Annotated in this window: 101 protein-coding genes, 1 tRNA gene and 6 pseudogenes (1 of these 108 running past the window's edge); 64 read left to right on the top strand and 44 right to left on the bottom strand. The window is 56.1% G+C overall.

Going from position 1 to position 115,343, the window contains the following annotated elements; translation table 11 throughout:
- On the bottom strand, positions 1-513 hold the beginning of the coding sequence (locus tag ACR3FC_RS00540; protein WP_480472515.1) for a sensor histidine kinase. It extends 1,221 nt beyond the left edge of the window; 513 of the gene's 1,734 nt are visible here — the first part of the coding sequence; the start codon lies at positions 511-513; its stop codon lies beyond the left edge, outside the window.
- A gap of 46 nt (positions 514-559) precedes the next feature.
- Between ACR3FC_RS00540 and ACR3FC_RS00535 the strand changes: the two genes are divergently transcribed.
- The gene (locus ACR3FC_RS00535) at positions 560-1,741 is read left to right on the top strand and encodes a cytochrome P450 (protein ID WP_480472513.1); all 1,182 of its coding nucleotides are present in this window, start codon (positions 560-562) and stop codon (positions 1,739-1,741) included.
- Positions 1,742-1,786: 45 nt separating this feature from the next.
- Here the strand turns inward: ACR3FC_RS00535 and ACR3FC_RS00530 are convergent, their stop codons facing one another.
- A complete protein-coding gene (locus ACR3FC_RS00530) occupies positions 1,787-2,269 on the bottom strand; it encodes an Lrp/AsnC family transcriptional regulator (protein WP_480472511.1) in 483 nt (160 codons plus the stop codon).
- Positions 2,270-2,443: 174 nt separating this feature from the next.
- Between ACR3FC_RS00530 and cobA the strand changes: the two are divergent.
- The 7 genes and pseudogenes from cobA to infC form a co-directional block, all read left to right on the top strand.
- A pseudogene (gene cobA / locus ACR3FC_RS00525) lies at positions 2,444-3,190 on the top strand (uroporphyrinogen-III C-methyltransferase); the annotation flags it as partial.
- Positions 3,190-3,504: a DUF2849 domain-containing protein gene (locus tag ACR3FC_RS00520; protein ID WP_480472509.1), complete on the top strand. Its 315-nt coding sequence runs from the start codon at positions 3,190-3,192 to the stop codon at positions 3,502-3,504. The pseudogene cobA and the gene ACR3FC_RS00520, both read left to right, overlap by 1 nt.
- Positions 3,505-3,569: 65 nt before the next feature.
- A complete protein-coding gene (locus ACR3FC_RS00515; protein WP_480472507.1) occupies positions 3,570-5,234 on the top strand; it encodes a nitrite/sulfite reductase in 1,665 nt (554 codons plus the stop codon).
- Entirely contained in the window at positions 5,224-5,985 is a 762-nt protein-coding gene (locus ACR3FC_RS00510) for a phosphoadenylyl-sulfate reductase (protein ID WP_480472505.1), read from the top strand. The genes ACR3FC_RS00515 and ACR3FC_RS00510 overlap by 11 nt, the downstream gene beginning before the upstream one ends.
- Positions 5,982-6,389 (top strand): DUF934 domain-containing protein, encoded by a 408-nt coding sequence (locus ACR3FC_RS00505; RefSeq protein ID WP_480472503.1) that lies wholly within the window; start codon positions 5,982-5,984, stop codon positions 6,387-6,389. Before ACR3FC_RS00510 ends, ACR3FC_RS00505 begins: the two co-directional genes overlap by 4 nt.
- Positions 6,390-6,496: 107 nt before the next feature.
- Positions 6,497-7,330, top strand: coding sequence for a ferredoxin--NADP reductase (locus ACR3FC_RS00500; protein WP_480472501.1), 834 nt, complete (start codon positions 6,497-6,499; stop codon positions 7,328-7,330).
- A 116-nt stretch (positions 7,331-7,446) separates the two neighbouring features.
- Complete coding sequence (infC, locus tag ACR3FC_RS00495; RefSeq protein WP_480476723.1) at positions 7,447-8,037, top strand: translation initiation factor IF-3; 591 nt, start codon at positions 7,447-7,449, stop codon at positions 8,035-8,037.
- A 58-nt stretch (positions 8,038-8,095) separates the two neighbouring features.
- On the opposite strand, the gene ACR3FC_RS00490 is transcribed toward infC, so the two are convergent.
- The 3 genes from ACR3FC_RS00490 to ACR3FC_RS00480 are packed head-to-tail and all read right to left on the bottom strand — an operon-like array spanning position 8,096 to position 10,648.
- Positions 8,096-8,554 carry a hypothetical protein gene (locus ACR3FC_RS00490; protein WP_480472499.1) on the bottom strand — a complete coding sequence of 153 codons (459 nt, stop codon included), beginning with the start codon at positions 8,552-8,554 and terminating at the stop codon, positions 8,096-8,098.
- 7 nt (positions 8,555-8,561) lie between these two features.
- On the bottom strand, positions 8,562-9,878 hold the full coding sequence (locus ACR3FC_RS00485) for an aspartate aminotransferase family protein (RefSeq protein ID WP_480472497.1): 1,317 nt from the start codon (positions 9,876-9,878) through the stop codon (positions 8,562-8,564).
- The gene (locus ACR3FC_RS00480; protein WP_480472495.1) at positions 9,875-10,648 is read right to left on the bottom strand and encodes a beta-keto acid cleavage family enzyme; all 774 of its coding nucleotides are present in this window, start codon (positions 10,646-10,648) and stop codon (positions 9,875-9,877) included. Before ACR3FC_RS00480 ends, ACR3FC_RS00485 begins: the two co-directional genes overlap by 4 nt.
- Before the next feature lie 86 nt (positions 10,649-10,734).
- On the opposite strand from ACR3FC_RS00480, the gene ACR3FC_RS00475 reads away from it, so the two are divergent.
- On the top strand, positions 10,735-11,634 hold the full coding sequence (locus tag ACR3FC_RS00475; RefSeq protein ID WP_480472493.1) for a MurR/RpiR family transcriptional regulator: 900 nt from the start codon (positions 10,735-10,737) through the stop codon (positions 11,632-11,634).
- Positions 11,635-11,698: 64 nt separating this feature from the next.
- Here the strand turns inward: ACR3FC_RS00475 and ACR3FC_RS00470 are convergent, their stop codons facing one another.
- A complete protein-coding gene (locus ACR3FC_RS00470; RefSeq protein WP_480472491.1) occupies positions 11,699-12,700 on the bottom strand; it encodes a molybdopterin-binding protein in 1,002 nt (333 codons plus the stop codon).
- Positions 12,697-13,665 (bottom strand): XdhC family protein, encoded by a 969-nt coding sequence (locus ACR3FC_RS00465; RefSeq protein ID WP_480472489.1) that lies wholly within the window; start codon positions 13,663-13,665, stop codon positions 12,697-12,699. Before ACR3FC_RS00465 ends, ACR3FC_RS00470 begins: the two co-directional genes overlap by 4 nt.
- Positions 13,666-13,889: 224 nt before the next feature.
- Between ACR3FC_RS00465 and ACR3FC_RS00460 the strand changes: the two genes are divergently transcribed.
- Entirely contained in the window at positions 13,890-14,396 is a 507-nt protein-coding gene (locus tag ACR3FC_RS00460) for a hypothetical protein (RefSeq protein ID WP_480472487.1), read from the top strand.
- 4 nt (positions 14,397-14,400) lie between these two features.
- Here the strand turns inward: ACR3FC_RS00460 and ACR3FC_RS00455 are convergent, their stop codons facing one another.
- Together ACR3FC_RS00455 and ACR3FC_RS00450 are read right to left on the bottom strand one after the other, a co-directional pair.
- A complete protein-coding gene (locus tag ACR3FC_RS00455; protein WP_480472485.1) occupies positions 14,401-15,660 on the bottom strand; it encodes a vWA domain-containing protein in 1,260 nt (419 codons plus the stop codon).
- Positions 15,661-15,718: 58 nt separating this feature from the next.
- Positions 15,719-16,627: an AAA family ATPase gene (locus ACR3FC_RS00450; protein ID WP_480472483.1), complete on the bottom strand. Its 909-nt coding sequence runs from the start codon at positions 16,625-16,627 to the stop codon at positions 15,719-15,721.
- A gap of 163 nt (positions 16,628-16,790) precedes the next feature.
- On the opposite strand from ACR3FC_RS00450, the gene pyrC reads away from it, so the two are divergent.
- Complete coding sequence (gene pyrC, locus ACR3FC_RS00445) at positions 16,791-17,828, top strand: dihydroorotase (RefSeq protein ID WP_480472481.1); 1,038 nt, start codon at positions 16,791-16,793, stop codon at positions 17,826-17,828.
- Here the strand turns inward: pyrC and ACR3FC_RS00440 are convergent.
- On the bottom strand, positions 17,825-19,117 hold the full coding sequence (locus ACR3FC_RS00440; RefSeq protein ID WP_480472479.1) for an MmgE/PrpD family protein: 1,293 nt from the start codon (positions 19,115-19,117) through the stop codon (positions 17,825-17,827). The two genes, pyrC and ACR3FC_RS00440, sit on opposite strands and share 4 nt — an antisense overlap.
- A gap of 37 nt (positions 19,118-19,154) precedes the next feature.
- Positions 19,155-19,601 carry a type II toxin-antitoxin system RatA family toxin gene (locus ACR3FC_RS00435; RefSeq protein ID WP_480472477.1) on the bottom strand — a complete coding sequence of 149 codons (447 nt, stop codon included), beginning with the start codon at positions 19,599-19,601 and terminating at the stop codon, positions 19,155-19,157.
- 72 nt (positions 19,602-19,673) lie between these two features.
- On the opposite strand from ACR3FC_RS00435, the gene hpt reads away from it, so the two are divergent.
- Both hpt and ACR3FC_RS00425 read left to right on the top strand, forming a co-directional pair.
- Entirely contained in the window at positions 19,674-20,216 is a 543-nt protein-coding gene (hpt, locus tag ACR3FC_RS00430; protein ID WP_480472475.1) for a hypoxanthine phosphoribosyltransferase, read from the top strand.
- A 120-nt stretch (positions 20,217-20,336) separates the two neighbouring features.
- Complete coding sequence (locus ACR3FC_RS00425; RefSeq protein WP_480472473.1) at positions 20,337-20,693, top strand: hypothetical protein; 357 nt, start codon at positions 20,337-20,339, stop codon at positions 20,691-20,693.
- An 11-nt stretch (positions 20,694-20,704) separates the two neighbouring features.
- Here ACR3FC_RS00425 and ACR3FC_RS00420 read toward each other — a convergent pair whose 3' ends face one another.
- Positions 20,705-21,856: an amidohydrolase gene (locus ACR3FC_RS00420; protein ID WP_480472471.1), complete on the bottom strand. Its 1,152-nt coding sequence runs from the start codon at positions 21,854-21,856 to the stop codon at positions 20,705-20,707.
- On the bottom strand, positions 21,853-22,803 hold the full coding sequence (gene lipA, locus ACR3FC_RS00415) for a lipoyl synthase (protein ID WP_480472469.1): 951 nt from the start codon (positions 22,801-22,803) through the stop codon (positions 21,853-21,855). The genes ACR3FC_RS00420 and lipA overlap by 4 nt, the downstream gene beginning before the upstream one ends.
- 261 nt (positions 22,804-23,064) lie before the next feature.
- On the opposite strand from lipA, the gene ACR3FC_RS00410 reads away from it, so the two are divergent.
- A complete protein-coding gene (locus tag ACR3FC_RS00410) occupies positions 23,065-23,613 on the top strand; it encodes a redoxin family protein (RefSeq protein WP_480472467.1) in 549 nt (182 codons plus the stop codon).
- A 51-nt stretch (positions 23,614-23,664) separates the two neighbouring features.
- Here ACR3FC_RS00410 and ACR3FC_RS00405 read toward each other — a convergent pair whose 3' ends face one another.
- Positions 23,665-24,747 (bottom strand): DUF6456 domain-containing protein, encoded by a 1,083-nt coding sequence (locus ACR3FC_RS00405; protein ID WP_480472465.1) that lies wholly within the window; start codon positions 24,745-24,747, stop codon positions 23,665-23,667.
- 241 nt (positions 24,748-24,988) lie between these two features.
- Between ACR3FC_RS00405 and ACR3FC_RS00400 the strand changes: the two genes are divergently transcribed.
- Complete coding sequence (locus tag ACR3FC_RS00400; protein WP_480472463.1) at positions 24,989-25,288, top strand: DUF6477 family protein; 300 nt, start codon at positions 24,989-24,991, stop codon at positions 25,286-25,288.
- Here ACR3FC_RS00400 and ACR3FC_RS00395 read toward each other — a convergent pair whose 3' ends face one another.
- The gene (locus ACR3FC_RS00395) at positions 25,289-26,833 is read right to left on the bottom strand and encodes a trimethylamine methyltransferase family protein (RefSeq protein WP_480472461.1); all 1,545 of its coding nucleotides are present in this window, start codon (positions 26,831-26,833) and stop codon (positions 25,289-25,291) included.
- 301 nt (positions 26,834-27,134) lie between these two features.
- On the opposite strand from ACR3FC_RS00395, the gene guaA reads away from it, so the two are divergent.
- The 10 genes from guaA (at position 27,135) to ACR3FC_RS00345 (ending at position 38,764) form a co-directional block, all read left to right on the top strand.
- Positions 27,135-28,694: a glutamine-hydrolyzing GMP synthase gene (gene guaA, locus ACR3FC_RS00390; protein WP_480472459.1), complete on the top strand. Its 1,560-nt coding sequence runs from the start codon at positions 27,135-27,137 to the stop codon at positions 28,692-28,694.
- A 50-nt stretch (positions 28,695-28,744) separates the two neighbouring features.
- Complete coding sequence (locus ACR3FC_RS00385) at positions 28,745-30,844, top strand: acyltransferase family protein (protein ID WP_480472457.1); 2,100 nt, start codon at positions 28,745-28,747, stop codon at positions 30,842-30,844.
- 266 nt (positions 30,845-31,110) lie between these two features.
- Positions 31,111-32,016 carry a DMT family transporter gene (locus tag ACR3FC_RS00380; protein ID WP_480472455.1) on the top strand — a complete coding sequence of 302 codons (906 nt, stop codon included), beginning with the start codon at positions 31,111-31,113 and terminating at the stop codon, positions 32,014-32,016.
- Between the two features lie 124 nt (positions 32,017-32,140).
- Positions 32,141-33,304: an OmpP1/FadL family transporter gene (locus ACR3FC_RS00375; RefSeq protein WP_480472453.1), complete on the top strand. Its 1,164-nt coding sequence runs from the start codon at positions 32,141-32,143 to the stop codon at positions 33,302-33,304.
- 100 nt (positions 33,305-33,404) lie between these two features.
- Positions 33,405-34,301, top strand: a complete 897-nt coding sequence (locus tag ACR3FC_RS00370) for a DMT family transporter (RefSeq protein ID WP_480472451.1) — start codon at positions 33,405-33,407, stop codon at positions 34,299-34,301.
- A gap of 46 nt (positions 34,302-34,347) precedes the next feature.
- A complete protein-coding gene (locus ACR3FC_RS00365) occupies positions 34,348-35,220 on the top strand; it encodes an ATPase (RefSeq protein WP_480472449.1) in 873 nt (290 codons plus the stop codon).
- Positions 35,221-35,256: 36 nt separating this feature from the next.
- Positions 35,257-36,174 (top strand): homoserine O-acetyltransferase MetA, encoded by a 918-nt coding sequence (gene metA / locus ACR3FC_RS00360; RefSeq protein ID WP_480472447.1) that lies wholly within the window; start codon positions 35,257-35,259, stop codon positions 36,172-36,174.
- Positions 36,164-37,117, top strand: coding sequence for an alpha/beta fold hydrolase (locus ACR3FC_RS00355; protein WP_480472445.1), 954 nt, complete (start codon positions 36,164-36,166; stop codon positions 37,115-37,117). Before metA ends, ACR3FC_RS00355 begins: the two co-directional genes overlap by 11 nt.
- A 49-nt stretch (positions 37,118-37,166) precedes the next feature.
- Positions 37,167-38,036 carry a polyphosphate kinase 2 gene (gene ppk2, locus ACR3FC_RS00350; RefSeq protein ID WP_480472443.1) on the top strand — a complete coding sequence of 290 codons (870 nt, stop codon included), beginning with the start codon at positions 37,167-37,169 and terminating at the stop codon, positions 38,034-38,036.
- Positions 38,037-38,149: 113 nt separating this feature from the next.
- Complete coding sequence (locus ACR3FC_RS00345) at positions 38,150-38,764, top strand: TetR/AcrR family transcriptional regulator (RefSeq protein ID WP_480476721.1); 615 nt, start codon at positions 38,150-38,152, stop codon at positions 38,762-38,764.
- 6 nt (positions 38,765-38,770) lie between these two features.
- Here ACR3FC_RS00345 and ACR3FC_RS00340 read toward each other — a convergent pair whose 3' ends face one another.
- The 11 genes from ACR3FC_RS00340 to pyrH all read right to left on the bottom strand — a co-directional run bounded on the left by ACR3FC_RS00340 (position 38,771) and on the right by pyrH (position 50,778).
- On the bottom strand, positions 38,771-39,829 hold the full coding sequence (locus ACR3FC_RS00340) for an adenylate/guanylate cyclase domain-containing protein (protein WP_480472441.1): 1,059 nt from the start codon (positions 39,827-39,829) through the stop codon (positions 38,771-38,773).
- Positions 39,826-40,206 (bottom strand): group I truncated hemoglobin, encoded by a 381-nt coding sequence (locus tag ACR3FC_RS00335; protein WP_480472439.1) that lies wholly within the window; start codon positions 40,204-40,206, stop codon positions 39,826-39,828. Before ACR3FC_RS00335 ends, ACR3FC_RS00340 begins: the two co-directional genes overlap by 4 nt.
- A 220-nt stretch (positions 40,207-40,426) precedes the next feature.
- Positions 40,427-40,516, bottom strand: a tRNA-Ser gene (locus tag ACR3FC_RS00330).
- Between the two features lie 142 nt (positions 40,517-40,658).
- Positions 40,659-43,085, bottom strand: a complete 2,427-nt coding sequence (locus tag ACR3FC_RS00325; protein ID WP_480472437.1) for a DUF3772 domain-containing protein — start codon at positions 43,083-43,085, stop codon at positions 40,659-40,661.
- Positions 43,085-44,119 (bottom strand): cysteine synthase A, encoded by a 1,035-nt coding sequence (locus tag ACR3FC_RS00320; RefSeq protein WP_480472435.1) that lies wholly within the window; start codon positions 44,117-44,119, stop codon positions 43,085-43,087. The genes ACR3FC_RS00325 and ACR3FC_RS00320 overlap by 1 nt, the downstream gene beginning before the upstream one ends.
- Before the next feature lie 68 nt (positions 44,120-44,187).
- Complete coding sequence (locus ACR3FC_RS00315) at positions 44,188-45,294, bottom strand: NUDIX domain-containing protein (protein WP_480476718.1); 1,107 nt, start codon at positions 45,292-45,294, stop codon at positions 44,188-44,190.
- A gap of 36 nt (positions 45,295-45,330) precedes the next feature.
- On the bottom strand, positions 45,331-45,771 hold the full coding sequence (locus ACR3FC_RS00310; protein ID WP_480472433.1) for a TrgA family protein: 441 nt from the start codon (positions 45,769-45,771) through the stop codon (positions 45,331-45,333).
- Between the two features lie 11 nt (positions 45,772-45,782).
- On the bottom strand, positions 45,783-46,994 hold the full coding sequence (locus ACR3FC_RS00305) for a class I SAM-dependent methyltransferase (protein ID WP_480472431.1): 1,212 nt from the start codon (positions 46,992-46,994) through the stop codon (positions 45,783-45,785).
- Positions 46,995-47,063: 69 nt separating this feature from the next.
- Entirely contained in the window at positions 47,064-48,488 is a 1,425-nt protein-coding gene (locus tag ACR3FC_RS00300; RefSeq protein WP_480476716.1) for a cryptochrome/photolyase family protein, read from the bottom strand.
- 48 nt (positions 48,489-48,536) lie between these two features.
- Entirely contained in the window at positions 48,537-49,763 is a 1,227-nt protein-coding gene (locus ACR3FC_RS00295) for an aminotransferase class V-fold PLP-dependent enzyme (RefSeq protein WP_480472429.1), read from the bottom strand.
- Between the two features lie 262 nt (positions 49,764-50,025).
- Positions 50,026-50,778, bottom strand: coding sequence for a UMP kinase (gene pyrH / locus ACR3FC_RS00290; RefSeq protein WP_209504110.1), 753 nt, complete (start codon positions 50,776-50,778; stop codon positions 50,026-50,028).
- A gap of 97 nt (positions 50,779-50,875) precedes the next feature.
- On the opposite strand from pyrH, the gene miaA reads away from it, so the two are divergent.
- The 5 genes from miaA (at position 50,876) to ACR3FC_RS00265 (ending at position 58,615) form a co-directional block, all read left to right on the top strand.
- On the top strand, positions 50,876-51,769 hold the full coding sequence (gene miaA / locus ACR3FC_RS00285) for a tRNA (adenosine(37)-N6)-dimethylallyltransferase MiaA (protein WP_480472427.1): 894 nt from the start codon (positions 50,876-50,878) through the stop codon (positions 51,767-51,769).
- Positions 51,770-52,121: 352 nt separating this feature from the next.
- Complete coding sequence (locus ACR3FC_RS00280; protein WP_480472425.1) at positions 52,122-53,792, top strand: ABC transporter substrate-binding protein; 1,671 nt, start codon at positions 52,122-52,124, stop codon at positions 53,790-53,792.
- A gap of 123 nt (positions 53,793-53,915) precedes the next feature.
- Positions 53,916-54,962 carry an ABC transporter permease gene (locus ACR3FC_RS00275; protein ID WP_480472422.1) on the top strand — a complete coding sequence of 349 codons (1,047 nt, stop codon included), beginning with the start codon at positions 53,916-53,918 and terminating at the stop codon, positions 54,960-54,962.
- 13 nt (positions 54,963-54,975) lie between these two features.
- Positions 54,976-56,439 carry an ABC transporter permease gene (locus ACR3FC_RS00270; protein WP_480472420.1) on the top strand — a complete coding sequence of 488 codons (1,464 nt, stop codon included), beginning with the start codon at positions 54,976-54,978 and terminating at the stop codon, positions 56,437-56,439.
- Positions 56,440-56,527: 88 nt separating this feature from the next.
- A complete protein-coding gene (locus tag ACR3FC_RS00265; RefSeq protein ID WP_480472418.1) occupies positions 56,528-58,615 on the top strand; it encodes a dipeptide ABC transporter ATP-binding protein in 2,088 nt (695 codons plus the stop codon).
- 111 nt (positions 58,616-58,726) lie between these two features.
- On the opposite strand, the gene ACR3FC_RS00260 is transcribed toward ACR3FC_RS00265, so the two are convergent.
- From ACR3FC_RS00260 to ACR3FC_RS00250, 3 genes are all read right to left on the bottom strand, one after another.
- Entirely contained in the window at positions 58,727-59,713 is a 987-nt protein-coding gene (locus ACR3FC_RS00260) for an MBL fold metallo-hydrolase (protein ID WP_480472416.1), read from the bottom strand.
- 130 nt (positions 59,714-59,843) lie between these two features.
- Positions 59,844-60,806, bottom strand: a complete 963-nt coding sequence (locus ACR3FC_RS00255; RefSeq protein WP_480472414.1) for a LuxR C-terminal-related transcriptional regulator — start codon at positions 60,804-60,806, stop codon at positions 59,844-59,846.
- Positions 60,807-60,902: 96 nt separating this feature from the next.
- A complete protein-coding gene (locus tag ACR3FC_RS00250) occupies positions 60,903-61,481 on the bottom strand; it encodes a lytic transglycosylase domain-containing protein (protein WP_267363904.1) in 579 nt (192 codons plus the stop codon).
- Between the two features lie 201 nt (positions 61,482-61,682).
- On the opposite strand from ACR3FC_RS00250, the gene ssb reads away from it, so the two are divergent.
- Both ssb and ACR3FC_RS00240 read left to right on the top strand, forming a co-directional pair.
- Complete coding sequence (gene ssb / locus ACR3FC_RS00245) at positions 61,683-62,171, top strand: single-stranded DNA-binding protein (RefSeq protein ID WP_480472412.1); 489 nt, start codon at positions 61,683-61,685, stop codon at positions 62,169-62,171.
- A gap of 18 nt (positions 62,172-62,189) precedes the next feature.
- Positions 62,190-63,260 carry a site-2 protease family protein gene (locus ACR3FC_RS00240; RefSeq protein WP_480472410.1) on the top strand — a complete coding sequence of 357 codons (1,071 nt, stop codon included), beginning with the start codon at positions 62,190-62,192 and terminating at the stop codon, positions 63,258-63,260.
- A gap of 8 nt (positions 63,261-63,268) precedes the next feature.
- Here ACR3FC_RS00240 and aroB read toward each other — a convergent pair whose 3' ends face one another.
- Together aroB and ACR3FC_RS00230 are read right to left on the bottom strand one after the other, a co-directional pair.
- A complete protein-coding gene (aroB, locus tag ACR3FC_RS00235; protein ID WP_480472408.1) occupies positions 63,269-64,381 on the bottom strand; it encodes a 3-dehydroquinate synthase in 1,113 nt (370 codons plus the stop codon).
- Complete coding sequence (locus ACR3FC_RS00230; RefSeq protein WP_480472406.1) at positions 64,381-64,968, bottom strand: shikimate kinase; 588 nt, start codon at positions 64,966-64,968, stop codon at positions 64,381-64,383. Before ACR3FC_RS00230 ends, aroB begins: the two co-directional genes overlap by 1 nt.
- A gap of 79 nt (positions 64,969-65,047) precedes the next feature.
- Here ACR3FC_RS00230 and ACR3FC_RS00225 point away from each other — a divergent pair, with 79 nt between their 5' ends.
- The 9 genes from ACR3FC_RS00225 to ACR3FC_RS00185 all read left to right on the top strand — a co-directional run bounded on the left by ACR3FC_RS00225 (position 65,048) and on the right by ACR3FC_RS00185 (position 76,592).
- Positions 65,048-65,197 (top strand): hypothetical protein, encoded by a 150-nt coding sequence (locus ACR3FC_RS00225; RefSeq protein ID WP_480472404.1) that lies wholly within the window; start codon positions 65,048-65,050, stop codon positions 65,195-65,197.
- Positions 65,187-66,707: a hypothetical protein gene (locus tag ACR3FC_RS00220; protein WP_480472403.1), complete on the top strand. Its 1,521-nt coding sequence runs from the start codon at positions 65,187-65,189 to the stop codon at positions 66,705-66,707. Before ACR3FC_RS00225 ends, ACR3FC_RS00220 begins: the two co-directional genes overlap by 11 nt.
- Before the next feature lie 2 nt (positions 66,708-66,709).
- On the top strand, positions 66,710-67,666 hold the full coding sequence (locus ACR3FC_RS00215; RefSeq protein ID WP_480472401.1) for a site-specific tyrosine recombinase XerD: 957 nt from the start codon (positions 66,710-66,712) through the stop codon (positions 67,664-67,666).
- A gap of 81 nt (positions 67,667-67,747) precedes the next feature.
- Entirely contained in the window at positions 67,748-69,037 is a 1,290-nt protein-coding gene (locus tag ACR3FC_RS00210; protein WP_480472399.1) for an HlyC/CorC family transporter, read from the top strand.
- 96 nt (positions 69,038-69,133) lie between these two features.
- Positions 69,134-71,551: a GcvT family protein gene (locus ACR3FC_RS00205; RefSeq protein WP_480472397.1), complete on the top strand. Its 2,418-nt coding sequence runs from the start codon at positions 69,134-69,136 to the stop codon at positions 71,549-71,551.
- 31 nt (positions 71,552-71,582) lie between these two features.
- Positions 71,583-72,182, top strand: a complete 600-nt coding sequence (locus ACR3FC_RS00200) for a nucleotidyltransferase family protein (protein WP_480472395.1) — start codon at positions 71,583-71,585, stop codon at positions 72,180-72,182.
- Positions 72,183-72,931: 749 nt separating this feature from the next.
- A complete protein-coding gene (locus ACR3FC_RS00195; RefSeq protein ID WP_480472393.1) occupies positions 72,932-74,368 on the top strand; it encodes a DegQ family serine endoprotease in 1,437 nt (478 codons plus the stop codon).
- A 180-nt stretch (positions 74,369-74,548) separates the two neighbouring features.
- Positions 74,549-75,229, top strand: a complete 681-nt coding sequence (locus tag ACR3FC_RS00190; protein ID WP_209504130.1) for a response regulator transcription factor — start codon at positions 74,549-74,551, stop codon at positions 75,227-75,229.
- A 49-nt stretch (positions 75,230-75,278) separates the two neighbouring features.
- On the top strand, positions 75,279-76,592 hold the full coding sequence (locus ACR3FC_RS00185; protein ID WP_480472391.1) for a sensor histidine kinase: 1,314 nt from the start codon (positions 75,279-75,281) through the stop codon (positions 76,590-76,592).
- Here ACR3FC_RS00185 and ACR3FC_RS00180 read toward each other — a convergent pair.
- The 3 genes from ACR3FC_RS00180 to ACR3FC_RS00170 all read right to left on the bottom strand — a co-directional run bounded on the left by ACR3FC_RS00180 (position 76,589) and on the right by ACR3FC_RS00170 (position 79,070).
- Positions 76,589-77,056, bottom strand: coding sequence for a CYTH domain-containing protein (locus tag ACR3FC_RS00180; RefSeq protein ID WP_480472389.1), 468 nt, complete (start codon positions 77,054-77,056; stop codon positions 76,589-76,591). The two genes, ACR3FC_RS00185 and ACR3FC_RS00180, sit on opposite strands and share 4 nt — an antisense overlap.
- The gene (locus ACR3FC_RS00175) at positions 77,056-77,808 is read right to left on the bottom strand and encodes a ParA family protein (protein ID WP_480472387.1); all 753 of its coding nucleotides are present in this window, start codon (positions 77,806-77,808) and stop codon (positions 77,056-77,058) included. The genes ACR3FC_RS00180 and ACR3FC_RS00175 overlap by 1 nt, the downstream gene beginning before the upstream one ends.
- 197 nt (positions 77,809-78,005) lie before the next feature.
- Entirely contained in the window at positions 78,006-79,070 is a 1,065-nt protein-coding gene (locus ACR3FC_RS00170; RefSeq protein ID WP_480472385.1) for a CHAD domain-containing protein, read from the bottom strand.
- A gap of 472 nt (positions 79,071-79,542) precedes the next feature.
- On the opposite strand from ACR3FC_RS00170, the gene ACR3FC_RS00165 reads away from it, so the two are divergent.
- Positions 79,543-79,890, top strand: coding sequence for a TfoX/Sxy family protein (locus ACR3FC_RS00165; protein ID WP_480472383.1), 348 nt, complete (start codon positions 79,543-79,545; stop codon positions 79,888-79,890).
- A gap of 59 nt (positions 79,891-79,949) precedes the next feature.
- On the opposite strand, the gene ndk is transcribed toward ACR3FC_RS00165, so the two are convergent.
- Positions 79,950-80,372 carry a nucleoside-diphosphate kinase gene (gene ndk, locus ACR3FC_RS00160; RefSeq protein ID WP_008757405.1) on the bottom strand — a complete coding sequence of 141 codons (423 nt, stop codon included), beginning with the start codon at positions 80,370-80,372 and terminating at the stop codon, positions 79,950-79,952.
- Positions 80,373-80,487: 115 nt separating this feature from the next.
- Positions 80,488-81,690 carry a multidrug effflux MFS transporter gene (locus ACR3FC_RS00155; RefSeq protein WP_480472381.1) on the bottom strand — a complete coding sequence of 401 codons (1,203 nt, stop codon included), beginning with the start codon at positions 81,688-81,690 and terminating at the stop codon, positions 80,488-80,490.
- 107 nt (positions 81,691-81,797) lie between these two features.
- Here ACR3FC_RS00155 and ACR3FC_RS00150 point away from each other — a divergent pair, with 107 nt between their 5' ends.
- The 11 genes from ACR3FC_RS00150 (at position 81,798) to ACR3FC_RS00100 (ending at position 95,591) form a co-directional block, all read left to right on the top strand.
- Complete coding sequence (locus tag ACR3FC_RS00150) at positions 81,798-83,648, top strand: ABC-F family ATP-binding cassette domain-containing protein (protein ID WP_480472379.1); 1,851 nt, start codon at positions 81,798-81,800, stop codon at positions 83,646-83,648.
- On the top strand, positions 83,645-84,037 hold the full coding sequence (locus tag ACR3FC_RS00145) for an ACT domain-containing protein (protein ID WP_480472377.1): 393 nt from the start codon (positions 83,645-83,647) through the stop codon (positions 84,035-84,037). Before ACR3FC_RS00150 ends, ACR3FC_RS00145 begins: the two co-directional genes overlap by 4 nt.
- Positions 84,034-84,654 carry a MarC family protein gene (locus tag ACR3FC_RS00140; protein ID WP_480472375.1) on the top strand — a complete coding sequence of 207 codons (621 nt, stop codon included), beginning with the start codon at positions 84,034-84,036 and terminating at the stop codon, positions 84,652-84,654. Before ACR3FC_RS00145 ends, ACR3FC_RS00140 begins: the two co-directional genes overlap by 4 nt.
- 42 nt (positions 84,655-84,696) lie before the next feature.
- Complete coding sequence (locus tag ACR3FC_RS00135) at positions 84,697-85,278, top strand: retropepsin-like aspartic protease family protein (protein ID WP_480472373.1); 582 nt, start codon at positions 84,697-84,699, stop codon at positions 85,276-85,278.
- 48 nt (positions 85,279-85,326) lie between these two features.
- On the top strand, positions 85,327-85,947 hold the full coding sequence (locus ACR3FC_RS00130; protein WP_480472371.1) for an ImuA family protein: 621 nt from the start codon (positions 85,327-85,329) through the stop codon (positions 85,945-85,947).
- A gap of 62 nt (positions 85,948-86,009) precedes the next feature.
- Positions 86,010-87,224 carry an MFS transporter gene (locus tag ACR3FC_RS00125; protein WP_480472369.1) on the top strand — a complete coding sequence of 405 codons (1,215 nt, stop codon included), beginning with the start codon at positions 86,010-86,012 and terminating at the stop codon, positions 87,222-87,224.
- Positions 87,221-87,817: a YceI family protein gene (locus ACR3FC_RS00120; RefSeq protein WP_480472367.1), complete on the top strand. Its 597-nt coding sequence runs from the start codon at positions 87,221-87,223 to the stop codon at positions 87,815-87,817. The genes ACR3FC_RS00125 and ACR3FC_RS00120 overlap by 4 nt, the downstream gene beginning before the upstream one ends.
- Before the next feature lie 80 nt (positions 87,818-87,897).
- Entirely contained in the window at positions 87,898-89,118 is a 1,221-nt protein-coding gene (locus tag ACR3FC_RS00115) for an MFS transporter (RefSeq protein ID WP_480472365.1), read from the top strand.
- A gap of 206 nt (positions 89,119-89,324) precedes the next feature.
- Positions 89,325-91,043 (top strand): methionine--tRNA ligase, encoded by a 1,719-nt coding sequence (gene metG, locus ACR3FC_RS00110; protein ID WP_480472363.1) that lies wholly within the window; start codon positions 89,325-89,327, stop codon positions 91,041-91,043.
- 249 nt (positions 91,044-91,292) lie between these two features.
- Complete coding sequence (locus tag ACR3FC_RS00105) at positions 91,293-92,450, top strand: efflux RND transporter periplasmic adaptor subunit (protein ID WP_480472361.1); 1,158 nt, start codon at positions 91,293-91,295, stop codon at positions 92,448-92,450.
- 3 nt (positions 92,451-92,453) lie between these two features.
- A complete protein-coding gene (locus tag ACR3FC_RS00100; protein WP_480472359.1) occupies positions 92,454-95,591 on the top strand; it encodes an efflux RND transporter permease subunit in 3,138 nt (1,045 codons plus the stop codon).
- A gap of 42 nt (positions 95,592-95,633) precedes the next feature.
- Here ACR3FC_RS00100 and ACR3FC_RS00095 read toward each other — a convergent pair whose 3' ends face one another.
- Both ACR3FC_RS00095 and glpD read right to left on the bottom strand, forming a co-directional pair.
- Complete coding sequence (locus tag ACR3FC_RS00095; protein ID WP_480472357.1) at positions 95,634-96,179, bottom strand: DUF2087 domain-containing protein; 546 nt, start codon at positions 96,177-96,179, stop codon at positions 95,634-95,636.
- Between the two features lie 195 nt (positions 96,180-96,374).
- Positions 96,375-97,961, bottom strand: a complete 1,587-nt coding sequence (glpD, locus tag ACR3FC_RS00090; RefSeq protein WP_480472355.1) for a glycerol-3-phosphate dehydrogenase — start codon at positions 97,959-97,961, stop codon at positions 96,375-96,377.
- Between the two features lie 179 nt (positions 97,962-98,140).
- Between glpD and ACR3FC_RS00085 the strand changes: the two genes are divergently transcribed.
- The 6 genes from ACR3FC_RS00085 (at position 98,141) to ACR3FC_RS00060 (ending at position 102,872) form a co-directional block, all read left to right on the top strand.
- Positions 98,141-98,902 carry a DeoR/GlpR family DNA-binding transcription regulator gene (locus ACR3FC_RS00085; RefSeq protein ID WP_480472353.1) on the top strand — a complete coding sequence of 254 codons (762 nt, stop codon included), beginning with the start codon at positions 98,141-98,143 and terminating at the stop codon, positions 98,900-98,902.
- A 107-nt stretch (positions 98,903-99,009) separates the two neighbouring features.
- On the top strand, positions 99,010-99,165 hold the full coding sequence (locus ACR3FC_RS00080; RefSeq protein ID WP_209595994.1) for a DUF5993 family protein: 156 nt from the start codon (positions 99,010-99,012) through the stop codon (positions 99,163-99,165).
- Between the two features lie 10 nt (positions 99,166-99,175).
- Positions 99,176-99,745: a disulfide bond formation protein B gene (locus ACR3FC_RS00075; protein WP_480472351.1), complete on the top strand. Its 570-nt coding sequence runs from the start codon at positions 99,176-99,178 to the stop codon at positions 99,743-99,745.
- Between the two features lie 35 nt (positions 99,746-99,780).
- Positions 99,781-100,143: a DUF3302 domain-containing protein gene (locus ACR3FC_RS00070; RefSeq protein ID WP_267366156.1), complete on the top strand. Its 363-nt coding sequence runs from the start codon at positions 99,781-99,783 to the stop codon at positions 100,141-100,143.
- Between the two features lie 21 nt (positions 100,144-100,164).
- On the top strand, positions 100,165-101,310 hold the full coding sequence (locus ACR3FC_RS00065; protein WP_267366155.1) for an HlyD family secretion protein: 1,146 nt from the start codon (positions 100,165-100,167) through the stop codon (positions 101,308-101,310).
- 11 nt (positions 101,311-101,321) lie between these two features.
- Positions 101,322-102,872: an efflux transporter outer membrane subunit gene (locus tag ACR3FC_RS00060; RefSeq protein ID WP_480472349.1), complete on the top strand. Its 1,551-nt coding sequence runs from the start codon at positions 101,322-101,324 to the stop codon at positions 102,870-102,872.
- Positions 102,873-102,907: 35 nt separating this feature from the next.
- On the opposite strand, the gene ACR3FC_RS00055 is transcribed toward ACR3FC_RS00060, so the two are convergent.
- The 3 genes from ACR3FC_RS00055 to ACR3FC_RS00045 form a co-directional block, all read right to left on the bottom strand.
- Positions 102,908-104,161, bottom strand: a complete 1,254-nt coding sequence (locus ACR3FC_RS00055) for a phosphatidylglycerol lysyltransferase domain-containing protein (protein WP_480472347.1) — start codon at positions 104,159-104,161, stop codon at positions 102,908-102,910.
- The gene (locus ACR3FC_RS00050; protein WP_480472345.1) at positions 104,083-105,288 is read right to left on the bottom strand and encodes a putative bifunctional lysylphosphatidylglycerol flippase/synthetase; all 1,206 of its coding nucleotides are present in this window, start codon (positions 105,286-105,288) and stop codon (positions 104,083-104,085) included. Before ACR3FC_RS00050 ends, ACR3FC_RS00055 begins: the two co-directional genes overlap by 79 nt.
- A 304-nt stretch (positions 105,289-105,592) precedes the next feature.
- Positions 105,593-106,021, bottom strand: a complete 429-nt coding sequence (locus tag ACR3FC_RS00045; RefSeq protein ID WP_480472343.1) for an Lrp/AsnC family transcriptional regulator — start codon at positions 106,019-106,021, stop codon at positions 105,593-105,595.
- An 87-nt stretch (positions 106,022-106,108) separates the two neighbouring features.
- Between ACR3FC_RS00045 and rocF the strand changes: the two are divergent.
- From rocF to ACR3FC_RS00030, 3 genes and pseudogenes are all read left to right on the top strand, one after another.
- Positions 106,109-107,028, top strand: a pseudogene (gene rocF, locus ACR3FC_RS00040) (arginase).
- Entirely contained in the window at positions 107,028-107,948 is a 921-nt protein-coding gene (gene ctlX, locus ACR3FC_RS00035) for a citrulline utilization hydrolase CtlX (RefSeq protein WP_480472341.1), read from the top strand. The pseudogene rocF and the gene ctlX overlap by 1 nt, the downstream one beginning before the upstream one ends.
- A gap of 9 nt (positions 107,949-107,957) precedes the next feature.
- Positions 107,958-108,997: pseudogene (locus tag ACR3FC_RS00030) on the top strand (ornithine cyclodeaminase).
- 139 nt (positions 108,998-109,136) lie between these two features.
- Here the strand turns inward: ACR3FC_RS00030 and ACR3FC_RS00025 are convergent.
- From ACR3FC_RS00025 to dctP, 3 genes and pseudogenes are all read right to left on the bottom strand, one after another.
- Positions 109,137-110,537: pseudogene (locus tag ACR3FC_RS00025) on the bottom strand (TRAP transporter large permease).
- Between the two features lie 3 nt (positions 110,538-110,540).
- Positions 110,541-111,170: a TRAP transporter small permease subunit gene (locus ACR3FC_RS00020; RefSeq protein WP_480472339.1), complete on the bottom strand. Its 630-nt coding sequence runs from the start codon at positions 111,168-111,170 to the stop codon at positions 110,541-110,543.
- A 56-nt stretch (positions 111,171-111,226) separates the two neighbouring features.
- Positions 111,227-112,234 carry a TRAP transporter substrate-binding protein DctP gene (gene dctP, locus ACR3FC_RS00015; RefSeq protein ID WP_480472337.1) on the bottom strand — a complete coding sequence of 336 codons (1,008 nt, stop codon included), beginning with the start codon at positions 112,232-112,234 and terminating at the stop codon, positions 111,227-111,229.
- A 436-nt stretch (positions 112,235-112,670) separates the two neighbouring features.
- Between dctP and acs the strand changes: the two are divergent.
- Both acs and ACR3FC_RS00005 read left to right on the top strand, forming a co-directional pair.
- Positions 112,671-114,630, top strand: a pseudogene (gene acs / locus ACR3FC_RS00010) (acetate--CoA ligase).
- Positions 114,631-114,637: 7 nt separating this feature from the next.
- A pseudogene (locus ACR3FC_RS00005) lies at positions 114,638-115,319 on the top strand (adenylate kinase).
- The last annotated feature ends 24 nt before the right edge of the window (positions 115,320-115,343 follow it).

Below are 115,343 nucleotides of genomic sequence, written 5' to 3'. Positions count from 1 at the left end.
GTCCTGGACGTCGGCAACCACCATCACTGCACCTTCGACTTGCCCAGACGGAGCAAAAGTCGGAGCGGCATAGGAATATATCCGGTCGCCACTCTCTGGAACCACCTCATGCGCGGTGCCCACCGCACCCTGCATGGCGCGCCTGAACGCTGGATGTGCGGACATATCTCGCTGTGCCACTGGCTGTGCGGTGACCAGAACCCGACCGCTGCGATCCAGATACATCATGTTGACGGCCGCTGTCTTGTCGGCGACGTCCAGCAACATCGCTTGCGCGTCATGTATTTGTGTCGGTGTATCCAACGCGTGCAAGGCGGGATGTGTCGCCATCAGAACCGCCAGTTCCTGATAGACCTGCATCTGGGTGCTGAGCCGATCCGCCGCCAGTTCAAGGTCAGCTTCGGCCTTGTCACTTAGCTGAGACAGCGCCTGACGATAACCATAAGACCAAACAAAACCTGACAGCAGCCCGACAGCGGACAAAAAACCGACAATGATCCAAACTCTCTGCATAGACAGGGTCTTGCATTCAACGCGGCTCGTGGCAAGTGTGCGTCGCATGAAGTCATTCTCGCAATCCCCGACAGATCCGGGTTTCGTTCAGAACCCGTACCCTTTCTATGATCATGCCCGCACTGCTGGTGATCTGTTCTATTGGCGCGACTACAATATGGTTGCTGCAACGTCCTGTCAGGCGGTGCGGACACTTCTTCGCGACCGCCGGTTTGGGCGGGAAGTTCCGCCTGAATGCGCGACACAGGGCCCTGCCCATCTGGCCCCCTGGCTGGCTATCGAAGCCCACTCGCTGCTTGAAGCTGAACCCCCGCGACATACCCGCCTGAGAGCGCTTGTCATGCGCGCTTTCACGTCGCGGGAAATTTCTGCATTGCAGCCTTCCATTGAATCGCTATGCCACAGTCTTATCGAGACGTTTCCGAATACACCTTTCGACCTGTTGAGTGCCTATTGCACGCAGGTCCCGGTGAGAACCATCTGCCGACTGCTGGGCGTTCCCGAAGACATGGCACCCAACCTGTTGCAGTGGTCGCATGACATGGTCGCCATGTATCAGGCCAACCGGACGCAGGCGACCGAGGATAAGGCGGCCAAGTCGTCTCAGGAGTTCACGGATTTCCTGTTGGGATACATTAACCAGCGACGCAATGATCCCCGTGACGATTTGATCACCCGGCTTATCAGCGCCGAGGAAGAAGGTGAAAAGCTGACCATCGACGAGTTGGTCGCAACATGCATCTTGCTGCTGAATGCAGGTCACGAAGCAACTGTGCATTCGCTGGCGAACGGTGTGAAAACTCTGTTGCAAACTTATACCAGCCCCGGCGTTCTGGCACCGGACCAGATCGACGCAACGATTGAAGAAATTCTGCGCTATGACCCGCCTTTGCACATGTTCACACGTTATGCGTATGAAGACGTTGACATATTTGGGCATTCGTTCAGGCGCGGTGATCAGGTCGCACTATTGCTTGGCGCTGCAAACCGCGACCCTGCTGTCTGGGATGAACCCGAAAGGTTTGTTCCGACGCGCTCGATTGAGGTCAACACAAGTTTTGGCGGAGGCATCCACTTCTGCGTCGGCGCCCCTTTGGCAAGGTTGGAAATGCGCATAGCCCTGCCCATTCTGTTCAATAGCTGCCCGAACCTGCGGCTCGCTACAGAGCCAACCTATTCAGACAGCTATCACTTCCATGGTTTGGAACGGTTAATGGTTCAGGTCTGACCTGTATAAGGCGCGGCTCGATCCGGCGTTGGAAGCACCTGCCTTTTACGCCCCTTCAACCAATGCGTTGAGGGGAAGCATCGTTGTGGACTTGATTTCTTCCATCGACAAAAGCGCGGTCACGTTGTGCACTCGCACCTCCGATATCAGCGACTGGTAGAATTGATCATAGGCGCGCGCGTTCTTGACCCGAACCTTGAGTATATAATCAATGTCACCTGCCAGCCGATGCGCCTCTTGCACCTCGGGGTGATCACGCAACGCCTTAAGGAACTTGCGCTGCCACTCAGCCTCGTGTTCCGATGTGCGGATCAAAACAAAGAAAGTCGCTTCAAACCCGAGCGCTTCGGCATCCAGCAAAACCGTTTGCTGACCTATTATTCCTGCACTCTTGAGCTTGCGTATACGATTCCAGACAGGCGTCTTTGAACTGCCGACCCGAGCCGCTATTTCGTCCAGTGACTGCCCTGCATCGCGTTGCAGCTCGGCCAGAATTTTCCGATCCGTATCATCTATCCGCACCGACATTCCAATTTTCCTTCCACATCGAAGTTTTCGTTCCAAAATTTTTCATTGATGGAACATTTGTCCTTATTTGAGCGTCCATATGGCGCTTTGGTGGGAATATTTCCTATATTGAGGGTCAAGTCAAACCACACCCGAGATGATCCAATGCAGGACGTTCGCACAACAGGCCCCAAAGGACATGTCGACTTTGTCGGCGCAGGTCCGGGCGACCCCGAGTTGCTGACGCTCAAGGCGCTGACCGCGTTTGAGCGGGCTGATGTTGTGCTGCATGACCGCCTTATCAGTGAACCCGTTCTGGACATAGCCGGTCAAAGCGCCGCCTTGGTTGATGTCGGCAAAGCCGGGTTCGGCCCATCCTGGAAGCAAAGTGATATTGACGCGCTTTTGGTCGAATATGCCCTGAATGGTAACCGCGTGGTCCGCCTGAAGTCCGGTGATCCCACTGTCTTTGGCCGTCTGGATGAAGAGATCGAGGCCGTCGAGGCGGCTGGCATTTCGTGGCAGATCGTTCCTGGTATCACAGCGGCCTCTGCCGCAGTGGCTGGCATCGGCCAAAGCCTGACTCAACGCGGTCGAAATTCCTCGGTGCGGTTCCTGACCGGGCACGACATGAAAGGTTTTGCCGATCATGACTGGAATGCCCTGGCACGGGCTGGTTCGGTTGCTGCGATCTATATGGGCAAGAAATCTGCTCGCTTTATCCAGGGTCGCCTGATCATGCATGGCGCCGATCGCGCCACCCCTGTCACGCTGGTCGAAAACGCCTCGCGCCCGAACCAACGGATACTGTCCACCACACTGGATCAACTGCCCGCCGACCTGGCCGCCGCCGAATTGGACGGACCGGCCCTGACATTCTATGGCCTTGCCCCGCGCGAAGCGGCGCAGGCCGTAACCGAATTCAATAAGGAGCTTGCCTGATGGCCCGCGCTTTTACCCCCAAAGTCGTCACCGCAAATGATTTGCTGGTAGGTGACGTCATTTACCAGACCGAAGATGACAGTTGGACGCGTGATCTGTCCCAAGCGGAACTGATCACTGACGAAGCACATGCACAGGTGCGTCTGCTGGATGCGGCGCGTCAGGCAAATAAAGTCGTTGGCGCCTATCTGGCCGATGCCGTTGCTGGCAAGAACGGCCCCGAGCCCACCCATTTTCGGGAAGATTTCCGCCGGACTGGTCCGTCCAACTATGCCCACGGCAAACAGGAAACTTCCCCGCAGCCCCGGGCCTGACCTCTGGCCATATCTCTCCCCTTCAAGGCCCCTAGGTTCGGGGCTGCAAACAAGGACAGCTAGACATGTATCGCTACTCCGAGTTCGACACAGCATTTTTGGCAGAACGTAACGCGCAGTTCCGCGCCCAGGTCGAGCGTCGCATTGACGGCTCGTTGACCGAAGACGAATTCAAGCCGCTGCGCCTGATGAATGGGCTGTACCTGCAACTGCACGCCTACATGCTGCGTGTCGCCATTCCCTATGGCACGCTGAACAGTGCGCAGATGCGTCAACTGGCGCTGCTGGCCGAGAAGTGGGACAAAGGCTATGGCCATTTCACCACGCGTCAGAACATCCAGTACAACTGGCCAAAGCTGAGCGACGTGCCGGATATGCTGGACGCGCTGGCCGAGGTTGGCATGCACGCCATCCAGACTTCGGGCAACACCATTCGCAACGTGACCGCCGACCACTTTGCCGGTGCCGCTGCAGATGAGGTCGCTGATCCCCGCCCTTACGCCGAATTGCTGCGCCAGTGGTCGACCGACCACCCGGAATTCCAGTTCATGCCACGAAAGTTCAAGATCGCCATCACTGGCAGTGAAAACGACCGCGCCGTGATCAAGGCGCATGACATCGGCCTGCAACTGGTTGAGCGTGACGGCGTTCTTGGCGCGCGCGTCATTGTTGGCGGTGGCCTGGGCCGTACGCCCATGATCGGCAAGGAATTGTCCGAGTTTGTCGCCTTTGACGACCTGCTGGCTTATCTGGAAGCCACCGTTTCAGTTTGGAACCAGATTGGTCGCCGTGACAACAAGTACAAGGCACGTATCAAGATCACCGTGCACGAGCATGGCATCGACGCTATCCGCGCCAAGGTCAACGAACGCTTCCTGAAGGTCCGCCCGCAGTTCAAAGGCGCGGATATGAACCTGCTGGAAGAGATCAAGGGCCACTTTGCACCGCCTGCCTTCCGCCAGGCTTCGGTTGCGTCGTTTGAAAGCGCCTATACCAACGATCCGGTTTTCCGCTCATGGGTCGATACCAACATTGCGCCGCACAAAGACGCGGACCATGCGATCGTCACGATCTCGATCAAGAAGCATGGGGCAACGCCGGGCGATGCAACTGCCGAGCAAATGCGCGTGATGGCCGATCTGGCCGAAGAATTCGCCTATGATGAGCTGCGCATTAGCCATGAGCAGAACGTAATCCTGCCGCATGTCCACAAATCGGACTTGCCTGCAATTCACGCCAAGCTGAAGGAATACGAGCTGGCAACCGCCAATATCGGTCTGATCAGCGATATCATTGCCTGCCCCGGCATGGATTATTGTGCGCTGGCGACGGCGCGTTCGATCCCGGTTGCTCAGGAAATTGCAACGCGGTTCGAGGACCTGAAGCTCGAGCATGACATCGGGCACCTGAAGATCAAGATCTCAGGCTGCATCAACGCCTGTGGTCATCACCATGTCGGCCATATCGGCATTCTGGGTCTGGACCGAGCAGGCGTGGAAAATTACCAGATCACTCTGGGTGGCGATGCGACCGAAACTGCGGCAATTGGTGATCGCACCGGTCCGGGCTTTGCCTATGACGAAATCGTTCCTGCCGTAGAGCGCATTGTCGACACCTATCTGAACCAGCGTGCAAGCGCAGAGGAGACATTCCTGGAAACATATCGCCGGGTGGGCATGGCACCGTTCAAAGACGCCTTGTATCCTGAGGCCCGCGCAAATGCCGCTTGACCTGATCCAAACGGAACTGGGCCGGGACAGACGCGAACTGACTGAACGTGTCGAAGACCTGAATGCCCGGTTCCGGCACCACAGCGCCCATGATGTTATGCATGGAGCGATTGATGAGATCGATGAGCTTGCTCTGGTCTCAAGCTTTGGTGCGGAATCCGTCGTTCTGTTGCACATGGCGGCGGTGGTGAACAAGGCAACGCCCGTTCTTTTCGTGGACACGCAAATGCTGTTCACCGAAACGCTGGAATACCAGCAGGAGGTGAGCGAGCGTCTCGGGCTTACCAACATTCGCATCATCCGGGCCGAGGATGCAGAGGTTGAACGCGAAGACCCATACGGCGCATTACGCCTGCGCGACACGGATGCATGTTGTAACCTGCGCAAGACTTTCCCGCTGCAAAGAGCGCTGGTGGGGTTCGATGGCTGGATAACCGGACGCAAGCGGTTTCAGGCAGGCACGCGCGCTGCGCTGGAATTCTTCGAGGTCGAGGACGGAACAGGTCGGATCAAGGTCAACCCGCTTGCCCATTGGGCGCCCGAGGATGTGCGGGCCTATATGGAAGAAAACAACCTGCCCCGGCATCCGCTGGTGGCCAAAGGATACCCTTCGATCGGCTGTGCGCCCTGCACCTCGCCTGTCAAAGAGGGCGAAGATCCCCGCGCCGGACGGTGGCGCGATCAGAACAAGGAAGAATGCGGCATCCATTTTGTCGATGGCAAGATGATGCGCGTCGGAGAAAAAACATGAACGTAATCGTAACGGATGAGGGCTTTTCGCCTGATGACTGGACCGACGGCTTTGTCACCCTGGATGATGCCGCCAATGACGTGGTCGCGCTAGACGTGAGCTCGGAGACAGACCCGGACGAACTGTATGACCGGTTGGGCGGTACGAGGCTGGTTCGGGTAGACTTCCCGTCTTTCGCAGATGGTCGCGGATTTACCATCGCCCGCACATTGCGCCTGAAGGGCTACAAAGGCCGGCTGCGCGCCAAAGGGCATGTGCTTGCCGATCAATACGCCATGGCGCGCCGCAGCGGCTTTGACGAGGTCGAGATCGACGGAGAATTGGCAGACCGCCAACCCGAGGATCAGTGGCTGGCCCGCGCGAACTGGAAAGAGAATAACTATCAGGCCCGCCTGCGCGGCTAATCCCGCACTTGCCAGCTTGTGACGCAAAGGGGGCAATCTGTCCCCTTTTCCTGACTTGGATCAAAGATTAAACGGAGATGTCGGTTTAGCAGACCGGCAGGTAAACGATGACAGAGATCAAGCCCGTGAGCGAAGCAACCGCAGTAAAAGTCCCCGTCCTTCCGGACGCGCAAACCGTAACCGACGTCAAACACTGGACCGACAGCCTGTTTTCTTTCAAGGTGTCGCGCCCGGCCTCGTTGCGGTTCCGCTCGGGCGAATTTGTGATGATTGGTCTGCTGGGTGACAACGGCAAGCCGTTGCTGCGCGCCTATTCCATCGCCTCGCCCTCGTGGGATGAAGAGCTGGAGTTTTATTCGATCAAAGTTCAGAACGGCCCGCTGACGTCGAAATTGCAACATATCAAACCGGGTGATCAGATCATCTTGCGTCCCAAACCGGTTGGCACATTGGTGCATGACGCCCTGCTGCCCGGCAAACGCCTGTGGTTTTTTGCAACCGGCACCGGCTTTGCACCTTTTGCCTCGCTGCTGCGTGAACCACAGACCTATGAGGATTATGACGAGGTCATCATCACCCACACCTGCCGCGAAGTGGCAGAGCTGGAATATGGCCGTCAGCTGATCGACAGCATCCGTCAGGACGAACTGTTGGCCGAACTGATCGGTGAAGGATTTGCCGACAAGATCCGCTATTACCCGACCACCACACGGGAGGAGAGCCCCAAGATGGGCCGCATCACCACCCTTCTTCAGGATGGCACCGTATTTTCCGATCTGGGTATTGATGGCGGCATCAAACCTGAAACCGACCGTGCAATGGTCTGCGGTTCGCTGGCTTTCAACCTGGATATTAAGAAAATTCTCGAGGGGTTTGGTTTGCGTGAAGGCGCCAACTCGGAACCCAAGGAGTTCGTGATCGAAAAAGCCTTTGTCGGCTAAAGCAACCCTGCGTTCAGGGCTTTGCCGCCCTGAACGCGAAAAACACCGGCAGAAAACAAGTTTTTTCGCATTACCCTGTATTTATGCCGCTTGAAGTGCGGTCTCGCCCGGTTTAAATTCCGGGCTCGAAATTCTGCAATCATCAAAGGAATGAACCCATAGCTCGCAGACCTCACAACGCGCCGCCTCAACGTGAAACCGGCCCGCGCGTAAATGAAAGAATCCGTGCCCCCGAAATTCGGCTGATTGGTGCCGAAGGTGAAAACGTCGGGGTGGTTCATCCCGCCAAAGCCATGCAGATGGCCGCAGATGCAGGTCTTGATCTAGTCGAAATCTCGCCTAATGCGAACCCACCGGTCTGCAAGATCATGGATTTCGGCAAGTACAAGTACGAAACGCAAAAACGCGAAAACGAAGCGCGCAAAAAACAAAAAGTCATCGAAGTGAAAGAGGTCAAATTCCGACCCAACACCGATACGCATGACTATGACGTCAAAATGAAGAACGTCTTTAAGTTTCTGGAAAAGGGCGACAAAGTCAAAGTCACCCTGCGCTTTCGTGGCCGTGAAATGGCACACCAGAACCTGGGTCGCGAATTGCTGGAGCGTGTGGCCGAAGACATCAAAGAGGTCGGCAAGATCGAGAACATGCCGAAGATGGAAGGCCGTCAGATGGTCATGATGATCGGTCCGCTTCCGCATAAGTAATCTGCTTCAAAGACCAAAACGATCAAAGCCCCTTCGCTGCCGAAGGGGCTTTTTTTGTTCAGGTCGCGCGTCTGCTTCGTAACCAGTTGACCGCATCCCTGAAATCGAAAAGCAGGGAAATTACGTCAACGATCAGAAGCACCCAAAGAAACTTGGCAAAGGCAGTGCTCAGGGTCGCATCGGAAAACAACAAAAGCGCTACAATGACAACTAGTGGAACCCAGCACAGAATGTGCGGCAAGGCCATCGCGCCACTCATCCCGCGCGCAACCGCCATGATGGGTATGTTCAGCGCCATACCGGTAATCGCCAGAACAGCGATGAGCATCCCTTGTGGCTGATCCAGGAAAGCAAGCGGAACCAGATTAACCGGCACCAATATTACGGCCACCCAGATCTGCACCCAAAGGGGAAGCGCACGGAAACTGCGCCAAATATCCAGCACTATTGATTTCGCCTTTTCAGATACTTCTCCCGCGACATTAACAAATAAGCTGCGGGCGAACAGTGCGCTCACGGTAAAGTCAAAGCACAGCAGAAAGGGCGCGTTCCAGTTTGCTGACGAGTTCGCCTATCTGTTCCTCTTCAATAATAAAGGGCGGCGCCAGCAGGACATGATCGCCGTTCAGGCCATCCCGCGTGCCAGCCATGGGATAGCAAATCAACCCTTCGTCCAGTGCTGCCTTTTTCACCTTACCTGCGATGCCACGTGATGGATCAAAAGGGGCCTTGCTGTCGCGGTCAGCGACCAGTTCAACACCACGGAACAACCCGCGCCCACGGATATCTCCCACGTTCGGGTGCTGTCCGAATGCAGCCTCGAGGGCGGATCGCAGCTTGTTGCCCATGACCCCGGCACGCGCAGGTAAATCCCGTTCGGTCAACTCACGGACTACCGCCAATGCGGCGGCTGTGGCGACCGGATGACCGACATAGGTGTGTCCATGTTGGAAAAACCCTGATCCGTCGCGGATCGCGTCATAGATTTTGCCGGTGCACAGCATGGCTCCGATTGGTTGATATCCGGCCCCCAACCCCTTGGCGATACACAAAATATCCGGCGCGATGTCGTCATGATCGCAGGCAAACAGGTGACCGGTTCGGCCCATACCGCACATCACCTCATCCAAAATCAGCAACACACCATAGTGGTCGCAGATCTCGCGAATACGCTTGAAGTACCCTTCAACCGCAGGGACTGCGCCAAGGGTAGCTCCAACCACTGGTTCGGCCATAAATGCCATGACAGTATCAGGGCCCAGCCGCAGGATTTCGGATTCCAGCTCATTGGCCACACGCTGACCATAGTCAAAGCTGCTCTCGTCTTCCGATTTTTCGGCATATTCGTAGCAGGCAGAGATATGCGTCATCTCGATCAGCATCGGGGCGAATTGCGCCCGTCTCCATGCGTTACCCCCAGCGGACAAAGCCCCTAAAGTGTTGCCGTGATAGCTTTGCTTTCGCGCGATAACGTGACGGCGTTCAGGTTGTCCGATTTCTAGAAAGTACTGGCGCGCCAGTTTGATTGCCGCCTCGGTCGCCTCGGACCCGCCCGAAACAAAATACACCCGGTCCAGATCCCCCGGCGCGTGCCGGATCAACAATTCGGCCAAAGCCTCAGCCGGTTTTGATGTCATGAACCCTGTATGTGCAAAGGCAATCTGTTCCACCTGCTGCTGTACCGCTTGGATCACGGCCTGATTCGAATGGCCCAAACAAGATACCGCCGCATCACCGCAATCCAGGTAACGCTTGCCCTTTGCGTCGATCAGATAACAGCCATCGCCGCCAACCGCGACAGGAAGGTCCGATTTCGTGTGACGTGGGAAAACATGACTCATTTCTGTGCCCTTCCAAGCAATTCGACTAATGCTGCAACCGAGGCCGCGTTATCTGCCCACAGCCTGCCATCCGGCCCCGTCAGACTGTTTTCAAACCCAACCCGCACGTCACCACCGCGTCGCGCAGCCTCAGCCAGACAGGCATGTTCTTGCGTTCCAAAGGCGCACACCATCCAACGGGCCGGGCATTCTGGAAAGGCGTCGAGATCGGCAGGCACAGATTGCTGGCCATCGCTGTATCGCCCCAGAACAAGCAAACGATCTGTCTGATCCGCGTGTACGATGCCCAAAGCGAGCCACTGTTCCAGTAAACGTGCGTCCTCAGTATCGTACAAGATATGCTGAACCCGTGTGCCCTGATCCGCACATAGTGCATAGACCCTGGGCGCAAGGTTCAGATCGCGGGCGATTTCACGCACCGAGATTGATGCCCATTCAGGTCGCACCTTTTGCAAACAGTCCAGTTGCGATGCCACGTCGAACTGCCCGGCAGCTTCGGTCGTGATCTGTAGCTCCATTTTTGGAACCTCGCGCTGCAATTCCGCAAGCGTTTCCCGGTACAATCCGGCGTCCAGTGAATGCCGTCCGTCTGCATCCCTAATATGCAGATGCAACCCATCCGCACCTGCGGCATGGCAATCCCGCGCAGATATGACGATCTGATCAATCCTGAGTGGCAAGGCTGGATGATCCAACGCGTTCCGCCGGGCACCGTTTGGCGCAACTAGAACGTAGGGCCTGTCCGAGCTGTCAGTTGTTATTGATGTCATAGCACCACCCAAATCTTTGCCCTCAGTTAGAGTCGCTGGACGACGTATTCAATTTACACAAAAGAAAACATATGTTTCTTTTTGGTATGACACCCACCCTTACAGCCTTGACCAGCCAAATTCGACGCGAGATCGATGAGATGCCAGCGCAGATGCAAGTCGCGGCGAAATATATCATCGACCATCCCGGTGATTTCGGCCTGAACCCGGTCCGAGCGACCGCCGACCGGATCGGCATCAGCACCAGTGTTCTTGTTCGACTGGCGCAGCGTATGGGTTTCGACAGTTTTGACGCCTTTCGCCACCCATTTCGCCTTGCTCTCACAACCGACAGTGAAGACAGGATTGGTCAGGAATGGTTAACCACGTCACCCAGACAAGACCCTTTCAATGACGCACAGGCCAGATTTGCGCGCAATGAGATGAATGTTGTGTCCCGATCCCTGCGCCTGATGGAGCCGCAATTGGCCAAGCGTGCCGTTGAATACATGGTGTCTGCACGTCGTTGTTATGTGACCGCCACAAGGTCCAGTCATGCGCTGGCCTATTATTTTCACTACGCCGGCCGCATGGCCCATCCCGGATTACAGCTGATACCAAGACACATGGGCTCGGCTGTCGATGACCTGGTCGAGGCCACGTCCGAGGATTGTTTGTTTGCCATCACCGTCCATCCCTATTCCGCAGATACGATCCATTCGATGCGTTTTGCCCGCGACCGGGCCATGAAGATTGTGTTGCTGTCGGAGAGCGAGGTGATTGCACCCGGCGTCAACCCGGATGTCGTTCTACCCGTCAGCACCCGCACTTTACATCCGTTTTCTAGCTTTTCTGGCGCGATGGCGGTTCTGGAATGCCTGCTCGGACATCTCTTTGATGCAGGAGGAGACGCCGCACGGGATAGGGTCGAACAGTTTCAAAAAGCCCGGGAGGACACCGGCGCGTATTGGCGGCCCGGCGTATTGCCAAGGATGAGAAAACCCTAGAATATCAATAATACATTGGCCGCAAGTACGGTGTGATACGCCATATCGCGGACCTTGGCGGCGGTCAGTCGTTTCTTTTCGCCCGCGGCTGAGGTCTGGTCGGGATTTCCTTCAACAATCCGCCAACCCCCATTCCGGCAATATCGGCGCCTGTTGTTTCAATCCCGCATGCGACACGCGACAGCACCCAATCCGCCCCATTCAACGCCGGAGAGCGCGCGCATCCCGGCAAGCCGATCACAGGTCGGCCCTGCAAGTCCCCAAGAAACAGCAGGTTTCCCGGATCAACCGGCATACCAAAGCGATCAATCGTCCCACCGGCCTGCCGAACGGCCGACGGTGCGACATCGTTGGGATCCGAGGTGGCCGAACCCGTCAATATCATCAGAAGATCGCCCTTCCCCTTAGAAATCGCGCTGGTCAAGGAATCCGTTCGATGCGGAACAATCTGCACCTCCGCAAGCTCCATTCCCACTGCCTCGACCCGTCCCCGAATGGCCGCAATCCCCTTTTCGTTCGGTGGACCACCGGGAATTTCCGTTACAACAAGACCGGCTGTCCGATGAACAGGCCGCGCCAGACGCACAGCTCCTTGTGCCAGCCCGGCGGCGCGCTGAACATCAGCCTCTGGCACGGCATATGAGATGACCTTAATGGTCGCCATCATGCCGTTCGCCCCCATTTGCTGGTACTGTGGAACGGTCGCAACGGTAATCATCGGATTGACCAGATTGAACATTTCAAGTGCGTGAACATCGAGCACGGCAACCCCGGGCCCATCGGCCAAAAGGTTTACCCGCCCGGTAAATGCCTCGGTAACCCGCAAGTTGGCTGATGCTGGATCAGGTGCCAGCGCAGACGCCAGCTTACGTGCCGCCTGATCTTCATGGCAATCACCGGAATCCAGTCGGGCAACAATGACCTCGCTTAGACCGGCCTTTATCAGTTGCGCCACATGTTCCGAGCGCAATTCAAGCCCCTTGCGAAGCTTTCGCCCATCCGCTGTAACCGAATGCGCCAGAATGGCCCCCTCTGCCTGGGACACCGGCACAGGCCCAAATTTCATGCTTTCCCTCGCAGAACTGCAGTGATCTGCGCCAGTATCGCAACCGCGATTTCCGAGGGACCGGCGGCCCCGATATCCAGGCCAATGGGCCCATGAATGCCAGAGATTTGCGCATCGGTAAAACCCGCCGCTTTCATACGCTCAATGCGCTTGGCATGGGTGCGTGTTGACCCCAATGCACCGATATAGAACACATCGGCGGCCAACGCGGCTTGTAGCGCCGGATCGTCAAGTTTTGGGTCATGTGTCAGCAGGACAATAGCGGTCCGCGCGTCCAGTCCCAGCTTCGCAACGGCTTCATCCGGCCAATCCGTCAGGATCGTTTCACCGGGAAAACGTGCTCTGGACGCAAAGGCGTCACGCGGGTCGATAATGGTTGGATCATAGCCCGCAATCCGCGCCATCGGCACCAGAGCCTGCGCGATGTGAACTGCCCCAACGACCAGCAACCTCAGCGGTGGGTTATGTACTGCGACAAAGGTCTGGCCATCCTCTTCGAACCCTGACCGATCCATACGCAGCCTGTCGGCATAAGCATTGCGGCGCAACGCCCTGCGCCCGGTCTCGACATTGACTTCGTAGGCAACGGGCTCACGAGCGGCCCGAGCGGCAACCAGTTCCGCCAACATAGGTTCGGACAGGACTTTTCCTATGGGTTCAACAAGAACGCGTATGGTCCCCCCACAGGCCAAACCAACCGCAAAGGCATCGTCGTCACTGACCCCGAATTCAAGTAAACGCGCTTCACCTTCATCAATGGCTTCAAGCGCCTCGACGATAACAGCACCTTCGACACATCCACCAGAAACGGAACCTTCGATCCGACCATCGCCGCCAATCACCAATTGGGATCCCACCCGCCGCGGCGCACTGCCCCAGGTTTCGACAACTGTAGCGAGCGCCGCGCCGCGCCCGCTGCGGTGCCAGTCAAGCGCCGTTTCAGGACTGTTGTCGAATCGCTCCATCGGAACCTCCGGATGACCTATGACACCAACATAAGCGGGAATTGCGTGATGAAAAGCGCATCAGGCTTACCAAAAGGTCTATATTGAACCCCATAGGGCAAGGCCATTGCCCGAGCCATATTCAACAAATCATAGCATTGATTGTTTGTGACCCGAGTTCTAGCCTGTGCAGGCAACCGACCTCAAGTCTGGCTTGCATACCATACAAATCATAGATCGGAGACATGCAGTTGAAACGTATTCTTGCATTGGGCGCGGCAGTTGGTCTTTTGACTTCAACCGCAGCGTGGGCTGACACATTCCAACGCTATGGAGAGGTTGAAGGCTGGAAAGTCTTCATCGACACTGAAAAAAAATCCTGCCTGATCGAGGCGGTGGATGATGCGGAAAACGTTGTTCAGATGGGCCTGACCGAAGATCGTGGCGTGGGATATGTCGGCATCTTCACCAAGGCTGAAACCGATATCAAACGTGGCGAGACGCAAGAAGTCGCCATCCTGCTGGGCGACAACATATATCTGGGTGAAGCGACCGGCATGAAAGGTAACATCACCAAAGGCTATTCCGGTGGTTATGTTCTGTCGGACAGCCCACAGTTCGCGGATGATCTGGCCAAGAAGAAGGTCATGATCGTGTTTCCCGAGACATCCTATGCCTTCACCGTCGATCTGACAGGCACTTACAAAGCCATGGAGATGGCCCGCAAGTGCAATGAAGAACAGCTGTCGTAAGCTGCTAGTCGGAAAGCGCGGCCATCAGCCGTGCTTTCTGCCCCTCATCGTCGGGTTGTGAAATCGCTGCGGCCAAATCTTCGAGTGAGGCAATCGAATGCCCTGCGCGAAAACTGTCAACATGCGGCAGCATCGCGGCAACCCCTTGCGCCCTGGGCGCGAACCCGTCCCAACGCAACAAGGGGTTCAGCCAGATCAGGCGTTTTGAGGACAGGTGCAGACGCTCGATCTCTTTCCTGAGGAGCTCAGGATCGCCCCGCTCGAGCCCGTCTGTGATCAACAGAACAACCGCCCCCTGCCCCATCACCCGGCGTGACCAGTCCCTATTGAATTGATGCAGGCACTCTCCGATACGCGTGCCGCCCTCCCAATCCTGCGCCTCGGCCCCTGCTGCGGCAAGTGCCGCGTCTACATCCCGTTGGTGCAGGTGGCGCGTTATGTTGGTGAGGCGTGTGCCGAATGTGAAGGCATAGACCTTGGCCCAACCCGCTCCCTTGGCGTTGGACACTGAGTGCAGGAAATGCAGGATGATCCGACTGTACTGGCTCATCGAGCCGGAAATATCGCAAAGTGCGACAAGATTTGGCCAGCGTAGTTTGGGCTGTAGCCTGGCAATTTCGCGCAACTCCCCCCCTTGCCGCATGGCCGCGCGCAATGTGCGGGCACGGTCGATGCGGTGCCCCAAATGACTGGTCTGCCCGCGGCGTGATTCAATTGGCTTTACCGGCAGTGTCATCCGCGCCAATACGCGCTTGGCCTGCGCGATTTCGGCCGTGCTCATCTGCTCGAAATCCAGATTGCGTAGCCGTTCCTCGGATGAGGCGGTCTGGGTTGCGTCGATTTCGATCTCGGTTTCGCCTTCCTCTTGCCCGGCAGCGTCCGGCAAATCACGCTCAACCCCGTCCAGCAGTGCCTCAGCCGCGCGCTTTTCACCGGCGTCGGCCTTGTGCTCCTCCTGAACGCCGCGAATTGCAGGAAGCATCATCGCCATCATGTGTTCCATGTAACGCGGGTCTCGCCAGTACATTCGGAAGACTTGCGCAAAAATCACGCGGTGTTCCGGGCGGTTCACGAAACAGGCGTGTAAGGTCCAGTAGAAATCCCGTTTCTCGGAAAAACCTGCCGCCTGCACTGCACGAATAGCGTCGATCACACGACCGGGTCCGATCGGCAGCCCAGCCTTTCTGAGCGCGCGGGCAAAATGGGTGATGTTGTGCGCCAGCTTTGGGTTGTCGGGTATATCCAGCGGAAGTTGTTCGGCCATCAGACGTTACGGGGGCTCTGCCCCCATACCCCCGGAGTATTTGGAAAAAGATGAAACATCAGACCGGTTCGAGCGTGGCCTTGGCCTCGTCGAGGATGCGTTTTGCCTCGGACCCTTGAAGTTTTTGAATGTCGTCCTGATATTTCAGGATTGCACCCAGCGTATCCCCGATCACCTCGGGGCTGAGGTTCATCACATCCAGCGCCAACAGGCATTTCGCCCAGTCAATGGTCTCAGCCACGCCGGGTTTCTTGAACAAATCCTCGGTGCGCAAACGCTGAACAAAGGCTACAACCTCGCGACTGAGTGCTTCCGCAGCTTCAGGCGCACGGGCGTGCAGGATTTCGATCTCACGCTCGAAGTCGGGGTAATCTACCCAATGATAGAGGCAACGGCGCTTGAGAGCATCATGCACTTCCCGCGTCCGGTTCGAGGTGACAATCACGATGGGTGGTTCAGGTGCTATTATAGTGCCAAGTTCGGGGATGGTGACCTGAAAGTCACTGAGCGCTTCGAGCAGAAACGCTTCAAACGGTTCATCGGTCCGGTCCAATTCGTCAATCAGCAGAACTGGCGCTCCGTTTTCGTCCGGGCGCATCGCCTGCAACAAGGGGCGTTCGATCAGGTATTCGTCAGAGAACAGTTCAGTCTGCAACGCGCCCCGGTCGGCCCCACCCGCGGCCTCGGCCGTTCGGATCGCGACCATCTGCGCCGGAAAGTTCCATTCGTAAACGGCAGAGGACGCATCCAGCCCTTCGTAGCACTGCAACCGGATCAGGCGCCGGTTCAACCCGGATGCCAGAGCCTTGGCGATCTCGGTCTTTCCAACCCCTGCTTCGCCTTCCAGGAACAACGGGCGTCCAAGCTTCAGTGACAGGAACACAACCGTCGCAAGGGCGCGACCGCAGACATAGCCCTGACGACCCAGCATCTGCTGCACGGCATCGATGGAATCTGGCTGTGTCATGGAACCCCTCTCTGCTTTAGGGATAAACAGGTCATGCAAGTGTCTGGGCGTCAAGGCCTCAACCTTGGACAGAGCTACGACGTTCAGGTCGGTTGACAAGATTTTTTTTGTGCCTTGCGCGGACGCAGTTGGTCTTTCGCAACAGCTATGCTAGCGGAAGGCCATGACCGACACCCTTACGCTCCGCCGCCCTGACGACTGGCATCTGCATCTGCGCGATGGCGCGATGTTACAGGCCGTCCTGCCCGAAACCGCGCGCCATTTCGCCCGTGCGATCATTATGCCGAACCTTGTACCGCCGGTTGTGCGCGGCGATCAGGCCGCCGCCTATCGAGACCGCATTATGGCGGCTCTGCCCGATGGTATGACGTTCGAGCCGTTGATGACCCTGTATCTGACCGAAGATACAGATGCCGCAGATGTCGCAGCGGCCCATGCCAACGGTCTGATCAAAGCCGTCAAGCTGTATCCTGCCGGGGCTACCACCAACTCCGCCTCGGGTGTGCGCGACTTCGACAAAGTGCGCCCGGTGCTTGAGAAGATGGCCGAAATCGGCCTGCCCATGTGTGTGCATGGCGAGGTGACGGATCCGGAGATCGACATATTTGACCGCGAAGCCGTGTTCATCGACCGTGTTCTGGATCCGATCCGCAGATCGACTCCGGGCCTGCGTGTTGTGATGGAACATATCACCACGTCCAATGGTGTGGATTATGTCAAAGCCAACGCGGTTGATCTGGGTGCAACGATCACGGCGCACCACTTGATTATCAACCGCAACCATATCCTGGTTGGTGGCATCAAACCGCATTACTATTGCCTTCCTGTTGCCAAGCGCGAGGAACACCGTCTGGCCCTGCTATCCGCCGCAACATCGGGCGATGCGCGGTTTTTTCTGGGCACGGACAGTGCCCCGCACACGGATGCAAACAAGGAAATGGCTTGTGGCTGTGCGGGCTGTTTTACGGCGACCAACACCATGTCTCTGGTGGCTGAAATGTTTGACCGGGAAGGTGCATTGGAAAAGCTGGAAGGCTTCGTGTCGCTCAACGGGCCGGGTTTCTATCGCTTACCGGTGAACCAGGATATGATTACCCTGACCAAGGGTGAGCCCGTTTCGTATCCCTCAAAGATTGAAACAGGCGATGGACCAGTCACTGTGTTTGACCCGGGCTTTCCGTTGCACTGGTGCGTGGCTTAACCCGCCATACGTTCGGCCAGATCGCGGGCACGTCCCCCGGTGCGCAGCATCGACCAGATCGTGTCCGATTCATCCGCGCCGATCAGCTTGGTCGCTTTGTCGCGCACGCGATCCTCACGGTCCGACAACGACATTGGGTTCAGCAGATCATGCGTCGCTTCGCGGCGAATGCCATCGCGACGCAGCAGGGACAGATGCGCCTGCGTTTCTGACAGGCTGTCATCTGCCTCGACCGTGATGCGGTCGCGCAAAGACGTTATACGCGGGTCGACGCAGACCTTGTCGGTGAAACTACCTGGCAAAGCCGTATCATATCCCAGCGCCTGCATCGCGATCACTGTCCGATAGGAAAACTTGGCCCCCAGTCCGGTTGTCGGTGACAGTTGATTGCACACACTCATCCAGCGCGGATGAGTCTTTATCTGGATCTCGGCGACCTCTGGCTCCGCTATGTCCAACTCCCGCGCGGCTTCCAGCGCGGCGTGAAGACCGTGGCAACAGGCGTGAAACTTGTGGCTGACCGTTTCAAACAGCCATTCATCGCCCAACCCATCCAGAGCAGTTTGATCCGCTGCACCTTGATGCGTTGCCCCAAATCCATAAGGACCCTCCAGCGCGTCGGCGTTGGCCTGAAAACCGCGCTGTACCAGCAAGGCCGTCTCGACCCCTGCTGAAGCGGCAAGTCCGGCGTTATACGGCTTGCCCATGGTTCCGAACTGCGCCTTCAGCCCCGCCGCTCGCGTCGCCGTCAGACCCAGAACCATTCGCATCTGGTTTGCGTCAAAACCCAGCAAACGGCCAACAGCGACTGCCGCCCCAAAGGCACCGGATGTCGCCGTCTGGTGAAACCCTGCCTGATAGTGACCGCGCCCCAGCCACAAGCCAATTCGGATTGAGGTTTCCATACCCACCAAAGCGGCTTCGAGAAAGTCGACAAGAATACGGTCATCCCATTCGGCCACCGCAAGGGCTGCGGGCAAAATGGCGACGGAAGGATGCCCAATATGGGCGAAATGCGTGTCATCGTAATCCAGCGCGTGAGACACCGTGCCATTCACCAACGCCGCACCACGTAGCGGCGCCGAGCCGCCGCCAAGGAGATGCGCCTGAGGGTTCCCGCCCTCGGACAGTATCATGTCGCGAACCGTGGTTGAGACGGGTTCGCGCGCGCCTGCCCGGCCCACAGCGACCCAGTCAAGAACAGATAGCGATGTGACGATTCGCGCCTGAGACGACGTAGAAATCGGCCCTGCCGCAAAAGCGGCCAATGATACAGTAAATTCCGTCATGCGCGTAGTCTAGCGTGCGCCTGACAAGGGTAAAGACCTAGCTGTAGAGTTCTTGCGCGCGCGTCTCGAACGCGCGCACGATCCGATGCATCGCTTCGTTGAAAACCACACCGATAATCCCTTGCAAGATGGCGTTCTTGAATTCGAAATCCACATGGAACGAGACGTTGCAGCCCCCATCAGGCGCGTCCTCGAACTGCCAGTCGGATTTCATGTATTTGAAGGGGCCGTCCAGGTATTCGGTGTCGATTTTCTTTTGATCCGCAAACAGGGTTACCTTGCTGCCAAATCGTTCCCGGAAAACCTTGAACGAGATGATCAGATCGGCCTCCATCACCTCAGCCTCTTCCATCGCATAGGTCTTGCGAATGCGGGCAGCAGCGCACCACGGCAGAAATTGGGGGTACTTGGCCACATCGGCAACCAGGTCGTACATCTGCTGGGCTGTATACGGCAGGTGGCGGGTTTCCGAATGGATAGGCATGACGTCCGGTATTTGCAGGTGACAATGGCGCGTCATGTCGTATGTTGCGCGCCAAAGATCAAGGGGGCTGCGATGACTGACCGCGCATATGTGATAGATGAGATGATCTCGGCAAAGGCTATCGCCGCTCGAATCGAGGAGCTGTGTCGCGACATTTCGGCAGAGTTCAAAAACACTGACAAGCTGGTGGTCGTGGGTCTGCTGCGCGGCAGCTTTGTTTTCATCGCCGACCTTGTGCGCGAACTTGACCTTCCGATCGAGGTGGATTTCCTTGAAGCATCTTCTTACGGAGACGCGATGGAAAGCAGCAGGGAAGTTCGCATTCTCAAAGACTTACGCGGCGCAATTGAAGGGCGCGACGTGCTGGTTGTCGAGGATATCGTTGACACAGGCCATACGTTGAACCATGTCACCAAGTTGCTGCAAAGCCGTAACCCCGCGCGCCTGAAATCCATTGCCTTGCTGGACAAGCCGAGCCGCCGCGAAGTGGATTTTCGATCAGACTGGATCGGTTTTGAGATACCCGACGAATTTGTCGTGGGTTATGGAATTGACTATGCTCAACGCAATCGCAACCTGCCCTATATTGGCAAAGTCCGCTTTACGGACGAATAGCCCGAGCGGGCCTTTTCCGGCCTCGTACTCAGACCCGATTAAAAATTCATTATTTAGAATATCAATGGACAACCATCGCCTCGTCGCTTTACCTTTCAGGTAGTCGCAGGAGGATTTTTGATGAAGCGTCTTATCTCGATAGCGGGCGTCTTTTTGGTGATCGTCTCCCTTGCAAGCGCGTCATATGCAAAAGACAACAAGGGCAAAGGACAAGGTGCCAACAAAACCAAAGTAGAGAAATCCATTAAGTCAAACGGCAAGGCTGTTCCGCCCGGTCAAATCAAACGATACACCCGAGGTCAGAAATTACCGGACGAACTGCGTTTTGACTATGTTGACGACCTCGACAACTGGAAGCTCAAACCGCTGAAGCCGGGGCAACGGTATATTCGGGTCGACGACGAAATAATCTCGATATCAGATGATACGAAGACTGTAATAGAAGCTGTTGGAATCGTTGGCGATCTGATGAATTGAAAGCCTCGGTCCTAGCAGTCGCGGCCTAACACAGCTTCGATGGCCCTCAGAAATATCCCGGTCCCAATCGGAATAAGCGCATCCGGGAAATCATAGTCCGGGTTGTGCAACTGGGGTTGGTCACTTCCCGACCCCAACCAGAACATGGCGGTTTTCGCGCTTTTTCCAAACTGGCCGAAATCTTCTGAAAACCGCTGTGGCTGATCGACCAATCTGCAAAAAACGCCCTGCTCCGTGCAGGCCTTGGACAGGATCGAAACTGCTTCCGGGTGATTGGCACAAGCCTCAAACACTTCGTCATAACTGATTTCGACCGCCAGCCCTTCGGCTTTGGCCGTTTCGTGGACCAACGATTCAGCGTCGCTGATCAGCTGCGCCATTCGCGCGTCCGTGACTGTGCGAAGCGTCACCCACAGCTCGGCCTGCCCCGGTGCTACTCCGACCGTGCGCTCACCCAACGTGGCATGTGTGACGGTGGTCAATGCGTAGTCGTCATTCAGATCCCCTCCGCCACCTAACGCGGTCAAAGCCGGCATCAGACTTGCCAGCGCACTGGCAGGTGACACCCCATCTTGCGGAGCAGCGGCATGCGACGTCTTTCCAGCCAAAACAATCTGCATCCCGCGTGAGGCACAGTTAGAAGGACCGTCACAAATTTCGACCGCGCCCAACTCCAGTCCTGGTAAGTTGTGCAAAGACAGTACGAGGTCGGGCGCAACCCCGGCGAACTGGGGATCAGCCCGGAAAGCGATTGCACCATGGCCGGTCTCTTCTGCTGGCTGGAAGATCAATACGACGCGGCCCTTCTTGGGGCGGTGATGTTTCAACCCGTCTGCTACGCCCAGAACCATAGTCATATGCCCGTCGTGGCCGCATAAATGACCTTTGCCCGCGACCTGTGATACATAGGAATGGTCCGCCAACTCCTGGATCGGCAACCCATCCAGTTCGCAGCGAATGCCCAGGGTGGGACCAGGTTGGCCACTTTCGAAAACGGCGGCAATCCCGTGCCCACCTATTCCGGTCAGGACATGGTCAGCGCCTGCGTCGCGCAGAAGTTCAGCCAACCGTGCTGCGGTACTCTCTTCCTGTCCCGAAAGTTCAGGTTGTTGATGCAGCTCGTGGCGCAGATAGGTCAGTCGCGCGATCTGATCAGGTGTCACGCGTGTTGCAGCTTTTCTAGACGCGCCGCGCGCAGCCGGGCAAAATCATCACCAGCGTGATAGGAAGACCGGGTCAACGGCGACGCAGATACCATCAGAAAGCCTTTGCCGTAAGCTGCCTTTTCGTATGACGCGAACTCGTCGGGTGTCACGAAACGATCAACACCGTGGTGTTTCGGTGTTGGTTGCAGATACTGGCCAATCGTCAGAAAATCGATATCCGCCGCGCGCATGTCATCCATGACCTGACGCACCTGCTGTTCGTTTTCGCCAAGCCCAACCATGATGCCAGACTTGGTAAAGATCGACGGATCAAGTTCTTTCACCCGCTGCAAAAGACGCAGTGAATGGAAGTACCGCGCGCCGGGGCGAACCTCGGGGTACAAACCCGGTACGGTTTCCAGATTATGATTGAAGACGTCCGGCTTTGCCTGAACCACAATTTCCAGAACGTCAGCATCGCATTTCAGAAAATCGGGCGTCAGAATCTCGATCGTGGTTTTGGGAGAGCGGTGCCGCACCGCGCGGATGGTCTGAGCAAAATGCTCGGCACCGCCATCACTCAGATCATCCCGATCAACGGAGGTGATAACCACATGGTTCAGGCCAAGTTTTTCGACCGCATGTGCCACCCGGCCGGGTTCAAAGGCGTCAAGGTCGTCTGGGCGGCCAGTAGCGATATTGCAGAATGTGCAGCCACGGGTACAGATCTCGCCCATGATCATCATGGTGGCGTGGCCCTGGCTCCAGCATTCGCCGACATTGGGGCATCCCGCCTCTTCGCAGACTGTGACCAGATTATTGTCGCGCATGATCCGGCGCGTATCTGCATAACCTTTGCCGCCGGGTGCCTTGACCCTGATCCAGTTCGGTTTCTTGGGCTGCGCATTATCCGGGCGGTGCGCTTTTTCCGGATGGCGCTGTTCGGGGATCTTCAGATCTCGCACGGGCAATATTCCTGACTTTAGGTCAATCTTGTCGCTCATAACATAAACAGATGTGCAGTGTTACACCAGCGGCGCATAGCCGCTATGCAACGCCGCCGCGCATAAGCGAAAACGAGATTGTAAAAATCCGTTTCACCGCATGTTTTCAATGAGTAATGAGAAGAGGTTATTAATTCAAAATGCGGCATATCGTCGATTGAAGGCAGTTTAGAACTGTTTTAAGTCACGGCAAAATCACAGGTGAATCACAGGAGCTTGAACATGAAATCCGGCGCAATACTGCCCAACGTGATCTTTCACACCCGTGTCCGCGATGACTCAATCGAAGGACCAAACCCATTCCGTTGGGAAGACAAGACCACCGCTGACTATTTTGCCGGAAAACGCGTGATCCTGTTCTCATTGCCCGGCGCGTTCACGCCCACCTGTTCGACATATCAACTGCCCGGCTTTGAAAACGGATATGGCGATTTCATTGCCCAGGGTGTCGATGAAATCTACTGCATGTCTGTCAACGACAGCTTTGTGATGAACAAATGGGCGCAAGATCAGGGCCTGACCAACGTCAAGGTCATTCCGGATGGATCGGGCGAGTTCACCCGTAAAATGGGTATGTTGGTTGACAAGGACAATCTGGGCTTTGGCATGCGGTCATGGCGCTATGCTGCCATCGTAAACGACGGTGTTGTCGAAGCCTGGTTCGAAGAACCTGGCCTGATGGATAACTGCCCCGAAGATCCCTATGGCGTGTCTTCGCCCGAAAACCTGATGAAACATCTTCAGGCGATGGCAGAACCCGAACTGGCTTGAGTAATAACAAGACGAAAAAAGGCCCGTTTTAACGGGCCTTTTTTTGTACCTTCAGCCAATCATGCGGTCGCGTTCAGCCTGATCCCGATAGTGACGTTTCAGCCGTTGTAACGCGATCCGCAGAACAATCTTTCCGGATCGTGCCGACCAACCCATGCGTTTTTCCGCCAGTTCCAACCCTTCGAGATAGCAACAACACCGCAGGGCAACATCACTTAGTCCGGGGCCAAGGTCAGACAGGGCCCGCGCCACGCGGTCCCGCGCATCCGATGATCCCTTTCCTCCGTGGCTTTCACTGTCATAACTGCTGCGGCCACCAGCCGTTAAAAACCGCTCCCAGTTCTGTGAAACCTGAGGACCAATCTGCGCCAACTCGAAATCTTCGCGCAACCGCTCTCCTGCGCTGACAAGCGATTCATCCAGAAAAGGCTTGCCATCGCGGTCACGTCTGCGTGCAAGGGCAACCAACGGGCTTTCCGTGGCGCTATAGCGAATGCGCCTGATCCGGTCAGTCGCCCCACCCGATGTTTTTGCCTGAAACAACGACTGAGCTTCGGCAAATCCGACTTCGGTACCCACGCGCGCCTTGTTTTCCGCTTTTGCGATCAGGTGGCTCAGTGCCGTTCGGCCAGCCGCAGAAATTCTGTACCGTGAAATGCGACCGGGGTTATCGCAGGAAATCCAGTCCTTTAAGGCCAGAGCCTGAGCGATCTCGCAATCGACGACCGCGGTTCTGGTCGCTCCGGCGTTGCCGGTGTCACGAACGACTACCGCTTTGTCCATTTCTTCAGCCACGGCAAGAACCGAACCTGTCTCGCTCAGGCGGCGCAGAATGCGCAATGCCTCTCTTTCGAACGCCTCTTCCTGGGCAGCTTCATCCGCGATCACGACCGAGTCGCCTGCGTCGTCGGGCATGGAAAAATGTGTTTCTGCCAGCGACTGCAACGCCGCATCCACCAAAGGATCGTCACGGCGCATCTCGATACGCCGGATTTGCCGGAGGATGGTTGACGCATGGCAACCTGCCGATCTCGCGATATCGCGGATCGAGCGTCCGGTTTCGGTATGAGCAAGGTATCTTTGCGCCCCCTCTGGAACCCATGCCGGAATGGTGAAAGCCATGTTGTTTTCCATGATTATTTGCCCTCGTCGACAAAACAAAATGTCACTTTTCGCCCTCGGATAGCGGGTTAACCAAATCTAACTAGAGGTCCATTCGTTACTCGTTCGTTAACCGCACAAGGCACGAACCAGATTTGATTCAAAAAGATAAACAGTCGTGAAACCATCGTTCGGAGAGGCTGTCACGCAGGCAACACCCGCTTAGGTTGTGCATTAAATAGTCCGGTAAACCTTCAGACACAGGACACGTAAGATGCAGGACCTGATGACAATGATCTCAACGCTTCACCGCCCACGCATGTTGGCAAGAGCCGCCAATTTCGGAGCGAGAGAGTACAACCGGGACAGGCATTTGCAACGTATTCTGGGATACGGGTCATTGCCGGGTTCAGGTCAGGCCCTACTGCGACTGATGGAGATGGAAAAAGAGGTGAATGAACTGCGCAAAGAAGATGATGCCGCATACTCTCTGGTCCGGCATCTCGACATTCTTATCGCGCTGTTGGGTGAGGCGCGGCTGTATCAAGCCAACCGCGCCCCGGTCCTTCAATAATTAGGAAAACGCATCCGGCATGGAGGCCTTTTTCTCGGCGATATAGGCTTCCAGCGCTGCGGCTGTATCCGGCTCCATATGCGGTTGCTGATAATTCGCCAGCAGGTGTTCAACCCGCACAGAGGCTAGAGCCCGCGTATCACGCGCACCTTCTTCTTGCCAGGTTTCATATGGCTTGTAGTCCAGCAGATCGGACTTCCAGAACGATTCCTTGAAGTTCGCCTGCGTGTGGGCGCATCCTAGATAGTGCCCGCCGGGGCCAACTTCCCGGATCGCATCCATGGCCTGCGCGTTGTCATCATAGGCCACGCCCTTGGCCAGCGAATGCAAAACGCCCAACTGGTCGGCATCCATAACAAATTTCTCGAAGTCGGCCACCAGGCCACCTTCCAGCCAGCCGCAGGCATGCAGCATGAAGTTCACGCCAGCCAACAGACCCATGTTCAGCGAGTTCGCTGTCTCATAAGCCGCCTGCGCATCCGGAAGTTTCGAGCCGCAGAACGACCCTGCGGACCGATACGGCAAGTTCAGACGCCGCGCCAGCTGACCCGCGCCATAGGTGATATGCGAAGCTTCCGGCGTACCGAAGGTCGGCGCGCCAGAATTCATGTCGATCGAGGTCACGAATGCCCCAAAGATCGCGGGAGCACCAGGACGGACGATCTGGCTGTACGCCACACCGGCAAGAACCTCGGCCAGAACCTGGGTCAAAGTACCGGCCACCGAGACCGGCGCCATCGCACCGCCCACAATAAAGGGCGAGATGATGCAGGCCTGATTGTTGCGGGCATAGACTTCCAGCGAGCCCATCATCACATCGTCGAATGTCATCGGCGAGTTTATGTTGGTCAGCGACGTCATCACCGTGTTTTGCTGGACGAATTCCTTACCGAACAGGATTTCGCACATTTCAACCGAATCCTGCGCCCGGCTGGGATCGGTCACCGAGCCCATGAAAGGCTTGTCCGACAGAGTCATATGCGCCTTCAGCATATCCAGATGGCGCTTGTTCACCGGAATGTCGGTCGGTTCACACACCGTACCGCCCGAATGGTGCAGCCACTTGGACATATAGGCAAGTTTCACGAACTTGTTGAAGTCGTCCATCGTCGCGTAACGACGGCCGCCTTGTGCATCGCGCACGAAAGGAGGGCCGTAAACCGGGGCCAGAACCATGTTCCGGCCACCAATCACGACCGACTTCTCGGGGTTGCGGGCATGTTGGGTGAACTCGCTGGGCGCTGTTTTAATCAGCTCACGAGCAAGGCCGCGCGGAATGCGCACGCGTTCACCGTCGATATCCGCACCCGCGTCGCGCCAGCGTTCCAGAGCGGCAGGGTTATCAACAAAGTTAACACCGATCTCTTCCAACACGGTTTCCGCGTTGTTTTCAATGATCTCCAGTGCCTCTTCGTTGAGGATTTCGAAGTTCGGAATGTTGCGTTCGATGTATTTCGCGGTCTCGATACGAACTGCAGTCCGCTCGGCACGGCGGGCAGCGCCACCGCCACCTCTCGCCCTGCGCCGGGTGTTTGCCTCAGTCATGAGAAGATCCCGTGTTGTTGGTTAGATTGAGCGTTTGATACAGGTTTGCCGGGGCGCAAGCATAGGGATTGCGGCACGTTGGGGGGAAAAGCGACATTGCCGCGCGGCAATCCGGCGAACCGGCCGCCAAGGGTGAAATCTGGAATTGGAAAGCGTACCCTTCTGCCCTGTCCATGTGCGCCGACGGAGCCACCGGCGGAAACCCTCGTGTCAAAAATCATTGCAGTGATCTTTTTTGATTCCCGCGCTGGAATCGGACCTCGCTCTTGCGAAATGTGCGGGCTTGCCCTAAGGCGCTGACATGACCCAGACATCCCACGACCGCCTTCTGATCATCGACTTCGGCAGCCAGGTTACGCAGCTTATTGCCCGCCGCCTGCGTGAGCTGAATGTCTATTGCGAAATTCACCCTTACCAGAATGTCACGATGGATTTCGTGCGGGAAATGGCCCCGCGCGCGGTGATCTTCTCGGGCGGGCCGGACAGTGTGACGCGCGAGGGCTCGCCCCGTGCTCCGCAAGAGATTTTTGACTATGGCGTGCCGATTCTGGGCATCTGTTATGGCCAGCAAGTGATGATGCACCAGCTTGGCGGCAAGGTCGAAAGCGGCCATGGCACGGCCGAGTTTGGTCGGGCTTTTGTCACGCCGAAAGACAAACTGGCAATTCTGAACGGCTGGTTTGACGACGGGGATGAACAGGTCTGGATGAGCCACGGCGACCACGTCAGTGATATCGCACCGGGGTTTCAGGTCTTCGGCACATCGCCTAACGCGCCCTTTGCGATCACAGCCGATCCGTCGCGTCACTTCTATGCCGTGCAATTCCACCCCGAGGTGCACCACACGCCGAAGGGCGCGAAGCTGTATGCGAACTTCGTCAAGCTGGCCGGTTTCAAGGGCGACTGGACCATGGGGGCCTATCGCGAAGAAATGATCCGCAAGATTCGCGAGCAGGTTGGCGACAAGAAGGTCATCTGCGGTTTGTCGGGCGGTGTTGACAGCTCGGTCGCAGCGATCCTGATCCACGAGGCGATTGGGAACCAGTTGACCTGCGTCTTCGTCGACCACGGGCTGTTGCGCAAGAACGAGGCGACAGAAGTCGTCGGCATGTTCCGCGACAACTACAACATCCAGTTGATCCACGCGGACGAATCCGAACTGTTCCTTGGCGAGCTTGAAGGGCAAAGCGACCCGGAAACCAAGCGCAAGATCATCGGTAAGCTGTTCATCGACGTCTTCCAAAAACACGCTGACACCATTGAAGGGGCCGAGTTCCTGGCGCAAGGGACGCTTTATCCGGATGTAATCGAATCAGTGTCATTTTCGGGCGGGCCTTCTGTAACCATCAAATCGCACCACAATGTCGGTGGCTTGCCGGAAAAGATGGGCCTGAAGCTGGTCGAGCCCCTGCGAGAGCTGTTCAAGGATGAGGTTCGCGCGCTTGGCCGCGAACTTGGCCTTCCACAAAGCTTCATCGGACGTCACCCTTTCCCCGGCCCTGGTCTGGCAATCCGCTGCCCCGGTGAAATCACCCGCGAAAAACTGGGCATCTTGCGTGAAGCTGATGCGATCTTTATCGACCAGATCCGTAAACACGGCCTCTATGACGACATCTGGCAGGCTTTTGTTGCCATCTTGCCAGTGCGGACCGTAGGTGTCATGGGCGACGGGCGCACCTATGACTACGCCTGCGCGCTGCGGGCCGTCACATCTGTCGATGGCATGACCGCGGACTACTACCCGTTCAGCCATGAATTCCTGGGCGAAACGGCAACGCGGATCATCAACGAAGTTAAAGGCATCAACCGGTGCACCTATGACATCACATCGAAACCCCCCGGCACCATCGAGTGGGAGTAGCTCAAACAACCCAACTTATTGTTTATATTGATTTTTGTGGCTAGCAAGTTGTGAACCAAGTGAACCAATCATCTCCTAACAAGTCATCCTATCGATCTGAAATTGATGGTTTAAGAGCATTTGCTGTCTTATCCGTTGTAGCCTTTCACGCCTTTCCTAGTTGGATAAAAGGTGGGTTCATTGGTGTTGATGTCTTTTTCGTAATTAGTGGTTTTTTAATTACTAGTCACATATTTGAAAATTTAGACAAAGGGCAATTTAGTTTTACTGACTTTTTTGGTCGTCGTATTAGACGGATATTCCCAGCCCTTATACTTGTAATGGCTTGCTCATTGGCTTTCGGTTGGTTTACATTACTAGCGGACGAATTTTCTCAACTCGGTAAGCACGTCGCGAGCGGTGCTGCGTTCATTACAAACTTTATTTTGGTTGATGAGAGTGGTTATTTCGATACTGCCTCAGAAACCAAGCCAATGCTTCACTTATGGAGCTTAGCTGTTGAGGAGCAATTCTACATTGTTTGGCCACTAGTACTTTGGCTTGCTTGGAAGCGTAGGTTTGATTTACTTACGATTACAATCTTAGTGGCTTTGATCTCGTTTTATTTAAACCTGCGTTTTGTTAACTCATATCCGACAGAAACCTTTTTTTGGCCGGTGGGGCGTTTCTGGGAGCTTTTAAGTGGAAGTGTTCTAGCTTGGCTTCTCTTGTATAAATCAGAGGTACTTAACCGATTTAAGCTATGGGTTGATAAGGTCGCAGTCAGAATTATTCACCCAAAAGAAGTTAAAGCCGATGGCTCAACTACATCTAATCTGATGTCACTTATCGGATTACTATTATTGGCTTATGGCGTAATCCGCATTAATGAAAGTCTTTCGTTTCCTTCAAAATGGGCTCTAATTCCAGTTTTAGGGGCTGTTTTAATAATCGCTAGTGGTTCTAAGGCTTGGCTGAACCGCGTATTTCTAATGAATCCTATAGCTGTTTGGTTTGGGCTCATTAGTTATCCATTATATTTGTGGCATTGGCCGATTTTATCCTTCCTTCAGATTGTTGAAGGAGAAATGCCACATAGAGATGCTCGAATTCTTGCTGTTCTGCTTGCTGTTCTACTAGCTTGGCTTACCTACAAACTTGTGGAAAGTCCTATTCGATTTGGCTACTTGAAGCATAAGGTGAGTGCTGTTTATATAGCTGTAGTGCTCTTTTTCATAGGTGCTGTTGGCTATTACGTTAATAATGCTGATTGGTCCGAGGCTAGGGGTTATGAAGATGTAGTATTTCCCCGCAAAGGTTTTGAACACGGCTTCGGCTCTTCTTTGAATTGGTATAAAGGTAAAGAAGGTTGGCTATTCTTAGGAAACCAATTTGATCAAACGGTAGCTAAACGTAGATTATTTTCCGAACCTTCAAGTCAAAATATATCGAATGAAGTTGCCAGATTTGAGGCTTTAGCTAGACAAGGTATGGAATCGAATACTAAGGTTGCTCTTTTGGTGGGACCAAATAAATCTAGTGTTTATACTGAGTATCTACCCAATGAAATGAATCCTTCAGAACAAAGGTATAGCACTTTTTTTACTGATAGATTGAAAGATATATCAAATCTTCTGGTTGTAGATCCAACTGATTTTCTAATCGGTGCTAAATCGAAAGAGGGAATTCTTTATTGGCGGACAAATACACATTGGAATCAAAAAGGTTCGTACCTAGCCTTTAAATCTCTGATGGAAGGACTATCCCTGAAAACTCCAAGCGTTGATTTTGTTCAGAGCGGTACAACACATAGAGGTGATCTGATAGATATTAGTAAGTTAAGTGATTTTCCATTAAGTGATGGTGATGATTGGCGCTTTAAGATACTCAGAGAATCAAAAATTTCTAAAGAGGAATTTAATGGCCAACCAAAAAGTTCTTTTGGATGGAATGGAAAGGTTTTGAACACCAAGGCATTAAACGATATGTCTGTTTGGGTGATTGGGGATTCCTTTACATCAGCAATCAGACCCTATATTGAAGCATCTTTTAGGGATGTTCGATATATCGGCCATTGGAGCCCCAAACTAAACTCGCTGCCGTCAGAATTGGCGTCGTCTGCTGAAAAACCAGATTTAGTTTTGGTTGTAAGGGTTGAAAGATCCTTTTAGAAAAATCTTTCAATCACCTTGTCACTAACGCTTTGATATTATCGAGTGGGAATGACCAGCAGATGCCTGCGAAAAACCTAACTGATTGAGCTGCAAAACGTCCTTCTCGTTCAAGCTATTGTTCAGGGCAGTCATCTATACGACCTTGAATCTGGTGCACCTTCGACGTTTGAATAGCCGGGCAAACCTAGCCTGCTTATCATAAGCGCTTGGCCTTGCGGTCTTTTGGCAGCGCGGCCCCGCAACGAACCTGATGGACGCCCGAAATGAGCCATGCGCAGAAAGACGTAATCAAGGCCGGTCTATGGATGACCGGCGCGATCGCCTCATTCTCTTCCATGGCGGTTGCAGGGCGTGAACTGAGTTCTGCGCATGATACCTTTGAAATCATGATGTATCGCAGCATCGTTGGGTTCGTTGTTGTTGCAACTGTCCTGACTGTGACTCGCAACTGGCAGCAAGTTTCGACGGAACGGCTGGGATTGCACGCCTTACGAAACACCTTACATTTCACGGGGCAAAATCTCTGGTTCTACGCCGTGGCAGTGGCTCCCTTAGCGCAGGTATTCGCGCTGGAGTTCACGCAGCCGCTTTGGGTAATCCTGCTCTCGCCGCTGTTTCTGAACGAACGGTTGACGCCGCTCAGGTTGATAGCGGCGCTTATCGGGTTTTCGGGCGTTCTGATCGTCACACGCCCAGGTGCTGCCCCCCTGAGCCCCGGCTTAATAACAGCAGCGGCATCTGCGGTATTCTTCGCGTTTACAACGATTACCACCAAGAAGCTCACGCGATTTGCCAGTATTGGGTGTATCGTTTTCTGGCTGACTGCAATGCAAGCAGTCCTTGGGGCCACAGCCGCTGGCATCGACGGTCAGATTGCGCTTCCGACAATGCAAACCGCGCCCTACTTGATTCTGGTTGGGTTGGCGGGTTTGCTGGCGCATTTCTGTATTACCAATGCCCTGTCTATCGCCCCGGCAACCGTCGTCATTCCCTTTGATTTTGCACGCCTTCCGACAATCGCGGTGATCGGGATGCTCCTCTATCACGAGCCCATCGACCATTGGGTGTTGATCGGCGCCGCTATCATCTTTGCAGGCATTTTCCTGAACATCTGGTCCGAAAATCGTAACAGTTTAGCAACAGTTCAGAACTGTAGTGGCAACAAGTAACGCACCGTCACCAGTTGACCTTAAACTAACTGAAAAGAAAGTATCGCGCATTACACACGGGTAGGCGATGGACTCACTCAATTCTTCGCCAGGCAAATACTCGAAAAAAGTTCGGGAGGACAGAATGAAAACAACACTACTCGCAACGTGCGCTTTGTGCGTTGGAGCAACGGCTGGTTATGCAGGCGGTCTGGACCGCAGCGGTCAGGGTATCAACCTGATCTTTGAAGAAGGCTCTGCAGTTCAGTTTCGGTTGGGGTATACCGACCCAAGCGTAACAGGCACGATGCCAGACTTTTTTGGCACAAACGGTGGCCAACCCGTTGCTTCCGGCGAAGTTGCAAACGACTTCTTTACGCCACACTTGGGGTACAAAACGGCGCTTACGGAAAAGCTTGATTTCGCGCTGATCTACGATCAACCCTACGGCGCCGATATTCAGTACGCGAGCACGTATCCCCTGTCTATCAACCCAATTCCCGGCGGTCGGACCGACAGCCTGAGGGCGACAGCGGATACAGATGCCATCACTGCACTGCTGCGCTACAAATTCGATGGCGGATTCAGTGCGATCGGTGGTATTCGCGCGCAACGCGTCGAGGCTTCGATAACTGTTCCGATTACCGCAGGCTATCAGGTGGATACCAGCGCTGATACCGCATTCGGGTATGTCGTTGGTGTCGCGTGGGAAAAACCCGAAATCGCCGCACGTGTATCGCTGACTTACAACTCCAAGATCAGCCACGACCTTTCGCAGACAGAATCGCTCAATCCGCCTCCTTTCCCACCAATTCCACCGGGGACTGTGGCAACGTTCAACACCACAAGTGAGATTGAAACGCCCCAGTCAATCAACCTGGATTTCCAGACTGGCGTGGCGCCCAAGACATTGTTGTTTGGCTCGATCCGTTGGGTCGACTGGCCACAACTTGTGTATAATCCGCCAAACTATCCGCCGACCAGCAACCTGGTTGACTATGACGACGCCACGTTCACCTACTCGCTGGGTTTGGGTTATCAGTTCTCGGAAGAGTTTTCTGGTGCTGTGACACTGGGCTACGAAACTTCCCAAGGTACGCCGGTTTCGAACCTCGGTCCGACAGATGGGTTCTGGAGCATCGGTCTGGGTGGCACGTATTCGCTTGAGAAGGCAAAAATCTCGGGCGGTGTTCGTTATACCGACATCGGGGATGCCACCGCGAATGGTGCTGGTCCCGCGGCACGTGGTACGTTCACAGGCAACAGCGCCTGGAGCGTTGGTTTCCAGATCACATACGCTCTGAACTGATCTGAGTAATCTTATGTAACTGTAAAGCCCCGCAGTTTCTGCGGGGCTTTTTCGCATGAACCGGGTCGCCGTTGGTTAACTTCAATGAAACAGTGCCCGTATGGATGCACAAAAACACCTCTCTCTTCGCGCCTGGGCCGAGCTTTTGTTGCTTGGACTGATCTGGGGCGCCTCCTTTGTTTCCATCCGGGTCGCTCTGGACACGCTTCCCGTGATGACGTCGGTTTTGCATCGCACATTCTGGGCCATGCTTGTCTTGTGGCTGGTGACTTGGATCAAGGGGATCAAGGTGCCGCGCTCGCCCGGTATCTGGGGCGCTTTTTTGGTCATGGGGCTATTGAACAACGTCATCCCCTTTAGCCTGATGGCTTGGGGGCAGCTGTACATTGACACGGGTCTGACGGCGATCCTGAACGCGGCGACTGCGATCTTCGGCGTTCTGATTGCAGCACTGTTTTTTCGCGACGAACGATTGACAAAGACCCGGCTACTGGGTGTCTGCTTGGGCTTTCTTGGTGTCTCAATCGCGATCGGAGTGCAGAATTTCTTGAATTTCAGCCTGCAAAGCACCGCTCAGATTGCAGTGTTGACCGGAACAGTTTCCTACGCATGTGCCGCGGCTTGGGCGAGGCAAACGTTATCGCACCTTTCCCCAGTGATTGCCGCCGCCGGTATGCTGACGGCTTCGACAGTGCTGGTATTACCAATAACACTAGCAGTTGATGGAATACCCAGCTTGGCGTTACCCGCGATAACCTGGGCGGCCATCGGGTATTATGCGATAGTCGCAACGGCCGGCGCATATCTGCTTTACTATCGGGTTTTGGCAATGGCCGGCAGTGGCAATCTGATGCTGGTGACGCTTGTCATACCCCCGGTCGCTATTGTTCTGGGCGCATTGCTGCGCGAAGAGTCCCTGTCCCCAAACGCCTTTCTGGGCTTTGCCGTTCTGGCGATTGGCCTTTTGGTTCTGAATCGTTCGTCCCGGCCCAATTGACGCCGTGCGCTGCCCGATTTAGCTAGGGCAAAAAGGACAGCGCAAAATGATCTACACCTCAGCCAATGACTGGCGCACCGCAAGCCGCAAGAAAGTGCTGTTCTTTGGCATGTCAGGATTAGGCAAGACCTACGTATCCAACATCCTCAGAGATTCCGGGAACTGGTTCCACTACTCGATCGATTACCGGATCGGAACGCGCTATATGGGCGAGTACATCACCGACAATGCCAAGGCCGAGGCCATGAAAGTTCCGTTCTTGCGTGAACTGCTGTTGTCGGATTCGATCTATATCGGTTCGAATATTTCATTCGCCAATCTGACACCTGTTGCTGCTTATCTGGGCAAGCCGGGAAACCCCGATCTGGGCGGCTTGGACATGCCGGAATACCGCCGCAGGCAGGAACAGTTTCGCTTGGCCGAAATTCATGCGCTGCTGGACACCGAATACTTCATCGACCGCGCCGAGCGTCTGTACAAATATCCTCACTTTATCTGCGATACGGGCGGATCCATCTGCGAGTGGGTGGATCCCAAAGACCCAAGGGATCAGGTTTTGTCCGAACTCGCGCGGCACACCCTCATGATCTGGCTGAAGGGTGACGAGGGTCATACGGCCGATCTTGTGCGCCGTTTCGACAAGGCCCCAAAACCCATGTCCTATCAGGCCGATTTCCTGACCCGTTCCTGGACAGAGTATCTGGATCAACACGGCTGTGCAGAGACCGAGGTCAACCCCGATGATTTTGTCCGCTGGACCTATGCACAAGCCCTGGCCCATCGTCAGCCCCGGTACGAGGCGATGGCAAAGAACTGGGGCGTGACGATTGATGCCAATGACATCGGCAAGATCCGCGATGCGGCCGATTTCGATGAGTTGATCGAACGTACCCTTGAGGCCAGACGCAATAACGCCTAACTACCAGTTTTCCCTAATCTCTTCGAAGTCAGACACATGCCCATCAAAATCCCCTCAGATCTGCCCGCTTTCGACGTCCTGAACAAAGAGGGCGTTATGGTCATGTCCGAGGATCAGGCAATGCGTCAGGATATTCGCCCCCTGCGCATCGGGTTGCTGAATCTGATGCCGAAGAAGATTCAGACGGAAAACCAGTTTGCGCGCCTGATCGGCGCAACCCCGTTGCAGATCGAACTGTCTTTGATCCGTATGACGGAACACCAGACAAAAACCACCGCCGCCGAGCATATGTCCGAGTTCTATCAGCCTTTTCAGGAGGTCAAGGACCATAAATTTGATGGCCTGATCATTACTGGCGCGCCAATCGAGCATCTGGAATTTGGTGACGTCACCTATTGGGATGAAATCAGCGAAATCTTTGACTGGACTCAGACAAACGTACATTCAACCTTTGGAGTTTGTTGGGGCGGGATGGCGATGATCAACCATTTTCATGGTGTCCGAAAACACATGCTGGATGCCAAGGCCTTTGGCTGTTTCCGTCACCGCAACCTGAACCCTGCATCACCTTTTTTGCGTGGGTTCTCAGACGATTGCGTTATCCCAGTCAGCCGCTGGACGGAAATGAAACAAGATGAGATCGACGCCGCGCAGGGTTTGACGACCCTGCTGGGCAGCGACGATGTAGGCCCTTGTCTGGTCGAGGATCCCAGCCACCGCGCGCTGTATATCTTCAACCATTTTGAATATGACAGCGACACGCTGAAACAGGAGTATGATCGCGACGTCGCCAATGACACGCCCATCAACGTGCCGATCAACTACTATCCGGATGATGACCCATCCAAGACACCTCAAAACCGTTGGCGCAGCCACGCGCATCTTCTTTACGGAAACTGGATAAACGAAATCTATCAGACTACGCCTTTTGATATGAGCAAAATTGGCCGCTAAGAACTTGATATCCTTTGGCCTCATCATTCTGGGCCTTGCCGTTGTGACTGCGTGGCGCAGCGCCCGGAACGAAGCACAGGCAGAAGTGGCTTTCCCACCCGAAGGTCAGATTCTTGATGTCGACGGGATCGCCGTTCATGCGGTTGTCATGGGGAAAGGGCCAGATGTGGTCCTTCTTCACGGCTCAAGCGGCAACACCCGCGACATGACCTTTGCGCTGGCACCCATTCTGGCGGAAAACTACCGCGTCATCGTTTTTGACCGGCCCGGCCTGGGGTTTTCAGAAAGTTTCAACCCAGACGGTGAAACGATCACGGAGCAAGCGGATATCCTGCAAAAAGCTGCTGCCCAACTTGGGGCGGAAAAGCCTGTCGTTGCGGGCCAAAGCTATGGTGGTTCAGTGGCACTTGCATGGGCGGTCACAAGGCCCGAGGATCTCTCGGCGCTTGTTTTGATCGCACCTGCTGCCATTCCGTGGGAAACGCCGCTGGATGGGTTTAACCAATTGGCATCTACCACGGTCGGCAACGCGCTCGCCCTGCCCCTGATCTCTTCCTTCGTGCCCGATTGGTACGTGGCACGGGCATTGGACACTGTATTTGCGCCTCAATCGACCCCCGCTGGATACGCCGAACATTTCGGACCCGGCCTGACCATCCGGCGCAGTTCCATGCATGCAAATGCCAAGCAACGGGCCAATCTATTGGATGAGATAACCCAATTGCAGCCGAAATACGGTGAGATTTCAGTGCCAACCGAAATCGTTCACGGCACCGCCGACGACACTGTCGGCCTCGAGTGGCATTCCCGACGTCTGATCCAGCAAATCCCGCAGGCCGAACTGGTCGCGTTACCAGGGATCGGTCACATGCCGCAGGTTGTCGCAGCGCCCGAGGTTGCCTCCGCAATTGATCGTGCAGCGCGGCGTGCAGGTTTGCGTTAATCCAAGCTCTAATCCATAGTCGGATATGGGTTTTATCGTGAGGTGACATATGGCCCGGACCGAAAAAGGTTCTATAGAGAAGTATTTTCAGGAAAGCGCGCCCAAAGCTGTGCGGGATGAGATCGAGAATTCGAAGAAAGGCGAAATCCTGAACCCGACCTACCCGTATAGCGAGAAGATGAAGACCAAGGACTATGATGAGCAGATGGAACTGCTCCAGATCGAGCTGGTCAAAATGCAGTCTTGGGTCAAGGACACGGCGCAACGGATCGCCATCATCTTCGAAGGCCGCGATGCTGCCGGTAAGGGCGGAACGATCAAACGGTTTCGCGAAAACCTGAACCCGCGCGGAGCGCGCAATGTGGCGCTCAGCAAACCCTCGGAAACTGAACGCAGTCAATGGTACTTTCAGCGCTACATCCCGCACCTGCCTGCAGCCGGCGAGATCGTGTTCTTTGACCGCAGCTGGTACAATCGCGGCGTGGTCGAAAACGTCTTTGGTTTCTGCACCCGGGAAGAGCGCGAGCGGTTCTTTCGTCAGGTTCTGCCGCTTGAAACGGGTCTGGTCAATGATGGCATCAAACTCTTCAAGTTCTGGCTCAATGTCGGGCGCGCTGAGCAACTGAACCGTTTTCTGGCCCGTGAAACCGACCCGTTAAAGCAATGGAAACTCAGCCCGATTGACGTGGCAGGGTTGGACAAGTGGGACGAATACACACAGTCGATTTCGGAAACTCTCACCCGGTCACATTCAGACATATCTCCTTGGACAATAGTCCGGTCCGACGACAAGAAACGCGCCCGTCTTGCAGCAATTCAAACGGTCCTGCACACGCTGGACTATGATGAGAAGGACGCAAAAAGCATTGGTGGCATTGATCCCCTGATCTGCGGTGGTCCGGATGTCTGGGAAGCGTAGATTGCGTTTTCGCCCTGCCCGGCCAAGGCTTTCAAGGGCAAGTGTTGGACGACCGGGTGTATTTGGTCTATCCCCTTGTCTTCCAATACCTAATCGAAGAACCTGAGGCCGGGATGTCGAAACGCGGTTATCATCACGGAAACCTAAAGCAAGCTCTGATCGAGGCAGCCTTGTCCTTGATCGAAGAAAAGGGGCCGACAGGTTTTACGTTATCTGAAGCCGCCAAAACCGCTGGCGTAACACCAGCCGCAGTCTATCGCCATTTTGAAGGGCGCGAAGACCTTATCGCCGAAGCCGCACGGCAGGGATTCGAGATGTTCGCGGACCTGATGCAATACGCTTATGACACAGGCCAACCCTCTGCCCTGTCCGCCTTCGAGGCAACCGGGCGGGCCTATCTGGCTTTTGCCCGGAAGAACCCCGGCCACTACATCGCCATGTTTGAAAGCGGAATTTCGTTGAATCGCACCCCAGAATTATCCATGGCCGCCAATCGGGCCAAATCGGTTCTCGAGAAAGCAGCCGCTGACTTGTCGCAACATATTCCACCAGAAAAGCGCCCGCCCGCGTCGATGTTCAGCGCGCACATCTGGGCAATGAGCCATGGCGTGGTCGAATTATACGCGCGCAATACCGGGGCGACGTCTCCCTTCCCTCCGGAAGACCTGCTGGAAAGCGGCATTGGTATCTATCTGCGAGGGCTGGGTCTGATCCCGCAGGACGACTGACACCTTTCAAAAAGTTCGACTGCTTTGCGGTAAGCTCAGCCCGGACGTAACGTTGATAAGATTCATCTCGCCCATTCCCTTTATGTCGACACGTCCCAGGTCCGAGACCTGAAACTCGTCAATCAGGGCGTATTTCATCTCTTCCGGCGCAACTATTTTCATAGGATTGGCGAATATTTGCAGTCGGGACGCGATATTTACCGCCGGACCGAAAACGTCGTAGACGTATTTCTGAATGCCCACGACAGACCCGACTGCGGCCCCCATGCCCAAACCGATCCGGGCCTGCCATTTGTGCGGATGGCTTTCGTTACGGCGTTCGAGATAACGCAGGAAACGTACCGCGCAATGGGCCACTGCCGTCGCGTGATCGGGTGTCGGGTCAGGCATGCCTGAGACCGCAAGATATGCGTCACCAATTGTTTTGATCCTTTCACACCCGAATTGTTCAACGATCCTGTCAAACGCCGTGAAAATGTCGTTCAACTCACTCAGGGTCACTGTCGGGTCGGTCTTGGCCGCGAAATCGGTGAAACCCACAAAGTCCAGCATGACCACAGACACCTGCTTGTAGAGCTGCGGAGTGACAACACCGAATGTCTTGAATTCTTCATAAACCGCCCGTGGCATCAAGTTCAAAAGCAGGCGTTCAACCCGTTCTTTTTCGCGTTCCAGCTCTCGCGTGTTGCGTTCGACCATGGTGGAATAGCTGTCGATCATACTTTCCAGCTCGCGAATGCGCGTGATGTTCTGGCATTCGACAATCAGAACCTGCTCTGACAATCCGCTTGCCAACGAAACTGCGACCGCAAAGATCAAGGTCCGCCGCTTTGGTTTGATCTGCAACTCAACCGAATATCTCAGGCCCGATTGCTTGACGTCTTCCAGTTCTTTGGGATCAAGGGCAGGCAGAATGTCCGTAAGAGTACTGCCGTTCTCGGGGGTTCCAAACCACTCTGCGAAAGGTCCGTTATGAAACACGAACTGAAGATCCGAGGCGCGCACCACGGCAATGCCGACACCGATGGCGCGTAACAGCTGTTCGTTTATTGCATGAATGCTCATGCCGCGTTTCGGGCGACGATAATTGAACGCTTCCCTTCAATTGCAGCCAGCGCGGTTTTGATATCCTGATCGGACATACCATGCACGCTCAGCGCTTCGCCAAACAGCTCAGCCATCACATCAAATTCGTCGTGTGAAATACCCAGATGCCTGTGAACGGCTTCGATCCTGTCATCACTGAATGACGCCGGTCCGCCAATCAGGGACGATACGAATTTCGTCTGATGATCAATCAGCCGAGGCATGTCGATATCTTCAAAATAATGGCCGATATCATCCGAATCCAACGCCATTTCATAGAAGGTCATCACGACACGGCTGATCGTTTTGAAGCCACCGTATTTGTCATAAAGCGTTTGTGTCACACGAAAACCCAAGCGATACAGAACAAAAACACTATAACTCTATATCAAATTGATATTTTTGTTAATGTTTATGGTGTTTTTTATTTTCCGGCTTACCGGGTATTCTTTTAAGGGAAAGCAATAGCGACCAGGGTACACGATCCTGGGCTTTCGGAAATCTGGCGTGGTTCACGAAACTGCGTTGCACAGCCAAGACGCCGGGGCAGACATAGTTCTCTGTCAAAAGTGGTAATGGCGGAGAGACAGGGATTCGAACCCTGGAGACGGTTCCCCGCCTACACACTTTCCAGGCGTGCGCCTTCGACCACTCGGCCACCTCTCCGTGCCGGCGATGTTTGGACCAATGTCATGGAATTTGCAAGGCCCCAATTCGGTGAAATCACGGGAAAGATCAATTAAATCCGGTCGCCTTTCCGGTGTGCCAAACCACCGGAAAGGCTACTCTTCAGCTTTCGGACAGGTCGTCAAAATTCATCGCCAGCGTCGGGGTCCAGATCAGATTCGGTCAGTTCAACTGGCTCTCTTGTCGTCAACTCATCTGCCTTCTGTTTGGACGCAGAACCAGCAGCTTTCACCTTGTTTGAGGTCTGCAAAGCTTCGGGATTACGCAACCAGATATCACGCTGTGCAAACGGCACCTCGATGCCTGCTTCAAGGAAGCGTCGGTTGATTTCGTGGTTCATGTCGGATTTGACGGACAGAACCCAGTTCACATCCCGCAGGATCGCCCTGATTTCAAAATCCAATGCATCCGCTCCAAACCCCTGAAACACCACACTGGGCGCCGGGTTGGCCAAAACCATCGGGTGGTTGTTCGCAACCTCACTCAGGATGGTCTCGACCAGACGCGTATCAGTGCCATATGCGACGCCGACCGGAACAATCACCCTGCCGATTGTATTGCCACGCGTATAGTTGGTGACAACACCGCTGATCAGGTCCGAGTTGGGAATGATCACATCCGATCTGTCGAACGTCTCGATACGGGTCGAGCGGACGGAAATGTCACGTACGTAGCCCATCATCCCGTTCACATCAATCCAGTCACCCTTGGAGATTGGCCGTTCGACCAGAAGGATGATGCCGGACACAAAGTTGGACACAATCGTTTGCAGGCCAAAGCCAATACCGACAGACAGTGCACCAGCAACAATTGCCAGCGACGACAGGTCGAACCCCGCGACCATAATCGCTGCCAACGCAGCCAGAAAGATCCCGATATACCCCGAGCCAGCGACAATCGCATTCTGCCCGCCCGGATCGATGCTGGTTTTGGGCAACAGCGAGTTGCGCAACCCGCTTTGCAACAACCGTGTCAGCGTATATCCGATTGCGAATACAGCGATAAATGTCAGGAAATTGCTGGGCGAGATCATGACACCGCCGATGTCAAAGCCAAGCAGCAGACGTGACCACACCTCAAGCAGGTCCGTTTCACGCGCACCCCAGTATATCGCCAGAACAGGCAGCGCGACGATGGCCAGTGCAAAGCCCACCAAGACTGAAAAAAGAGAGTCGCGCGCAGCGTCGCCCTGCCCTGTGATCCATCCGTATATCTGACTGACGAACCGTTGAAAAATTGCCAATGCGGCAATCAGAACCAGCGTTTTTACCGCCGGAAACACGATCGCTTCGGCCGCATTGGTATACCCGGCGATTGCCAGAACGGGTGTTGCAATCCCCAGCAGGAACATGGCCTTGCGCAGGAATTCCAATAACTGGCTGAATCCGGCGGCCCGGGTAGACGCCGTCTGGTCCAGCAGGCGGTCGTTCGTTCGGGTCTGCCGCACGCGGAGCAAAAGCAATGCCGTTCCGACGATCACGGGAAAGCTAATAACCGCACGGGTCGCATCCGAGACGTTTTCGATCTGCTGAAACAGAAGCGCCAGTTCGTGCAGGATCAACATCAAAGCCAACAGATCAATGTATATCCGCAATTCGGTAATCCGAGCAGCAGACAGGCGCTTGAATCCTTGTGAAGCGCCAATCACGTAAATCTGTCGGCCAATCCAGTCGTAGAAGAAGGCAATTGCCGCCCAGTAGGGGATTTTTTCCAGCAACAAACTGCCCCGCAGACCCGGAATACCCGAAAGACTGATCGCGGCGATGGCGGCAACGACACCGATCCATGGCAACAGAATCCGCAACAGAGAAATGATGAAGGACCAAACACCAGTGCCCGCTCCGCCCAGCAACCTCAGATAGTCGCCGCCCCGCTCGGACCAACGTTTGCCGAAGATCAGTAAAACCGCGGCCAGGATCACCAGAAACAGGATTCCCAAGCCACGATCACGGATACGTTCTTTCACTACGTCCGAACGCAGGTTGGTAATTGTTTCATTTGTCAGGCTCTGAAGCGCCTCTTTTACGTCTTGCCATGCAGGTCCCCAATATACGGGGTTGATCGGTGACGGCCCGCGCTCAAAGAATTGTTTTGTCTGCCGCGTCCGGATGATCCGATCGATTTCACTGATCAATCCATTTGCGCGGGTATAAGCTTCTTCGGAAATGATGCGCGGCACCCGCAAACTGTTGAGCTGCTCATTAAGATGAGTTCGCAATTTAGCGATGTCTTCAGGTTCGGCCGCGTCCCCTTCGGGTTTCGGACCAAGCGCCTTGATCTGGCTTTCCAGCGTTGCGATACGGTCTGTGTTGGCGCTGCGTGCCTTGTTAAAGTCCTCTCGGTAACCGTTTATTTCAGAACGTAAATTCTCAAACGCAGCGTTTGACGCACGGTTCGCTTCAATCACGGACTCGGCACGGTCAGCCGTTTTTATCCAGCCCCGGTAATACTCACTTTGCCTGTCGGTCAGCTGCGCGACAGCACCGCCTGCGAGCCCGACAAGACACAGGAATACCAGTGTCAGAAACAGGCGAACCTGCCCAGGCATCACACGTCCTCGAAAACGCCGGGAATGCTGCGCGGTGCTTCAGTCATCCAATCCGGCACCGGCAATTCTTTCTCGCGCAGGAAATCCGGGTTGAACAGCTTGGACTGATACCGCGTGCCATAGTCGCAAAGGACAGTCACAATCGTGTGGCCCGGCCCCATTTCCTTGGCCAGACGCACGGCGCCCGCCATGTTGATCGCGGTTGACCCGCCCATAACCAGCCCCTCTTCACGGAGCAGGTCAAAGATATAGGGCAACGCCTCGGTGTCAGTGATCTGATAGGAATGATCCGGCGTGAACCCTTCCAGGTTCTTTGTTATCCGCACCTGTCCGATACCTTCGGCAATCGATCCGCCCTCCATCGCGATTTCACCGGTGGTGTAGTAAGAGTAGAGACCCGCACCCATAGGATCGGCCAGACCGATTTTCACACCCTTGGGCTGCAACGCTTCGGCAACCCCGGCCAACGTACCGCCCGACCCGACAGCACAGATAAACCCGTCGACCTTACCTGCTGTTTGTTCCCAGATTTCGGGCCCTGTGGTTTCAACATGGGCCTGACGGTTCGCCACGTTGTCAAACTGGTTGGCCCAGATCGCCCCATTAGGTTCCGTCTGCGCCAATTCCTCGGCCAGACGGCGGGAATAATGCACGAAATTATTGGGGTTGCGATAAGGTGCGGCCGGAACTTGAACCAGTTGTGCACCTGCCAGCCGCAGCATGTCTTTCTTTTCTTCCGACTGGGTCTCCGGGATCACAATCACGGTCTTGAACCCCATTGACGCACCCACCAGCGCCAGGCCAATACCAGTATTGCCTGCGGTGCCTTCCACAATGGTGCCGCCGGGCTTCAAATCGCCCCGCGCAATGGCATCACGGATAATATAGAGTGCAGCACGGTCCTTGACGGATTGACCGGGGTTCATGAATTCGGCTTTGCCGAGAATTTCGCAACCAGTTTTTTCACTGATGCGGCGCAGCCGGATCAACGGTGTTTTTCCTACTGCGTCAGCAAGATCTCGTGCAATGCGCATGACGGCCCCTTGTCGTTTTGTACCATCGAAGATTTACAGCCGCACCGCCGCGACCACAAGCGGGATAGTCACCCGCGCAATCTGTCCCGATGGCGGGCCAGCCAATAAGCCAGAGACACCAATTGTAGATCCTTGAAAACATGACGATCCGTCAAGTCTATGAATTCATCGAACGGCAAGATTTGACTACGGATGTCTTCACCTTCTGTGTCCAGGCCGCCAGTGATTGTGGTGTGTGTCAACTCACCCAGGCCAACATAAAGATACATGAACCCGGTGGAAGATCCGCTCGAGGTATAGGCCCCGCCGGCATATTCCAGCCTATCAAAACGAATACCCGCCTCCTCCATCGCCTCGCGATGCGCGGCCTGTTCGGGTGTCTCGCCCGGATCAATCATCCCGGCCACCGCTTCCCAAAGCCAGGGTTCCGGATCGTTGTTCAGGAAAACCGGCGGTCTGAACTGTTCCACGATCAAAACGGTATCACGGACCGGATCATAGGGCAGAACGCCGACCGCACTGCCCTGCAACAAGCTTCCACGGCGCAGCACCGGACCCATGCTGCCGTCATGCCGCCGGTGTTGCAGATCGATTTCCTCCATCCCGAAATAATCGAGATACACCCGGTCATGGCGATGCACGATCACGTCTTTTGCAATGTCCCGCGGATCACCGGTTCGCCGCTGCCCGGCCATAATCTTCGACCAGGCACGCGTTTGCGTGGCGCGAATACTGCGGGCCATGACCCGGGGGGCGACCTTCCCGAAATAGGCCATCTCTTCCTCAGCTGCGAGCGTTGTGAGTTCGCCCAATCTGTCCGCCCAGTTCTGAAGCGACCACAAATCACCCGGTCTCCATGCATCGGGTGCCGGAAAAAAGACCTGCGCTTCGGCCTCGGTCCCGTCTTCTAATTCGACTTTCAAAGGCTTCAGATCATAGTCGAAAGACCCTTCGTAATAATCCAGCCTGGCCAGATCCTCAGGCGACAAGTCCTGCACGAGCAACCCTTCGGCACTGGCGCCTTCCGTTTCCAGGATCATCGGGAAATCCTGCCCCTGAACAGAATGGACAGCATGTCCTCGAAGTCGGGCGGGCCGTGCTTTGCTTTCGCTCAGAGGATGACCAAGAACGCGTTCCAACAACGGCAAGTGCCGCAGCGTTCCATAAAAAAACAAATCAGACAAATTCGATCTCTCATGTAAGGAAACGGATCAGCGCCACGAACGGTTGGCCTGTTCTGTGGCCAGCCCCGAGACAACGGCACCAATCAGGAATGCAATCAGGATTTCCGGATAAATCAGCAGCTTACCGTACTCAATCCCGATTTTGAAAATGGCCAGTATGGCCTCGAACGGGCCACCGTAACGATTGCGCATGGCAAGCCGGAACATTTCATAACAGCCCTGCACGAACAGCGCCCAGAAAATCATCGAGGCGACACCAGTCAGCCCATTGTTGATCGCAGCAGTCCAACCGCGCCCGGCCCGCTTACCCATGATGCCCCACCCGCAAACCGCACCAAGGGCCATGTTGACCACGGTAAAGTACCCATAATCCTTACCTTCTTCACCGTTTTCGATGATCATGCCAGAGACAATGAAGGCCAGCACGATGAGGCAAATGGCGGCTACGAGACGCGAGGCAGTGGGCATATAACGGTCCGTCAGTTAACTTGCTTTACTACGGTGATCTGTGTCACATCGCAATTGCGCGTGTCAAAGGCTGCGCCACAGGCAGTCAAATAATAATTCCACATGCGGCGAAAACGCTCATCAAACCCCAAATCTGCGATCTGTTCCCATTTTGCGTTGAACGTTTCATACCATCTCCGCAGTGTCAGATCATAACTTTTGCCGAATTCTTTCGACTTCACCACATTCAGACCGGCCTGATTGATCTGCTGCCGCAGGATCGAAGGTGATGGGAGCATTCCGCCCGGAAAGATGTATTTCTGAATGAAATCTACGCCGTTCTTGTAGTAATCCCAGCGGTGGTCACCCACCGTTATGATTTGCAAGGTCGCTTGTGCCCCCGGCTTCAGTCTCTCACGAACGGTTTCAAAATAAACCGGCCAGTATTTTTGGCCCACCGCCTCGAACATCTCGATTGAGGCGATGCCATCATATTGTCCACGCTCGTCGCGATAGTCCTGCAACTTGAACGTCACTTGATCCGAAAGCCCTGCTTTTTCAATACGCTCTTTCGCATATTTAAATTGTTCCTCACTGATCGTAAGGCCGGTTACATGCAGGCCCCGTTCTTTCGCGGCATATTCGGCAAAACCGCCCCATCCGCATCCGATTTCCAGAATGTGGTCGCCGGGTTTGGCCCCCATCTCATCGACAAGGCTGGCGTATTTGGCAGTTTGCGCCTTCTCCAGACTTTCTTGCCCGGTCTCAAAAATGGCACTGGAATAGGTCATCGTGTCATCCAGCCACAAACCGTAGAAGTCGTTACCTAGATCATAGTGGTACGAGATATTCTTCTTCGCCTGCGTCCTGTTATTACGGTGAAGCCAGAACCGCAGCCGTTCATAGGCCTGAACAATAAATTTCCCAGTAAATCCGTCATAGACGGTCTCAGACCCCAAATGGACCAGATCCATGAATGAGCGGAGGTCTGGCGTGCTCCAATGTCCCTCAAGGTAGGCATCAGAAAAACCCAGTTCGCCTTCGCGGATCAGGCGGGCAAAAACATCTCCGTTGTGAATGTCGATCTGGGCGACGGGCCCTGCCTTGGGCCCTTCAGCGCGAAAAGTGCGGCCATCGGGCAATGTAATGTCCAACCGCCCCGACTCCATTCGGGTCAGCATCTTGAAGACCTGGGCGAAATACCTGGGCAGATCCGACTGCCCCTCTGTCGTCGTCAGCACCATCCGCTCTCCCCTCTGCGGTACAGTTATCAGGCTAGGGCGCGATTTTGTTTCTGGCAAGTTTTCAGTTCCTTAGTGGGATTTTCGGCTTTCATACGCACGCAAGGCGCGGTTTCGACCGTCCGCCAGTTTCACGACAGGTTCGGGATAATCCGCCTGCGGACACAGGTTCCATGACCGGGGAACCGCAGCAAAATAAGAAAGCGCAATGTCACTGGGTTTCGTCTGGCCTTCGGCGATCCAGCGCCGCAGGTAAGACCCCTGCGGATCAAACTTTTCCGCCTGCGTTTGAGGGTTGAATATGCGAAAGAAAGGTGCCGCGTCGGGGCCTGACCCAGCAACCCACTGCCAGCCCATGGCGTTACAGGCCGGGTCCCAGTCAATCAGGCAATCCTCGAACCAACTCATCCCGATTTTCCAGTGTGTCATCAGATGTTTGGTCAGGTAGCTGGCAACAATCATCCGGGCCCGATTATGCATACGGCCTGTCACATACATCTGTCGCAGGCCAGCATCGACGACAGGAATTCCGGTTCGGGCCTGCCTCCAGGCGGCAACTTCAGGATGGTGCGGATCGACGTTCCAGGGGAAATCATCCCATTCCGCTTTCCAGTTTTCGGTCAGCAGATGCGGTGAGTGATACATCAGGTGATAGGCAAACTCACGCCAGACCATCTGCCGCAGAAATGCCTCAGTGCCGGGGGTTCCCATCATCGCAGCCTGTTGAACCCTGTGCCAGACTGTACGTGGCCCGATCTCGCCCAATGAAAGGTATTCTGACAGGTTTGATGTTCCTTCCAGATCCAACCGGTCACGGTCAGTGGAATAACGGGGGATATGGTCGAGAAAGTGCTCAAGGCGATCGCGGGCGGCCTGCTCGCCGGGTTGGACATGGGGACGCACGATTGCAGCACCCCGATTCATGTCCGCACCCATCTGCCAGGTGCTAAGTCTGTCACTGGAAGGCCAAGTCGCTGGCGCTGCCAAGCGTGACACCAACGCATCCGGCGCGGGCACGTCCCGCCGCTGAACCGCGCGCCACATAGGGGTGTAGACACGAAACGGCTGGCCCTGTTTTGTTGATACCGTCCAGGGCTCAAAAAGCAAATGACCGGAAAAAGACTTTGCGCATACCCCCAGTTCGGTCAGAGCCGTTTTGATCTGTGTATCGCGTGTGATCGACGCCGGATCATAGGCCCGCGACCAAAAAACAGCCTTTGCGCCCGTCTCTTTAACAAGTGTCTGCAAATGCTCAAGCGCATCTCCACGCCGCAGGATCAGTCGGCTACCCAGCCTCGTCAGAGCGTCGCTAAAGACCTCCAGACCCAGCCCCAACCGCCATTTCGGGGCCGCGCCAAGGTGTCGCACAAGAGGGTCATGAACAAAAACTGGTATGATCGGACGACCGCTTGAGACAGCTGCAGTTAATGCCGGATGGTCCGACAGGCGCAGATCCCGTCGGAACCATAAGATGATCGGAGACCGCTCGTTTTCCATATCCACCCTGAGGTTTTCTTCGTTCTACGAAGCCCCAAGCTGAGTGGATCACAAAACGTGTTCAAGCGCCTCCAAAAGCTGATCAATCTCCTGCTGCGAGGTATAATGTGTAAAGCTGACCCGCAAAACGCCCTGTGCCAGATCCACGCCCATCGCTTGCAATGGGCGCACAGCATAAAAGTCTCCTCCCCCCGCCATAACACCGTATTGCGCCAGTTCTGCTGCAACTGACTCAGCGGGACGGTTCAGCGACAGCGCTACCGTCGGCGCACGCCGGGTGGCATCTGAAGTGCCGATCAGACGTACCGCGTTGCGGTCCTTTACCGCATCCAGAACCGGTTGAAGTAAGGACACCTCATGCGCGCGCATCAGGTCATGGGCAAAGGCACCCTGCTCTGCTGCACCGGCGTCAGGCCCACCGTGATGCGTGCACAGGAGCTCGACGTAATCGGCCATACCTGCACTTGCCGCAATCTGAGCATGATCCGGGCCTGCCGGGGTAAAGCGCTTGTAAAGAACGTCGGCGTTGAAGTAGTGCGCTTGGTTGGGCAGCAACTCTCCCAGTGTTCGGCGAATGACCATGCAGCCTTGATGCGGGCCAAAAGTTTTATAGGCTGAAAACAGATAGATATCCGGCCCCAAATCGCCAACATTCGGAAACCCATGCGGGGCGTAAGATACGCCGTCCACGCAGACAAATGCACCAGCCGCGTGGGCAATCGCAGTGATCTCGGTGACCGGGTTAATCTCTCCAACGACATTGGAACAATGCGGGAAACAGACCAGACGCACTTTTTCGTCCAGCATATTTTCCAGATCCTGCGGGTTCAGTGATCCGGTTTCAGGATCGATCTGCCACTCCCGCACTTCAATCCCTGCCTCGGCCAGACGACGCCATGGGCCCGAATTTGCCTCGTGATCCTGATTGGTCACGACAATCGCCTCGCCAGGTTTCATCCATTGCCTGAACGCCTGTGCCAAAACATAGGTATTCTGTGTCGTCGAAGGGCCAAAGCTCAGCTCATCGGTTTCAACACCCAGGATGGCGGCCATGCGCACGCGTGCCTCATCCATCTCGGCACCTGCAAGACGGCTGGCCTCATAAGGGGCGTAGGGCTGAACCTTTCGCTGCGTATAGAACCGCGTCAACCGGTCGATCACCGGCTTGCAGGTATATGACCCACCCGCATTCTCAAAAAACGCCTGTCCTTTCAGGCTGGGTTCGGAAAAAGCCGGAAACTGTGCCCGAACGAAATCGATATCCAGAGAGCTCATGCCTCATTGCTCCTTAGTTGTGCTGTCATATCAACAAGATGCCCGCTCATGTTTCCGGACATCTCAGAAATCATGGCAGGTCTTCCAGCCCAGCCTGTGCTTGCGCCATGAGCTGACGAAACACCGGGCAGCCCTTCACTTCGGAAGGACAACGCTACTTAGACAGCACCATCCGCGACCGTCAAGCTGAAGCAAAAGAAAAAGCCCGGCGGGGTTGCCGGGGCTGAATTTCTAACACTCTGGGGCAGGTCTCGTTCGGGCCTCAACCCTGAACTTTGGTATATGTCCCCTCGCCTGCAAGAATACCACGGAAACCTCCGGGCTCATCCAGACCAAAGACGATCAGAGGCAGGTTGTTGTCACGCGCCAGCGCGATGGCTGACGCATCCATGACCCGCAACCGCTTGGCTAGAACGTCGTCATAGGTGACCGTGTCATAACGCACCGCGTCGGCATGTTGTTTGGGATCCTTGTCGTAGACGCCGTCGACACCGTTCTTGCCCATGAAAATCGCCTCACACGCCATTTCATTGGCGCGCAAGGTCGCCGCGGTGTCGGTGGTGAAATACGGGTTGCCGGTGCCGGCCGCAAAGATGCAAACCCTTTTCTTTTCAAGGTGTCGTACGGCGCGGCGGCGGATATACGGCTCGCACACTTCATCCATGCGAATGGCCGAAATGACCCTGGTGAACACCCCAATCTCTTCCAGGGCAGATTGCATACCCAGTGCGTTCATCACCGTGGCCAACATCCCCATATAGTCTGCTGTCGTCCGCTCCATACCCTGAGCAGATCCACTCAGGCCCCGGAAAATGTTTCCGCCACCGATAACCATGCAGATCTCAACGCCCAGATCGTGAACCGATTTCACCTCTTGCGCGATGCGTTGAACTGTCGGCGGGTGCAGGCCAAAGCCCTGATCCCCCATCAATGCCTCTCCTGAAATTTTCAACATGACACGTTTGTATGTGGTTTTCGGGGTTTCGGCAGTTTCAGAAGACGGGGAAAGGCTCATGTTGCGCTCCGGGCTGGCACGGGGTTAATTTCCGGCGCAAAATGAAGCAAAAGCTCCGCAGGTTCAATGCGGTTGGTGAGGATTGAGGCAACCGCATATGACCCGGCGATCAACGGACGCGATATTTCAGCAATTGCCCCCTATTCCCGTTGACAAACCTGTCCTGATTGCAGGGCCGACGGCATCCGGGAAATCAGCACTGGCGCTGGAGATCGCCGAACGGCATGGCGGCGTCATCGTCAATGCAGATGCAAGTCAGGTCTATGACTGCTGGCGAGTGATCTCGGCCCGACCATCTGTCAAAGAAGAAACACGCGCGCCGCATCTGCTCTATGGTCACATCGCCTATAATCAGGAATATTCAGCCGGTCACTGGCTGCGCGAAGTGGTGCCACTGCTGACCGGGGGCCAGCGGCCAATCATCGTCGGCGGGACCGGTTTATATTTCACGGCCCTGACCGAAGGCATGGCCGAGATCCCCGCAACTCCGTCGCAGGTGCGGGCCGAAGCAGACTTGCTGACCGTTGCCGAGCTTGTCGCCGGGGTCGACGAACGGACACTGTCTGGCCTGGATACGCAGAACCGCGCGCGCGTGCAGCGTGCTTGGGAAGTGCAGCGCGCCACTGGTCGCAGCCTGTTATCTTGGCAGGCCGATACGCCACCGCCAATTTTACGGCTGGATGATGCGGTTCCCATCGTTTTTGACGTCGACAAAACGTGGCTTCTGAATCGGATTGAACGCCGTTTTGATCAGATGCTGGAGCTGGGCGCAATCGACGAAGTTCGCGCCATGCGGGATCGTTTCGACCCCGTTCTTCCCGCCTGCAAAGCCATTGGGGTGCCAGAGCTTATGGCCTATCTGGATGGAACACTGACTTTGGATCAGGCCCGTGAAAGGGCCACGATCTCGACCCGGCAATTTGCCAAACGCCAACGCACGTGGTTCCGGGCCAGAATGAAAACATGGAATCACGTTGATTTCTCAAAGTGATATCTGGTGTTGTTCATTCCACAAGATTTGACAACCAAAGCAAACGGATCAACGGAAACGAATTAGTTTTTCGTCTGTTATCAGTGATTTGACACAGAATCTCCGCAAGGATTTCTCCTGACGAAGCGCCACATGACAAAATCCGCGCCAAAGTATCAACACTGCGGGAACGTCGCTTTTGTGCATTTTATGTCGATTCCGAACGTTGACGTTAAGTGAATTCTGGTGCCGAATAGCGGCATGGGGATGCAAAGAGTCCAAAAACCGGAACCCTTCTTTCTTTCGACAGGACAAGCCCGTGTCGCTTAGAACAAGAACAAATCAACAAAATCAATGTCACAGGGAGACATTTATGACCAATACGGCAATCACCACAGACAAGGTGCACTGGGCGGCCGAGATGCACGCGCAGGAATACCGTGACGGCAAGCTTAGCCGCCGGGAATTTCTGGCCCGCGCGACGGCGCTGGGTGTCGCAGTACCGGCAGCCTATGGATTGATCGGTCTGCAGTCGCCTGCGGCGGCGCAAGAGCCGCAGCGCGGCGGCACCATCCGCTATCAGATGGAAGTGCGCGCGCTCAAAGATCCGCGGACTTATGACTGGACGCAAATTGCTACTTTCACAGCAGGCTGGCTGGAGTACCTCGTCGAATACAACAACGACGGCTCGTTCAAGCCGATGCTGCTGGAAAGCTGGGAAGCCAACGCCGATGCCACCGAATACACATTGAACGTTCGCAAGGGCGTAAAGTGGAACAATGGCGACGATTTCACAGCCGAAGACGTGGCCCGCAACATCGCAGGATGGTGTGACGCTGGTCTAGAAGGCAACTCGATGGCATCGCGTATGGCGTCGCTTATCGACGAAAGCACTCAGCAAGCTGCGGACGGTGCAATCACCGTTGTCGACTCCCATACTGTCAAACTGAAGTGCAACGCGCCTGACATCACGATCATCCCGGGCATGGCGGACTATCCCGCTCCTATCGTTCATAGCAGCTTTGATGCAAACGACATGCTTTCAAACCCGGTCGGCACAGGCTTCATGCTGCCCGACAGCCACGAAGTTGGCGTCAAAGGCGTGCTGGTGCGCAACGAAGGCTTCGAATGGTGGGGTTATGAGGCCGGCAAAGGCGGCTATATAGACCGCATCGAGTTCATCGACTACGGCACTGACCCGGCTGCATTCCTTGCGGCTTATGAGGCCGAAGAGATCGACATGAACTGGGAGTCTGTTGGCGAATTCGTCGACATCTTCGACGGCATTGGGCTTGTGCGCTCGGAAATCCCGTCGGGCTTCACCATCGTTATCCGCCCGAACCAGTTGGCGGAGGACGAAAACGGTAACAAAATCTACGGCGACAAGCGCGTTCGTCAGGCTTTAGCCATGGCGGTGGACAACGAAGTGTGTCTGGAACTGGGTATGTCGGGTTATGGCATTCCGGCTGACAACTGCCACGTCGGGCCAATGCACCCTGAACATGACTCGGCCGTAACTCGCATTCCGTATGATCCTGCCGGCGCGAAAGCCCTGATGGACGAAGCGGGTATGGGTGACTTTGAGCATGAAGTGCAATCGATCGACGATGACTGGCGTCGTAACACCACAGCTGCGGTTGTAGCGCAACTGAACGACGCTGGCATCAAGGCCAAGCACACAGTTCTGCCGGGATCAACTTTCTGGAACGACTGGACGAAATACGCCTTCTCGTCGACGAACTGGAACCACCGCCCATTGGGCACCCAGGTTCTGGCGCTGGCCTACAAGTCAGGTGTTGCCTGGAATGAATCAGGTTTCGCCAATGCAGAGTTCGACGCCTTGTTGTCTGAAGCAAACTCGATCGCGGACGTAGATAAGCGTCGCGAAGTGATGGCCAAACTGCAGGCGATCATGATCGACGAAGGTGTCACGATCCAACCTTATTGGCGGACTGCGATGCGCCATCATCGCGACAATTTGGTGGGTGTTGAAAAGCATATCGCTGACCTGCCGCAGCTTTATAAGTTCGGCTTTACGTCCTAAGCCAAAACACAAAAGGCCGCGCCACCTCGGCGCGGCTTCTTCGTCCTGAATGCGGCGAACAAATAATAACAGCTAAGCGTGGCGTTCCATGAAACCCGCGCTAGCCGACCCACAGGGGCAAATATGGGACTTTTCATTCTAAGGCGCGTTGGCATCATGCTGTTGACGGCATTGTGTCTGACATTCCTGGTTTTCTTCTTAACCAACCTCTATCCGAACCTCGAAAAGCTGGCGAAAACGCAGGGCAACTTTCGGATGTCGGATGAGCAGGTTGAGAGCTACCTGAACAAAAATGGTTACCTCCAATCCACTCCGATAAAATACGGCGAATGGCTGGGTGTCCTGCCCTCATATCGGTACACGAATGAAGACGGAACCGTTCAGGGAAGATGCATTCTGCCGGGCAAAACCGCCGAGGAATCTCCGAATTTTTGCGGAATCCTGCAAGGGTATTGGGGCTATTCGACTGTCTTCAAAGAAGAGGTTTCGACCGTTGTTGGCAACAGATTGGCTCTGACTGGCCGTCTGATGCTCTGGGTCATGCTGCTGATGGTTCCGTCTGCGTTGATCCTTGGTGTTTTGGCAGGAATGAAAGAAGGATCTGCCACCGACAGGACGCTGTCGACCTTCGCCATCACAACGACGGCGACACCGGAATACGTCTCGGGCGTGATCTTTATCGCCATCTTCACCTCTTCTGCAGTTGGATTGAAGTGGTTCAAGGGTACGGCCACGCAAGCGATGGAGAACCCGACCTTTGAAAACTTCTTCCTGCCGGTCCTGACCATTGCGCTTTATGGGATGGGTTATATTGCCCGGATGACCCGCGCCTCGATGACTGAAGTGATGACCGCCCAATATATCCGGACGGCGCGTCTGAAAGGTGTATCCTTCCCCAATATCGTCATGAAGCATGCGCTGCGTAATGCGCTGATCGCACCGTTCACCGTCATCATGCTGCAATTCCCCTGGCTGCTGAATGGTGTGGTGATCGTCGAGACCCTGTTCAACTACAAGGGCTTCGGCTGGGCGCTGGTTCAGGCCGCGGGCAATAACGACATTCAGCTGTTACTGGCGATTTCGGTCGTGTCGGTCTTTGTGGTGCTGGTGACCCAGCTGATCTCTGATATCGGCTATGTCTACCTCAACCCGCGCATCCGCATTTCTTAAGGAGGGTTAGATCATGGAACCACTTACCTGGACCGGCTCTATCGCCTTCCTGAACCCGCTTTTTGCACTTGGCCTTGCGCTGATGCTCTTGTCCATTGCCGTATGGATGCTGGCCAGCATCGTGCTGCCCGAAGACCAGATGACGGTGAACCCGGACGGTACGTTGAGCTCAAGCTCAGGCCTGCGGACACTGATACAATTGGCGCTGCGTTACAGTTTCCTGGCCAGTGTAGGAATCGCGCTCGCCTATATTGTGCTAGGCGTTCTGATGGGCACCAGCGCCGGAATTATTGGTGCCATGTCCCAGCAGTTTTTGCCCGTATGGGTGTCTTTGATCATCCTTTATGCCATGTCGATCGCTTTCAAACGCAAGCTTGGCCTCTACGGCAAACTGTTTGACAGTCCAATCGGCATGATTGGCTTTGGCCTTGTGATGTTCTGGGTCTTCACCGGGATTTTCGGCGCGATGGATCTGATCGTTACACATGATCCGCTGTCGCAGGTCTCGGGCATGAAGAACAAAGTGCCAGGGACGCCACTGTCCAATCTGGAGGACGGTCAATACGCCTGGTATCTGCTGGGTGGCGACAACCTGGCCCGCGACGTGTTCAGCCGCATGGTCAAAGGGGCTTGGATTGTTGTTCAGATCGCCCCGCTTGCCACGATATTTGCCTTCATGGTTGGCATCACGCTGGGTCTGCCGGCAGGCTACTACGGTGGTCGGCTGGATACCTTGCTGTCCTTCCTTGCAAACCTGATCCTGGCCTTCCCGGTGATCCTGCTGTTCTATTTGCTGGTCACGCCTGAGATCGTTGCGACCGGTGTGCCGAACTACATGGCGGCTGTCTTGTTCGTATTCCCTATCATATTCCTCGGCGTGCTGCTGAACTCACGCTACTATACCAGACCGAACTTCCGAACACCGCTGCTGATCGGAGTTTTGGGGGTTGCGGGTTGGTTCTACCTGTCTCTGATTTCGACCGGTGGCTACATCATCAATACCGACGCCTATCGTATCTGGGGTCTGCCGACCTATCTGGATCTTTTCGATATTCCAGGCGGTATTCTGGTGGTCTTTGTCTCGGTGGTCTTTGTGAATTCGCCCACCGTGTTCCGCATCGTGCGCGGACTGGCGATGGACATCAAAACCCGTGATTATGTGGCGGCAGCACAAACCCGTGGCGAGGGTCCGTGGTACATCATGCTGTGGGAAATCCTGCCCAACGCGCGTGGCCCGCTGATCGTCGATTTCTGCCTGCGCATTGGCTATACCACCATTCTTCTGGGAACCTTAGGTTTCTTTGGGCTGGGCCTGCCGCCCGAAAGCCCTGACTGGGGGTCGACGATCAACGAGGGGCGCAAGCTTTTGTCGATCTACCTGCACCCTGCTCTGCCGCCCGCGCTGGCTTTGTTGACGCTGGTTCTGGGTTTGAACCTGCTGGCCGACGGTTTGCGCGAAGAAAGCCTGAAGGACTGATGTGAAGCGCCCGGGGCCAGCCCCCGGACCCCCGAGATATTTTTAGCCAGATGAAGAGGATCCCCTCGATCTGGTGAGGAGATACAAGATGAGCAAGATGGCGGATTATGACGGCCCGATCCTTGAGATCGACAAGCTGTCGATTTCCTTCTTTACCCGCCTGCGGGAAATTCCGGCCGTGATGGATTTCTCTGTCAGTGTGCAACCCGGTGAAGCTGTTGGTCTGGTCGGTGAATCTGGTTGCGGTAAATCCACGGTGGCGCTGGGCGTCATGCAGGACCTTGGTAAAAACGGTCGCATCGTTGGCGGTACGATCAAGTTCAAGGGTCGTGATCTGGCGGAAATGAGTTCAGATGAATTGCGCGACATACGCGGCAATGAGATCGCGATGATCTATCAGGAGCCGATGGCCTCGCTGAACCCGGCGATGAAGATCGGCAAGCAGCTGATGGAAGTGCCCATGATTCACGAGGGCGTCAGCGCAGAAGAAGCGTATTCGCGCGCTCTGGAAGTTGTCACCGATGTGCGCCTGCCGGACCCCGAGCGAATGCTCAACTCGTTCCCGCACCAGCTGTCAGGCGGTCAACAGCAGCGCATCGTGATCGCGATGGCCTTGATGTCGAAACCGGCGCTGCTGATCCTTGACGAACCAACAACGGCACTTGACGTAACGGTTGAGGCTGCCGTGGTCGAGCTGGTGAAGGATCTGGGCAAGAAATACGGCACCTCGATGCTGTTCATTTCGCACAACCTCGGTCTGGTTCTGGAAACCTGTGACCGGCTTTGCGTGATGTATTCAGGTGAGGCGGTCGAGCGCGGCTCGATCAAGGATGTGTTTGATGAGATGCAGCATCCTTATACGCAGGCCCTGTTCCGGTCGATCCCGCTGCCGGGGGCCGACAAGAATTCGCGCCCGCTGGTGGCTATACCGGGGAACTTTCCTCTACCCCATGAGCGGCCCCCTGGTTGTAATTTCGGCCCGCGCTGCGACTATTTCGAAGAGGGTCGCTGTGACGCCAAGGACATACTGATGGAGGCGGTTCCCGGAAATGACCGGCACCATACCCGTTGCCTGAAATTCAAAGAGATCGACTGGAACGCACCGATCACGGTGGGTGAACAGAAAGAGAAAGGTGAGATCGGCAGGGTCGTTCTGAAGATGGACAACCTCAAAAAATACTATGAGGTTGCGGCAAACGCCCTGTTCGGCGGTGGCGAAAAGAAGGTTGTGAAAGCAAACGAAACGCTCAGTTTCGAGGCGCATGAATCCGAGACGTTGGCCATTGTGGGCGAATCCGGTTGCGGCAAATCCACGTTCGCCAAAGTTTTGATGGGTCTTGAGACGGCCACGGACGGGCAGATCCTTCTGGACAACCGCAATATCGAACAAGTGCCCATAGAAGAGCGTGACGCAAAGACCGTTGGTGAAGTTCAGATGGTGTTTCAGAACCCGTTCGACACGCTGAACCCGTCGATGACCGTCGGGCGCCAGATCATCCGGGCATTGGAGATTTTCGGTGTTGGTAATTCCGAGGCCGATCGCAAGAAGCGGATGCTGGAACTGCTGGATCTGGTGAAACTTCCGCGCGCCTTTGCAGACAGGATGCCGCGTCAGCTGTCAGGTGGCCAGAAGCAACGCGTTGGTATCGCGCGCGCCTTTGCTGGTGATGCGCGCATCGTGGTGGCCGACGAGCCCGTATCAGCGCTGGACGTTTCCGTGCAAGCTGCGGTGACCGACCTGTTGATGGAAATTCAGCGCGTGCACAAAACCACGTTGCTGTTCATCAGCCATGACCTTTCCATCGTGCGATACCTCAGCGACCGGGTAATGGTGATGTATCTGGGCCACGTGGTCGAGCTGGGCACAACTGACCAGGTTTTTGCACCCCCCTACCACCCTTATACCGAAGCGCTGCTGAGTGCTGTTCCCATCGCCGATACATCGGTCGAAAAGCAGCACATCGTACTGGAGGGTGATATCCCTTCGGCCATGAACCCGCCACCGGGATGCCCGTTCCAGACACGGTGTCGCTGGAAGTCCGAAGTGCCTGACGGTCGCTGTGAGTCGCATGTACCGCCAGTGCAGACATTGGCCGAGGGTCATCAGGTAAAGTGCCACTTGTCCGAAGAGGTGCTGGCACGGATGCAACCCGTGATCAAAGTCGCGGCTGAATAGGTTTGCGGATCTTTACTGGAAAGGGCCGGTCGTTGACCGGCCCTTTCTGTGAGCGCCGCGTGTCACGAGGAGACCGGCGACGCTTGTGAGTGGTGGTTCCCTACAAGACTCTCAGCCGGTCATGACGTTGTTGCCGAAATGCATGAACTCCTGATCCATGCCTGAAATCTCTCCGGCCTCCAGTTTCAGGCTGGCACTGTCAAGCATCTGATAGCTTTTCTGCCCCTTTACCCACTCGTCCGCAGATTGCAGCGTGGTCAGCGTGTAAGACGTGACTTCATTCAGGTAATGGGTTGGGATAATGATCTTGGGCTTTAGCTTGGCCACGATGTCATTACCCTGATCGAAACTCAGGATATGTTGCGACCCGTCTACCGGCAGGGTCAGAACATCGACCTGTCCGACGGCGTCCCAAAACTCCTGCGGTGGGTTATGGCGATTGTCACCCCAGATCAGCGTACGAATGCCGCCTGTTTCCACCAGATAGACCACCATATCCATATGACCCACATTGTTCGGTGGGCAGGCATCGACCCCAAACTCGGCCAGTGCATTGGTCCAGTTGTACCACCCCGGCGCCACGCAGGCATGCTTATCAGCAAAACCAGTGATCTTGATATCGGCGAACTCGAAATTGCCCACCATCCTGTCCAGAACCATGGTCGAGCTTGGGCGTTCGATCGCGTCGTGATCAAAATGCGCGTGGGTCGACAGGGTAATGTCTACCGGAATCTGGGGGAATTCATTGCGGAACCAAAGCCCCCACGCGCCCGACGGGTCATCACGCCAGGGGTCAAGCAGGACCGTTGCGCCGTTGGGCGAAGTGATCTTGATGGCGCAATGGCCATAATAATCGATACCGACAACTCCGGCACTGGCCTGACCCGTCGATCCCTGCAGGTCAATCACATGGTTATTGTTCCCTGGCTGCAACCAGGCTTGCGATTGCGCTTCGACCGGTTTCGCCCCCAGCACTGAAGCGGTCGCGCCAACACCGGCAGCACCTGCCGCCATGAAAAATGACCGCCGAGACAAACCCGGTGCCAGATGATCCCTGTCCCCTTTCAGGATGGTCGGCTTCAGATCCTTGCGATCCATATCTATGTACCTCTCTGTTGGACGTGCGCCTTTTTTCCGCACCTCATCCCAAAAGGTAACAAGCTAAAGCACATCGGCTCAGACCGAAAAAATAGGGGTGGAATATGGGGGCAATCCCCATATTCGACATTCACGAAATCGAGAGCAAGTGACTGCGCAGGTTTTTATCCCGGCCCTCAAGTCCAAGTTTTCGGCGAATGTTGTTGCGGTGAAAATCGATTGTCGACGTCTCTCGGGACAGGGCCTTGGCTATGTCCTTCGTGGTTCTCCCAAACATGACCATCTGAGCAATTTCCATTTCTGTCGGGGTCATTGCCGCAAAGGCATCCGTCAACTTGTCAGACAGCGAAGACGTGATCTCGTTCAGGTTCTTCTCGGCCAGCTCAAGATAGACAAACTGCGCCTCATCCCCTGAAAGCTGCGCCCGAACCTTTTCAAGATACGGCAAAACTCTGCTGCGAACCTGCTCGACGATTTCGTGATCCCGGTTCTTGCGGTCATCGTCGAGACTTGAGAGCAATACGCGCAACGCTGTGTTCGTCTCCTGCAGCTCTCGGGTTCGATCCGAAACACGCGTTTCAAGCTGGGCAAGTGTTTCGTTCAGTTTCTCTTCCAACGCGCGTCTCAGATAAACCTCTTGCAACAAAGCCAAATCCGACTCGACCATGCGCGCGAACTGCGCCAACCCCTCACGGAATAACAAGGCCCGCCGGTTCTGTTTACGGTCCAGAACACAGATTGTGCCGAACACCGATCCATCGGGCCATTTCAGCGGTAAGCCGATGTAAAAGGTCATTCCGTGTTCCAGGTCGTCGTTGTCCGCCCAAACCGGATCACATTTGGCGTCTTCGACCACCAACTCTCCGTCACGCTCCAGAACACCCTTACAGTATAGCTTGGGGTTCAACTGGAAACTCAGACCGACCGGATATGGATTCTCGGGGTGATCGGATGTGATCAAAACCGCATGATCCGGCGCATCGGTTTTCATGATCAAGCTTGCGGGCACGTCGGCCAGTTCTGCGACCAGATCAACAAGTTGCTGCCAGTTTGCCAGCGTTTCTTTGGGAATCTGCGGATGATCAGCAGGCATAATGGGCCTCACCAGTTACTGGGCGATACCCTGTCAGGTTAGTTGGAGGCGTTGCACTGAATCAAGAATACGACACTCTGCAGCGCAGCATCAGTTTCAGCCGCCCCAGATAACCTTCACGTAGTTCTGGGTTTCCTTGTACGGCGGGATCCCACCGTGCTTTTCAACCGCATCAGGACCCGCGTTATAGGCCGCCAGCGCCAAAGGCCACGATTTGAACTTGCGGTACTGCCAAGACAGATATCTGGCACCGCCTTCGAGGTTCTGCTTGGGATCATGCGGGTTTACGCCCAAAAGCTCGGCCGTTTGTGGCATAAGCTGCGCCAATCCCAACGCACCTTTATGTGACTTCGCCTGTGGGTTCCATCCACTTTCCTGCTGCACCAGACGCAAAAAGAGATCTTCAGGGATGTTGTGAAGGCGAGCAACACGCCGTGCGATTTCCAGATATTCTCCACGATATTTTCCTGAATACCGTTTGCTGACCTGATCACGCGTTGTTTTGGGTTTCAGCCGGGCCGAGTCGCGGTACTGGGTTGCCGCACGAGAATCCAGAACCTTCGCCTGTTTCAGGAAGATATCCTTGCGGCTTTTGCTGGACAATGTTTGTGCCTGCACCGGCGCAACGGCCAATACAAGGCAGGCAACGGAAAACCCAGCAACCCAAGAACGCATCTTTGCTTATCCTGCTCGATCAAAACCAGTGGGAGTATAGGTATTCCCGCAAAAAATGAAAGCTTGGTAAATAGTACAGTAAGACTCTTGTTCGACAGTGTTGTATCAACTGTTTTCAACCATGATGCAGGCCGTATAGGGTCTCACGAAACTCATTGCGCCAGATTCGGCGCATTTACGCAGAACAGAACGAGGATTTACATGGCGGGTTCAGTCAACAAGGTCATTCTGGTGGGAAATCTTGGCCGCGACCCCGAGGTCCGGTCGTTCCAGAACGGCGGCAAAGTGTGCAACCTGCGCATTGCCACCTCGGAGAACTGGAAAGACCGCAACACAGGTGAGCGGCGCGAACGGACAGAGTGGCATTCGGTTGCCATCTTCTCGGAACCGCTGGCCCGCATCGCCGAGCAATATCTGCGCAAGGGCAGCAAGGTTTATATCGAAGGCCAGCTGGAAACCCGCAAATGGCAGGATCAATCCGGTCAGGATCGGTATACGACCGAGGTTGTCCTACGCCCCTATCGCGGGGAACTGACCCTGCTGGACGGTCGTGGTGAAGGCGGTGGCGGCAGCGGCGGCGGTTATGGTGGTGGCCAGGCCGGTGGCGGTTACGATGACCCCTATGGCGGTCCTTCCAGCTCTGCGGCACCAGCCTCGGGCGGAATCGACGATGACGAGATTCCGTTCTAACCAAAGCGGAGTAACAATATGACATGGTCCTTCTCTCTCGGCCGATTGCTCGGTTCCGAACTGAGGGTCCATGTCACCTTTTTTCTGCTGCTGGCTTGGGTTGGTTTTGCCGCATTCTCGGCCGGTGGCCTGCCAGCCGCGATTGAGAACCTTCTCTTTGTTCTGGCCCTGTTTGCCTGCGTTGTCGCGCATGAGTTCGGTCACGCTCTTATGGCGCGGCGCTATGGTATCAAAACCCCCGACATCACCCTTCTGCCCATCGGTGGCCTGGCCCGACTTGAGAGAATGCCGGAAAAACCGATGCAAGAGGTTCTGGTGGCGCTTGCGGGTCCGGCAGTGAATATCGCTATCTTCATAGGCCTTGCCGTGCTTGGTGCAGGGATGCCGCTTGAGACCCTCGCGCAATTGGAATCACCAAATGTGAGGATTTTGGACAAGCTGGCCTATATCAATCTGCTTTTGGCCATCTTCAACTTGATCCCGGCCTTCCCAATGGATGGAGGCCGCGTTTTTCGCGCCCTTCTGTGTTTGCGCATGAATCGCGTCAAAGCCACCCGAATTGCAGCGGTTGGTGGCCAGATTGTCGCTGTCGGGTTTGGATTTCTAGGGCTGAGCTCCGGCAATCCAATTCTGGTATTGATCGCCGTATTCGTGTTCTTTGCAGCGAATGCAGAAAGCCAGGATGTCGCTTTGCGATCCGCGGTCCGCCGTGTTCTGGCTCGTGACGCGATGATCACTGAATTTCATGCCCTGTCCCCCAGCGATACGCTAAGCACAGCTGCGCAAGCCGTCATTCACACCACACAGCACGAGTTTCCGGTACTGGACCCAAATCACACTTTGCTGGGCTTTGTGACACGCGATCGCCTGTTCACCGCTCTGGCAAGCGACCAGCCCAGAACTGCGCCCGCGACCTCGATCATGGATGCTGACGTTCCCACAGTCTTGCTGACAACCGGCCTTGAGGACGTACTGGAACACCTGCACAATGGTGCGCCGGCGATTGCAGTTCTGAGCCATGGCGGTCGTATGATCGGTTACATAACCCGCGAAAACATCGGCGAGCTGATGGTCATTCAGGGTCGTTAACCCCTGCGTCACACCGGGGCGAGAGCGTCCGACAGAACCGATAAGACCGCATCCTTCGGCACATCCGAGGTCACAAAAGCCTGACCAATTCCGCGGGCCAGGATAAACCGCAGCTGGCCGTCCACGACCTTTTTGTCCTGCCCCATCAGATCCACCAGTGACTCGGCACTTGGCAATTCGCCCGGAATATCAGCCAGATCCGTTTTCATACCCATTGCCCGCAGATGCGCGCGTACCCGGCTTGGGTCTTCTTGTGAACACAGCCCAAGGCGGGACGAAAGCTCGAACGCAAGTGCACAGCCGATGGCCACGCCCTCGCCATGCAAAAGACGGTCCGAATAACCAGTGGCAGCCTCCAAGGCATGACAGAAGGTGTGTCCCAGATTCAGCAGGGCGCGGTCACCTTGTTCGGTTTCGTCCCGGGCCACGATATCGGCTTTCATCTGAACCGAGCGGGTTACCGCACGCACCCGCGCGGCCAAGTCACCCGAGGACACGCTTTGCCCGTTCGCCTCAAGCCATTCAAAGAAATCAGCATCCCCAAGCAAGCCGTATTTCACCACCTCGCCATACCCTGAAAGAAAGTCCCTCTGGGTCATGGTCTGCAACACAGATGTATCGGCCAGAACCAGCGATGGCTGATGAAAAGCGCCGATAAGGTTCTTCCCCTGAGGGGCGTTGATCCCTGTTTTCCCTCCGACGGAGCTGTCGACCTGCGCCAGCAAAGACGTGGGGATTTGCACGAACCGAACACCTCGGCGCAGGACGGCTGCGGCAAAGCCGGCAAGATCACCAATTACGCCGCCACCAAGGGCCACAACAACGTCGCTGCGTTCAACCTTTTCAGCCAACAGCCACTCAACCGCGCGTTCGAAATGAGGCCAGCTTTTGGTCGCCTCCCCGGCTGGCAAGGCCAGCGCGGACATTTCGATTCCGGCGGCTTTCAGACCCGCACGTAGTGCGTCCAGATGCAGGCCAGCTACGTTCTCATCTGTCAGGACGGCCACCTTGGGGCGCGCCAATAGCGGTGCAATCCAATCGCCTGCGCGCGCCAGAAGATCCGGACCGATCTCAACGTCATACGACCGGTCTCCAAGTTCAACGTGTACTCTTTGATGCATTATCTGATTTCCAAAACATCAGGGCGCGCCAATAAGGCGTCGACAACCCGGTCCACCATATTCTCGATCGAAGTTTCGCCATCCGAATCCACGATCAAATCTGCCTCGGCGTAAACCGGAACACGCGCCTCGTAGAGGGCTTTCAATGTCGCATAAGGATCAGCAGTGCGCAGCAGCGGGCGCGTGTCCTTGTGGCGAACTCGGTTCCACAAAACTCTCAGGTCTGCCCGCAGCCAGACAGACGCCCCGCGCAAGGTGATCATACGCCGGTTGTCGGGCTGAAGAAACGCCCCGCCACCCGTTGAAAGGATGCCTTTTTTCTCGTCCAGCAGACGGCTGATGACCTGTGTTTCCTTGGTGCGAAAAAACGGCTCCCCGTCCCGCTCAAAGATTTCGGGGATGGTCATGTTGGCGGCTGATTCGATTTCGGCATCACTATCCAGAAAGGGAACACCCAGACGCGCGGCCAAAGCGCGGCCCACGGCTGTCTTACCAGCCCCCATCATCCCCACCAGAACCACGGTTTTGTGCAGAGCAAATCGGGTCTGCGCGTCCGCTGAGTGCGTGTTATGCTTAATTTCGCTCATTTCACCGTGAATGACGTGATCTTGGGAAAAATGCCAGTTATAACTTGGTCAAAACCAAAAATTGAGGCAGCGTGACGCCATGAGCCGTCTGATCAAATTCCTGATATATGTTCTGTGCCTAGTATTCATCGGGCTGGTTGCCTATGCCTATGTCGGTCCATTCTTTGGCGTGGATTTCTCTGCGCCTCAAAGTGAAATTCGCGAGCCGGTTGTACTGGATGTCAACTAAGCAACTGCTTTTGGCAATCACACTGGCCGGGTCAGCACATGCGCAGGAACCCTTGTCCGCCATCGAATGGCTGACAGACCCGCCGGAAAACCTGCCGGGAACCGTTCTGCTGGAACCACCGGTCACGCAAGATGGCACTTTGCCAGGAATTGAGGTGACTTCGCTTGAAGCGCTGTCGCAGCCGCTGGGCCTTGTTTCGTCCTCTGTCACTGGCCTGCCCGTCGACCTTTGGCAAGGCAGCGATGCGGATCGCTTGGCCGAACTGATCGCCGACGTCCACGTGCGTGACAACCCGGCGATGCAGCGATTGTTGTTCACGTTACTCTTGTCTGAAACACGCGCGCCGTCAGGGCCTCTGGCCGAAGAAACCCTTTTACTGGCGCGGCTGGATCGGTTGATGCAACTGGGTGCCGCTGATCCGGCGCAATCGCTTGTTCAACTGGCCGGACCTACTGACACGCAAGACCGTTTCAAGCGCTGGTTCGATGCGACGCTCTTGACCGGGGATGAGGATCGCAGTTGTACCGCCCTTATTGCCGAACCGCATCTTTCGCGGAACTATGCGGCTCAGATCTTCTGCAAGGCCCGCCGCGGGGATTGGGCTTCAGCCGCGCTGACCCTTGAGGCAGCGCATGCGCTTGAAATCCTTCCACCCGAGGATCTGGCAGTTCTGGACCGTTTCCTCAGCCCGGAACTGTATGAAGGCGCAGCTTACCTGCCGCAGCCGGAAAACCCTGATCCCCTGACGTTCCGTTTGTTTGAGGCAATTGGCGAACGGCTTCCTTCCGCTCCGCTGCCGCGGGCGTTTGCCAATGCGGATCTGCGCGATGTCGCGGGTTGGAAGGCACAGATCGAAGCAGCGGAACGGCTTACCCGTATTGGCGCATTAACCCCCAATCAGCTGCTGGGCCTTTATACCGAGCGTGATCCGGCAGCCTCAGGTGCTGTCTGGGATCGGGTGGCCGCCGTTCAGCGTTTTGAAAGCGCGTTAGACACCGGGAACGCGGAAGCGATCGGAAAGACTTTGCAACCGGTCTGGCAACAGATGCGCGGTGTCGGGCTTGAGGTTCCGTTTGCCGAACTGTTCGCCGAGCGCTTGTCGTCTGTCACATTGCCGGTTGCCACCACCGAAATCCTGCGCTGGCGTATTCTGATGCTGTCGGGGCTTTACGAACAGGCCGCCTTGGCAGCGCCCGACACATCCAACGAAACCCGATTTCTTGCCGCTTTGGCACAAGGTGACCCCGGGCGCGCGGTGTCCCCGTCCCCTTTGGCTGATGCTGTCGCTCAGGGGTTTGAATGGGCAGCGCCTGTGCCGGGCGACATTGATGCGCTGCTGGCCAACGGTCAATTGGGCGAAGCCATTATTGAAGCCATGCAACTGTTTGCACATGGCGCACGGGGCAATCTGGTGGACCTGACAGCGGCGATTGCAACATTCCGGCGCGTTGGGTTGGAAGACACCGCGCGACGTGCGGCCCTGTCCCTTTTGATCCTGCAAAAGCGTTGATCATGGGCTCTCCGGCATCAGACGCCCTGTGGATTTCAACGTTCTTGCAGGCGCAGGCGGCAGAGCTTGGCGCGGCTACCAATACGCTGCTGGCCTATGGGCGCGACCTGAAAGATTTTGCCGAATGGCTGGACCGCAAGAAATCCGGATTTGATCAGGCAGATCGCGACCTGATCGAAGCCTACCTGATCGACTGCGATGCACAGGGCTTGTCACGTTCGACCCGCGCGCGGCGTTTGTCTGCTATCAAACAGCTGTACCGGTTTGCCTTCGAGGAAGGCTGGCGCGCGACCAATCCTGCCATTCAGATCAAAGGTCCCGGCCGGCAGAAACGGCTGCCCAAGACGCTGGATGTGCCCGAAGTTGATCGTTTGCTGGAGGCTGCCCGAAAAACCGGGAGAACCGAATCTGACAGGCTAAGAAACACCTGCCTGATGGAGGTTTTGTACGCCACCGGAATGCGGGTGACTGAACTTGTCTCCCTGCCCGTCTCCTCGGCCCGTGGCGACCCCCGGATGCTACTGGTGCTGGGAAAAGGGGGTAAGGAGCGAATGGTCCCCCTGTCGCCGCCGGCCCGGGATGCTTTGGCCGCGTGGCTGACCGCGCGGGACGAGGCCGAGGACCTGGCCGCGGAAAAAGGCGCTCAGCGCTCGCGCTTTCTGTTCCCATCACGCGGAAAGTCCGGTCATCTGACTCGGCACAGGTTCTTTTTGCTGGTGAAAGAGCTGGCTGTGCGCGGCGGTGTTTCTTCTGAAAAAGTCACACCACACACGCTGCGCCATGCATTCGCAACGCATCTGCTGGCCAACGGCGCTGATCTGAGATCGATCCAGACGTTATTGGGTCATGCAGACGTGGCGACGACCGAAATCTATACGCATGTTCTGGATGAACGTCTGGCGGAACTGGTGTTGCAACATCACCCGCTGAGCAAAGACCGCAATGAGGACAAAGGCTAAGACCTTGATCCAGCGGAGCGACGTCCCCATAACGGATGCAGTACACTAACCTATCAAGGACCAATGGAACCCTTACCTTCTATGATCGACGGCGCATTCTGGTTTACGACCGGCGCTATCCTGTTTCTGCTTATCCTGTCCGGATTTTTCTCGGGCTCGGAAACGGCGCTGACCGCCTCATCAAGGGGGAAACTGCGCGCTCAGGCCGACAAGGGATCGCGCGGGGCTAAAAAGGCGCTGGAAATCACCGACGACAACGAACGTCTGATCGGGTCGGTTCTGCTGGGCAACAACCTCGTCAACATTCTGGCTGCGTCACTGGCGACGGCGTTGTTCACACGTCTTTTTGGCGAAAGCGGCGTGGCATTGGCGACACTGGTCATGACCTTTTTGGTGCTGATCTTTGCCGAAGTTCTGCCCAAGACATACGCCATCACCAATTCCGAAAAGGCCGCTGCGGCTGTTGCGCCGATCATCAGCGTGGTCGTGACGGTGTTTTCGCCTGTCGTCGCAGCCGTACGATTGCTGGTGCGTGGCGTATTGCGCTTGTTCGGAGTTCAGATCGATCCTGACAGCAACATTCTGGCCGTGCGCGAAGAAATCGCAGGCGCCCTGCAACTGGGCCATTCAGAAGGTGTTGTTGAAAAAGAAGATCGCGACCGCATCCTCGGCGCGCTGGATCTGGGCGACCGCACGGTGGAAGAGATCATGCTCCACCGTTCCAACATCGAGATGATCGATGCGAACGCCCCACCCGAAGCTATCCTGAGGCAATGCCTTGAAAGCCCTCACACTCGTCTGCCTGTTTTCAGGGACGAGCAGGAGAACATTGTTGGCGTTGTTCACGCCAAGGATTTGTTCCGCGCGATGTATGCGCAGGCTGGCAGCAGTGACGGCGGCACCGACCGTCTGGCCAGCTTTGACATCGGCAAAGTCGCGAATGCCCCTTATTTCGTTCCAGAGACCACAACTCTGGATGACCAGATGCGCGAGTTTCTGCGAATGCACGCTCATTTTGCGCTGGTCGTAGACGAATATGGCTCATTGCGTGGCCTGATCACGCTTGAGGATATTCTCGAAGAAATTGTGGGCGAAATCGCCGATGAATTCGATATCGCCGAAGAGGTGCCGGTCGTGCGGACGGATGATGGCCAATTCCTTGTCGAAGGCGCGATGACCATTCGTGACGCCAATCGTGCGCTGGACTGGTCGCTACCGGATGAAGAGGCCAACACTCTTGCTGGTCTGGTCATCCACGAAGCCCAGATGATCCCGGTTGTTGGGCAAGTATTTTCGTTCCATGGCTTCCGGTTCGAGGTAACAGCACGCGAAGGCAATCGTATCACAGCCCTGAAAGTGCGGCCCTTATAGGGTTTGGACGCAAGACAAAAACGACGCGCTCTGTCGCTCGTATGACAGAATGCTTTATCGTTGATCTGCACCGTCCTACCAGAAAAGGAGGAGCGGATGAAAAACACATGCCAGGTGGCCGTCATTGGTGGCGGCGTTGTCGGATGTTCGGTTCTTTATCACCTGACCAAGCTTGGGTGGTCGGACGTCATGTTGCTGGAACGGTCCGAACTGACCAGCGGCTCGACCTGGCATGCAGCAGGCGGGTTTCACACCCTCAACGGCGACACCAACATGGCGGCGCTACAGGGCTACACGATCAGGCTGTATAAAGAACTGGAACAGATCACCGGCATGTCCTGTGGCCTGCACCACGTGGGCGGTGTGACACTGGCCGACAATCAGGACCGGTTTGATATGCTGCTGGCCGAACGCGCCAAGCATCGGTTCATGGCGCTTGAGACAGAAATCGTCGGCCCGGAAGAAATCAAAAAGATCGCGCCCATTACGAACATCGACGGAATTATCGGCGCTCTTTACGATCCGCTGGATGGTCATTTGGACCCGTCAGGCACCACCCATGCCTATGCCAAGGCCGCGCGAATGGGCGGTGCTACGATTGAAACCCATTGCATGGTGCGTGAAACCAACCAGCGCCACGATGGAAGCTGGGATGTCGTCACCGACAAAGGCACAATCCATGCCGAACACATTGTTAATGCGGGCGGGCTTTGGGCACGCGAAGTTGGTGCCATGGCGGGTGTCTATTTTCCCCTGCACCCGATGGAGCATCAATACCTTGTCACAGACGCGATCCCCCAGATCGAAGCGATCATTGATGCGGGTGGCGAGCATCCGCATGTCATGGATCCGGCGGGTGAAAGCTATTTAAGGCAGGAAGGGCGTGGTCTGTGCATCGGGTTCTATGAACAACCCTGCAAGCCTTGGGCAGTAGACGGCACCCCGTGGGATTTCGGGCACGAGTTGCTGCCCGATGACTATGACAAGATCACCGACAGTATCGAATTCGCCTATCGCCGCTTTCCCGTGCTGGCTGAGGCCGGGATAAAATCGGTGATCCATGGGCCGTTTACCTTTGCCCCTGATGGAAACCCGCTGGTCGGTCCTGTACCTGGAATGCGCAACTACTGGTCGGCCTGCGGTGTTATGGCAGGGTTCAGCCAGGGTGGCGGCGTTGGCCTTACGCTGGCGCAGTGGATGATCGAAGGCGAGCCAGAGCGCGATGTGTTTGCCATGGATGTTGCCCGCTTCGGCGACTGGATCAGCCCAGGTTATACCCGCCCCAAAGTCATCGAGAATTATCAGAAACGCTTCAGCGTTGCCTATCCGAACGAAGAACTGCCCGCCGCACGCCCCAACCGCACAACACCAATGTATGACATCTTCAGCGATCTTGGCGCGGTTTGGGGGCAGCAATACGGCCTTGAAGTGCCAAACTATTTTGCGCAGGAAGACGAGCCGGGACTTGAAACGCCATCCTTCCGCCGCTCGAACGCGTTCGAGGCGACGGGGCGCGAAGTGCGGGCGGTGCGTGAAGCTGTAGGTATCAACGAAGTCCACAATTTCGGCAAATACCGCATCACCGGACCCAATGCTCGGAACTGGCTGGACCAGATCATGGCTGGTCGCATTCCGAAACCCGGTCGGCTGTCTTTGACCCCGATGCTGTCGCACAAGGGCAAGCTAATCGGCGATTTCACGGTTTCCTGCCTGAGTGACACTGAATTCCAGCTTACGGCGTCCTATGGCAGTCAGGCCTTCCACATGCGGTGGTTCCAACAAAACGCTCAGGACGGTGTAACAATTAAAAACATCAGCGACCGGTTGAACGGTTTCCAGATTGCCGGCCCAAAGGCAACGCAGGTTCTGGCGACCTGCACCCGAGACGACCTGACGGATTTCAACTTCCTGAACGTGCGACGGATGACTGTCGGCATGACCGACTGTATCGTTCAGCGTGTCAGCTATACGGGCGATCTTGGTTATGAAATCTATTGCGACCCCTTAGCGCAGCGTCAGCTTTGGTGGACACTGTGGGAGGCCGGACAACCCCACGGAATTGTTCCGTTCGGAATGCGCGCAATGATGAGCCTGCGGCTGGACAAGTTTTTTGGCTCATGGATGCGAGAGTATTCGCCGGATTACACCGCCGCTGAAACGGGATTGGATCGGTTCATTGCGTTCCGCAAAAACACCCGTTTCATCGGCCGCGATACAGCGGAATTAGAACGGGCCAACGGAACCATCCGCCAGTTGGCAGCCTTCGAGGTTGAAACAGACGATGCGGACGTCAACGCCTATGAACCGATCTGGCTGGATGGTTCGGTTGTTGGGTTCTGTACCTCCGGCGGCTACTCTCATTTTGCGCAGAAATCCGTCGCCATGGGCTTTCTGCCGTCCGGGCGCATAGAAGATGGTCTGGAGGTTGAAATCGAGATTCTGGGGCAGATGCGCAAAGCGAAGGTTATCTCGACACCTTTGTTTGACCCAGATGGCACACGCATGAGGGGATGACAGCACACATGACTGACAGCAGTGTGGCGCAATGACCGAAATCCCCATCATCCTGCTTGCCGCCGGTCATTCCAGCCGTATGGGCGGGCTGGACAAGCTTATGCAGCAAATCGATGGCATTCCACTGCTGACCCGTACGGCGACCCTAGCGCGTGGCGTGGCACCTGTCCTTGTCGCCCTGCCACCGCGCCCGCATCCAAGATACGATGCTCTTGCAGGAATGGACGTACAGACCGTTCCCGTACCGGACGCGGCCGAGGGAATGAATGCCAGTTTGCGCACCGCCATAAAACACCTTCCTGTTGATGCACCCGCGGTCATGGTTTTGCTGGCCGACTTACCCGACCTGACCCAGACCGATCTGAGAACGATCTTGAAAGCACGCCAGTTGCATCCCGACAATGTAATCTGGCGCGGAACAACCACAGATGGAAAGCCCGGGCACCCGGTGATCTTCGATCGGACGCTTTTCAGTAAGCTTTCGGCATTACACGGCGATCACGGCGCGCAGACGGTGGTCCGGTCACAACAAGGTGGCGTATTCCTGCAACCCCTGCCCGGTCAAAACGCGGTTTTGGATCTGGATACGCCGGAAGATTGGGCAGCTTGGTGCAAGAAACGCACCGTTTAAATAAACACGGCCCGGTCGATATCGACCGGGCCGGTGCCCAATACAGGACTACCACTTTCCACAATTCCAAAAGTTTGACCAATAGGTCTTAAAGACACTCTGGTTCCCTAGCCGCTAAACCTAAACAAGACCCCCTCGTTAACACGCCGCTAAAACTTCCGGTAACTGAGTTAGCCGCCAGCGCCCCCTAGCGCTTTTGGCTTCCCCTCACTTGGGCAATTTCATCCTCACTTATCCGATCCTTAGAAACAACGTAAAATTGGAAGAATAGGTTAATTTCGCGTGCCTCGATTTGGCTTTTAGGCAACATAGCACCAAGGCTTGCTCAACCTATAGGCGATCCAAGTCCGGTGCACGTATCATCGATTCGGGATTAAGCGCAAACTTATGCACCCATTCAGCTGCCTATCGGCAAAGTTACAGCGTCAAGCCCGAAGTTTCCCGGACTCGCCCACAACCATTGGAAGAGCAGCATTTTTCCCCACTGTTCAGTGAAAGCATTGTCAACAAAACAATGAAAATTCAACTTTTTTGAAAGTTTGACGTCTGTTTTGGCAACAATCCTCCGATTCGCCTTCGACCTCCTCGGTTAAATCAGCGAATCCTGATCAACGTCCTTCACCACAAAACACCCGCTTTGTGGCAAAATTAAGATTTATTAATTGATCAGTCAGGAAACCCCAATCCTGACAGTGCATCTCATGTCTCAACGCGCAACGGAAATTGCGTGATCAAACCAGGAGACAGAAATGAGCATCCGAAAATCTTCGCTTTTACTTCCCCGCACATCCAACTGGATGGGGGTCAGCGCATTGGGCGCAGCCATGCTGGCCACAACCGCTATACCTTCGATGGCGGATGAAGCGCTTGCCGATCTTGTCGAAACCGTTTCCCCTTCGGTTGTAACCATCATTGCCGAGCAAAAGACCGCCCCAAGCCCCACACAGGGTCAGAATTTTGACTTTGACGGTCACCCGTTTGGGGAATTCTTCAAACGATTTGGTGGGCCTGAAGGGTTCAACATGCCTCAACGCGGTCCGGCACAAGGGCTCGGGTCAGGGTTTGTACTGGATGAAGCCGGTTATATCGTCACCAATCACCATGTGGTAGACAATGCCGCGACTGTAACCGTTCGCCTAAGTGATGACCGGACATTTGAGGCCGAGGTGGTTGGCACCGACCCGCTGACAGACATTGCAGTCTTGAAGATCGATGCAGTCCCGGGCCTGCAAGCCGTCGAACTGGGTGACAGCGATGCAATCCGTGTTGGCGAAGATGTCGTAGCGATCGGCAACCCGTTTGGTTTGAGCTCCACGGTCACTACCGGCATTGTATCGGCTAAAGGTCGCAATATCTCGGACGGGCCATATGCCGAGTTCATTCAAACGGACGCAGCTATCAACAAGGGCAACTCTGGTGGCCCGCTTTTCAACATGGACGGCGAAGTGATTGGTGTAAACTCGGCCATTTATTCCCCCAGTGGCGGATCTGTCGGGCTGGGATTTGCCGTAACCTCGAACATCGTTGAACATATTGCAGCCGATCTACAGGATGACGGGCAGGTCAGCCGTGGGTGGCTGGGTGTTTCGATCCAGAATATCAGCCCGCAGCTTGCGGCGGCGCTGGGTATTGATGCCTCCTCGGGTGCACTGGTGGCAGATGTTGTCGCCGACAGCCCTGCAGATGGCGTCCTGGAACAAGGCGATGTTATCCTGTCTTTCAATGGCGAAGCCGTAGACTCCAGTGGTGACCTGCCTATTCTGGTGGGCACAACCAAGGTCGGCACCGCCAGTAATTTGACCATTCTGCGCGATGGCAAACAGGAAACGGTCACTTTGACCGTTGGCCAGCATCAGGCAGCGGCGGCTCAGTCCGACACCCCTGTCGAATCTGATGCAGCAGGCACGTCGCTTGGTGTCACAGTGGCCCCGCTGACCGAAACGGTGCGGGCTGAAGCGGGTATTGCTAAAACCGTCGAAGGTGTGGTCGTCACAGACTTGCAACCGGACAGCCCTGCGGCCCGGGCGGGTCTGCAACGCGGTGACGTGATCGTCAAACTGGGCAACCAGGACACGTTCACACCCGAAGCGCTGAAGGCCGCACTGGACAGCGAAAAAACAGACCCGGCACTGGTATTGATCAATCGGGCCGGCAGCCAGATTTTCGTTGCTGTCGAACTGGTCTGACTAACACCATGCGCGCGCCGCTTGATGGGGAGATCCGGCGCGTGCCTCACCCGGCGGACCTGAGTTGTCCGCTGTCCGTCGGGCTTGCCGGGTGCGTGCCCAGCACCCGGCAAGATCGTCAGCAAACCATATGCTTTGTTTGAATTTTGTGTTTAAATCCTTAGGGAAAGGAACCACATCATGAGCCGCCGTCTGTTGATCGTCGAAGATGACGCTGACACCAGGGATTTCATTGCCAAAGGGTTTGGCGAAGAAGGCTATGTGGTCGAAACGGCTGCTGATGGCCGCGAGGGATTGTACCACGCTACGGACGGCGGTTTTGACGCCATTGTGTTGGACAGGATGCTTCCCGGTCTGGACGGTCTGTCCCTGATCAAATCCCTGCGTGCAGCAGGGCTGAAAACACCGGTGTTGATGTTGACGGCCATGAGCGCAGTGGACGAGCGCGTCAAAGGATTGCGATCAGGCGCCGACGATTATCTGGTCAAGCCCTTTTCGTTTCAGGAACTTCATGCGCGGATCGAAGCCTTGTTGCGGCGTCCGCAGGAATCCGAGGAAACGCCGACGCTGACCTGCAAGGATCTTGAAATGGATCTACTGACCCGCAAGGTTACGCGGGACGGCCATGAGATTACGCTGACACCTCGTGAATTCCAGATCCTTGAGTTCTTTCTACGCCGCAAGAACCGTGTCGTGTCGCGTACCATGCTGCTTGAAGGCGTCTGGGATTATCATTTCGACCCGAACACCAACGTTGTGGATGTTCATATTTCAAAGCTGCGCCGCCAGTTGGATGAAGGTGGAGACATACCTTTGATTGAAACTGTTCGCGGTGCGGGTTACATGATGTCCGATGGATAACCTTCGGCTTTCCCTTAATAATTCAAGAACAAGACTTGTCGCCACCAGCATGGTGCTAAGCACGTTCCTGACCGCGTCTGTGCTGGCATTGGTCTATGTGACAGCCAACCGGAGCATCGAATCCGAGACCCGATCGGTCGTGTCCGCCGAACTGACCGGGCTTGCCGATGAATATGAACGGCGCGGGCTGATCGGGCTGATTACAGCGATCGAGCGTCGTCTTCCAAGCGCGTCCGATCGAGACGCGCTGTATCTGCTGGCGGATCGGCAGGGCGTCAAGCTTGTGGGTAACCTGAAAACCTGGCCGGTCAATGTGACCGCCGGAAGCGGTTGGGTCGACCTCGAGTTGCGCAGGGCTGACAATGACCAACTGGTGCCCATCTCGGCCGCTTCGATCCGATTGCCCGGTGGTGAACGCCTTTTGGTGGGACGGGATGCGGCGGCCCGTCAACAATTCGACCGTGTATTGTTCCGATCTCTGGCACTGGCGCTAGGAATAGCATTTGTTCTGAGCGTGATCACTGGCTGGCTGTTCACACGTCTGGTGTTTTCACGCCTGTCAGACATCGCAAGCACAGCCGAAAACATCGTTTCCGGCGATCTTTCCAAGAGGATGCCCCTGCGCGGAACCGGGGACGAGTTCGATCAGGTCTCTGGCACGTTGAACAACATGCTCGACAGGATCGAAGAGCTGGTGAGCAATCTGCGCACCACGTCGAACTCTATCGCACATGATTTGCGCTCTCCTTTGTCCCGCCTTCGCCAAAGGGTCGAATCCCTTTCCGAGCCCGGCAAAAGCGATCTGGACCGCGAAATCGACATTGCGCGGGCTACGGGAGAAATCGACCATGTTTTGCGGGTCTTGGGGCAGCTTACCGAAATTTCGCGGGCCGAGGCCGGTCTAGGGCGCGAGCAATTCGAAGACATTGACTTGCAGCAACTGGTTGGAGATGTCGTGGAACTGTATGACCCGGTGGCCGCAGATCAGGACATCCGCCTTGAGGTTACAGGCTCTGCCCCCTCAATTCAGGGGCACCGGCCCCTACTCTCGCAGGCTCTTTCTAATTTGCTGGAAAACGCGATGCGTTATGCACCGGCAGATACCGCAATCACGATCTCTATCGGTACCAAGGACGGATTTGCCCAATTGCGGGTTCGGGACCGTGGTCCGGGTGTTCCGCCCGGAGAGTTGGATCGCCTTCAACTTCCCTTCGTCACACTTGATCCGGCGCGGACGGAACGCAATGCGGGATTGGGGCTCGCGCTGGTTGCCGCGATTTCACATATGCATGGCGGGACATTCGCAGCCCGAAACTGCGACCCAGGTTTGGAAACTACGATCAATCTGGCAATTCAGAGTTAACCCGGCAGTCCGTTTATCGCCAATACCTTGTTTTTGTACCGTTTATCCCCTGTAACTTCCGCACCGAACCAACCCGGCGGGACATAGGCATTTGCGTCTTCACTGGTATGGAACTCAACCTCAACCAAACGCAGGGGTTCCAGACCGCCTGAAAAAACATCCAGCTCGAACTGGTGGCCGTCTGGCATTAGATCCGTGTAACGCACCTTCTCGACCCGGCGACCTTGGGTTTCCGGCCAGAAGGTTTCAAACTGGTCTCGGGTTATCTCTGCCTCACGCTCAACACGTACAAGATCACCGCCGCCTTTTAAGGTCAGGAAAAACACATTGTTCTTTTGCCGAAGGCGCAATTCGGTCGAGTCCTCCGGCGCGGTGAGGTACCCCTGACGCACCTCTGCTTTTTCTGCGCGGCTCAGGTTCGGCAACCTTGCCACCAGAAACTTGCGTTCAATTTCTTTGCTCATCAGGGTGCCCCCGCTCTTTCTTCCAGCTCATCAAACAGCGCCCGATATGCCGCACCAGCAGCGCTACGACCTGCGTAAGTACAGACAGGGCCCCGATATTGCCCCATCTTTTCGACATCCGCAGCGAAAGGCACAACCGCGTGTAAAATGCGCTTGGGATGCTGGGCGCGCATTGAAACCATCGTTTCCCGATGCAACAACTTCCGGTTCTGCACCATCGAAAAGAACGCCCGCAGCTTCTTCTTACGCAGCCCGTGTTTGTCGAAAAAGCCAACCAGCTGATCGAATGACCGCTCGGACAGGGTTGTGGGAATGATCGGAACAACGATTTCATCAGCGGCCCGAAAGATATTCTCGGACAAGGTGGAAAAATTGGGCGGACAATCCAGAAGAACCAGATCATAATCACTGCCAGCCGCCGACAATGCCCTTTTCAGACGCGATCGTTTGTTCCGCATGCGCGACAGGAAGATATCAAAGTCGCGGAAAGTCAGGTTTGCGGGCAGAACGTCCAACCCGTCAAAATCACTTGCCCGGATGGCTTTGGTAAACCGCTCCACATCCTCAAAAAATCGGGCATCCGTCAGTTTTTTTGACGGCTTCACCCGAAAATAGAACCCGGACGCCCCCTGAGGATCGAGATCGCATAGCAAAACTTTTTGGCCAGCCTGCGCATAGGCATAGGCCAGGTTCACCGAAGTAGCGGTTTTTCCGACACCGCCCTTATTGCTGTAACAGGCAATGATCTTCATTCCCTACTCCTTTTTGTGGTGAAACAGACTGCGGAACATGTGCCGGATTTCTCGCCCGTCGAACTGAAGGAAGCTTGCGACAACGCGTTTTCTTTCGGTCTTCTGGCGTTGATCAAGCACAGCGATTAGGCCACCCACGGACAAACCGATCTGCGCGTTTATGCGGCCTTGCGTATCGGCGTGCGACGCTACAAAGGTCAGCAACGCGTCTTGCTGCACAGAATAGTCGTTGAACAAACCAAGATTATCCTGAATTTTTTCAACGGTTTAAGGATCGTTCTCAATCCGTTCGCATCGAAGAGCGGGGCAAACAATTCCATCAGATATCTTAGTTTTTTGCATTCGATACGAAGCTCATGCACCGTCTTGTCTGGCGTATCATCGCTTATGCCGCGCGCCAGTTTGCACATCTTGCGATAATGCTTCCAGATCAGCGCGCAGGCATAGTCATACGTGCCGCGATGCGCGTTTGGTCCGAGGTCCAAGTGATCAGTACTGGTGAACATTGCGGTCAGGTCGTTCATGGACGTCGTGTAGTCGGCGCTGCGCAACCAGCGAGATAGGCGCAGTTGCTCTTGTGTACGTTCCGTTTGAAACTGATCAAACATCTCGGACAGTCCTGCGTGAAGGCTCGGCGGGATAAGATTGAAATACTTGTCTTTTTTCAGAAGGTAGACATCCAAATCACGCAGAGGTCCCGTGGGGGCCATAAGATCGGAAAAGAGCCGCTTCAGTTCGGCCGTCTGGGCCTCGGACAACACAACCTTGAACAGGCTGATCACTGACCTGATCTTGCGCAACGATACCCGGTAATCGTGCAAAAACTCGGTGTCGATATCAGCGATCATGCCCTCCTCGTTTTGCCGTGCAACCCTCAGATATATTTGAACGATTTTCGCAGCGACTTCGCTGCAAGGATCTGCTTGACCGAACTTTATTTCAGGCTTGGCCTGATAGGGAACCATGTCTGGAAACAGACTGGGATAGACCGTTTCAACGTCACGAACACCGCCCGAAACGCGATCGAGAGCGGAACGGACCAACTGATAGGCCTTCTTATACCCGCGCAACTGCTGAATTCGTACAATGGTTGCCTGCCCTGATGGCGTCGACATGTACGTTAAAGTTCCCCTGACTTTTGTCTTTTGCAGATCATCAAGCACGGCGAAGGTCTTTGCCTCGATCTCTCCAACACCAATCTGCGTCAGCGCCCGTAGTTCAGGAAAGTCGCTCAGCGCCTTCTGAACCGGCCCTTCTGGCAAGTCCCGTGCAAACCGCAGATGCCCCGAGTGCTGCTGAGACAAAGGGCCGTGGTCCTTCCGCAGCAGGTGCAACACCCCGCCAGTATCGATCAAAGCACGACCCGAGGCGCGCAGTGACTGATCGTGACAATCCAGCAATGCGAAAGCTGCGACGGGGCTATCGGGTGAAACTTTTTGGGAAAACCCGGCAATGGCATTTGCCAGAGCCGTTTCGTCAATCCTCGCTGGGAAAATGAACTGATCGCTTGACGATCTGGTCATGATACGCCTTTCCAGTTCAACTTCAGAAACCCCTTTACAGGTTTCTCAACGATCATATGCGCGCGCCCCTTGTTTGGTTTGGTTGCTCCAACGCCATCCAAGGTTCTCCTTTTCAGTCTCGGCTGAACCCGAAAGGACATCAAGGCATTATGCCTGCGACCGAGTGTAATCACGGGGTGACAGGCCTCGGGTGCCGAAGTAAGACACCGCTATGAGCGAACCAGTATCTTCGATCCGAAACCTTGGCCCCGCCTTTGAACAGGCCTGCGCACGTGCTGGTATTCATTCGGCTGAGGCACTGCGAGAACTGGGGCCGGACGAAGCCTATGCCCGCCTGTTGCGCGCCGGCACCAGGGCGCATTTCATCGGATATTATGTTCTGGTGATGGGATTGCAGGGCCGCCCGTGGAACGATTGCAAGGGCGACGAGAAGAAAGCCCTGCGCGAAAGGTTCGACGCAATCAAAGCTGGTAACGGTGCTGCTCCGGAAAACCAGATGATTGCAGATCTGGACGCCATCGGAGTTCGTGTTGCACCAAAGGACTTAAAGCAGCTCTGAACGAATAAGGCCGCACCCAACCAAGGATGCGGCCCCTGTTTGTCACCAATGGCTGTGGCTTAACCGACCAGTTCAATGCCCGAGAAGAAGTATGCGATTTCAACCGCTGCGGTTTCCGGTGCGTCCGAACCGTGGACCGAGTTTTCACCGACCGATTCCGCGAATTCAGCGCGGATGGTGCCGGGGGCTGCGTCCGCAGGGTTCGTTGCGCCCATAACTTCACGGTTCTTTGCAATGGCGCCTTCGCCTTCCAGAACCTGAACAACAACCGGAGCCGACGACATGAATTCGCACAGTTCGTCATAGAACGGACGTTCGGCATGAACGTCATAGAACTTGCCAGCCTGAGCTTTGGTCATGTGAATGCGCTTTTGCGCCACGATGCGCAGGCCTGCTTCTTCGAACTTGGCGTTGATCTTGCCGGTCAGGTTGCGGCGGGTTGCATCGGGTTTGATGATCGAGAATGTGCGTTCCAGTGCCATGTCGGCCTCTCCTTATAATGTGACGCGGGACCCGCGCCGAAATCCATCGCGCGCCGGGTATCACGGACTTTGACCCATGAAAAGTGTAATGATGCCTTGCCCGTGGCTTTGCAGTTCAGATTGTGTCTGGCAAAGGGTCGACGCGGTCCAGTCGACGGACGTAAAGCACCGCCAGCAAGCCAGCAAAGCTACAGGCCCACATCATGCCCAGTACCAGATACGGCCCATTTTCGGGGCTAACGAACGCGCCGGTCATTGAGGTCAGAACAGCGCCCAAAGCCACGATCAATGCCCCCGACAGCCCTGCCGCGCTTCCTGCCAGTCCGGGGCGTACTGACATGACGCCAGCCGCGGCATTGGCATTGGTCAAACCGTTGCCAAAGCCGACACAGATTGCCGAGCCGAAGAAGACCCAGACCGATCCCAGATCAGCGAGAAACAGCATCAATCCACAAAACGGCCCGGTCGAGGCCACGATCCGCCCTGACAAGATCATTGTCGTCAGGCGCGTCCGGGCCGCAATCTGACCGGTGACAAAATTGCCAACCATGAACCCGCCGGTGATGATGCCAATCCCCAGCCCCAGCATTGCAGGGCTCAGGTCGAACCACGCTGCAGCAACCAGCGGCGCACCGGTGATAAAGCTGTAGAACCCCCCAATCGAAAACGCTGCGCATAAGGCATAGCCCCAGAACCTGCGGGCACGGAACAGATGGGGATACTCGCGCAGTTGGGCACCAAATGTGGACGAGCGGTTGGTGTTGGTCTCGCCCATGTCGAACCAAAGCAGCACCAGCAACCCTGCCCCAAGCAACGAGTACAGGACAAACCCCGAGCGCCAACCGAAAAGCATATCCAGCGCCCCACCCAACATCGGCCCAAGCATCGGGGCCAGCGCCATGGCCATCGCGACGTAACCGAGTTTGCTTGCCGCCTCATTCGGTGCGTAACGGTCTCTGATCGACGCGCTGGACAGGACCGAGCCCGCGACAACAGCAGCCTGAAGCAGACGGAAGCCAAGAAAAACCCAGATCGATCCAGCCAGCGTGCATCCGATCGACGCAAGGACAAATATTGATACACAAATCAAAAGGATAGGTCTGCGACCAAAGCGATCCGATAAAGGGCCCATAATCAGTTGCAATACTGCCGAAACCGCCAGATACCCCGCGACCGACAGGTTCATCAGACCGTAATCCACAGCGAAATCTTCACTCATATGTGCCAGCGACGGCAGGAACATGTTGAGCGTCAGTACAGACAGCGCCGTAGCAAAGATCAACGTGATCAGGGATGGAGGCGTCCGGGCCGCGCGCATGTGGAAAACCGTTTCAAAAAGCAAACGAGACAGCGCTAACACATTGCTTGACACTTGAAAATGCCAAGCCGCTGGCGGCGGCATCACACCTCTGCTAAGAGCGCTCCATGTTACGGATCGAAGACATCACCTATGCCGTTGAAGGCCGCCCATTGTTTGATGGCGCCAGCGCAACCATACCAGACGGTCACAAGGTTGGCCTTGTGGGCCGGAATGGCACGGGAAAGACCACGCTTTTTCGCCTGATCCGCGGGGAGCTGGCGCTGGAATCGGGCAATATTTCGGTCCCCAAGCGCGACCGCATTGGCGGGGTCGCGCAAGAGGTCCCCTCGTCCAACGTTTCGCTGATCGACACTGTTCTGGCCGCTGATACCGAGCGCAGCGCCCTGATGGCCGAGGCTGGCAACGCAACAGATCCCACGCGAATTGCCGAAATCCAGACGCGGCTGGCCGATATCGACGCCTGGTCGGCCGAAGCCCGCGCGGCCTCGATCCTCAAGGGGTTGGGGTTTGACGACGCAGACCAATTGCGCCCCTGCTCGGATTTTTCCGGTGGCTGGCGGATGCGCGTGGCCTTGGCGGCGGTTTTGTTCTCGCAACCGGATTTGTTGCTGTTGGACGAACCGACCAACTATCTGGATCTTGAAGGCGCGCTATGGCTGGAAAGCTATCTGGCGAAATATCCGCACACGGTCATTATCATCAGCCATGACCGGGGCTTGCTGAACCGTGCCGTAGGGTCGATCCTGCATCTGGAGGATCGCAAACTCACCTATTACGCCGTGCCTTATGACAAATTCGCCGAACGGCGGGCGGAACGTCTAGCGCAGGCGGAATCCGAGAATGCAAAGGCCAAGGCCCGCATCGCACACCTGCAAAGCTTTGTGGATCGCTTCCGCTACAAGGCGTCAAAAGCCGTACAGGCCCAATCGCGCCTGAAGATGATTGAACGCATCCAGTTGGTCTCAACCCCGCAAGAGGCCGCGCTGCGTGCGTTTTCCTTCCCCGAGCCCGAGGAACTGTCGCCACCGATCATCCAGATTGAAGGCGGTGTGACGGGTTATGGCGAAACCGAAGTACTGCGCCGCCTGAACCTGCGCATCGATCAGGATGACCGCATCGCGCTGCTGGGCAAGAACGGTCAGGGTAAATCGACCCTGTCCAAACTGCTGTCAGACCGCCTGCCCCTGATGGCAGGCAAGATGACCCGCAGCAACAAGCTGCGCATCGGGTATTTCGCTCAGCATCAGGTGGACGAGCTTTATGTGAACGAAACGCCACTGGACCACCTGCGCCGCCTGCGCCCGGACGAGGCGCCGGGCAAGTGGCGCTCGCGTCTGGCGGGGTTCGGCCTGAACGCGGCTCAGGCGGAAACCGAGGTTGGCCGCCTGTCGGGTGGGCAGAAGGCGCGCCTGTCGCTGCTGCTGGCAACCATCGACGCACCACATATGCTGATCCTCGACGAGCCGACGAACCATCTGGATATCGAAAGCCGTGAGGCGCTGGTCGAAGCGCTGACCGCCTATTCGGGTGCTGTCGTGCTGGTCAGCCACGACATGCACCTGCTGTCGCTTGTTGCCGATCGGTTGTGGCTGGTCTCGGACGGTACGGTCAAATCTTATGACAGTGACCTTGAATCCTATCGTGCCCTATTGCTGGCGCGTGACAAACCGGTGAAAGAAAAGCCACAAACAGAGAAGCCCAAACGCGCCTCGCGCGATACCATGCTGGCATTGCGGGCGGACCTGCGCAAATGCGAGGACCGGGTCGAGAAACTGACAGAGATGCACGACAAGCTCGCGGCAAAACTGGCCGACCCGACGCTTTACGAAGACGACAAGATCAACGATCTGGAAATCTGGAATCGCAAATTCGCCGAGGTGGTCGAGGCTATGCAAAAAGCAGAAGCGCTTTGGATCGCCGCTGCTGAGCGACTGGAACAGGCAGAAACGGTATGAGCGATCCTGTCGTTGAAACCAAAGCAATGATCGCGGGAATGCATCCCGAAATTCAACCCGGAGAATTCGCATTTGTAGTCTGGCCCGAAGATATGGACTGGCCCGACGGGACACGCGCCAGTTACGTCGAGGCCGAAGGGCTGTCTTTAGTCGTTCCGATCAATTGCGCACCAAAAGAGGCGGTCGCTATGCGCTGTATCACGCTTCAGGTGCACTCCTCGCTGGAAGGCGTGGGTCTGACCGCTGCAGTCTCGGGGGCGTTGGCACAGGCCGGAATTCCGGCAAACATGGTTGCGGGCTATCACCACGATCATGTTTATGTTCCGTCCGGACTGGCCGAAGACGCCCTGAGAATTTTGAAACATCTGCAACAGAGTAGCAAAGAGTGATTGACACCGCATTTCTGATCACCGCGTTCACAACGCTTTTCGTGGTTCTTGATCCACCGGCGCAAACGCCGATTTTTGTGGCCCTGACCCAGAACATGGATTGGCATACGCGCCGCTCTGTCGCTGTTCGCGCGTGCCTGACTGCTGGCGGCATTCTGGCGATGTTCGCGGCCTTCGGCGAAGCGCTGCTGGGATTTGTCGGCATCTCGATGGAGGCGTTTCGTGTTGCGGGGGGTGTTTTGCTGTTTCTGACCGCGCTCGACATGCTGTTTGAACGCCGGACCAAACGTCGTGAAAACAGCGCCGAAGAGGAAGAACATCCGGACCCGTCTGTGTTTCCACTGGGTATCCCACTGATTGCAGGGCCCGGTGCGATTGCCACTATGATCCTGCTGGCCGGTCAACATCCCGGCATTCAGGGCCTGGCCGTGGTCATCGGCGTTATGCTGGTCGTTCTGGCAATGGTTTTTGTGATGTATCTTTCATCAGGGGCCGTGGCACGGCTTTTGGGGAAAACCGGATTGAACGTGTTGACCCGGCTTCTTGGGATGCTGCTGGCTGCATTGTCTGTTCAGTTTATTCTCGATGGCCTCAAGGCCTTTGGATTTGCATCTTAAATCCCCATATTCACAAGGTTAGAGGGATTTCCGGGTAACCGCATGGACAGTTTCGACATTGGACGCCTGATCTATCTGGCCCTGCTGGGGGCGGCGCTGCTGATGTGGTTTGTCACGCATAATCGGCAGTCGCTTAGCAAGACATTCCAGCAGGTTATGGCATGGGTGTTCATATTCGTCGGGGTCATCGCACTGGTCGGCCTGTGGGAGGATATTCGCTCCTCGGTCGGTCCCGCACCGCAGATGAGTGTCACCGGAAACTCGGTTGAGGTTCCCCGCGCCTATGACGGCCATTATTACCTTCCGGTTCTGGTGAATGGTGAGCTGATTACCTTTCTTGTCGACACCGGTGCCAGCCAGATCGTGTTGAACGCGCAGGATGCCAAACGGGCAGGCATTGATCCCGATCAGCTGAGTTATTTCGGGCGCGCCTTGACTGCAAACGGTGAGGTGCGTACCGCGCCGGTACGGCTTGAGACCCTGACGATAGGACCCATTACGGATCAGAACGTTTCGGCCTGGGTCAACGAGGGTGAGCTGGATAAATCGCTTTTGGGGATGGAATATCTGCACCGTTTTTCAAGCATTCAGTTTGCGGATGGCAAGCTGATCTTGTCCCGTTAATGCCCCTCACCTCTTGAGAACAAAAGTGGAACATGGTAGCTTGCAGGCATGTCTGCTCAGCTTCTTGGCCACAAACCTGCGCGTCAGGTACCGGGGGTAAATCTCCATTCGCAGATCACCCTGCAACCGGGCCGCGTGCACGAGGCTTGCGGCCCCGCCCGGCGCAGCTTTGCCATCTGGCTGGCCGGTCAGACACAGGGGCCCGTGCTGTGGATTTCCCCCGCGTGGGAGCCCGCCCAACTGAATCCCGACGGAATGATGGCCTTTGCTGATCCGGCGCGTTTTCTGTTCGTCCATCCCACCCGCGCCGAAGATCTGCTATGGTGTATCGAAGAGGCGCTGCGCAGCGGAGCCATCCCGCTGATCATAGGCGACCTGCCCGGCGCGCCGGGGCTGACACCAGTGCGGCGGATGCATCTGGCCGCAGAACAAGGCGGCACGATGGGCCATACCCCGCTTGGCCTGCTGCTGACGCCCGGTGATGGCGGCGCACAAGGGGTTGAGACACGCTGGCACATGGCCTCCGCCCATCAGGGGGATGCCAGGCACTGGACCCTGACCCGCCGCCGCGCCCGCGCCCTGCCCCCGGTCAGCTGGCAAGCCACTCAGACCGCTGCCCGCACCGGTCTGCACCTGAAACGCATTGAAACAGAGGACATTCTGACGTGAAGCCGCAAGGATCACGCAAGATGTGACTGGCCAAACTCCGGATCGCACCCTAGCGTCGCCGCATGAGCCATCCGATCCATGACAGCCGCTATTCCTGGATACGCCTTCTGATCACGCTCGCCATCGCAACTGTGGCGAATGTGGGAATGTGGGCTGTAATCGTGGTCATGCCCGCCGTCGAAGCAGAATTCAGCGCCGGTCGCGCCGAAGCCTCAATGCCATATACACTTACGATGATTGGATTTGCGCTGGGCAATATGTGGCTGGGGCAACTGGTGGACCGGCTGGGTGTGACACGCGCCCTGATCGGCGCTGCTGTTTTAAGCGCCTTCAGTTATCTATTGGCAACGCTGGCCCCGAATATAACGCTACTATCCGCGGCGCATCTGCTGGTCGGGCTGGGAACATCGATCGGATTTGGGCCCTTGATCGCCGATATCTCGCACTGGTTCATGAAACGGCGTGGAATCGCCGTCGCACTGGTGGCCAGCGGGAATTACCTGTCTGGGGCAATCTGGCCTACTCTGCTGTCCGGTATTCTGGCACGCGACGGCTGGCAACAGGTCTATCTGACATTGGCGGCTCTGACGTTGCTGGTTGTCATCCCCCTGTCCTTGTTGTTGCGCCGCAAGGTCCCAATCGAAGCGCACAACACAGCCGCGGCCACAGCCCGGATCAACGCACGCAGTGTCGGTGTTTCACCACGCGTGTTACAGTACATTCTTGGTCTGGCCGGCATTGGATGTTGCGTAGCGATGTCCATGCCACAGGTCCATATCGTGTCGTATTGCGTCGGGCTGGGATACGGCCCCGCAGTGGGGGCTGAGATGCTATCGCTGATGCTACTGGGCGGCGTCGCCAGCCGTATCGTCTCGGGCCTGTTGGCCGACCGTCTCGGTGGAGTCATGACACTTCTGATCGGCTCTGTATTGCAGTGCATCGCGCTGTTCCTGTTCCTGCCGTATGACGGGATGGTCTCACTTTATGTGATCAGCTTGCTATTCGGTCTGGCGCAGGGTGGCATCGTGCCCAGCTACGCTTTGGTTGTCCGCGAATACATGCCGCCGCAAGAAGCCGGTGCGCGAGTCGGATTCGTCATGATGATGACAATTCTTGGCATGGCGCTTGGTGGCTGGATGTCAGGCTGGATTTACGATGTCACCGGAAGTTACCAACTGGCTTTCGTCAACGGCATTCTTTGGAACGGTTTGAACATTGCCATCGTTCTGATGTTGATCAAAAGATCCCGCCCCAGACGGGACACGGTCATGGCATGACACACCTGACCCGCCGCTTCGTACTTACGGGGATGGCGGCTCTGCCTTTGGCGAATACGGTGCAGGCCGCCTTGAAGCCATACAATTTGTCACCGAACGGCACCCGGGTCGGTTTTACCTTTGACCTCTCCGGAATTCCCCAGACCGGATCAATGCCGATCCGGGACGCGAACGTGGAAATTGACACGCAACGCCTGCAAAACAGCCGGGTCACGGTGGTGCTGGACGTTACCAAGGCCAGAACCCGCTTGCCCTTTGCCCGCATGCCGATGCTCGGCCCCAGTGTATTGGACGCCGAAACCTATCCGACAATTCAGTTCGTATCGACTGACATTCAATTGGGGGCGGATGGGCGCATTTCGAATGGCGCTCGTGTCAAGGGAGAACTGACTATCCGAGGTCTGACGCACCCCATAACCTTGGAAGCCAACCTGTACCGCCAGCCTGGTACAGCCGCGAATGACTTGAGCCGCCTGTCCATAGGTTTAACCGGGACTTTGAACCGGCACGATTTCGGTGCCTCGGGTTATCCCGATCTGGTAGGACAACACATTGGGCTGGACATTCGTGCCGAGATCATTCGAGCAACCTGACTGACAAAAAGCAAAAAACGACTGGATAAAGTCGAATAGTTGCGCGCATTGTCCGGTGACGCCGCCTATCTGAGAAAACCATGCGCACGATCATTTCATTTGCCGCCCTGTTTCTGTCGGTCATTCTGCTTCAGCTATCAACAGGCGGCGTCGGGCCACTGGATGCCATCTCCGGGATCACGTTAAGCTTTTCGACCGAACAGATCGGTATGCTGGGTTCGGCGCATTTTCTTGGCTTTTTCATAGGTTGCTGGTGGGCGCCGCGACTGATGGGCAGCGTCGGGCATTCCCGCGCATTTGCTGTATGCACAGCGCTGGGCGCGATGGGGTTGATCGGCCACACCCTGACAGACAATCCTTATGTATGGGCGGCGCTGCGCATCGCCTCGGGCACATGTGTGGCAGGCTGTTATACCGTCATCGAAGCCTGGCTGAATGCAAAAGTAACCAATGAGACACGTGGACGAGCCATGGGCACCTATCGCATCGTCGATATGGGTGCCTCGCTGAGTGCTCAGTTGATCATCGCCGTCCTGCCACCCGCCTCGTATGTATCCTACAACCTCTTGGCGATCCTGTGCTGCGCCTCGTTGCTGCCGCTGACACTGACACGCGCAAGTCAACCGAAGACGCCTGACGCCCCCCGCCTGCGCCCGAAACTGGCGTGGCACAGTTCGCCGTTGGCCGTTGCGGGCGTCATTGTTTCGGCACTCAGTTCGGCATCTTTCCGAATGGTCGGGCCCGTCTACGGTCAGGAAGTCGGGCTGGGAGTGGATCAAATCGCCTTCTTCCTAGCTTCTTTCGTTCTGGGCGGGGCACTGGCGCAGTATCCGATGGGGTGGCTCGCTGACAAGTACGACCGGCGCTGGGTCTTGATCTGGCTTTCGGTCGCGGCGGTACTAAGCTGCGGGGTCACAATGGCGGCAAGCGACACGGGAACTGTCGGTGTCATGCTGGCAGCAGGGCTTTTTGGGTTTACGACATTCCCGATCTTTTCGGTGTCATCCGCACATGCCAACGATTTTGCGACAACCGAGCAGAGGGTCGAGTTGTCTGCCGCCCTGATGTTCTGGTACGCGCTGGGGGCAATTGCGTCACCCTATATCACATCAACACTGATCCAGGATTTTGGACCCAGCGCGCTGTTTGCATTTGTCGCGGTCGGCCACGTATTCCTGATCGGCTTCGGCCTGGCCCGGATGCGGTCGCGTCCAACACCCGCGGAAAGAACCAATTACGTCTACGCACCGCGTACATCCTTTACGGTCGGAAGGTTGCTGAAACGCGCCCGCGAGGAATGAAAAGCAGACCCGCGGCCCTGCATTGCGGAGAGTCTGCGAATTGGCTGACTACAATCAGATCGCTTTAAAACGGCAATCGGCGACTTGGTCGTCCCATCAGGGGCGCGTCACAAATCAGAGTTATTCCAGTCATCTACGAAACCGGGCTTTTGCTGAGCGGTGACATAGGTTAGACGAACGCGCAGTTAGATATGCGGAAACGGAATATGGCTCGGATTCTCATCACCTCGGCAATCCCATACATCAATGGGATCAAGCACCTCGGCAACCTGATCGGCTCGCAACTGCCTGCCGACTTGTATGCACGCTATCAGCGTGGCCGGGGGAACGAGGTCATGTTCCTGTGTGCCACCGACGAACACGGCACCCCGGCCGAACTGGCCGCTGCTAAAGCTGGAAAGCCTGTGGCCGAGTATTGCGCGGACATGTACGAAATTCAGGCCGACATCGCCAAGCGTTTTGGGATGAGCTTTGATCACTTTGGCCGTTCATCCAGCGAGCAGAACAAAAAGCTGACCCAACATTTCGCCGGAAAGCTGGATGAGGCCGGGTTGGTCCGTGAAGTCACGGAAAAGCAAATCTATTCCAACGCGGATGGTCGTTTTCTTCCCGACCGCTATATCGAGGGTACCTGCCCCAATTGCGGGTATGAGAACGCACGTGGCGACCAGTGTGAAAACTGCACCAAGCAGTTGGATCCGACCGACCTGATTGAACCGCGCTCGGCCATTTCGGGCTCGACCGATCTGGAAGTGCGTGAGACCAAGCACCTCTATCTGCGCCAATCGGCGATGAAGGATCAGCTGGATGCCTGGATTGACAGCAAAACTGACTGGCCGATCCTGACCACATCCATTGCCAAGAAATGGCTGCATGACGGCGACGGGCTGCAAGACCGGGGGATCACCCGCGATCTGGACTGGGGTGTTCCGGTCAAGAAAGGCGATCAGGACTGGCCCGGTATGGAAGGCAAGGTCTTCTATGTCTGGTTCGACGCGCCGATTGAATACATCGCCTGTGCCAAGGAATGGGCGGATTCCACGGGGAAACCCGATTCCGAGTGGGAACGCTGGTGGCGCACCGACAAGGGCGCGAACGATGTGCGCTATGTCCAGTTCATGGGCAAGGACAACGTGCCGTTTCACACGCTTTCTTTCCCCGCCACCATTCTCGGGTCGGGCGAGCCGTGGAAAATGGTCGACCACCTGAAATCCTTCAACTATCTAAACTACGACGGCGGCCAGTTCTCGACCTCGCAGGGTCGTGGCGTTTTCATGGATCAGGCGCTCGAGATTCTGCCAGCTGACTACTGGCGGTGGTGGCTGCTGAGCCATGCACCGGAAAGCAGCGACAGCGAGTTCACGTGGGAGAACTTCCAACAATCCGTGAACAAGGATCTGGCCGATGTTCTGGGCAACTTCGTCAGCCGCATCACCAAGTTCTGCCGCTCGAAATTCGGTGAGGTGGTGCCCGAAGGCGGTGAGTTTGGCGAGCGTGAGAACGCTCTGATCGATGAACTTACCAAACGTGTCCGCGCCTATGAGGCGCATATGGAAGCAATGGACGTCCGCAAATCGGCTCAGGAGCTGCGGGCCATCTGGGTGGCTGGCAACGAATTCCTGCAAGCTGCGGCGCCGTGGTCAACCTTTAAGGAAGACCCCGAACAGGCCGCTGCACAGGTGCGTCTGGGTCTGAACCTGATCCGGTTCTATGCCGTGCTCAGCGCGCCGTTCATCCCTGATGCTGCGGCCAAGATGCTAAGCGCCATGAACACGCTTGATACCAGCTGGCCGGAAGACGTAGCCGCAGCGTTGAACGCGCTACCCGCGGGTCACGACTTTACCGTGCCAGACGTTCTGTTCGCCAAGATCACAGACGAACAGCGCGAAGAATGGCAGGCAAAATTCGCCGGTAAACGCGGCTGACCACCCAGATATTCGGAAGCTCAAACGGGGGCCGTTGGCCCCTGTTTTCGTTCGGCACCTCGGAACGGGCCGACACCTAAACCAGCTTAGTTGCACAAATTTTTGGCGTCATCGCGAACCACCTCGGGATTCATCGCGCTTGAGAAATCGTGGTAAACAAGCCATCCTGCAACCAAGTTTTGTCGACTCGCGCGATTGTGACCGCCGGGATGGGCACCAATTGTTTCTGAAATGCACGAGGCTTTCGCCATGTCCCAAGTTTTCCCTTTTCCAACTCAGGCCAGCAATCCAATTGCCACCGCATTATTGCTGATATCCCTGGGACTGGCCCAACCTGCAACTGCACAGGACGAAGGAGCGGCACCGAAAGTTACGATTGCGGCCGCCTACACCGAAGAAATCACCGACGAGGCTTCCTTCATAGGGCGCGCTCAGGCGATCAATAAGGTCGACATCGTCGCCCGCGTGAACGGTTTTCTCAACAGCCGAAATGTCGAGGATGGGGCAACGGTCAAAGAAGGCGACCTGTTGTTCACCATCGAACCGGACCTTTACGAAGCGACATTGGAGGCCCGAAAAGCTGATCTGAACCGGGCCGAGGCAAATCTTGAGTTGGCCAAGGTTGACCTGGCGCGTAAGGAAGAGCTTTACAAGCGCGACGCGACACCTGAATCCGAACGTGACATCGCGCGGGCAAACGAACTGGTCGCCGAGGCTCAGGTCAAGGCCGCAAATGCAGCGATCCAGCAGGCCGAACTGGACCTCAGCTATACACAGATCCACGCGCCTTTTGATGGGCGTATCGGCAGCATCACCACCAGTGTCGGTGATGTGGTCGGCCCGACCAACCCCCCACTGGTGAACATTGTCAGCGAGACGCCAATCTATGTGAATTTCTCGCTGAACGAAAAACTTTTCACTTCGGTTCTTCAGACCGTTGGCGCAAATTCCGCTTCTCTTGCTGACAGCCCGCAAAGCCCCAATGTGCATATTACGCTGCCAAATGGAACCAAGTTGGATGAAACAGGCAGGATCGTATTCGTTGACAATCGTATCGACCCGTTAACCGGTGCGATCACAATGCGCGCCCAGTTCGAAAATGCCGACCGTTTGATCCTGGATGGTGCATTCGTGAATGTGCAGATTGAAGCGCTGCAACCAACCCTGCAAGTTCTGGTGCCGCAAGCTGCACTGCAACGCGACCAGCGTGGTGACTTTGTTCTTGTAGTAAACGACAAACAGATGGTGGAGCAGCGATACATCACCACAGGCAACACGGAAGGTACTGCCATCATCGTTACGGAAGGCTTGCGTGAGGGCGAAAGCGTGATTGTCGAGGGCCTGCAACGGGTCCGCCCCGGCGTGGCCGTTGACGCGGTCTTCGCTTCTGAACAGCCGGGAGAATAAACGATGTTCTCAGCCCTGTTCATTAGCCGGCCAAAGCTGGCGTTTGTCATCTCGCTGGTACTGACCATCATGGGTGGCATCGGCTATCTGGTGCTGCCGGTCGCGCAGTTCCCTGACATTACCCCGCCCGTCGTCAACGTATCCACCAAATATACCGGCGCAAATGCGGAAACAGTGGAAAACACTGTTGCCGCACCGATCGAGGCGCAGGTCAACGGTGTGGACGACATGATCTACATGACGTCCAGATCGTCTGACAACGGCTCGTATTCATTGGACGTAACCTTCGAAGTTGGCACCGACCCCGATATCGCCTCGGTCAACGTGCAGAACCGGGTGGCGCAGGCAATGTCGTCGTTGCCCGCCGAAGTGACATCTTCGGGCGTTGTCACACAAAAATCGTCGACCAACATGCTGATGCTGGTCACGCTGACCTCGCCCAACGGCACCTATGACAGCGTGTTTCTTTCCAACTATGCCTCGATCAACCTGCGCGATGCGCTGGCGCGTGTGCAGGGCGTGGGCAAGGCTGATGTTCTGACCAACCTGGAATACGCCATGCGGGTCTGGATGGACCCGGACAAGATGGCAGCCCTGTCCATCACACCAGGCGATGTGATCAACGCGATCCGCGAACAGAATATCGAAGTGTCCGCAGGCTCGATTGGTGCACCGCCTGTTCCCGAAGGCCAGACCTTTCAATACACGATCAAGTCCAAAGGGCGACTGACGTCAGCCGAAGAATTTGGCAACATCGTGATCCGTACCGGAGATGCCGGCGCAATTGTCCGCGTAAGGGACATCGCCCGGGTTGAGCTTGGTGCACAGTTTTACTCGGCGTCCGGTTATTTTCAGTCCGTGCCCGCCACCGTGATCGGTATCTATCAGGCCCCCGGCGCAAACGCCCTGGCCGTTTCAGAGCGCGTGCAGGCGGAACTGGAGCGGCTGTCCCGCGCATTCCCGACGGATGTGGAGTATGATGTCCCCTTTAACACGACAGACTTTGTCGAAGCTTCTTTGAATGACGTCGTATCGACACTGATCCTGACCTTTACCCTCGTGATCTCGGTCGTTTTTGTGTTCCTGGGAAGTTGGCGCGCGACGATCATTCCGGCGGTTGCCATCCCGGTCTCACTGATCGGCACGTTTGCTTTCTTGCTGGCCTTCGGCATGTCTTTGAACACGATCTCGCTGTTTGCGCTGGTTTTGGCCATCGGCATCGTGGTCGATGACGCCATTGTCGTGGTCGAAAACGTCGAGCGCATCATCGCTGATGAGGGGCTGCCCCCAGCCGAAGCCACCCGTAAGGCTATGGGGCAGATCACCGGCCCCGTCATCGCGACCACACTGGTTCTGTTGGCGGTGTTCGTACCGGTGACCTTCATGCCGGGTATCTCCGGGCGGCTGTACTCTCAGTTCGCTGTTACGATCTCGACCGCTGTTGTAATATCATCCATCAACGCGCTGACACTGTCGCCCGCGCTGTGTGGGCTGGTCCTTAAGGCCCGCTCGGGGCCACCCAAGGGGCTGCTTGCGCTGTTCGAAAATCTCATTGGTGGCGTTCGCAATGGCTATGTCGCCATTGTTCGCAAACTGCTTGTCTTTCCGGCTATCGCGCTAGCCATCGTGGTTGGGCTCGGCATGGGAACAGGGGCAATCATGTCGAACACGTCAGCTGGGTTTATCCCGCTGGAAGACAATGGTTATCTCTTTGTTGACGTACAACTGCCTGACGCCGCGACGCTGGAACGGACCGAGGCCGTGACAAAGCGCCTCGATGACCAGATACGCGAGATCCCGGGTGTGTCCAGCACCGTTCTGATCAATGGCTTTTCATTGCTGAACGGCACAATCACCAACGGCGCTGCGATCTTCGTGAACCTCGACAACTGGGCCGAACGGCAGGAGGAGGACCTGAGCGCCAAGGCCATTCTGGCCAAGGTGCTGGCCATCGCGAATAACGAAACCGCAGCCTCGACTGTTGCCTTCAACCCGCCACCAATTCAGGGTCTTGGCATGTCTGCCGGGGTTGAGATGGAGGTGCAGCAAACCGGAGGCGGCTCGCCGCAGGATCTGGCTTCGGCTGTGGGGTCGTTTGTCTATTCGGCCAACCAGCGCCCCGAGATCGGGCAGGCCTATACGACATTCCGCGCCAACGTTCCGCAGCTGTTCGTGGATCTGGACCGCGAGAAAGCCAAAACACTGGACGTCTCGGTGGCTGAGATTTTCCAGACCATGCAGGCCCAGCTGGGGTCGTATTATGTCAACGACTTCAACCTGTTTGGTCGCGTCTATCGCGTAATGATCCAGGCGGAAGGCAGCTATCGCGACAATGTCGATGACATTGCCAGCCTCTATGTGCGCTCTCAGAAGGGCGACATGGTGCCACTGGGCACCCTGATCGACGTAGAAAACGTGTTGGGGCCGGTTCTGCTGAAACGGCATAACCTGTTCCGGTCGGCAACGGTTACGGCGGTGCCTGCACCGGGCCTTTCCAGCGGCGATGCGATCACCGCGATGACAGAGGTCTCTGCTTCAGCCCTGCCGCCGGGATACTCGTTCGAATGGACGGGGACGGCACAACAACAGTTGGCGTCAGGCAGCCTGGTGATCATTATTCTGGGGCTGGCCATCCTATTCGGTTACCTGTTTCTGGTTGGACAGTATGAAAGCTGGACTATGCCGGTCTCGATTTTGCTGTCTGTGGTCGTGGCCCTGTTCGGGGCGGTGGCCGCGGTTGCCATCGTTGGCAGTGACATCAACCTCTATACGCAGATCGGGATGATCATGCTGGTGGGCCTTGCTTCGAAGAACGGCATTCTGATCGTCGAGTTTGCAATGGAACAGCGCGCCAAGGGTCTTTCGATCAAGGACGCTGCCGTCGAGGCAGCTCATCAGCGGTTCCGCGCTGTCATGATGACCGCCCTGTCTTTCCTGCTAGGCGTCGTACCGCTGCTGGCTGCCAATGGTGCGGGTGCGGCCAGCCAAAAAGCCATCGGTGTCGCCGTGTTCGGTGGCATGTTGGCCGCGACGCTGGTTGGCGTAATCGTGGTGCCTGTCCTCTACGCTCTGATGCAAAGCATGCGCGAGTGGCTGAAAGGCAGTAAAAACGATCCCGGCCCTTCAGAAGAAGCGGCCTGATCCGATCAAAGCCCCGCCCATCAGCGGGGCTTTTTTCTGGTGTCAGTCTGATCTTTCCCGCCGCCGTTCAGAGAGTTCGCGGATCACCACCTTTGCCTCTGGTGTCGGTGCCTGCTCGACCCGGCGATAATCCGATCCATCCCGGTTCCGTGTCAGCAGCCCACATGAAATCATGGTCCGGCGCAGGGTTGCAGGGTCATCAAAACAATGTTCGGCATTGAGGCACGTGTTGACCTCACCCTCTTGCAGCACCGCGGCTGCCGGTACCGCAGACCAGAGCCCCCACAAGGACAAAGTCTGCACCAATCGTTTTGACGGCCATTGTCGAAGCCTGCCCTGTGCGTCGAACAGGTGCAATGTGCGCTCAACCGTGCGCATGTCAGCAGTCGGTTGTTTCGGGCGGGCCTCGATCCGCCTGGCAGCCGCACTGGTGGCGCGCATATGTTGCACGTTCTGAAACCCGGCGGCACGGGCGACCATATTCATCAGGGTCAGGTGCGACGGGCTGGAGTCGCCAAGTTGTTGGGACAGGGTGCGCACGAATCCGGTCAGATCATCGGTGTGCAAGGGTACAGGAGTTTTGCTCATCACAAGTCCATATCGGGCGTTTTGCGCAATCGTTGGTCGCTGACTTGACGAAACAACGCCCTGATGGTTGCGATAGTTTCACATACACTGGCAGGTTTAGCACTCTGGGTAAGAGCAGCGACGCCTCGGTGTCTGCCGACCGTGACCAACGGCTAGCACAACACGCATCACCCGCCAAGAGGACAGAAAGATGGATCAGGCCGTGCTGCTGATCCGCCGTTCGGTCATCCAACCGTCGATCCGCGCGATCTGCTCCGCACTCAGTCGCAGGCCCAGCTTGTTGCGCCTCCAGACGACATCTTCGGCGGTCCGTGCATATTCCTTGTCGATCAGCCACGCGACCTCCCGCTCGGTCAGGGTTGCGCCAAAATCCTCACCCAGATCAGACAGCTGCTGCGCATCCCCAAGGACATCTGTTGCTTCGGTTCCATAGGCCCTGATCAGGCGTGCAGCCCAGGCGGCACCCAGAAACGGATACGCGGCCAGAAGCTGATCAGTCAGGGCTTCAACAGCGTCAACCGGAAAGTCACCGCCGGGCAGCGCCACACCAGCGGTCCAGGGGCCCGGCATATTCGGAAAGAATTCACCAACCTTCTCCAGAGCACTTTCCGCAAGCCGGCGATAGGTGGTGATCTTGCCGCCAAACACGTTCAATACAGGCGCCCCACCCTGCGCATCGACTTTCAGCGTGTAATCTCGCGTTGCTGCGGTGGCACTGCTGGCACCGTCGTCATAAAGCGGCCGCACACCAGAATAGGTCCACACAACATCTTCGCGGGTCACAGCGCGTTTGAAATACTTCGATGCGAAGGCGCACAGATACTCCTGTTCGGCCTCGGTACAGACAGGTTTCGTGTCAGGGTCCGGATGATCCTGATCCGTTGTGCCGATCAGGGTAAAGTCCTGCTCATACGGAATGGCGAAAATGATGCGGCCGTCTTCGCCCTGAAAGAAATAACACTTGTCGTGGTCATACAGCCGGGGTGTCACAATATGGCTGCCCCGAACAAGCCGAACACCCTCGCGTGAGTTCACACGGATCTTGGTCTGGATGATGTCCCCGACCCAAGGGCCACCCGCATTGATCAGCATTCTGGCCCGGACAAGACGGGTTTCGCCGCTGTTGCGATCACGAAGTGATACCTGCCAAAGGTCGTCCAACCGCTCGGCCGAAATCACCTCGGTTCGCACCATGATCTGCGCACCGCGCGCCTCGGCGTCGCGGGCATTCAGAACCACCAACCGCGAGTCTTCGATCCAGCAATCAGAATATTCGTATGCCGTTTCGAACGTGTCCTGTAGCGGGACGCCTTCTGGTGCCGATCGCAAGTTCAGCGACGTGGTGCCCGGCAGAATTTTGCGACCACCCAGATTGTCATACATGAACAAACCCAACCGGATCAGCCAAGCCGGACGCCGCCCCCGCATCCACGGCATGACCGTACTGAGCAGCCGGGAGGTCGGCGTTTCCGAGTCAAACCGCATGTCCTTGTGGTAGGGCAGCACAAAGCGCATCGGCCAGCTGATATGCGGCATCGCGCGCAACAGGGTTTCACGCTCGATCAGAGCCTCACGGACCAGACGGATTTCGAAATACTCCAGATAGCGCAAACCGCCATGAAACAATTTCGTCGAGGCTGATGACGTGGCCGAGGCCAGATCATTCATCTCTGCCAAAGCAACTGACAGCCCGCGACCAGCAGCATCCCGAGCGATGCCGCAACCATTGATCCCACCACCGATAATAAAAAGGTCCGTTGTCTGAACGTCCGCTGACTGCATGCCAATGATTCCTTGTCAGGATGGATGATAGGCATTTGCCAGAACATCCTTCGTATGGTCAATGTTTATGTTCGATTTTTTTCGTTTTGCAACATGAACCTGAAATTTTCTAATACCTTCCTTGCAAAATCGGCCAAAAAGAACAAAAACGAAAGGAACACTTCAAGTTTGGAAACACCATGTCCCTATCTTTCCGCCAATCTGACATTCTGGACATTGCCGGGGCCGAAGGCCGCGTCACCGTTGACGGGTTGGCCGAAAGATTTGGTGTCACGGTCCAGACGATCCGGCGCGACCTGACCGAGTTGGCCGAGGCAGGTAAACTGGATCGGGTGCATGGCGGCGCGGTGCTTCGCTCGGGCGTGTCAAACATCGGCTATGAAGACCGCCGTGCCCTGAACGCCGACGCCAAGACCCGTATCGCACAGGCTTGCGCCACCGATATCCCCGACGGCGCATCGATCTTCATGAACATCGGAACCTCGACCGAGGCCGTGGCGCGGCAATTGCTGAACCACAAGAATCTGATGGTTGTGACCAACAACATGAATGTCGCAAACATTCTGATTGAGAACCCGGATTGTGAGGTCGTCATGGCCGGTGGCGTTCTGCGGCGCACCGACGGCGGGTTGATCGGAAATCTGACCGTATCGACCATTCGGCAATTCAAATTTGACCTTGCCGTAATCGGCTGTTCAGCTTTGGACACTGACGGAGATCTTCTGGACTTCGACTTTCAGGAGGTACAAGTCAGCCAGACCATCATTGCGCAGGCACGCCGCACATTTCTGGTTGCCGACCATTCAAAGTTTTACCGCTCGGCCCCGGCGCGCATCGCTTCTTTGGCTGAAATCGATGCGATTTACACGGATGCGCCGTTACCTGGCGATCTGCACCTGCGCGGTCAGGAATGGCAAACGGACATCGTCCTGTGTAACTAGCGGACATTAAGAATAGTCCCCAAATTACCGCGCCGCTTGCCAGATGCCACCCGGCCTGACACTATCGTTTGCATAAAGATATGTGCACGGGAGGGGAGCACCGGGCCATGATTGCGCTTTTATTTGCGTTACTTACTGCCACGATGGGGCTCAACTATTTCAACATGACGAAGGCAGGCAATGCGCTGTTCTTCCTTACGATAGCCCTGAGTATCTACTGGTTGAAATTCCACGCCACCAGTCAGCTGACAATTCAGCTTTGAGGGCCTCATCATGACACCCGAACTGTCACGTACACTAAACGCGATCGGAATGCTGGCCGTCAGTCTCGTTCTGGCGCTGGCGTTCTTCTATCAACTTGTCCTTTACGAACTGCCCTGCCCGCTTTGCCTGTTGCAGCGTGTCGGCTTTGTAGCCGTCGGCGTCGGGCTGGGCCTGAACCTGCTTTATGGCGCGCGACCGCAGCACTATGCCATCATGCTGATTGCAGCTTTGTATGGCGGCAGTGTTTCGATCCGGCAAATCCTGTTGCACATTGTGCCTGGAACCGGCCACTACGGATCGCCCGTTCTGGGGCTGCACTATTACACTTGGGCGGGCATCGCCTTTTTCCTTGTCCTGCTGGGTACTTCGTTCATGCTGCTGTTTGATCGCCAATATGACTCGGGCGCGGCCAGCGAGGTACGTTTTGGGGGAAACAAGCTGGCCAAAACCGCCTTCTTTGTCATGCTGGCACTTGCCGTACTGAACGCCGGTTCAACTCTGCTGGAATGCGGACCGGGCGTTTGTGATGACCCGCCCACGGATTACAAGTTGATTGACGAACTGAAAACGAATGATTGAGGATACCCTAACCTTCCCCTGATGGAGGCACACAAATGGGACTATTGGGCCAGCCGCTGGGCTATTATGACTATCTGACATTGGTCGCGCTGATCCTGCTGCTTGCAGCAGTTATGGCGCTGTTCCTGTTCATTATGGGCCTTCCGGGGCGGATCGCGATCAAACGTAATCATCCCCATGCCGAAGCCGTAAAGATCATGGGATGGATGGGGTTTTTGGCTGTCGTGCCTTGGGTTCACGCCTTCATGTGGGCTTTCCACGATGGCGTCACGGTCGATATTCGCCGCGGCCCGGACGAGGAAAAAGATGCCATCCGCGATGAAATCAAACGCCTGGGCGGTAGGGTCAAACCCGAATACCAGGATCGTCTGGACACAGATGACACACAACCCAGTTAAGACCGAAGGACCCTAATTCCTATGTTCGTCGCCCTCGGCATCACGCTGTTCTACATCATTTTCGTCTGGCTCATTTTTTTCAAGCTGGAATGGCTGAAGTTCAACATTGCCTGGGGCATTGTTTCGTTCTGGGTGGGTGCACACCTGCTGTTGATCTTCCTTGTGGCATTGCGCTTCTTTCAGCCGTTTTCAGCAGACAGCCACGTGGTACGTTCGACCATACAGATCATCCCCAAGCTGACACAGCCGACGATTCTGTCCGAGGTTCTTGTTGAACCGAATACACCGGTCGCAAAGGGCGATCCGCTGTATCGGTTCGATGATACGGTGTTTTCGCTGGCGGTCGATAATGCGCAGGCCCAGTTGGTGGCGGCACAGCAGAATGCCAAAATCCTTGAACAGGATGTCATTGCGTCGACCGAAGCTGTCGAACGGGCCAATGCGCAATTGGCCTATGCGCAAACCCAACAGGCGCGGTATGAGAATCTTGTTCCGGCCGGAGGCGCCCGTCAGGACGATCTGGATCGATGGAACGAACAGGTGACGGAAGATCAGGCCGCCGTCAAACAGGCTGGGGCCAACCTGACCAAGGCTCAACTGGCGCTGGAATCGCAGATTGACGGCGTGAACACGGGCATCCTTCAGGCGCAGGCGCAATTGGCCGAAGCCGAGTATTTTCTGGAAAACACAACAATCTATGCGCCTGAAAATGGCATGATCGTCTCACAGCAGGCCCGCCCCGGATTGGTAGTCGGTGACGTCCGGTTGGGTGCGATTGCCAGCTTCGTGACTGATGAAAGCCCTTATATCCTTGCCACATTCCGCCAGCAGAACCTGAAATTTGTCGAACCGGGACAAGAGGTCGAAGTCGCGCTTGATCTTTATCCCGGTGAAATCCTGACGGGCAAGGTCGAAGCGATCTGGTGGGCCACCCGTCAAGGGCAACTCATCCCGTCGGGCCGCCTGCCCGGTTTCGAGCTGCCCAAACTGCCCGGTCGGATTGCGGTTCAGATCACCGTCGATGTGCCGGAAGACCACATCTTCCCAGCGGGCGGCCATGCCGCTGTGGCAATCTATACAGGCCAGGGCAAAAGTTTTGAGTTTCTAAGGCGCATCAACATCCGCCTTTATTCCTTCGCCAACTTCATCCGACCCCTGGATATCTGAGGATGCGCGCCATGACACTCCGCAGGTTGTTGGGAACCGCCATTTGCGCCGCCACTCTCGCGGCCTGCACACCCGTTGGGCCGGATTTCGTGCGCCCCAACTCACCGGTCGTGAAACAGTGGATTGAGGTCAACAACCCCAGCGCCGGTCAAAGCGGGCTGACGTCGCGCAGTGCGCCTGTCGTGAAATGGTGGCAAACATTCAATGATCCTACCCTCAACAAACTGATTGCCGAGGCCTACGCCCAGAACCTGACACTTCAGGTCGCTGGCGCGCGGGTTTTGCAGGCCCGTGCACAACTGGGTATCGCCTTTGGCGAGCTTTACCCGCAGTCGCAGGCCATTGGCGGCTCGCTTGAACGGCGCCAGATCAGCGACAATCTGGGGCCGATTTCGGATGTCAATCGCGTCATCCCGCTGGATACCGAATTCTCGACCTCGCAAGTCGGCTTCGATGCCCAGTGGGAGTTGGACGTCTGGGGCGCGCAGCGGCGCGGCGTTCAGGCCGCGCGATCCAATCTGGCCCTGCAAGTGGCGAATTACGACGACGCGTTGGTGACGCTGACCGGGGATGTCGCCGCGCTTTACGTCAATATCCGGGCGTTGCAAGAGACGCTGGCAATTGCGCGTGAGAACATCAAATTGCAGCAGGATTCGGCAGACCTGACTCAGCTGCGGTTTAACAATGGCGTCACCACGGAACTGGACGTGCAGGAATCCACCGCCCTGCTGAACAACACTAAGGCGCTGGTACCCGAACTGGAAAGCGACTTGCAACAGACCAAGAACGCGCTTGCGGTGTTGTTGGGCACGACACCTTCACGCATGACCGGTCTGTTGGGCAATTCCGGCCACATTCCATCGGCCCGAGCAAATGTGGCAGTGGGCGTTCCCGCTGAATTGCTACGCCGCCGCCCGGATGTGCGCGCGGCTGAACTGGCGGCAGCCACGCAATCGGCACAAGTGGGCATCGCGATGGCGGACCTGTATCCCCAATTCATCCTGTCTGGCGCGATCGGGCTGCAGGCATCCGGCGGGCGCGATCTGTTCAGCGGTGGCAGCACAACCGGTCTGGCCAGTGCCGGTGTGGTCTGGAATGTGCTGAACTATGGCCGCATCAAGAACAATGTTCGCGCGCAGGACGCCGCTTATCAGGCGCTGATTGCGAATTATCAGAACACTGTGCTGACCGCTTATTCCGAAGTTGAAAGTGCCATGGTCGCTTATGCGCAGGCACGTAAGCAGGTCGGGTTCTATCAACAAAGTGTCGAGGCCTCACGCAAAGCTGCCGAAATCGCCGTCAGCCAGTATACAGACGGCATTGCCGATTATTCGCGCGTGCTGAACACCCAGACCGCGCTATTGCGGTCGCAGGCCAATCTGATCGAGGCACGGCAGCAGGTATCCAGCAATCTGGTGGCGGTTTACAAGGGCCTGGGCGGCGGATGGCAGATCCGGCAAAACCAGGAATTCCTGCCCGAAACCGTTCTGGCCGAGATGGCCTATCGCACGGACTGGGGCGATCTGCTGCAGAAAACCCCAACCCGCGCAAGCCTGAATTAAGTGCTACTTGGTTAACCCGCGCAATCCGCCCGAGATCAGGATATTGACCTCATACAGAATGGCGCGGCCAGCCCGCCGGGGCTGGCCAGATAATTCGGGCTCCATTCCGGATCGAACTTCTGCTTGAACGCGCGCAGGCCTTCAAAATGGTAGAATTGCTCGCCATGTTCGTAAACGAACCCACCGATGCGGTTCCAAAGCGAAGCAAGCTGACGGTTTTCGATCCCTGAAAACGGTGCGGCACCCAGTGAAAACCAGTGAAACCCCTGCTGCGCGCCCCAATCCATCATGTCGGCGAAAAGAGCGTCCATAAGGAAACTTGGGCTATCGGGTTCATAGCGCATAAGATCCAGCGACAGCTCCGACTTGTTCCCCCCTTGGAACAGATTGGCAAAGGCCATGATCTTGCCGGTGTTGCCATCACGCAGGATAGCATGATCGAAATAGGACAGGTATTCATCATCAAATCCCCCCAGCGCAAAGCCCTTTTCTGCACCGGCCTTTTGCGCAAGCCAGCGGTCTGAAATCCCACGCAAGTCTGACAACAGAGGCGCCAGTTCTTCCTTCGGAACAATCTCGAACACATATCCTTCGCGTTCAGCACGGTTCTTGGCTTGCCGGAACCGCTTGCGCGACTTTCCGTCCAGCGAGAAATCGTGCAAAGAAACCCGCGCAACCTCGCCAATTTTCAGGATCGACAGTCCAAGATCCAGAAAAGTTGGCAGATATTTGGTCGAGACACTGTAGAACGCGCAAAGTTTACCTTCGCGATCCGCCATTTCCCGAAGCTGCCAAATCAGTTGCTGCCCGGCACCCTCGTCACCAACCGGTTCTCCTTTCGAAATCAGCGCATTGCCTGTGTCGGCGTAGGCAATAAACGCGGTCTCATCCGGTGAGATCAGGAATTGCTTGTCACCGGTAAGCGAGATTTGGGATTCCGTATCCTCACTCTCCATCACTAGCCGCTCGACAACCTCTGGGATTTCAACCCGCTGTGGTGTCGGAATCTCACGCCCGAACAGAGAGTTCATGGCAACAATGCCCACGATCACGGCCACGACAAGGCTGGACCGCAAAAAGCGCGAGGCGTCACCGTTCCAAGCAAACTGCCACCACAGATCATTTTGGTATTCGACATGCGAATATGCAAACAGCCCGATCCAGAAAATCACCGCCAGCAGAACTACGACACTGATCAGCCATGGGATGTTCAACCGAAATATCGACGCGCCACTGACCCGGTAGAACGCACCGCGAAACATGGCCAGCAGACCAATCGTTCCCAGCATCGAAAGCGCTTCGTGGATGTCGAGCCCTTTGCAAGCGAAGCAAAGAATCCCGCCCCCATCAACACCATCGCAACGACCCATGCCCTGTAGAGCTTGCGGAACAACCCGCGCGAGACCAGCAACAGCAATACGCCTACGACGCTGCCTGCAAGATGCGAAGCCTCGACAAATGACAGGGGCAGCAGATCTTTCAGCGTGCCGAGCTTTTGCGCCCCCGCTGGCAGCGCGCCCGACACCAGCAAGATCACCCCGGCCACTGCGGCAACCCCGGCCGCGACCATTGGAACCATGGGGCGGATCACACGATAGACCCAAACCGCGGCACCGCCGATCATGTGTCTTTGGGTCAAGACCGATGCAACGGCAATGGAAAGGCTGGCGACTGCAAATGGCAAAAAAGTGTAAACCACCCGGTAAAGCAGCAACGCAGCAATCACATCCGAACGACCCGACGCCCCCAGACCGGCAATCAATGTCGCCTCAAACACGCCGATCCCGCCCGGCGCATGGCTCAGGATTCCAACGGCAATGGCAGCGATATAGATGGTGAAGAAATACGGGTACCCGACCCCCAAATCATCCGGCATCAGTACGTAAAGCGCCATGGATGCGCCAAACAGGTCGCCGATGGCAGCCAACGTCAGCAGGCCCGCCAGTTTGCCTCCGGGCAAATCGAAACCGACACCTGCAACAGCCAACCGTCGGCCACCGCTGGACAGCCAAATGAACATCGCGACAAATGCAACCAGCAAGCACAATCCTATGGTGGTTTCGACCGTTTCGCTGACGGGCATCACCTTGGATATTCCATCCGGGTGCAGGGTCAGCAACAGGCCCAGAATCAGGATCAGACCCATCCAGAACGCCACCCATGAGGTTGCGATTACACCAGCCACCCGGCCAAGATCCAAGCCAAGCGACGCGTATATCCGATACCGGATTGCGGTTCCGGTGATGTAGGAAAATCCAAGGCAGTTCGACACCGCGTATCCACTGGCTCCGGCCATCCCCGCCACAGGTAACGGCACCTTGCCATCCGCCACGCTTTGTACCGCGAACACATCATAGAGCGACAGCGACAAAAAGCTGAACGCTGTCCAGCACATCGCAAAAACATCAACTTCCATGATGTCGCCGAAATATCTGTCTGGACATCCGACCATTTCACATGGGCCGACAGATCGTGCAAAACCGAAAGGGCAATCCCGGTAATAACGACCGGTATCGCGATGCGCAGCCAGGGTTTCTCCAGTAGACCAGCAAGACGTTCGGCCCACTTTTCGGCCAAAGGTTCGTCACCATTATCAGATGTGGTCATGCCGCAAGCCTTCCGGAAATACTGAACCCTTAATCAGCAAGCAGCCTACCTAAGGGTAAGCCGCACCCTGTCTACTCACGAACTCTGGCACAATTCGCATTTATCTCAAAGCACTAGAGCCGCCCCTTGCGCGTTGACAGCAGCAGGTTCGTTTCCGAACGTGTAACGCCGTCGATCCTGCGAATATGAAACAGAACCTCGTCCAGCTCGGCCAGAGTTTCCGTACTGATTTCGGCAATCAAATCCCAACTGCCGTTGGTCGAATGGACCGCCGTGACCTGCCGCATGGCCCCGATCCGGGACATCACGCGCTCGGTACCGCGCCCCTCGATTTCTAGCATCATCAGCCCACGCACAGGGCTTTGTGCCAGATCCCGACGCGTCAACACAGTAAAACCGACGATCTCACCAGATTGCTTGAGCCGTTGCAAACGGCTGCGCACCGTAGTGCGGGTTACGCCCAGCGTTTCCGACAACTCTGACAGGCTGGCGCGCGCGTCACGCTGCAATGCGCCCAGCAGACGACTATCCAATTCGTCCATATCACTTTCTCATTAAGGAGTTTCCTGAACCATTTTGAGCAATTTGCGCTCTTCACGCAAGACACAGTGACGGCCTAAATGGACCACATGGAACGCAATAACATCATTTTAGTCGGCGCGCCGATGGACGCCGGAAAACGGCGTCAGGGTTGCCGAATGGGTCCTGACGCATATCGCGTGGCCGGGCTGGATCAGGCTTTGACAGATCTTGGTCACTCCGTTTGCGATTGGGGCGACGTGCAACCTGAAGAAACCGGCTTGCCCGAACATCCGCACCTGTTCGCGCTGCCCGAATGCATCGGTTGGACGCAAGCGCTGAGCAAGGTCGCGCTGAAAGCGGCTGATCGGGGCATTCCGATCTTCATGGGCGGCGATCACGCGTTGTCCATGGGAACCGTGACCGGGATGGCCGCTTATGCTGCAAAGATTGACCGCCCACTGTTCGTTCTGTGGCTGGATGCCCATAGTGACTTTCACACCCCGACAGCACAGACAGCGGCAACCTGCATGGCACACCCGTCGCCTATTTCACAGGAAGGCCGGGGTTCGAGGCATTTCCTTCCTTACCTGCCATCGTGCCAACGGACCGCGTCGGCATGATCGGCCTACGCTCTGTCGACCCGGCAGAACGTTCGGCGCTGGAACAAAACCGGGCCATGCTGGCCGACATGCGCAGCATTGACGAACATGGGATCAAGGCCCCGTTGCTGGCGTTTCTGGACCGTGTCAAAGTTGAAAACGCCCTTCTCCACGTTTCGTTGGATGTTGATTTCCTGGACCCGGCCATCGCCCCTGCCGTCGGCACCACTGTTCCTGGCGGTGCGACCGAGCGCGAGGCTCATCTGGTCATGGAACTGCTGCATGAAAGCGGACTGGTCAGTTCGCTGGATCTTGTCGAACTGAACCCGTTTCTGGATGAACGTGGCCGCACTGCAAAACTGATGGTCGATCTGGCCGCCTCACTTATGGGCCGTCGCGTCTTTGACCGCCCCACCCGGAGTTTCTGATGCTATCGCTACAAGCACCGTCTGCAGCAGTAATGATCCGGCCACATGCCTTTGCCTCCAACCCGGAAACACGCGATGACAATGCGTTTCAAACGCTGAGTATCACGTCGGCCGCAGCCACGTCGGAAGCTGCGAGAGATGAACATGACCAGGCAGTTCAACGCCTGCGCGACACAGGAATCACTGTTCACGTTTTTGATGATTTTGGCGATCTCGACACACCCGACAGCGTTTTCCCAAACAATTGGTTTTCCACACATCCTGGTGGTCACATAGCAGTTTACCCGATGTTCGTGCCGTCTCGCCGACGCGAGCGGCGAACCGATGTCATCGAACTGCTCAAACATGAGTATCGCGTGCAGGATGTCATAGACTATTCCGGGCTGGAACAAGACAACCTTGCGCTGGAAGGGACAGGTGCGATGGTGTTGGACCACATTGCCCGCATCGCGTATACAGTCACGTCCAATCGCGCCGACCCGGTCTTGCTGGAGCGGTTCTGCACTCATTTCAACTATGAACCAATTGCCTTTCAGGCCCGCGACGCAAAAGGCAGGGACGTTTATCATACCAACGTATTGATGGGGATCGGCACTCATTACGCGTTAATCTGCCTCGACATGATATCGGACCCCGACCGTCGCTTGACCATTCGCAATCGGTTAGAGGAATCCGGTCGAACCGTGATTGATCTGACTCATGACCAAATCGCCGAATTTGCGGGGAATGCAATTGAGTTGAAGGGACGCGATGGATTGGTGCTGGCATTGTCGAGCCGAGCGTTAGGCGCCCTCACCCCTGATCAAATCAAAATAATCCAAGCCAGTGCAACGCCTTTGCCACTGTCCGTCCCAACAATCGAAACTGCTGGTGGGTCAGTACGCTGCATGATTGCAGGCGTCCACCTTGCCCGCCGATAGGAGAGTACGATGCAACCTTCTGACAAGGCACTCGTGCCTTTTGTGTCCGTCGACAACATGATGCGTTTGATCCACCACATTGGCGTCGAACAGATGATCGTTCAGATCGCCGATCAAATCGAATCCGATTTCAAACGGTGGGAAAGCTTTGACAAGACCCGCGTATCCCGGCGCATTCTCCGCACGGTGTGATTGAACTGATGCCCACCTCGGATGGTGAGGCATATGGGTTCAAATACGTGAACGGTCATCCCAAAAACACCTCCGAGGGTCTGCAAACTGTGACCGCATTCGGATTGCTGGCGGATGTTTACACCGGATATCCCACTCTGCTGACCGAAATGACGATGCTGACGGCGTTGCGCACGGCGGCAACGTCGGCTCTGGTCGGACGCTATCTTGCCCCGAAGAATGCCACAACCATGGCCATGATCGGCAATGGGGCGCAGTCCGAGTTCCAATGCCTCGCTTTCAAGGCAATGTGCGGGATCGACACTGTGCGGCTTTACGATACCGATCCCGGTGCAACAGCGAAATGCGCCGCAAACCTACAAGGCAAGGGCCTGACGGTCGTCCCATGCAAGACGCCGGAAGATGCTATTGAAGGCGCTCAGATCATCACCACCTGCACGGCAGACAAGAAAAACGCCACCATCCTCACCGACAACATGGTCGGTCCCGGCGTCCACATCAACGCCATCGGTGGCGATTGCCCCGGCAAGACAGAATTGCATCGCGACATCTTGCTGCGCTCAGACATTTTCGTCGAATATCCCGAGCAAACCCGGATCGAGGGCGAGATTCAGGCGCTGGATGCTGATCATCCCGTGACCGAGATGTGGCAGGTCATGACCGGTGCTGCCAAAGGGCGCACAGACAACCGCCAAATCACCCTGTTCGACAGCGTTGGCTTCGCGATTGAAGATTTCTCAGCCCTGCGTTATGTCAAGCAGGCGATCGAAAGCACCGCATTCTTTGAACCTCTGGACATGCTGGCAGACCCGGACGATCCGCGCGACCTGTTCGGAATGCTGATGCGGGCCGGTTAGGCGCACCTAAGGGGGCTCTGCCCCCGTCGCCCGTGCCGGGCGCCTCCCCCGGGATATTTATTAGCCAGATGAAGCAGGGGATCCGTTCTTCATCTGGCTTTAAATATCCCGGAGCGCGAGGCAGAGCCTCGCATCCCACCTAACCCGCAAGCGATGGCAGGTAGAGTACAATACCAGGGAACGCCACAAGCATTGCTATGGTCAGGGCGTCGGCCACGAAAAACGGCGTCACACCTCTGAAGACATCCTGAACACTCAAATCCGGACGCACCCCGGCGACGACAAAGCAATTCAATCCAATTGGCGGTGTAATCAGGCAGAATTCGGCCATTTTGACTACCAGAATTCCGAACCAGATCGCGCACATCGGCCCAGACATGCCAAACGCACTGTCTGCAGCACTGACCATTTCGCCGCCGTTCAGCGCCATGACCGCCGGATAAACAACAGGTAAGGTCAAAGCAGCATTCCAATCGCATCCATGAACATGCCCAACACGGCATAAGCCAGCAGAATGCAGATCAAGATCATCATGGGCGACATCTCGAGCCCGGTTATCCAGTCAGAAAAGGCGCCGGGAAGGTCTGCAAATCCTAGAAACCGCACATAGATCAGAACGCCCCAGATGATCGAAAAGATCATCGCGGTAAGCTTGGCCGTTTCCAGCAGCGCGGATTTGAATTCACTCCACCGCATCCCGTGGAACAAGGCGAAGCAGAAGACAATGAAGGCGCCGATTGCGCCGCCTTCCGTCGGTGTGCCCCACGCTTTTTCACCAAACGGGTTATAGACAAAGCAGATGATGATCAGGATGACGGCGACAATAGGAATGGCTCCGGGAAGGGCCGAAAAGCGCTGTTTCCATGTAAAGCCTGTGACCGGGGGACCGACGGATTTAAAGATCACGGCGATCCCGACAATCAGCACGGCATAGATGATCGCTGAAAAAGCACCCGGAATGAACCCCGCCAGAAGTAGCTTCCCGACATCCTGCTCGACGATGATCGCGTAGATCACCAGTATGGCCGATGGTGGGATCAACGAGGCCAGCGTTCCTCCGGCGGCCACCACACCAGCAGCAAAGCGTTTGTTGTAGCCGACCTTTAGCATTTCCGGGATCGCGATGCGGGCAAAGACGGCAGAGGTGGCGACCGAGGCACCCGAAACCGCGGCGAAACCGGCGGTGGCAAAACAGTTGAAACCGCCAACCCTCCAGGAACCCAGGCGACCCAGCGTTTGGCAGCTTCAAACAACGCCCGCGTGAGCCCTGCGTAATAGGCCAGATACCCGATCAGGATAAAGGTCGGGATCAGGCTGAGGGTGTGAGAGGCAACTTTGGAATGCGGCACTTGCCCGGCGGTTTTGACCGCAACTGTCAGCGCTTTTCCAAACCGCGCAGGATCATACCCAAACTTGGCCCAAAAATCCAAACCAGCCCGATAAGCCCGGCCAAGCCCGCAGCGAACGCCACGCGCATGCCGACCACGACAAAGACCAGAAGCCCGCCCGTGACCCAGAGGCCAATTTCAATCGTGTCCATAAATCAGTCCTGCCCTTCGAACTGTTCGGCCTCAGCCGCTGCTTGTGCTGCCGCGTCCTGTATCAACGGAACGGCCACCGGAGCTTCCAGTCCCAGCCATAATGCGCGGCCATAGCCCCAAGCCTGCAAAGCAAGCCGCAGGCACAGTACGGAAAACGCGATGGGGGCCAGTAGTTTCGCCGGCCACAATGGAATTCCGATATCAATGGAACTGTCGCGGCTCCACAATGGTGCGCCCAAGTCAAAGGAGCGGTCGAAGTGAGACCAACTGCCCCAAACCAGTGCAAGCATCAGAAGCAGGATCAAAACCACCGAGACCAGTTCGAACAGCCACAACCCCCTGCCGTGAAGGCGCGATAGAACGATGTCCATGCGGATGTGGCCGCCATCGCGCTGAACATATGAAATGCCCAGAAATGCGATCAGTGGCATCGCCTGTTCGATCCAGTCAACATATCCTGGCAATGGGGCATTCAGGGCATTGCGCCCACTGACCGAAATAACGGCGAGCACCATCAAGCCAAATACTGCGAAACCGCTGATGAGCGCCAGAAAACGCTCCAGTTTCAACAACTTCTGATCCAGCTGGCTCAGACGGCTTCCGTCCACCAGCACTGTGGCCTGTCCTGCCATTCCGGTGTTCCCCAATATTAGTGTACCGGGTGCCCGTTGGGCACCCGGGTTCAGGATCAGTTGCCGCCGCGCTGTTGGGTCAGCGTCGCCTGAACGAGATCATAAAGATCCTGCGCTGGCAGTCCCTGTTCCGTCATTTCCGCGATCCACTTCTCACGGATCGGGTCGGCTGCCTTGGTGCGGAATTCTGCGATCACGGCATCATCGATCATGACTTTCTGGACACCCTTTTCTTGCAGAACACTGTCCCATTGCTCGAGCAATCCGTCGTAATTTGTCAGGTAATGGTCAATCGCCTCATCAATCGAGCTGTCCAGCGCCTCGCGATGCGCGGCTGGCAGGGCCTCATAGGCGTCAATGTTGACCACGACTGGGCAGTTTACCGTTCCTGGGTTCAGGTTTGCCGTCCACCAGTCGGCTTCGTTGATCGTCCCGAAAGACAGATGTGCGTGCTGGGCAAAGGCTACAGTGTCGACGACACCTGATTCCATGGCATTGAACGCTTCGGTTGCAGGGACCGATGTCGGAACACCTCCGACCGCCTCAAAGGCTTGCCCCAAACCACCAGTTGCACGGACCCGCATTCCGTCAAAATCAGACAGTTCATCGCGTGGCTCGCCGGTACCGACCAGGTTATACTGCGGCATCGGTGAGGTCATGATGATGCGGGCGTTCCATTGGGCCATCTCATCTTTGACTGCGGGATGATCATAAACCGCATGGCTGACCGCCACCTCCTCCTTCAGGTTGTTTACGCCAAGGAAGGGCAGCTCCAGAACAGTGATCGCGCGGTTTTTGTCGCGGTGGTAGCCTGCACAGAACTGAGCCATCTCGAAGGCGCCGATTTCAATACCGTCCAAGTTCTCGCGCGGCTTGGATAGTCCGCCATAGCTGACATTGATGGTGAATTCACCGCCGGTTTTTTCGCTGACAAGCTCGGCCAGTTTTTCAACATGCTCGGTGAAGGCACGACGTTTGCCCCAGACTGATGCGTTCCATTCAGTTGCAAAGGCTTCACCGACAAAAGCAAAGCTCAGGGCGGCGACGGCCGCGCCGCTCAACATCTTTTCATCATTTGATCTCCCATTGCTGCGCCTCCTCCCGAGGCGCTTGAGGATCAAGCTAGCGCCAACATTCTACTGTGCCAACCCTGCCTTGGCTTTCCGCTGGTATCAGAAGAAGTTCCCGCTTGGATTGCGCATGCAGGAAAACCAGGTGTTCGTGGACTGACCCCCGCTTGTGTCAAGCAATGCAAGCAGGACATGTGTTACACCTATCCATTTACTTTAAAGAGATTTTTACGAAATTTACGCGTTTTCTTTACTAGAGGTGGCCGTAGTTAGAAATTTCTTTACAAATAAATTCAGGGATTCCGGCAATTTATTTATTTATTTTCAGAACTCGGTAATATTCGACCTTGGGGAGGAACGGGATCGACATTGCCAGACCAAGTGGCAAAAATGTCCCAACGTAATCCAGTCCAGAGGAGGAGCCTCAAAAATGACCACCGCTGCCCAGGCAGATGCCAAGACCTATCCGCCATCCGCAGAAACCGTCGCCCGTGCGCATGTTGATGCCGAAAAATATGCCGGCATGTACGCCGCTTCGATCAGTGACCCCGACGCATTCTGGGGCGAGCAAGGCAAGCGCGTTGACTGGATCAAACCCTTCACCCAGGTCAAAGACGTTAACTACGATTTCGGTTCGGTTAAAATAAACTGGTATGCCGATGGCACCTTGAATGTCTCGGCCAACTGTTTGGATCGCCACCTGAAAACCCGCGGTGATCAAACGGCAATCATCTGGGAACCGGACGATCCAAATGATCCGGCTCAGCATATCTCTTACGCAGAACTGCACCGCCGCACCTGCCGCATGGCCAACATCCTTGAATCTATGGGTGTGCGCAAAGGCGACCGCGTCGTCATTTATCTGCCTATGATCCCCGAGGCCGCTTATGCCATGCTGGCCTGCGCGCGGATCGGCGCAATTCACTCTATTGTTTTTGCAGGCTTCTCGCCGGACGCTCTGGCAGCCCGGATCAACGGCTGTGACGCCAAGGTTGTCATCACCGCGGACGAGGCTCCGCGCGGTGGTCGTAAGACGCCGCTGAAATCAATGCTGACGCGGCACTGCTACACTGCAAGGATACGGTCAAGTGCCTTGTCGTCAAACGCACCGGTGGCCAGACCACCTGGATTGACGGTCGTGACTTTGACTACAACGAAATGGCCCTTGAGGCGGACGACTACTGCGCACCAGCCGAAATGAGCGCCGAAGATCCGCTGTTCATCCTCTACACCTCCGGCTCGACAGGTCAGCCAAAAGGCGTTGTTCACACAACCGGCGGCTATCTTGTTTACGCCGCAATGACGCATGAGATCACCTTCGATTACCACGAAGGCGACGTTTACTGGTGTACGGCAGATGTGGGCTGGGTCACCGGCCACAGCTATATCGTCTATGGCCCCCTGGCCAATGGTGCGACAACGCTGATGTTCGAAGGCGTTCCAACCTTCCCCGACGCGTCGCGTTTCTGGCAGGTCTGCGAAAAACACAAGGTGAACCAGTTTTACACCGCGCCCACAGCGATCCGCGCCCTGATGGGTCAGGGCAAAGAGTTTGTCGAGAAATGCGACCTCAGCGATCTGCGCACTCTGGGAACCGTGGGTGAACCGATCAACCCCGAAGCCTGGAATTGGTACAACGAAGTCGTCGGCAAGGGCAAATGTCCCATCGTGGATACATGGTGGCAAACTGAAACCGGCGGTCACCTGATGACCCCCCCGGCGCCCATGCAATGAAGCCCGGATCGGCAATGAAACCGTTCTTTGGCATCGAACCGGTGGTGTTGGACCCGCAGTCCGGCGTCGAGATCGAAGGTAATGGTGTCGAGGGTGTGCTCTGCATCAAAGACAGCTGGCCCGGCCAGATGCGCACTGTCTGGGGCGATCATGAGCGGTTCGAAAAGACCTATTTTTCGGATTACAAAGGCTACTACTTCACTGGTGATGGCTGTCGTCGCGATGAAGATGGCGACTACTGGATCACCGGCCGCGTGGACGATGTGATCAACGTGTCTGGCCACCGCATGGGAACGGCCGAGGTGGAAAGCGCTCTAGTTGCACACGCCGCCGTAGCAGAAGCTGCGGTTGTTGGGTATCCCCATGAAATCAAGGGGCAAGGCATCTATTGCTATGTCACTTTGATGAATGACCGTGAACCAAGCGAAGAGCTCCGTAAGGAGTTGCGCACCTGGGTCCGGACCGAAATCGGACCGATTGCCAGCCCCGATGTGATCCAATGGGCCCCGGGCCTGCCCAAAACACGTTCCGGTAAGATCATGCGCCGCATCCTGCGCAAGATCGCCGAAAATGATTTTGGTTCGCTGGGTGACACCTCGACACTGGCCGATCCGTCGGTGGTCGAAGACCTGATCGAAAACCGCGCAAGCAAGTGAGGATGTGATGGACGCCGCCACGATCACCACTCCCGCAGTACTCATCCTTCTCGGCCCTCCGGGCGCCGGGAAGGGCACGCAGGCCCGGATGCTGGAAGAGAAATTCGGGCTTGTTCAACTCAGCACGGGTGACCTGCTGCGCGAAGCCGTTGCAGCAGGCACGGACGCAGGCAAAGCCGCCAAAGCCGTGATGGAAGCCGGTGATCTGGTCAGTGACGAGATCGTCATTGCGATCCTGCGCGACCGTATGGCGCAATCAGATTGCGCCAAGGGCGTCATTCTGGATGGGTTCCCCCGCACAACGGTTCAGGCAGAGGCGCTGGATGGTCTGCTGGCGTCCAATGACCAGAAGATCAACGCAGCAATCAGCCTGGAAGTGGAAGATGCCGAAATGGTGATCCGCATTTCGGGCCGCTACACCTGCGCGGGCTGCGGCGAAGGGTACCACGACCAGTTCAAGAAGCCAGCCGAAGACGGAAAGTGCGACAAGTGCGGCAGCACCGAATTCAAGCGCCGCGCGGATGACAACGCTGAAACCGTGGCTTCGCGCCTAGCGGCTTATCATGCACAGACCCGCGCTGATCACCTATTACGACGGTCACGGTGTTCTGAAACGCATCAATGCCATGGGCAGAATCGAAGATATCGCTGGCGATCTCGAAGGGATCGTGAGCGACACCATGAGTTAAGGGAGGAGATAAGCCACAAGGCTT

This window comes from Ruegeria sp. AF3, assembly GCF_056536285.1.
Note: the sequence above shows the minus strand (reverse complement) of the source record. Positions and strands in the feature narration are given on the sequence as shown.

Coding starts and splice junctions, on each gene's coding strand:
- ACR3FC_RS00465 (WP_480472489.1), bottom strand. CDS start 13,665: ATGGAGCGATTCGACAACAGTCCTGAAACGGCGCTTGACTGGCACCGC.
- ACR3FC_RS00085 (WP_480472353.1), top strand. CDS start 98,141: ATGTCCCTATCTTTCCGCCAATCTGACATTCTGGACATTGCCGGGGCC.
- ACR3FC_RS00275 (WP_480472422.1), top strand. CDS start 53,916: ATGGGACTTTTCATTCTAAGGCGCGTTGGCATCATGCTGTTGACGGCA.
- ACR3FC_RS00055 (WP_480472347.1), bottom strand. CDS start 104,161: ATGCTGGGAACGATTGGTCTGCTGGCCATGTTTCGCGGTGCGTTCTAC.
- ACR3FC_RS00515 (WP_480472507.1), top strand. CDS start 3,570: ATGTATCGCTACTCCGAGTTCGACACAGCATTTTTGGCAGAACGTAAC.
- ACR3FC_RS00450 (WP_480472483.1), bottom strand. CDS start 16,627: ATGACACAGCCAGATTCCATCGATGCCGTGCAGCAGATGCTGGGTCGT.
- miaA (WP_480472427.1), top strand. CDS start 50,876: ATGACCCGGCGATCAACGGACGCGATATTTCAGCAATTGCCCCCTATT.
- ACR3FC_RS00475 (WP_480472493.1), top strand. CDS start 10,735: ATGACACCCACCCTTACAGCCTTGACCAGCCAAATTCGACGCGAGATC.
- ACR3FC_RS00435 (WP_480472477.1), bottom strand. CDS start 19,601: ATGCCTATCCATTCGGAAACCCGCCACCTGCCGTATACAGCCCAGCAG.
- ACR3FC_RS00135 (WP_480472373.1), top strand. CDS start 84,697: ATGGACAGTTTCGACATTGGACGCCTGATCTATCTGGCCCTGCTGGGG.
- ACR3FC_RS00425 (WP_480472473.1), top strand. CDS start 20,337: ATGAAGCGTCTTATCTCGATAGCGGGCGTCTTTTTGGTGATCGTCTCC.
- ACR3FC_RS00205 (WP_480472397.1), top strand. CDS start 69,134: ATGAAAAACACATGCCAGGTGGCCGTCATTGGTGGCGGCGTTGTCGGA.
- ACR3FC_RS00100 (WP_480472359.1), top strand. CDS start 92,454: ATGTTCTCAGCCCTGTTCATTAGCCGGCCAAAGCTGGCGTTTGTCATC.
- ACR3FC_RS00200 (WP_480472395.1), top strand. CDS start 71,583: ATGACCGAAATCCCCATCATCCTGCTTGCCGCCGGTCATTCCAGCCGT.
- ACR3FC_RS00260 (WP_480472416.1), bottom strand. CDS start 59,713: ATGGATCGCAAGGATCTGAAGCCGACCATCCTGAAAGGGGACAGGGAT.
- ACR3FC_RS00190 (WP_209504130.1), top strand. CDS start 74,549: ATGAGCCGCCGTCTGTTGATCGTCGAAGATGACGCTGACACCAGGGAT.
- ppk2 (WP_480472443.1), top strand. CDS start 37,167: ATGGCCCGGACCGAAAAAGGTTCTATAGAGAAGTATTTTCAGGAAAGC.
- ACR3FC_RS00535 (WP_480472513.1), top strand. CDS start 560: ATGAAGTCATTCTCGCAATCCCCGACAGATCCGGGTTTCGTTCAGAAC.
- ACR3FC_RS00375 (WP_480472453.1), top strand. CDS start 32,141: ATGAAAACAACACTACTCGCAACGTGCGCTTTGTGCGTTGGAGCAACG.
- ACR3FC_RS00265 (WP_480472418.1), top strand. CDS start 56,528: ATGAGCAAGATGGCGGATTATGACGGCCCGATCCTTGAGATCGACAAG.
- ACR3FC_RS00470 (WP_480472491.1), bottom strand. CDS start 12,700: ATGAAATTTGGGCCTGTGCCGGTGTCCCAGGCAGAGGGGGCCATTCTG.
- guaA (WP_480472459.1), top strand. CDS start 27,135: ATGACCCAGACATCCCACGACCGCCTTCTGATCATCGACTTCGGCAGC.
- ACR3FC_RS00370 (WP_480472451.1), top strand. CDS start 33,405: ATGGATGCACAAAAACACCTCTCTCTTCGCGCCTGGGCCGAGCTTTTG.
- ACR3FC_RS00480 (WP_480472495.1), bottom strand. CDS start 10,648: ATGACATCAATAACAACTGACAGCTCGGACAGGCCCTACGTTCTAGTT.
- ACR3FC_RS00395 (WP_480472461.1), bottom strand. CDS start 26,833: ATGACTGAGGCAAACACCCGGCGCAGGGCGAGAGGTGGCGGTGGCGCT.
- ACR3FC_RS00225 (WP_480472404.1), top strand. CDS start 65,048: ATGAGCCGTCTGATCAAATTCCTGATATATGTTCTGTGCCTAGTATTC.
- aroB (WP_480472408.1), bottom strand. CDS start 64,381: ATGCATCAAAGAGTACACGTTGAACTTGGAGACCGGTCGTATGACGTT.
- ACR3FC_RS00345 (WP_480476721.1), top strand. CDS start 38,150: ATGTCGAAACGCGGTTATCATCACGGAAACCTAAAGCAAGCTCTGATC.
- pyrH (WP_209504110.1), bottom strand. CDS start 50,778: ATGAGCCTTTCCCCGTCTTCTGAAACTGCCGAAACCCCGAAAACCACA.
- ACR3FC_RS00130 (WP_480472371.1), top strand. CDS start 85,327: ATGTCTGCTCAGCTTCTTGGCCACAAACCTGCGCGTCAGGTACCGGGG.
- ACR3FC_RS00510 (WP_480472505.1), top strand. CDS start 5,224: ATGCCGCTTGACCTGATCCAAACGGAACTGGGCCGGGACAGACGCGAA.
- hpt (WP_480472475.1), top strand. CDS start 19,674: ATGACTGACCGCGCATATGTGATAGATGAGATGATCTCGGCAAAGGCT.
- ACR3FC_RS00325 (WP_480472437.1), bottom strand. CDS start 43,085: ATGCCTGGGCAGGTTCGCCTGTTTCTGACACTGGTATTCCTGTGTCTT.
- ACR3FC_RS00080 (WP_209595994.1), top strand. CDS start 99,010: ATGATTGCGCTTTTATTTGCGTTACTTACTGCCACGATGGGGCTCAAC.
- ACR3FC_RS00460 (WP_480472487.1), top strand. CDS start 13,890: ATGCAGTTGAAACGTATTCTTGCATTGGGCGCGGCAGTTGGTCTTTTG.
- ACR3FC_RS00195 (WP_480472393.1), top strand. CDS start 72,932: ATGAGCATCCGAAAATCTTCGCTTTTACTTCCCCGCACATCCAACTGG.
- ACR3FC_RS00220 (WP_480472403.1), top strand. CDS start 65,187: ATGTCAACTAAGCAACTGCTTTTGGCAATCACACTGGCCGGGTCAGCA.
- ssb (WP_480472412.1), top strand. CDS start 61,683: ATGGCGGGTTCAGTCAACAAGGTCATTCTGGTGGGAAATCTTGGCCGC.
- ACR3FC_RS00520 (WP_480472509.1), top strand. CDS start 3,190: ATGGCCCGCGCTTTTACCCCCAAAGTCGTCACCGCAAATGATTTGCTG.
- ACR3FC_RS00095 (WP_480472357.1), bottom strand. CDS start 96,179: ATGAGCAAAACTCCTGTACCCTTGCACACCGATGATCTGACCGGATTC.
- ACR3FC_RS00070 (WP_267366156.1), top strand. CDS start 99,781: ATGGGACTATTGGGCCAGCCGCTGGGCTATTATGACTATCTGACATTG.
- ACR3FC_RS00300 (WP_480476716.1), bottom strand. CDS start 48,488: ATGGAAAACGAGCGGTCTCCGATCATCTTATGGTTCCGACGGGATCTG.
- metA (WP_480472447.1), top strand. CDS start 35,257: ATGCCCATCAAAATCCCCTCAGATCTGCCCGCTTTCGACGTCCTGAAC.
- ACR3FC_RS00250 (WP_267363904.1), bottom strand. CDS start 61,481: ATGCGTTCTTGGGTTGCTGGGTTTTCCGTTGCCTGCCTTGTATTGGCC.
- ndk (WP_008757405.1), bottom strand. CDS start 80,372: ATGGCACTGGAACGCACATTCTCGATCATCAAACCCGATGCAACCCGC.
- ACR3FC_RS00240 (WP_480472410.1), top strand. CDS start 62,190: ATGACATGGTCCTTCTCTCTCGGCCGATTGCTCGGTTCCGAACTGAGG.
- ACR3FC_RS00295 (WP_480472429.1), bottom strand. CDS start 49,763: ATGAGCTCTCTGGATATCGATTTCGTTCGGGCACAGTTTCCGGCTTTT.
- ACR3FC_RS00120 (WP_480472367.1), top strand. CDS start 87,221: ATGACACACCTGACCCGCCGCTTCGTACTTACGGGGATGGCGGCTCTG.
- ACR3FC_RS00210 (WP_480472399.1), top strand. CDS start 67,748: ATGATCGACGGCGCATTCTGGTTTACGACCGGCGCTATCCTGTTTCTG.
- ACR3FC_RS00505 (WP_480472503.1), top strand. CDS start 5,982: ATGAACGTAATCGTAACGGATGAGGGCTTTTCGCCTGATGACTGGACC.
- ACR3FC_RS00075 (WP_480472351.1), top strand. CDS start 99,176: ATGACACCCGAACTGTCACGTACACTAAACGCGATCGGAATGCTGGCC.
- ACR3FC_RS00050 (WP_480472345.1), bottom strand. CDS start 105,288: ATGGAAGTTGATGTTTTTGCGATGTGCTGGACAGCGTTCAGCTTTTTG.
- ACR3FC_RS00150 (WP_480472379.1), top strand. CDS start 81,798: ATGTTACGGATCGAAGACATCACCTATGCCGTTGAAGGCCGCCCATTG.
- ACR3FC_RS00230 (WP_480472406.1), bottom strand. CDS start 64,968: ATGAGCGAAATTAAGCATAACACGCACTCAGCGGACGCGCAGACCCGA.
- ACR3FC_RS00185 (WP_480472391.1), top strand. CDS start 75,279: ATGGTGCTAAGCACGTTCCTGACCGCGTCTGTGCTGGCATTGGTCTAT.
- ACR3FC_RS00180 (WP_480472389.1), bottom strand. CDS start 77,056: ATGAGCAAAGAAATTGAACGCAAGTTTCTGGTGGCAAGGTTGCCGAAC.
- ACR3FC_RS00155 (WP_480472381.1), bottom strand. CDS start 81,690: ATGCGCGCGGCCCGGACGCCTCCATCCCTGATCACGTTGATCTTTGCT.
- ACR3FC_RS00060 (WP_480472349.1), top strand. CDS start 101,322: ATGACACTCCGCAGGTTGTTGGGAACCGCCATTTGCGCCGCCACTCTC.
- ACR3FC_RS00365 (WP_480472449.1), top strand. CDS start 34,348: ATGATCTACACCTCAGCCAATGACTGGCGCACCGCAAGCCGCAAGAAA.
- ACR3FC_RS00165 (WP_480472383.1), top strand. CDS start 79,543: ATGAGCGAACCAGTATCTTCGATCCGAAACCTTGGCCCCGCCTTTGAA.
- ACR3FC_RS00065 (WP_267366155.1), top strand. CDS start 100,165: ATGTTCGTCGCCCTCGGCATCACGCTGTTCTACATCATTTTCGTCTGG.
- ACR3FC_RS00255 (WP_480472414.1), bottom strand. CDS start 60,806: ATGCCTGCTGATCATCCGCAGATTCCCAAAGAAACGCTGGCAAACTGG.
- ctlX (WP_480472341.1), top strand. CDS start 107,028: ATGCTATCGCTACAAGCACCGTCTGCAGCAGTAATGATCCGGCCACAT.
- ACR3FC_RS00380 (WP_480472455.1), top strand. CDS start 31,111: ATGAGCCATGCGCAGAAAGACGTAATCAAGGCCGGTCTATGGATGACC.
- ACR3FC_RS00270 (WP_480472420.1), top strand. CDS start 54,976: ATGGAACCACTTACCTGGACCGGCTCTATCGCCTTCCTGAACCCGCTT.
- ACR3FC_RS00020 (WP_480472339.1), bottom strand. CDS start 111,170: ATGGCAGGACAGGCCACAGTGCTGGTGGACGGAAGCCGTCTGAGCCAG.
- ACR3FC_RS00280 (WP_480472425.1), top strand. CDS start 52,122: ATGACCAATACGGCAATCACCACAGACAAGGTGCACTGGGCGGCCGAG.
- ACR3FC_RS00105 (WP_480472361.1), top strand. CDS start 91,293: ATGTCCCAAGTTTTCCCTTTTCCAACTCAGGCCAGCAATCCAATTGCC.
- dctP (WP_480472337.1), bottom strand. CDS start 112,234: ATGTTGAGCGGCGCGGCCGTCGCCGCCCTGAGCTTTGCTTTTGTCGGT.
- ACR3FC_RS00340 (WP_480472441.1), bottom strand. CDS start 39,829: ATGAGCATTCATGCAATAAACGAACAGCTGTTACGCGCCATCGGTGTC.
- pyrC (WP_480472481.1), top strand. CDS start 16,791: ATGACCGACACCCTTACGCTCCGCCGCCCTGACGACTGGCATCTGCAT.
- ACR3FC_RS00125 (WP_480472369.1), top strand. CDS start 86,010: ATGAGCCATCCGATCCATGACAGCCGCTATTCCTGGATACGCCTTCTG.
- ACR3FC_RS00485 (WP_480472497.1), bottom strand. CDS start 9,878: ATGAGTCATGTTTTCCCACGTCACACGAAATCGGACCTTCCTGTCGCG.
- ACR3FC_RS00455 (WP_480472485.1), bottom strand. CDS start 15,660: ATGGCCGAACAACTTCCGCTGGATATACCCGACAACCCAAAGCTGGCG.
- ACR3FC_RS00410 (WP_480472467.1), top strand. CDS start 23,065: ATGAAATCCGGCGCAATACTGCCCAACGTGATCTTTCACACCCGTGTC.
- ACR3FC_RS00045 (WP_480472343.1), bottom strand. CDS start 106,021: ATGGACGAATTGGATAGTCGTCTGCTGGGCGCATTGCAGCGTGACGCG.
- ACR3FC_RS00115 (WP_480472365.1), top strand. CDS start 87,898: ATGCGCACGATCATTTCATTTGCCGCCCTGTTTCTGTCGGTCATTCTG.
- ACR3FC_RS00530 (WP_480472511.1), bottom strand. CDS start 2,269: ATGTCGGTGCGGATAGATGATACGGATCGGAAAATTCTGGCCGAGCTG.
- ACR3FC_RS00215 (WP_480472401.1), top strand. CDS start 66,710: ATGGGCTCTCCGGCATCAGACGCCCTGTGGATTTCAACGTTCTTGCAG.
- ACR3FC_RS00305 (WP_480472431.1), bottom strand. CDS start 46,994: ATGGTGCTGACGACGACAGAGGGGCAGTCGGATCTGCCCAGGTATTTC.
- ACR3FC_RS00145 (WP_480472377.1), top strand. CDS start 83,645: ATGAGCGATCCTGTCGTTGAAACCAAAGCAATGATCGCGGGAATGCAT.
- ACR3FC_RS00310 (WP_480472433.1), bottom strand. CDS start 45,771: ATGCCCACTGCCTCGCGTCTCGTAGCCGCCATTTGCCTCATCGTGCTG.
- ACR3FC_RS00175 (WP_480472387.1), bottom strand. CDS start 77,808: ATGAAGATCATTGCCTGTTACAGCAATAAGGGCGGTGTCGGAAAAACC.
- ACR3FC_RS00440 (WP_480472479.1), bottom strand. CDS start 19,117: ATGACGGAATTTACTGTATCATTGGCCGCTTTTGCGGCAGGGCCGATT.
- ACR3FC_RS00405 (WP_480472465.1), bottom strand. CDS start 24,747: ATGGAAAACAACATGGCTTTCACCATTCCGGCATGGGTTCCAGAGGGG.
- glpD (WP_480472355.1), bottom strand. CDS start 97,961: ATGCAGTCAGCGGACGTTCAGACAACGGACCTTTTTATTATCGGTGGT.
- ACR3FC_RS00320 (WP_480472435.1), bottom strand. CDS start 44,119: ATGCGCATTGCACGAGATCTTGCTGACGCAGTAGGAAAAACACCGTTG.
- ACR3FC_RS00500 (WP_480472501.1), top strand. CDS start 6,497: ATGACAGAGATCAAGCCCGTGAGCGAAGCAACCGCAGTAAAAGTCCCC.
- metG (WP_480472363.1), top strand. CDS start 89,325: ATGGCTCGGATTCTCATCACCTCGGCAATCCCATACATCAATGGGATC.
- ACR3FC_RS00400 (WP_480472463.1), top strand. CDS start 24,989: ATGCAGGACCTGATGACAATGATCTCAACGCTTCACCGCCCACGCATG.